We start from the raw sequence: 115343 nt of genomic DNA, 5'->3' as shown, positions 1-115343 counted from the left end.
AGCACTCCATGAGCGAGTTGAGGATGAGGCGCCGCTTCCTCTCGTCCCTGGTGGACTCGAGCCGGTAAGAACCGAGCATGGCCGTGAGGTGCTCGGGACTCAGGAACACTCCCAGGAGCTCCCGCACCTCCATCCTGCGGTCGTCTCTGACGCCCAGGGAGATCACCATGCTCACGAACACGAGCACGGTTCCCGCAGCGAAGACCAGGGAATACTCGTTCAGGAAGGGGAGGGATGCGGCGACGCCCACACCCAGATCGGCGAGAGCCCCTCCTGCCATGCCGAACCCGAGGGCGAGGAAGGACGTGACGAAGTTCACCATCGCGTTGTAGCTGAACTTCCTGTCGTCGGGATAGGCGTCTACCAGGGTCCTTCCGACATGTGCGGCGATGGTCCCCTTCACGAATCCAAGCGCGAACCCAAGGATGAGGAGCATGCCGAAGGCTGCACCGGGCCGCAGGAAGGCGAACACGAGGAAGAGGGGAATCTCGAGGCCGAAGGAGAGGAGGAGGAGGGGACGGGCGGGGAGTCTGTCCACGAAGGGCCGGTTGACGAAACCGGCCGCCACGAGCCCCACGTAGGTGGTCATGGTATAGAGGACCACCAGATTCTCGGGGAGTCCGAGTCCCCGCTTGAGGAGTGCGGTGCTGAAGCCCAGAAGGATCGTGGTCCCCAGGTGGATCCAGTGGAGGAGTACCGGATAGCGTATCCGGGGGTTCCTCATGGCTTCGAGGAGCACGCCGACGATGTGCTCATCCCCTGAGGAGGCGATGCGTTCACGGGAGGGTATCTTGAGGAGGAAAAGGGAGGCCACGGAGTTGAAGAGAACACCCCCCAGTATGAGCGACAGCAACCCTCTCGGTCCAGACGTGAGAGGCGAAGAGAGGAAGAGGAAACTCAGAAGCTGGCCGATGATCATGGTGAGGCTGTAGGCCAGATTCGCCTGCACCATGACCGAGCCCAGCGTGGAGGGGGTGGAGAGCATCTTCTGTACGGGCCGGTAGAGGGCGACTCCCACGGTCCTGAGCATGCAGAACAGGGTGTAGGTGGCGAGGATCACCCAGATCGCTGCGGAAGGGGATACGAGAAGGGTGAGCCAGTAGAGGAGGGCCACGAGTCCCCTCCCCAGCCACGCCCCGAAATAGACCAGAACGAGTGGAGCGCCCTTCAGGACATGAGGGAACAGGATGAGGAGGAAACCCGTGAGGTGGATGAGGGAGGAGATATAGCCCAGCTGGAGGTTGGTGGCACCGTACTGCAAGGCGAGGAGATACACGATCGTCTCGGCGAGGAGGCCGAACCCCACGCCGTTGAAGGCATTGAAGGCGAGAAAGGCTCTCAAGCCCTCATGACGTTCTTCCGGAGAGAGATACGATGTCCTCATGACACCTCGGGCGGAAACCATTCCATGAGGAGGGGATAGACACCGTCACCATCCCACCGATGTCCCCCCTCGAATATCACATGATGGAACTTCTCCTCCATCCCAATGAGCCTGTAGGCAGCCTTCGTGTACTCCACCTGCTCGTACACATCCGCGATCCCTCGCGGACCGTTGAGGGGATCCTCGGTACCCGATTCCACGATGAAGAGCCTGGGGGCGAGAAGGGCACCGAGATCCCCCATCTCCACCCATCGCCATACCCGGGGAAGCATGTTACAGGCACAGAGGTTGGTCCTGTAAGCCGCATCCCTGAAGCTGTGGAAATACCCGCTCACCACCACCGCTTCCACCTTCTCCTCGAAGATTCCGAAGAACAAGGCCGCGAGCCCTCCCCCGGAGAACCCACACACGCCGATCCCCCCCGGGCCGGCCGGAGGCACCTCCCCGATCACGCGTGCGAGGAGGACGAGGTCGTGGATCCATTCACCGAGGAGGCTTCGCCCTTGCGAGATCGCCCCACCCTGGAGCGCGAGGCAGTCGCTCCCCAGGAGGTCGTCTCCCGGGAAGAGGCGCCTCCGTCCGAACCCCCGGAGGTCGGGACAGAAGACCACGTATCCCCTCCGTGCGAGCGCCTTCCCGTAGTCGTACCGGTATCGGCCCACCGCTCCCTCCACCTCGGGCAGATCCATGACACCGGCGACGGCATCCTTTCCCCCGCCGCCGTGACCATGGAGGGCCACGACCGCCCTGCGAGGGGAGGAGAGGCCCGCCCGGTGGAGCACGTACACGGGCATCACCAGGGAAGGGGCGATCTCCACGTGGAGGAGACGCCGTACCACACCGTCGTCCTCGCGCCCGTCGAGTACCGTCCAGCGGGGAGCCGGAGGCGGGAAGGCTGCGCTCACACCCAGAGCCTCCCGCAGGGATGGGATGAGGGCTTCCCGCCACGAATGGAACGCCGTGGGGGAAGACACGTCCGCCCGCCTGAGTCGATAGGCCCCCACCATGAGCGCGCGCTCATGGTGGTAGAGATGCACGGAGCCATCCGAACTCGACCCACCTCTCACCATATCCTCCCCGAGGTCTGCCACATGTCGGGGTTCGGTCCGAGCCTCTCCTTGAGGGGAGTGGTGATCGTATCGAGTTCGGCGAGCACTTCCTCGGAGAGCCGCACCGCCAGGGCTCCCACATTCGCGTCGACCTGATCGGGAGTCCGCGCCCCCACGAGAACCGATGCAACCCCCTCCCGTTGGAGAACCCACGCGATCGCGAGGTGGGCGAGGGGGATATCGAGATCCCGAGCGAGGTCGGAGAGCCTGTGTATGGTCTCGAAGGTGAGTTCCTCCGCCCCTTCTTCGCCATGGATGGCCTGAGGCCGGGAGGAAGAGAAGTGCCTGGAACGGGCCCTCCCCTCGGGGACTTCCTCGGGTGAAGAGAACTTCCCGGTGAGAAGGCCCTGCATGAGCGGACTGTAGGCGAGTATGCCCATCCCCCTCTCGAGGGAGGCGGGCATCACCTCGTATTCGATGGCGCGCCAGAGGAGGCTGTAGGGAAGCTGATTGGTCACCACCGGTATCTCGGGGGGGAGTAGGGCGAGCTGCCCCTTCCCCAGATTGCACACACCTATGGCCCTCACCTTGCCGCTTTCCACCAACCGCCACATGGCCTCGATGATCTCGGGGAGCGGAGGCATGCCCGGAAGGTGCCAATGCAGCTGGTAGAGATCGATCCAGTCGCGCCTGAGCCTCCTGAGGCTCTCCTCGCAGTGCCGTTCCACCTCGGAAGGAGAGGAGAGTTCGGTCCCGACCTTCGTGGCGATCACCACCCGGTCTCCCAGGGGTCCGAGCGCCTTCCCCACGAGCTCTTCCGAGTAGCCATTGCCGTAGGAATAGGCCGTGTCGAAGAAAGAGATACCGCGGTCGTAGGCGGCACGCAGTGTGTCGATCGACCGCCGATCATCCCTCTCTCCCCAGGTCCGGCCGCCTGCGATACCCCAACATCCCATCCCTATCCTGGAGATCCGGATGTCCGTACCCATGAGTTCCGCGTACTCCATGCATCACCCCTGAGGTTTGCCATATCTTTCGATACTATAACAACGATTTGTCGGATATGTAAATATGACGTCTCCCCTATTTCATGAAACTTGGCGGGCCACGGCGGAAGTTTTCGCTTGCGCATTCGATAAACTCTGATATATTATATATTATATTACGAAGGATCTGGAGGATACATGAACCCGTACAGGATCGTGGTGGCCGACGACAGGTTCAACGGCAACTACGAACAGGAGCGAGAGGCCCTCTCCGGGCTTGAGTACGAATTCGTCGTCTGCAGGGAAGATATGCCGCCCCAGGAGTTCCTCTCCATCGCGCAGGAGGCGGACGCACTCCTCGTCAACCTCAGGCCCATACCGGAAGAGACGATCTCTCATCTCAGACGGTGCAGGATCATCTCCCGATACGGGATCGGCGTGGACAACGTGGACGTGGAGGCCGCTACGGCGGCCGGCATCTGGGTGAGCAACGTGCCGGATTACGGCATAGAGGAGGTCTCGGACCATGCAGCCGCTCTCCTCCTTGCCTGCGCCCGGCTCATCATGGTAAAAGATAGGGGGATCCGCGTAGGGAAATGGAACCACACTGCGGGTCTCAAGGCGTTCAGGCTCCACGGCAAGGTGCTGGGGATCGTGGGGTATGGACGGATCGCCCGTGCCTTCCACCGGAAGATGAAGGGATTCGGGTTTGCCCGGACCCTCGTCTACGACCCCTACATCCCCTCCGAGGAAATCAGCCGGGCGGGAGGAGAGGCGGCGGATCTCTTCACCCTCCTTCGCGAGGCCGACTACATCTCCATACACGCGCCCCTCACGAAGGAGACCCGGCACCTCATCGGAGAGAGGGAGATAGGCATGATGAAACCCACCGCCGTGATCGTGAACACCTCGAGAGGGGCCATCATAGACCAGCAGGCCCTCCAACGGGCACTCGAGGAGCACCGCATCCTCGGCGCCGGGCTCGACGTCTTCGAGGAGGAACCCCTCCCGAAGGACAGTCCCCTCCGAGATCTCGAAAACGTGGTGCTCTCGGATCACAGTGCCTACTACAGTGAGGAGTCCCTCGTGGATCTCAAGCGCAAGGCTGCACTCAACGTGAAGGAGACCCTCCTCAAGGGGAGACCCCTCTACCCAGTAAACAATCCAGGGAGTTAGACATGCCGACCAGGGAGAAACAACCGATCGAAGTGAGGAGTCTGAGCGAACAGGTCTACCAGTACCTCTGTGACCAGATCATCGAAGGACGGATCAAATACGGCGACGTGCTCAACATCAAGCAGCTCGCTCAGCAGCTCAAGGTGAGTACCATGCCCGTGCGGGAGGCCATCAAACGCCTCGAGATGGAAGGGCTCGTCACCATCAAGCCACGGAGCACCTGTATCATCACCATCCCCACCAAGAAAGACATCCTCGAGACCGTGGAGATGAGAGAACTTCTCGAGGTCTTCTGTGTGGAAAAGGTCTACGCTTCAGTGGACCAAGACGACCTCCATCCACTCCACGAGATCGTGGAACGGATGGAACACGTGGCTCCCCTCCTCCTCCAGGACGACGCCCACGACAGCCCTCGGTTTCCCCTCCTCCTCTCGGAGTACATCCAGCTCGAGCACCTCTACCACACCCAGCTGTGCAGACTCGCCAACAACTCCCTCGTGGACAAGTTCTACAGGGAGATCAATCTCAAACTCAACATGCACTTCATCTACGACATCGCGGCCCCTCCGGACGTGGCTCGGACATACCGGGACCACAGGACCCTCCTGGATGCCCTCAGCAGTCACTCGAAGGAAGCCGTACGGATCATCCGAGAGCACCTTCGGCAGAGCCGGAAGAACATAATAAAAGGCAGGGGCTTCGCCCAGCTTCCGGACGAATGACCCTGCCGCACCGATCGCTCGAGATCCCCTTCTGCACTAGTCCATGAGATAGCCGCCGTTCACGTCGAGTATCTCCCCTGTGATGAACGAAGCCCCTTCGCTCACCAAGAAGACCACGGCCTCGGCCACTTCCTCCGGCTTACCCAGGCGCTTGAGGGGGATCGCATCTATCACGGCCTTCCGCTGTTCAGGCGTCCACTGGGCACTCATGTCGGTCTCGATGGCATGGGGTGCCACCGCATTTACGGTGATCCCGTAGTCCGCGAGCTGGCGTGCGAGGGACTTGGTGAGGGTGTTCACCGCTCCCTTCGAGGTTCCGTAGGCAGGGGCCGCGGTGATGTCCCCCACCTTCCCGGCGATGGAGGTGATGTTCACGATACGCCCATAGTTCTGCTTCACCATGTACGGCAGGACGGCCTTGCAGCAGTGGAACGTGCCGTGGAGGTTCACGTCGATCACCTTGCGCCACTCCTCGAGGGAAAGATCGAGCACGTGCCCCCGTACGATGATACCCGCGTTGTTCACGAGGATATCCACCTTTCCGAAGGCCTCCACCAGTTTCTCCACCGCAGAGGCGACCTCCTCGTACCTGGTCACGTCTGCGTGGAGGGGCACGGCCTTATGGCCCATGGAGGAGAACTCCTGCGCGGTCTCCTCGGTGCCTTTGAGATCCATGATCCCCACACTCGCCCCTTCCTGGGCGAGCCGCAGGGCGACGGCCCGGCCGATCCCCCGGGCCGATCCCGTCACCAATGCCACTCTATCCTTCAGTTTCATCGAAATTCCTCCTCATCTCTATCTTGAACATCGAACGCTCATATCATCCAAACAGGAGCCTCGGGAGAAAGAGCACCACATCGGGGAAGAAGATCATGAACAGGATCACCGCGACCACGGCCCCGAGGAACGGCCACATCTCCTTGAGATACTCGGAGATCGGCATCTCCAGGATGCTGGAGAGGGCGTACATGGAGATCCCCACCGGGGGGGTGAGGAGTCCCATCGTGATGGTGGTGCACATCACGAGCCCGAAGTGTACCGGATCGACACCGAACGCCTGCACCATGGGAAGGAGAATCGGGGTGAACAGGAGGATCGCCACCGAGCCCTCCATGAACATCCCCACGAAGACGAGGAAGACCACCACCAGTATCAGCAGGAGGTGCACATTCGAGGTGAATCCCGTGATGAGGGAGGTGAGGGCCTGGGGTATGTGCTCGAAGGGGATCCCGTACCGGAAGATCCCCGAGAGGGCGATGATGTACATCACCGCGCCCACATCGTTGGCGGTGGTCCGGAGCGTCTCGAGGAACTTCTTCCAGGTGAGCTCCTTGTAGACGAAGACCCCCACGAAGATCCCGTATACGCAGGCGAACGCACCCACCTCCGAGGGGGTGTAGATGCCCATCCTGAGACCCACGAGGAGGAGGATGGGGAAGATGAGTGCCCAGATGGTCTCCCCGAGGGAGGAAAAGATCTCCTTGAGAGATGCCCGACGCTCCCTCTCGGGCCTGTAGCCCCTCACCCGGGCGGTGATGGCGACCGTGATCATGAGGGCCACCATCATGATGAGCCCCACCATCAGGCCCGCGGCGAAGAGCTGGCCGATGGAGACCTCACCCGTGGTACCGTAGATGATGATCCCCACTCCGGGAGGTACGGTCGCGGTGATGAGGGACGTATACCCTATCACGGCGGCGATGTAGCCTTTGGAGTAGCCGCGTTCCAGCATTCCCGGCCCCAGGAGCCTCGCCTCCATCGCCGCATCGGCCGTGGCCGACCCCGAAACCCCACCCATGAGGGTGCTCAGGACCACGCTCACCTGGGCGAGCCCTCCTCTCATGTGCCCCGTGAGGAGGGTGGAGAGCTTGATGAGCCGCTGGGTCACTCCCGCGCTGTTCATGATGTTCCCCGCGAAGATGAATAAGGGCACGGCGAGGAGGGGGAAGTTCTGCGTCTGCGATATGGGAAGCTGGACTATCATGGAGAAGGGCAGCTCTGGATGCTGGAGGAAAAAGGCCACCCCCGAGATTCCAATGGCGAAGGCCACAGGCATCCCCATGAGGAGGAAGAGCAGAAACAGTATAGCCACCAGTAACATACGATACTCCTCTCACAAACGACATGCTGGGAGATCTACAGGACCTCCCCGTCCTCTGCAGCAGGAGGCCTCGCCTCCTTGAGATAGGCCCTGAACTGGCGTATGGTGGTGATGATCATGAGGATGGAACCCACCGGGACGCTCAGGGCCACCCAGGTGTAGCTGAACCACGGTATCCCCTGGAACGCCCTGGCCCTGCTCGCATAGCTCAGCCAGAATCCATAGCCCGTGAGTGCCCCCAGGAACACCAGGATGAGGATATAGGAAACGACCGCACACGCCCTCTGGACGGGAACGGGAAGCCTCGCCACGAGGAGGTCGACGTTCACCAGGTTGTTCCGTCTCATGGCCACATCGGCACCCAGGAAGACGCTCCACGCGAAGAGGAAGAGCGTGAGATCGAGGGCCCAGTTCAAGGGCAGGTCGAAGGTCCTGGTGACCGCGGAGACAAAGATGAGCAACGTGGCCGCGCTGAGGAGCGAGGCCGCTGCATATTCCTCGATTTTATAGAGCTTCTGCAAAAAGTTGTTCATATGGTTCCTCTCGATGAGACAGAGGTGATAGATGCGCACACGAAGAGGGGGGAGGGGAGGATCCCCCTTCCCCCTTTGGAACATTACATCTTACCCAGTTCCTTGAAGATCTTGTTACGGGCTTCCAGGATACCCAGCGTCTCATACGCCTTGATACTGTTCTGCTTGAAGGCGGCGATGTCGATCTCCTCATAGGGGATGATCGTCATACCCTGCTCGGCAAGCTTCGCCTTGGCCTCCTCACCGATCTTGTCCACCTCGAGGGAGACCTGGCGCCCGGCCTTGTCACACTCCTCCTGGAGGATGGTCTGGAGATCCGCGGGAAGCGAGTTGAACCACTTGGCGCTCACCACCTCGAAGTTCACGAGGAGGATGTGCTTGGTCTCGTTGAGATACTTCACCACCTCATAGAGGCGGGTGTTGAGGGTGTTCACGTTCACGTTGCCGGCGCCATCCACCACCTTGGTCTGGATGCCGGAATAGATCTCGCTGAAGGCCATCGCCACAGGAGTGGCCCCGAGGGAACGGATGGACTCCATCCAGATGGGGGCACCGGGAGCGCGGATCCTGAGGCCTCTGAGATCGTCCGGGCTCTTTATGGGCTTGTTGGTGAGCAGGTTTCTCCACCCCTGTACCCAGTTGAACGAGAGCACCTTGATCCCGTACTTGGTCTCGAGTTCCTTGAGCCAGGCCTGCATGGTGGGAGACTCGTTGAGCTTCCAGACCTCGTCGAGGCTGTCGAAGAAGTAGGGCCCGTTCACCACCGCGATGTCGGGTACGTAGTTACCCATACGCGCGGAATCGGTGTTCTGACCCACATTGGCTCCCATACGGATCTGCTCGATGATGTCCTCCTCCACCCCCAGCTGGGCGCTGTGGAAGACCTCGATCTTGAGGCGTCCGTTGGACCGGCTGTACGCATTCTCGGCCCAGTTCAGGAACGCCTTGTGGAACGGGTCATTCTGGCTGAGCACGTGGTTGAACTTGAGTACGTACTGCTCCTGGGCCTGCTCTCCTTCTCCGGTTCCGGAGGCGAGGAGAGGAAGGGCCGACAGGAGGAGAACGCTCAGCACAAGCATGATCATCCTGTGCATTCGCATAGAACCCTCCTCAATCTGATATATTTGATACCTGATATTCTAAAACATTGACGCCGATTTGTCAAACAAAAGATGAGACATCTTTCCCCGCACATCCCCTCACCGCGTACCGCCCCTCCCCCCGTCCCCCCACCTCCCACACCCCCTCCCTCGCCCTCACCACCCACTCCTCCCCTCCGTGCCGCACCACTCCCTCCTCTGCCCACGCCTCCACCCTACACACCCCCCTACCCCCCTCGAACCACGCCTCCCTCACCTTCCCCCCCTCCCACCACACCCCCACACACCACCCTCCCGGCGCCCGCAGCCCCTCCACCCTCCCCCGACCCCATGCCCGCGGGAGGGCAGGAAGCAGGCGCAGCACCCCATCCGGCCGCACCTGGAGCAGCATGAGAAGCACCGCAGCCGCACCCCCCAGCCCCGCATCCACCTGGAACAGGTCCACCGGGTGGAGCCCAAGGAGGCTCTCGGTGGTGAACTCCCCGAGGAGGACGCGGAGGTGCTCCCACGCCTCCTCCGCCCTCCCCAACGCCGCACACAGACACGCGAGGTGCGCCCTGCTCCACCCCGTCTGGCCGCACCCGTGCCTCACCCGGCGCTCCAGGAGCCGCACCGCCCCCTCCCGGACCTCCGGGTCCTCATCCCACAGGACATCGCCCGGGAAAAAACCCCACAGCGGCGAGAGGTGCCGGTGCCCCGGCTCCGCCTCCGGGAGCTCCCTCCCCCACTCCAGGAGCACCCCATCCCCCCCCACCCGCAGCCGCGCGAGCCGCCCCTCCATCTCGCGCCACCTCCCCAGCTCGTCCCCCAGCCGCCCACCCAACTCCACCGCCATCCTCAACACCCATCGCACGAGCTGCACATCCACCGCAGAGGAGACGCACAGCCCCACCGGAAAGCCCTCGAGCCCCTCCCACCTGTGCTCCGGAGACTGGGACGGCACCACCTGCAACACCCCCTCCCCATCCTCCACGAGGAAATCCTCGAAGAAGAGCGCCACCTCCTTGAGGAAGGGATACGCCGTCTCCCGGAGGAACCCCTCGTCCCCGCCGTAGAGGTACCGCCACACGAGGTGCTGGGCCATCCACGCCGCCGCCCCCACCCACACGTCCCACCCGTACGCCTCGGGCGTGGCCCGCGCCCACGCATCCGAGGTGAGGGGGAACCAGATCCCCCTGCACCCGAAGAGCCTCCGGGCCGCCTCCCGCGCCGAGGGCACCATCCGGAGCACGTAGCGCACCAGAGGCCTCACGCACTCACCCAGCCCGGCCCCCTCGGCAAGCCAGTAGTTCATCTGGAGGTTGATGTCCATGTGGTAGTCCGCATCCCAGGGCGGCTCGAGGAGAGGATTCCACTTCCCCTGAAGGTTGGCCGGAAGATCACACCCCGGCGCCGAAGAGGCGATGAGGAGGTAACGCCCGTAGTCGAAGAGGAGCGCAGGGAGGAGCGGATCGGGATCCTCCCTCCGCCGACCCGTGGGCAGGAGGGGCTCCTCCCCCTCCACCACGAGCCTCACCCGGCCGAAGAGCCCCCCGTAGGCCTCCACGTGACGCCTCCGCACCGCCTCCCACCCCTCCCCCGGCACCTCCGGCGGCCCGTACGAGGGAAGCCGCCGCCGACTCCCCCCCACCTCCTCCCACACATCCACCACCACCCACACCACCACCTCCTCCCCCTCAACCCACACCCGACCCCCCTCCCCCCTGCACACCCCTCCCCTCACCACCGCCCGCACCTCCCACCCTATCCCCTCCTCGAACCTCCCCTCGAGCCGCACCATCCCCCCCTTGGCCCCCACCCGCACCGCCACGCCCTCCTGCACCTCCCGCTCGAGCCCCACCCACCCCCTCCCCCACCCCGACACCCGCACCCCCACCGGCCCACCCCCCATCACCGCCATCACCTCCTCCACACTCCTCCCCCTCCGCACCCGCACCACCCCCTCCTCCAAGTCCAACTCTCGCTCGTATCCCTCACCATCCATTCCCTCCCACCACAGCACCAGGGTACCCGCAGGCTGGTAGGCCCCCACCCTACACGGCCTTCCGCTCACCCCTCCCCCACCCCCGAACGCCTCGTTCGCCCGACGCGTCCCCTCCTCCCAGTCCCCGCGAAAGAAGGCCTCACGCACCCACCCCAGGAGGTGCGCCCGCCCCTCCGCCACCCGATCCCTATACCGCCCACGCCAGAGCCACTCGTGGTTGAGATGGATCCGCTCCTCCCCCAGCCCCCCGACCACCAACGCCGCCAGTCTCCCGTTCCCCACCGGGTAGCCATCCCGCCACACCCCGGCCGGACGATCCGACCACAGACGCCGTCCCCCGGCCCGATCCGACATACACACCTCCTCATGCGGCCCCACAAGGAGCATCGAGCTGACCTGCCCCGCAGGGACTCACCCCCATACTACCCCACACCGCCCCCCCTGTCTTGGCCCATCCTGCGATCCGGATGAAGGAAATTGCTCCCCACGACAAATTGACAGATCACCGATTTTGTTGGATCATATTTTCATCACCGGATTAGAGAGTTATGTGTACTGTTAAACCAACCCCAAGATGAGGAAGGACTATGGCTGCACGAACCATGGATCACTTCACCCGTGAGAAGGAGTTCTTCATCGGCATCGACTCCGATGGGTGCGTCTTCGACACCATGGAACTCAAGCACAAGGAATGCTTCTGTCCCGAATTCGTCTATCACTTCTCGCTCCAGAGCGTCTCCCGCTATGCCCGACAGGTGTGGGAGTTCGTGAACCTCTACTCCACCACCCGAGGGATCAACCGATTCCTCGCAGTCATCAGGGCAGTCGACCTTCTCGCCGCACACCCCGAGGCCTCGAAGCGATCCCCCCACCTCCCCTCACTCACGGCCCTCCGCCGGTGGGTACAGCGGGAGACCAAGCTCGGCATGCACACCCTCACCGAGGAGCTCGAGCGCAACCCTGATCCCGAGCTGGCCCTCGTGCACCGCTGGTCGCAGGGCGTGAACGAGGCCATCGCACGGATGGTACAGGGCGGCATCCCCCCCTTCCCCTACGTGAAGGAATCCCTCGCCCTCATGCAGGAGAAGGCCGACACCCTGGTGGTGAGCCAGACCCCCTTCGAGGCACTCGAGCGGGAGTGGACCGAGCAGGGGATACACACCTACGTGAAGGCCATCGCCGGACAGGAAGTGGGAAACAAGGCCCGGCAGATCGCCGCGGCCGTGGCCGACCACTACCCCCCCTCCCACCGTCTCATGATCGGCGATGCCCCGGGCGACCTCGAGGCTGCCCGGGCCAACGAGGCCCTGTTCTTCCCCATCATCCCCGGCCAGGAGGAGGCATCCTGGGAGGAGCTCCACCGTGAGGGCCTTCCCCGCTTCTTCGAAGGGAGGTTCGAAGGCGAGTACCAACACCGGCTCCTCGAACGCTTCGAGCGCTCCCTCCCCTCCACACCCCCCTGGGAGGCCACATGATCCTCTTCGAGGCAGGAGGACCCACCGCACGCCTCTCGCTCGACGACCTCAGGGAGGGCCTCTATACGGCCCTGGAACGGTGGGGCAGGGTGAAGCGCGCCCTCATCGTCCCGCCCGACATCACCCGCCTCCACTCCCGGGCGGGGGAACTCTCGTGCATGGCCTACCGCTACCTGGGAAGCGCCTGCAAAGGCGTGCTCCCCGCGCTGGGGACCCATGCCCCCATGACCCCAGAGGAAAAGGCCCTCATGTACCCCGACATCCCGGCGGAGCTCTTCATCGATCACAACTGGCGCACCGACATCCGCACGCTCGGAGAAGTCCCGGCGGACTACGTGGAGGAGGTCTCCGAGGGGAAGGTCCGCTTCCCCTGGCCCGCCCAGGTGAATTACCACCTCCTCGAAGGTCACGACCTCATCCTCTCGATCGGCCAGGTGGTGCCCCACGAGGTGATCGGCCTCGCCAACTACACCAAGAACATCTTCGTGGGCACCGGCGGGGCCGAAGGGATCAACAAGAGCCACTACCTGGGCGCGGTCTACGGCATGGAGCGCATCATGGGCCGCATCCATACCCCGGTGCGGAAGGTGCTCGGGTATGCGGCCTCCCGCTTCTGCCGCGACCTTCCCATCCTCTACGTCCTCACCGTACTCTCACCCGACGAGGAAGGCTCCCTGGTGGTGAGGGGCCTCTTCATCGGCGACGACGACGCCTGCTTCGAGAAGGCCGCCCGGCTCTCCCAGCAGGTCAACCTCACCTATCTCGACGAACCGCTCGAGAAGGTGGTGGTCTACCTCGACCCTCAGGAGTACCGGAGCACCTGGCTCGGGAACAAGGCTATCTACCGCACCCGCATGGCCATCGCGGACGGCGGGGAACTCGTGATCATCGCTCCGGGGGTGAAGGAGTTCGGAGAGGACCCCACCATCGATCGACTCGTGCGGCGCCACGGCTACCGGGGCACCGACTACGTCCTCGAAGCCGTACAGCGGGATCCCGAGCTGCAGGGGAACCTCGGGGCCGCCGCCCACCTCATCCACGGCTCCTCCGAGGGGAGGTTCGGGATCACCTATGCCGCAGGCGGTCTTTCGAGGGAAGAGGTGGAGGGGGCGGGCTTCTCCTACATGGAAGTGGAGGAGGCCCTCCGCCGCTACCTCCCGGAGGACATGAGAACGGGATGGAAGGACCGCCACGGGGAACGCTACTACTTCATCCCCAACCCCGCCGTGGGGCTCTGGACCTGGCGGAGGCGTTTCGAAGAGGGATGAGATCATAGCATATTTCGCATGAAGGAGCATACCATGACGAAGGCAGACATCGGACTCATAGGACTCGCGGTCATGGGTCAGAACCTGGCCCTCAACATCAACGACAAGGGATACCGGATCGCGGTCTTCAACCGGACCGTGGAGAAGGTGGACGACTTCCTCGCAGGACCGGCCGGGGGACGAGAGACCGTGTACGGGGCACACACGCTCGAGGAGTTCGTCTCCCTCCTCTCCAGACCGCGCAAGATCATCCTCATGGTGAAGGCAGGCGCGGTGGTGGACGAGTTCATCCGGAAGCTCCTGCCCCTTCTGGAGCCGGGAGACCTCATCATCGACGGCGGTAACTCCCACTTCTCCGATTCCACCCGCCGCACGAGGGAACTCGCCGAGAAGGGCATCCTCTTCATCGGCACGGGGATCTCGGGCGGGGAAGAGGGAGCCCGTCACGGCCCCTCGATGATGCCCGGAGGCAATCCGGAGGCCTGGCCCCTGGTGAAGGAGATCTTCCAGGCCATCTCGGCGAAGACCCCGGACGGCCAGCCCTGTTGCGATTGGGTGGGGCCCGAGGGGGCCGGTCACTTCGTGAAGATGGTGCACAACGGGATCGAGTACGGCGACATGCAGCTCATCGCCGAGGTCTACCACATCATGAAGTCCCTCCTCGGCCTCTCCCACGAGAGGATGAGCGGGATCTTCGACCGCTGGAACCGGGGAAAGCTCGGCTCCTATCTCATCGAGATCACCCGCGACATCCTCGCCTTCAAGGATGAGGACGGCGGCCCGCTCGTGGAGAAGATCCTCGATGCAGCAGGCCAGAAGGGGACCGGCAAGTGGACCGGCATCGAGGCCCTCGATCACGGCGTACCCGTCACGCTCATCGTGGAGGCGGTCTTCGCCCGTTCCCTCTCCTCATTCAAGGACGAGAGGGTGCACGCCGCCGAGGTCCTGGGTGAACCGCTCGTGCCCTGGAAGGGCACGGAAGAGGAGAGAGCCCGCCTCGTAGACGACCTCGAGAAGGCCCTCCTCGCGGCGAAGATGGTCTCCTATGCACAGGGGTTCATGCTCATGAGGGAGGCCTCGCACACCTATGGATGGGACCTCGACTTCGGGAAGATCGCCACGCTCTGGCGCGCGGGATGCATCATAAGGAGCGTGTTCCTGGACACGATACGGGAGGCCTACAGGAACGAACCCGGACTCTCCAACCTCCTGCTGGCCCCCTACTTCAAGGAGACCATCCTCGAGGCCGAGGCCTCGTGGCGCAGGGTGGTGAGCACCGCAGTGACCCACGGGATCCCCACCCCCGCCCTCTCCTCGGCCCTCTCCTTCCTCGACGGCTACCGCACCTCCAGGCTCCCCGCGAACCTCATCCAGGCCCAGCGGGACTACTTCGGTGCCCACACCTACGAGCGGGTAGACAGGCCACGGGGCCAGTTCTTCCACACCAACTGGACCGGCAGAGGGGGGGCCACCACCTCGGGGACCTACACGGTGTGACATCGAGGCGGCCATAGAAGAGAGGGGAGCAGATGTCCTGCTCCCCTCTTTGTGTCCCACCGTGTGTACGAAACGGATCGAGGAGGTGGCTACCGCGCGAGCCACCCCCCGTCCACCGCCACCACCGATCCGGTCATGTAGTCGCTCGCGGGAGAGGCGAGGAAGACCACCGCACCCTTCAGGTCGTCGGGCGAGCCCCACCGTCCCGCGGGAATCCGCCCCAGGATCTCCTTGTTCCGCACAGGATCCTCGCGCAGGGCACGGGTATTGTCGGTCTCGATGTAACCGGGAGCGATCGCGTTCACCTGGATGTCGTACTTCGCAAGCTCGTTCCCCAGTATCCGGGTGAGCCCCAGCACACCGCTCTTGCTCGCGGTATACGAGGGGACCCTGATACCACCCTGGAAGGAGAGCATCGAGGCGATGTTGATGATCTTCCCCCCGGTTCCCTGTTCCTTCATCCTCCGCGCCACCGCCTGCGAGAGGAAGAACACCGATTTGAGGTTCACGTTCATCACCTCGTCCCAATCCTCCTCCGAGAAGTCCAGTATGTCGTCCCTCCGGATGATACCTGCGTTGTTCACCAGAATGTCCACCTTGCCGAAGGCCTTCACCGCCTCCTCCACGATCCTCTCCACCGGCTCGATGGAAGAGAGATCGGCCTCCACCCAGAGATACCGCCGACCGAGAGAGGTGATCTCCCTCTCCAGCCCGGGTTCCTCGCTGCGCATGACTGCCACGATATCGGCCCCCGCCTCCGCGAGGCCCAGGGCGAGCGCCCGACCTATCCCCCTCCTGCATCCGGTCACGATGGCCACCTTACCGTCGAGCTTGAACATGTCGAGAATCATCTGAGCACCTCCATGGGTACGGTATCCATATCGGTATAGGTCTGGTTCTCGCCGATCATGCCCCAGATGAAGGCGTAGTTCGAGGTCCCCACACCCGAGTGTATCGACCAGCTGGGAGAGAGCACGGCCTCCTCGTTCCGCATCACGATGTGGCGCGTCTCGTGGGGCTGCCCCATGAGATGGAACACCACCTGATCGGCGGGGAGTTCGTAGTAGAAGTAGACTTCCATCCGGCGCTCATGGGTGTGGGTGGGCATGGTGTTCCACACGTTGTGGGGCTTGAGGATGGTGACCCCCATGCAGAGCTGGCACGTCTCAAGCACGTCGGGATGGATGAGCTGGTAGATGGTGCGGGCATTGGAGTTCTCGTCGCTCCCGAGCTCGAGCTTCCTCGCATCCGTGAGGGTGATCCTCCTGGAGGGATACTCCTTGTGAGCCGGAGCAGAGAGGAAGTAGAACTTCGCAGGGCTCGTCCCCTCCTTGCTCATGAAGGAGACTTCACGCGCCCCCTTGCCTATGTACACGGCCTCGTTCTTCGCAATCTCGTACGCCGTGCCGTCGATGGTCACCACGCCGGGGCCTCCTATGTTGACCACTCCCCCCTCCCTCCGCTCGAAGAAGTACTCGGTGCCGAGCTCCTTGGAGGCACCCAGGGTGAGCCGGCCCTTCACGGGATGGAGGCCTCCCACGATGATCCTGTCGTTGTGGCTGTAGACGAGCCTGATCACGTCGGCCCGAAAGAGGTCGGTGACGAGGAACTCGTTCCGGAGTCTCTCGGTGTCGAACCCCTTCGCGTGTTCGGGATGTATACTATACCTCACTTCCATCATAACTTATCTCCTTCCTGTTATTTTGGTCTCATGAAAAATCTTACCCCCATCATGAAATCATGTCAATCTGACAACAATGTTTATGAGAACTAAAATGTTGACCTTCCCATCTTCCTGTCGTATACTGGATTCCGAATCTCATCTCCATGCAGGAGACGACCATGAGCCATACACCCATCGATCCGCTCTCTGTCGCCCGGGAGGCGGCCGAATCTCTCATGCACCGGTATCCCGATCCAGCCGAGCTCCCGCCCGCTCACAGGTGGCACTACCACCAGGGAGTCTTCCTCTTCGGGATGCTCAAACTCTGGGAAGAGACGGGGGAGGACCGCTACCTCGAATACGTGAAGGCCTACGTGGACGCACTGGTCGACGAACAAGGCAACCTGGAGCTGGCGACCACGGAACTCGACGCCATGCAAGCCGGCAACCTCCTCTTTCCCCTCCATGAACGATACGGAGAGGCCCGCTACAAGAAAGCCATGGACTACATCCTCGGTCTCCTCGAGGGATTCCACACCACCCCCGAGGGAGGATTCTGGCACAAGGAAAAGTATCCCAACCAGCAATGGCTCGACGGGCTCTACATGGCAGGTCCCTTCTCCGTACACTACGCATCCCTCTTCGGACGACCTGAACTCTACGATTTGTTCGTGAAACAGGCCCTCCTCATAGAGCGACACACCCGCGACCCGCAGACGGGCCTCCTCAGACATGCCTTCGACTACAGCAAGCAGGCCCCCTGGGCGGATCCGGTCACCGGCATAGCCCCGGAGGCATGGGGGCGGGCCCTCGGCTGGTTCCCCGCAGCCCTCCTCGACATCCTCGATCACCTTCCCCCGTCACATACCGGCTACCGAGTCCTCGAAGAGATGTTCCGTGACCTCATGGGGCCCATCGTGCGGGTCCAGGACAGGGCCACGGGGCTCTGGTTCCAGGTCCTCGACAAAGGGCACGACCCTTCCAACTGGCTCGAGACATCCTGCTCGGCCCTCTTCCTCTACTCCCTCTCCAAGGGGATCCGCACGCACCGCCTGCCGGTGGATCCCTATATCACCCATGCCCGGAAGGCCTTCCAGGGAATCGTGGGCAAGACATCCCGTGACCCGGAGGGCTATCTCCACATCCACGACATCTGCATAGGCACCGGAGTGGGAGACTATCGGCACTACCTCGAGCGACCCCGCTCCATCGACGACCTGCACGGTGTGGGGGCCTTCATACTGGGATGCGTGGAGTTCCACCGGACGAGGGAGAGTATCTAGCCCTCGTCGTCCTCGAGCACGAAGAAACTGAGGCTCTCCTGCACGCGGGCGATACTCTGCTGGGTCTCGGCGTTCTCCTTCCGGAGGACGTCGAGCACCTTTTCGATCTCCTCGGACTGGCCCCCAATCGCTTTCATCGCCTGCTCGATCCGCTGTGTGAGCTCGTTGAGTCTGCCTGCCGCATCGAGGATGTGGGCATTCCCCTCGGCCATCTGGTGTGAGCCGTCCTTCACCTGGGCGGTGATGGATCTCATCTCCTCGAGGGCCTGGAGGATCTGGGTACCTCCCGCCCGCTGTTCGTGGAGCGCGTTCCCCACCTGCTGGATGTAGGACGCGACTCCCTCGAGCCGTTCGAGAATGAGCTCGAAGGTGCTGAAACTCGCCTGCGAAAGCCCCACCATCTCCTCGATGGCCCTCCGGATGTCCCGTATGCTCTCCCGGATACGCTTCGAGTGGTTGGTGGTCTGCTCGGCGAGCTTCCTGATCTCGTCAGCCACCACGGCGAACCCTTTGCCCTTCTCTCCCGCGTGAGCGGCCTCTATGGCGGCGTTGAGAGCCAGGATATTGGTCTCGGAGGCCACACCGGAGATGATCCTGTTCGCCTCTTCCAGCTGTTTCGACGTGTCGCGAATGACCTCGGCGAGCTGCACCAGGTTCTGGAGCCCCGACTTCCCCTCCTCGGAGGCACTCTGGAGGGTGGTGAAGTTGTCCGAGAGGGCTTCACCCATCCGTCCGATGGCCTCCACGTTCTTCACCATCTGTTCCACTGCGGTGGCCGACTCCTCGATCGAGGACGACTGCCGCGAGATGGCCTCGGAGAGCATCTCGATGTTGCGGGCCATCTGCTCCACCGCGGAAGAGGTCTCCACGATGCTCGTATTCTGTGCTTCGATATCCGACGAGGTACGGTCGAGCTGGGAGAGTATGTCCTCCACGGCGTGGGAGGTGTGGTCCACCGCCTGGGCGAGGGCCCCTCCGCTCCGGGCCACGAGGCTCATCTCCTCCTGCACCCTCCCCACCGTCCGGCGTATCCGCTCCACGAATCCGGAGAAGAGGTTGAGCATGAAGGCCATCTCATCCCGCCCCCTGATCCTGGGCGGCACCTCGAGATGTCCCCGCGAGACCTTCTCGATGCTCTGCTGAAGGAGGCGCACCCGTTTCACCACGAGGAGCCTGAGCACCATCACCACGAGGAGCCCCTGCACCGCCAGGGCGATCAGGGCCCCCACCCCGCCCAGGGCGAGGATCCGGAACATCCCTTCGAGGAGTTCCGCGCTTCGGGCCACCCCCACTACGAGCCAGGGGATGTCGTGGTAGAGCACCCACGAGTAGGCGATGGCCTCCCCCCCTCTCCGCAGGGTACCCGATTTTATGTTCCGCTTATAGAGCTGCTGGAAGAGCTCGGTCTGGGAGATGTCCGAGAGGAGCAGGGCGCTGTTCGGATGGGCGATGATCCTCCCCTCCCCGTCGACGATGTAGAGGTAGCCCGTCCTTCCGAACACGTTCTCCGAAAAGAAGAGCGTGTAGAAGTTGGAGAGATCCACGAAGGCCCCGAGGAAACCCAGGAGCTCGCCGTCACGTAACACGGGGGTCACGAGCATCATGCCCGGCCGTCCTTCCTGGAGGAGCACCGCCCCGGGGATGAGGATGGGTTCCTTCTTTATCAAGGCCTGGTTCCGTATCTCCAGGGGATCGAAACGCACTCCCCTCGCCTCACCGACCACGGGCGTCGCATCGGCTCCGTAGATCACCACGTCCGCGAAAAACCGTCCCTCCTCCGCCATCACCTCGGAGGCGATCTTCCGGAGCTCCTCCACATCCCCTTCGGAAAAGGCCTCTTGCACCTCGTCATCCTCCGCCTCCTCGGCGAGACGGATCCTCAGCCCTCCCATGAACAACTCTATGGTCTCGGACGCCTGATCCGTGGTATTGAGCATATCCTGAAGCTGAAGCGAGAGCACATATTCGGAGGCCTGGTGTCCCCAGAACACGAAGAGACCGATGAAGAAGGCCCCCATGATGAGCGAGAGGAGCAAGACCAGTCTGCGACTCAGGTACCCCCTGGGCGCTCCATGTGTGAGATTCGTATTCATCCCTCATCCCTCTCGTGTGATATCAGAATCAAGTATAACAGGTGCAGTGCGTTTTTTCCATCCAGCACGCCCGTTTTTACACAAAACTTCGTATATACTATCAATTCTTTTTCAAAAATAAACTTAATCAAAAAACAAAACTTGACCGCGACTCAGGGGCACGGTATCATATTACATCATACAACTCGTCAGGAGGTGTACCATGAGAGGAATGCGACTTCTCTGCCTTGCCTCCCTCATGCTGTTGCTTGGCGCCTGTGCTACGTCATCAGGGAAGATCGTCGAGGAGACACCCGAACCTCAACCCACTGAAGAGCCACCAGTTGGTGTACAGGAGACACCGTCGTGGACGGTGTACGATGCGAGCGTGCTCCCCGACCAAGCCGTTCCTCCCTTCTATGCGGACAACATCAAGGGGCTGAAGGCCGAGACCGCCGTGGTGGACGATCCGGAAATCCCGGGGAACAAGGTCCTCTCCATCGTCTCCCCTCCGGGAGAGGACAACAAGCTCTGTTGGGCCATGGACTGGGATCTCCCGAATAAGGCGGCGACTGTGGTCTTCAGAGCAAAGCTCCAGGGCGAGGCCGTCGATGCCATCGCCTTCGACATCGAGTTCCGATGTGGAATGTACAGGGACAGGCTCGTGGCCTATGGAGACGGTACCATCAAGCTCGACAAGGCGGGAGTGTCCGCAACCATCGATGCCACCGCATGGCACGTGGTGCGGATCACACTCCTCCAGAAGGACGAGGGACTCGCGATCGACGTGTATATCGACGAGGATCCCACCCCGCTACTGAGCGGTGTCTCCACCACCGGTCACTCCGACAAGAAGTTCAGATTCGGCGATGGGAGCGGAAACGACTACTGCTCGAGTCTCTACGACTGGGTCATCTGGACCACGACAGGGGCCTTCCCTCCGGGCACAGGGCTTCCCGGAGGGCTCACCGGGATCTAAGACCCCCGTATCCCCCCTCACGAGAGGAGAGGGAGGGGCGCACCCTCCCTCTCCTCTTCGCGTGTGTGCAAGGTGTGAGTCAGCGTGAAGCCCGTCCCTCTACCTCGGCAGCGAGCTCATTGAGCCACGCCTCCACATCATCGGGTATCTCGAGGGGGCGATAGACCGGTTCATACGCAGGATATCCCCCCACCTCTTCCTGACTGTCGATGATGCGCCCCTTCCGTTCCACGAGATCACGGATGATCCGCTCGTCAACGGAGTCCCGATCGGCCGGGCGGGCGCCTACGTTCGCCACGATATGCTCCTCGAGCTCCTCGGCCGGTACAGGGATGAATCCCTCCGGCCACAGCGGCTTATGATGCAGGAGGGTCACCTTGCCCATGCTGAGCCGGGCCGGAGAGCCGTCCTTCTTGAAGGCAAGATTATCTTCCATGAATACGAGTCCCTCCGTACCGATGAGGGCGAGGTGGGGAAGAGTGTTCTCCCCATGTATGAGCACGTTCCCCACCGCCGTCATACGGGCGGGAAGGGGGTTCACTCCAGTACCCGTCCATTCGGACGGTACATAGCCCACCCTGATGGCATTGGTCCCCGGGTTGTAGATGAGATTGTTCGCCACGACAGAGAGGGTGAAAGCCTTGGCATAGGGGTTTCTGTCCACATTGTGGGCAAAGAGATTCCCTATATAGGCAACGTACTGTACGTTATCGTGGATGAGGGCCCCTTTCGAGTGGGCTCCCTTGGAATGCGTGGCATTGTTGAGATTTTCCGCGATGATGCAATTGCTCACCGTGACGAAATGGGACGTAGCCCTGGGACGGGGGAGCCTCGGCCCTGAGACGCTGATCCCCTCGTCCGTCGCCCATGACACCGAGCAATGGTCGATCACCACGTTATAAGCATCCTCCCCATACGTGGAGATACCATCCACCTCCCAGCCCCTGAAGGACAGATCGGCACCGTCTCCCGGACGTACTCGAATGTGCTGGATGAGGACGTCATGGGTCTTCACGACAAGCCCGCCTCGGATGATGGTGATCCCGGGGGAGGGAGCAGTCTGGCCTGCCACCGTGAGGAACGGTGAGGTGATCTCGATGGTGGTCATCTCAAAATCGATCACTCCCCCCACTTCGAAGACCACGATGCGGGGACCCTCTGCCTCGAGTGCCGCCCTGAGGGAGCCGGGCCCGTCCGACTCGAGGGTGGTCACCCGTATGATCTTCCCTCCTCGTCCGGCCCTGGTGTAGATTCCGAACCCCACCGCATTGGGAAACACCTTCTCCCCCGCTGCGGGGATGTCGCTGAAGTCCTCCACCGGGTACTCATATCCCAGGGCCGCAAGCTCTTCCTCTATGGATTGGGGCATCTCCGCCTCCTCGGAGACACGGGCTCCTCCCTGTGGCGAAGAGACACATCCAGAGAAAAGCAACATGAGCACAGAGAGGATACACATCGGGACACTCCATTTCTTCTTCATACCTTCGCCTCCTTGTCTCATACTTTTATGGGGCACAGATCTCTGTGCCCCATATCCGAAGTGAATCACTCAGATCCTTCAAGGGCCCACATGAACGCCGCATCGAAGAGCTTCCATCCTTCATCAGTGAGGAGGGATTCCATCCCCTCGAAGAGGAAGCTGAACACCCTCCGTGCAGGGACCACATCACCATGCATGTCCTTGCTCCCCTTCTCGTATCCGTAGATGAGCACCATGGATTCATCGTCGGGTGCCACCGCAACCACCTGTACCTCACCCTGGGGGCGGGAGAAACCCACGCTCCCATAGTCGGTATAGATCTGTACCGTACCGGAGAGCCCTGCCGCGAGGAGGTGGGAGGGATCTTTGATCACGAGTTCCTTGTAGGCATACTCGGCCTTTCCATACCCTTTACCCTCTTCGGGCTCTGCAAATCCCATGTCGTCGGCGATGTAGTGCTCGGTAGAGACCATGGGTACCGCTACGTCCTTGAACTTGTTCCCCACATGACTGGAGGAGACGACCTCACTCACATAGACGAGATCGTAGCCCTGGGCATCGTCGGCCTTCGACTCCTTTGCGTTCATGGGTGTGACCACCATCCCCAGGGATTCCAGATGGGCGATGATGGTCTTGTCCGTCTCGGTGAGCTCCCCCGAGGAGACCTTGGTGAGGTAGAGCACCGACTTTCCCTCGAGTGAGACATGCGGAACCGACATGCACCCTCCCGCAAGGAACACGAGGGAGATGACAGTCAGGGCCGAAACGATAACGCTGAATGACCTTTTCATGACGCAACCTCCTGGAAGTGATATATCACATATCATTATACCCCCTTTCGGGCTGTTGTAAAGTTCAATCCTTTCAATATTATGTTACGGGTATCTTTATTCTCAAAGAAATCAGGCCCCAGCCCCTCTTCGGCGCACTTCGAGAAAGGGGGTGCTCAAGGCACCCCCTTTTCCCTCTACTTCATCTCCACATGGGACCAGTCAAACGATCCCTTGTAGTGGATGTACCAGTAGCCATCGGCTGCAGGAGGCACCTGGTGTTGCGCCACCCACCTATTGGTGTAGTCGTTCCCATTGATCTCGAGAAGTTCGAGATTCCAGGAGTTCACGTACCTCCCCCAGTCCACCTCAGTTGAGAAGTCATCGGTCTTCCAGAAATACTCCCCCGGCCCGTCGTAGGTGAAGGGAAGCTCGATCTCACGATACTCACCGCTGGTCGGGGTGGGGGTCGGAGTGGGAGTGGAAGTTGGCGTAGGGGTGGCGGTAGGAGTGGGGGTGGACGTGGGAGTTGGGGTGGGCGTTGTCCCAGAGGTGGAGAGGTTCACCTCGTACGCGCTTATGGCAAAGTCACGACCCCCCGGCGAAGAAGTGATCTCCCATCCGAACTGCAGCTGATCCACCTCCACATCTCCTATCCAACCCGCATCTCGAAGCCACTCAAGGATTGCCTTTATGTCCACCGTGCCTGTATCCAGGGCAGAGGTCCTCACGAACGAGAAGACCTCCTGGGAACCGTTGGTACCCCTGTACACATTCCACGTGTGGCCGCCCACCGTGACATCGGAGTAGACTGGCACAGGATTACCAGAACTGTCCCACTCATAGGAGATGGGTTTCACCTCTCCCACATGGTTCATCCAGAGCATCACCTCGTAGGCGTAGTCTCCAAGCCACACATCGTAGGTGGAGTTGTAGGCACCATCGGAGGGCCTGGTGGCGATGGTGAAGGAGCTGGTGAGGCTATCAATCTCGCTTATCTTTATGTTGATCATCCTGCTCACGTTGGGATACGACTTGACCCCGCCTGTATCCGGATGGTCCGCCCACACTCCCCAGTCGTAGTAGGCGTTCGCCCATATCCTCTGTGATCCTGCCCCGCTTCCCCAGACATTGTTGTAGAGGGTGTACTCCCCATCGGTCCACGTTGCCCACTGGTCCCAGGACTCCCATACCGCTCGGGATGAGATCTCACCGGTTGCACCGGGAGATACGACCTCGGTGCACCCTCCCAGCAGCACGAGTGCTGCGAGGGCTGCACCCCACAGGGGTTTCGTGTGTTTCATGAACACCTCCCAGAAGGCATATGATCCATCCGCCTACGGCGGAAGGTGGCCTTCTACAGACCCGGGAGCCGTTCGAGCTCCCAGTAGACGATCCCCCTCCCGTCGGTGCCCGTGTAGACCCGTCCGTAGACCCGACGGTCACCCGCGATACACATCGTCACTCCACACTACTGGGTATGCCAGCCCCCTGCCCCCTCATAGACACCTCATTCTCGCCGAGATCTCTTCTATTATGAGCCCCCAGGGAGATGTGGTCTTTGCATATGTTGCGGAATATCATGACAAAATTGCGCTGCCCATATACCACGATTCCACAAAAAACCCTGCCGGGTGGAGACCGGCAGGGCAGGAGGTACCGTACCCCGGATCACTCCGGGAAGGTGAAGCCCGGATTCCAGAGCTCTATACGCTCCCTCAGGAGGCGGTTGAACTCCTCGGTGAGTCTGGGCAGACCTGCCTCCTCCATCTCTTTGAGATAGGCGTCCCAGATCTCGTCGAACTTCTCAGGCGGAGCCATGATGGCCTCTGGAATCCTCCTCATCCCTATATCGTCACGCACCCTGTTGTCGATGGCCACCAGATCGGGATCGTCTATCCTGATCATCCACGCAGCCCCATAGGGTTTGGGCGGGAACTCATCCGGACCGGGGAAGAGATCCATCCACATCCTGGCTCCGTAGCCGGCGAGGACCTTCTTCTCCACCTCGGTGTAGTTCTTGATCTGGTCCTCGGGCTCGCTGTCGGGCATGATGTAGTTTCCGGTGGAGTCCTTGATGCGGCCCCACTGCGGGAAGGGATAGCTGTAGTTCCCTATGCCCGTCTTCTTGGAGAAGGCGGGGTCGGTCCGCCGCATCCGGTCGATCTCGGGGAGGAAGACCCGTTTGCCGTTCTCGTCGTACTTCCAGTGCACTCCCTCGATACCCCAGTGGGTGAGTATCTGGGCCTCCTCGGTCGCCATCCAGTCGAGGAACTCGATGGCCCGTGCGGGGTCCTTGCAGTCCACGGTGAGCGCGACGCCCCATCCGCCCGAATACCCAGGCGACTGGTTCACCCTACATACCACATCCTCACTGATGACCACGGGGTACTGCCCGTACATCCGTTCCTCCATCCCCGCCTGTCGCAACGCGGTCACCGGCTCCGAGATCTCCCACGCGGCATCGGCGAGGGCGAGCACCCTCCCCGAGGCGATCTTGGCCTTGTACTGGTCGTACTTCTGGATGAAGCTCTCCCTGTCGAGGAGCCCCTCGTTCCACATGTGGTTGAGCCACCTGAAGTACTCCCGCTCGATCTGTCTGGTGTGGTGGCGCACGGCCTTGAAGGTCTCCTGATCCACGTACCACTCGCCATCATCGGACCCACCGGTGGCGGCCCATGCCGGGTTGGTCACCGAGATGAGGAACCGCCATCCGTCCGCAAGCAAGGTCATGGGGATGGTGGGCTGTCCGTTGATGGTGGGATGCTTCGCATAGTAGGTCTTGATGGCATTCTCGAAATCCTTGAGGGTCTCGAGGCGGGGGAAGCCCAGCTCGAGGACCACGGCGTGCTGGAGCCAGAAGAGTCCGTTGGGCACGATGATCGGGTCATGGACAGGATAGCTTCCCACGTAGTAGATGTGCGGGTCCTCTTTGCTCCACCTGAGGCGATCGTAGAACTGCCCGTACATCTTCTTGAGGTTGGGACCGTACTGATCGATGAGCTCGTCGAGCTGGAGGATGCCCCCCGCATCCTTGAGCAGGTTGAGATCCCCCTTGGCGTAGACCAGATCCGGGTAGTCGCCGCTCGCAGCCATCACCGCGAGCTTCTGTTTCGGATCGCCCACCGCGAACTCGATCTCGAGCGTCACCCCGGTGCGCTTCTTGATCTCCTGGGCCACCGGGCTCTGGAACTCGTCCCAGTTGGGGTTCACCTCTGCGTTGAACATGGTGAACGTGATCGGCGTTTTGGTGCCGACCGTAGTCTCGGCGGCTTTCTCCCCCTGACCCGTGGCGGACAGCACCATGGGGATAAGGAGGAGGAGAGGCAGCAGTCTCTTCATCAGACACCTCCTGGTTAAGGTATACATTCCGCCCGACGGGCGGCTCGCCTACTGTTTCAAGGCCCCAAGGACCAGTCCCCTGGTGAAGTACTTCTGAAGGAAGGGGTACACACAGAGGATGGGCACCGTGGCCACGATGGTCATCGCCATGCGAATGGACTCAGGGGAGACCCTCCGGGCCTGCTCGGTGAGGGCATAGCTGTAGATATCCTGGGCCGAGGCTGCGGCCTGGGATTGGACGTTGGTGAGGATCTTCTGGAGCTCGAACTGGAGGGTGGTGAGGTACTTGTTGGAGCTCGCGTAGAGGTAGGTGTCGAACCACGAGTTCCAGTGCCCCACGGCGATGAAGAGGGCGATGGTGGCGAGCACGGGGAGGCAGAGGGGCATCACCACCCGGGAGAAGATCACGAAGTCGTTGGCCCCATCGATCTTGGCCGACTCCTGGAGCTCGTACGGCAGTCCCTCGATGTACGAGCGCAGGACGATCACGTTGAAGGCGCTGATGAGCCCGGGGAGGATGTACACCAGGAAGTTGTTGATGAGCCCGAGCGATCGGATGAGCATGTAGTCCGGGATGAGCCCCGCGCTTATGTACATGGTCATCACGAAGATCCCGGTGACGAACCTGCGTGCGAAGAAGTCCTTTCGGCTTATCGCATAGGCCACCATCGCGGTGGAGACCAGGCCCGTCACCGTCCCCACTGCGGTCCTCAGCACGGACATCACTGCACCCCTCACCACACTCGGATAGCTGAACAGGTAGGCGTAGTTCTCCAGGGTGAACTTCCGTGGAAAGATGGTGATACCTCCCCGCACCGTGTCCACCGAATCGTTGAGGGATATGGCGAGGACGTTGAGGAAGGGATAGAGGGTTGCGATCCCCAGGAGGATCATGGCCGTATAGTTGAAGGCATTGAAGAGCGTATCACCCAGCTTCGCCCTTCTGTAGTAGTCCTTCACCCCGACTGACCGCATCACGTACCTCCTACAGCACCCGCATGCCTGTGGTCTTCTTGCTCAAGCGATTCACCGTGAAGAGGAGGATGAGGCTCACCACCGACTTGAAGATCCCCGCGGCCGTGCCCAGGGCGTACCTCCCGCTCCCTATCCCGTAGTCGAGCACATACAGGTCGAGGACGTCCGCATACTCCTTGGTGAGGGGGGTCCTCAGGAGGAACTGCTTCTCGAAACCGATGTTGATGAGGTTCCCGATACTCATGATGAGTATCACGATCACCGTGGGCATGATCCCCGGGAGGGTGATGTGCCACATCTTCCTGAACCTCCCTGCCCCGTCCATGGTGGCCGCCTCGTAGAGCTCAGGGTCGATCCCGGCGATCGCCGCGAGGAAGATGATGGAGTTCCACCCTATCTCCTTCCAGACATCGGCGAAGGTCACCACCCACCAGAAATAGTGAGGCTTCGTGAGGAAGGGGACCGGCTCCTTCACCACCCCCAGGGAGAGGAGAAACTCGTTGAGGGGCCCCGAAGGACCGAGCATCTGGAAGACGAGACTCGCCACGATCACCCAGGAGAGGAAGTGCGGCAGGTAGGTAATGGTCTGGATCACCCGCTTGAAGAGCATGTGCCGTATCTCGTTGAGGAAGAGGGCGAGCACGATAGGGAGGGTGAAGCCAAAGGCGAGGCCCAGGAGGCTCATGGCGAGGGTGTTCCTCATCACCTCCCAGAACTTGGGATCCTCGAAGAGGATGATGAAGTACTTGAGTCCCACCCACTTCTGCTGGAAGAAGGGGAGTCCCGGTTTGTAGTCCTGAAAGGCCATGGTCCAGCCCCAGAGGGGCAGGTACCTGAAGACAATCACCCAGAGCACGAAGGGGAACGACATGAGGATGAGGTACCGCTGGTTGACCACCGTGGCCCACCAGGAGGTGTGCTTTTTAAGGGACGAAGTCTTGACGAGGTGCGCTCCATTCGCAGGCATCACTCATCTCCTTTCATGGGGTCTCGCTCCGTGCCCTCACCTTCCGCCGGTCTTCACCCCCCGTGGTGCATAGGCCCGCCGGTACTGGGCCGGGGTGAGGCCCGTGAACCTGTGGAAGAGCCGGATGAAGTAGCTCATATCGTTGAAACCGCACTCGTAGGCCACGTTGAGGACCTTCTCGTCGGTTTCGATGAGCATGGCCATGGCCTTGTGAACCCGGTAACGGTTGATGAACTCCACCGGGGTCCTTCCCGTGAGGCGTTTGAACTCCCTGATGAAGTGGTACTTGCTGAGGTAGACCAGCCTCGCCAGGTCATCCACTGAGAGGTTCTCCTGGTAGTGTTCCTTGATGTACTCGAGCGCGGGGAGGATCTTCTCCACCGCATAGACATCGCCCGCCACTTCGGACTTCTGGACCACCCCGTGCGAAAAGATGAGGGAGAAGACCTTGAACAGGGCGCCCTTGATACCCAGCTCGTACCCCGGTCCCTTGTGGTCTGCGAGATCCACCACCTCCATGAGCTCATGGAGGATGGCCTTTCCCCAGAGGGTCTTGCGCGAGATCACCCCGGGGAAGGAGAGGAGCCGCTTCTTGATGCCCGTGAAGTACCGCTTGTGGCACACGTCCTGGACCTCTCCCTCCAGGAGGTCGAGATGGAAGACCAGGGCGATGAAGTGAAAGGGCTGGTGGTCGAGCGATTCGGCGGCGTGAAAGGTCCTGGGAGGGATGAAGAGGGCCTCTCCCTCGCCTACCTCCACGAACTCACCGTCCCTGAGCACCCTGGCGTTGCCCCGCACCACCAGGAGGAACTCCATCTCCTCGTGCCAGTGGGGGTCTATGGTGTAGCGGCTGAAGTAGGGATACCGCAGGTAGTTGTCATAGAGGGCGAAGGGAAAGTCGTCGGTCCCGTGCTTGCGGTCTTCCTTGTCCTCAGGGTGAAGGATCGGTTCCATGCGTATACCCCTCTCGTCTCTCGTCCTCAGGTGAAGAGGATCCATAGGATCTCGGCCTCCCCTCTCCAGGAGATGGAGAGATCATGTCTGCCCGGCGCGAGGGAGCACTCCAGGGAGACTTCCTTCCATTCGCCGCCGGTGAAAGGAAGGGCCTTCGGGAAGCGCACCTCGTGTGAGCCCCAGCGCACCACGAGGTCGGTGGTCTCCGCACCGTTGCGCACGAGGACGTGGAGCTCGTGGACGTCCCCACTGCACTCGAGGACCCCGCACCGCACGAGGGCCCGGCCCCCTCCCCGGGGCCGGAGAGCAGGATGGAGGCCCTCCCCTTCCACATAGGCGCACCCCTCCACGTCCTCACCCCCGGCCACCGGGATGCGCCGGCCCGGGGTCCAGTGAGGGAGGGGGGGTGCCTCGAGGGTGATCACCTCTTCCAGGTGGATGTGACGCGAAGAGGAGCCCACCTGGATCCGCCACCTCCCGGGAAGGGGGAGACGGGCCTCGGCCACGGGATGCCAGAAGGAGAAGTCCTCCGCCGTAAGACGCCAGGAGATCTCCTTCTCCTCTCGTGGGGCAAAGTGGCATCGATCGAACCGGACGAGTACCTTTTTGGGAGAGAACGGCCCCTCAGGGGGGACGAGGTAGCACTGCACCACCTCGTCGGAGGCCACGGGCCCCACGTTCCTCACCCTGAAGGAAACCTCAACCCCGGTCTCGGGGGTGGCCCGGAGGGGCGCGCACCTCATGCCTGTGTACTCGAACGTGGTATAGGAGAGGCCGTAGCCGAAGGGGTAGAGCACGTCCTCCTCCCGGGCATACCAGTAGGACTTTCGGCCTTTGTGGATCTGGTAGTCGAATATGCTCGAGAGCACGGAAGAGGAACGATACCAGGTGAGGCTGAGCCTCCCGGCAGGAGAGACCTCGCCGAGGAGCACATCGACGAGGGCCTGCCCCATCTCCTGTCCGCCGTGGGAGGAGTAGAGGAGAGCCGGGAGGTGCGCATCCTCCCAAGGAACGGCGAACGGGTAGCTCCCGATGAGCACGAGCACGGTACGGGGGTTCGCCTCGAAGGCCGTACGGACCAGCCGGTGCTGGAGTGGGGGGAGGGCGAGATCGGGCCGGTCCACCGTCTCCTTCCCGTTGATGAAGGGATTGTTCCCCATGAAGGCAAGGACCACGTCGGCCGCTTCGGCACACGCCCGCACCTGCTCCTCTCCAGAACGTATCGGCTCGAGCTCGAAGAGCTCCCGCATGGATTCGGCCCGGTCGGAGAGGTGGACTCCACCCTGTGCATCACAGGAGAGGTACTTCCCGTGCCAGGTACGGAGGGCACAGAGACCTCCCCACCGCTCTTCCAGGGTGAAGACCTCCTGGACGAACCAGCCCCTCACCTGCCGGGCCGTGGCCGAGAGGCCGGTTCCCTCGGGGGCACACGTGAGGTACCGGCCCGACCGCACAGAGCGGAAGATGTGGCTTCCCCATCCCCAGTCGAGCCAGTCCCAGAGGCTCTCGGTACCCGGGGCCTGACCCGGACAGGTGAGGAAGAGGTTCCCCTCCTCGTCCGCGGCAAGGTACCCCCCGTAGGCTGCGGAGCGGAGCCGCACCCTGGAGGAGCCTTCCTCGTACCACACCTCCACCCCGGGGAGCCGCTCCTTGAGGGCCTGGAGCGGGGTCACCACGTAGGGGAGGGTGCCGCTGTACCAGTCGGTGTGTACCTCGTCGGCGAGGGGGCCCACCACCGCCACCCTCCGGAGAGAGGAGGCACTCAGGGGGAGGATGCCCTCGTTCTTGAGGAGGACCACGCTCTTCCGGGCCGCCTCCCGCGCGAGGCGGGTGTGGGAAGGGGCACACAAGGCCTCCCTCGTGATCCCGGCATAGGGATTCCGCTCCGGTGGATCGAACTCGCCGAGCCTGAACCGTATCCGGAAGATGTTCCGGAGCGCGGCATCGAGGTCTTTTTCCTCGAGGAGCCCCCGCTCCAGGGCGCGCCGAAGGGACTCGATCACGAGGGTGCGGTCATCCTCGGTAAGGGCATCCACCCCGGCGCGAAGCGTGGCGGCGATGGATTCGGCGTGATCCTCGAAATAGGCGTGCATACCCACGGTCATCCCGAAGTCGGCGGCATCGGTCACCACGAACCCCGGCAGGCCCCACCGCTCCTTCACGAGCTCCCTCACCGCAGGATGCAGGAGACAGGGGGTACCGTTCACCGCATTGTAGGCGGTCATGATACAGGTGACCCGGGCCCTCTCGATGATCCGCCTGAAGACCTCGAGGTAGTAGTTGTGCATGAGCCAGGGATGGATCTCCGAAGAGGAGATGCCCCTGTCGGTCTCGTTGTTGTTCGCGAAGAAGTGCTTGAGGGTGGCCCCCATCCTGAGGTAGAAGGGGTGATCGCCCTGCATCCCCCTCACCAGGCTTCCCGCGAGCTCCGAGGCAAGGCAGGGGTCCTCGCCGTAGGCCTCCTCGGTCCTTCCCCACCGGGGATCCCTCACCAGGTCCACGGTGGGGGCCCAGAGGGTAAGGCCGAACTCGGTCCCCAGGATATCCCTGTAGGCCCTTGCCTCCACCCCTATCACCTCACCGACCCGACGGAGGAGGTCCTTGTCCCAGGTACACGAGAGCCCCACCGGCTGGGGAAACACCGTGGCCTCCCCCACCCACGCCACCCCGTGCGCCGCCTCCCCACCTATGGGGTAGGGATCGATCCCCAACCGCGGCACACCGGCCTGCCTCACAGGGATGAGGGAGAGCTTCTCCTCCAGGGTGAGTCTCGAGATGAGGTCCGAGACCCGCTCCTCGAGGGGGAGGTCTGGATCCCTGAATCGTTCCCTTGTGGGAGACACCTCTCTGCTCACAGACACCTCACCAATCGCATCCTGTGACACGATTGTACCACCCGCCCGGAACCCTGGCTAGGAAGATATTGGCTAAAAGTTGGACGATATTGCTCTCATCGCCACCCGCTGTAACTATGAAGGGGACGGCCACGCCGTCCCCTTCACTCCCCTTACGGCCCTTCGTCGTTCAAGGAAGGATCCAGCCGCAGAACGGACCCCTCGAAGCACCGGGCGACCCCGGCCCCCACCCGGCCGCCCTACGTGGGAGGCTCACCCCATCCTCACCTCTCCCTCCTCCGAGAGGCCGCACTCCATCCTCCCCTCCCCCTCTCCCCCGTGGACCACCAGCCTCGACTCCGAGAACCCCTCACAGGCGAAGATCACCCTGTCCCCTCTCCTCTCGAGCGAGAGAGAGGCGGCCGGCTCTCCCCGCGCATCCACCTGACTCCAGAGGATGCGTCCCTCCCGAGGGAGGAAGGCCTCGCAGACCACCCCCCTGGTGTAGTCGTAGACCGCCGCATCCTCCTTTCCCAGCACCAGGACCGAGCCCTCCCGCTGGAAGAGGGGGAGCGAGAAGTAGTCGTACCGGCGCGCGAACCACCCAGGCCCCTCAAGCACCTCCCCGTCGAGGAGGTGTCTCCACAGCCCCGGCGGGAGGTAGAAGGCCACCTCCCCCTCCTCACCGAAGACCGGCGCCACGAGGAGGGCAGGACCGAGGAGGTACTCCCTATCCACATAGCGGCACCCTGGATCTTCGGGGAACTCGAGGATGAGGGGGCGCATCACAGGCACGCCCCTCCGGTGGGCCTCCACCGCCACGGTGTACAGATAGGGCATGAGCCGGTGTTTGAGTGCGGTAAAGAACCGCAGGACCTCCACTGCCTCCTCGTCGAAGAGCCACGGCACCCTGTAGGACTCGTTCCCATGAAGCCTGCTGTGCGAGGAGAGCAGGCCAAAGGCCACCCACCGCTTGTAGAGGTCGGGCGTGGCGGTCTTCTCGAACCCTCCTATGTCGTGGCTCCAGAACCCGAAGCCCGAGAGCATGAGGGAGAGCCCGCCCCTCAAGCTCTCCGCCATCGACTCGTACGTCGAGACGCAGTCGCCCCCCCAGTGGACCGGGAACTGCTGCCCCCCTGCAGTGGCCGCACGGGCAAAGCACACCGCCTCCCCCCTCCCCCTCTTCCTCTCCAGGACCTCGAACACCGTCCGGTTGTAGAGGAACGAATAGTAGTTGTGCATCCTCATTGGATCCGAACCGTCGTAGTAGATCACGTCCACAGGGATGCGTTCCCCGAAATCGGTCTTGAAGGAGTCCACCCCCATCTCCAGGAGGCGTTCGAGCTTCGAGGCGAACCACCTCCGCGCCTCGGGGTTGGTGAAATCCACGATCGCCATACCCGCCTGCCAGTCATCGGTCTGCCACACCGTGCCATCAGGCCGCCTGAGGAAGAAGCCCCTCTCCATCCCCTCCATGAAGATCTCGGACTGCTGGGCGATGTAGGGATTGATCCACACGCACGAGCGCACCCCCTGCTCCTTGAGCCAGGCGAGGAGACCCTCAGGATCGGGGAAGCGCTCCCTGTCCCAGAGAAAGTTGGTCCAGTGGAGCCCCTTCATCCAGAAACAGTCGAAGTGGAACACGCTCAAGGGGATCCCCCGCTCCTTCATCTCGGTGACAAAGCTCCGCACCGTCGTCTCGTCGTAGTCGGTGATGAAGGAGGTGGTGAGCCACAGGCCGAACGACCATGCGGGAGGGAGGGCCGGCTTTCCCGTGAGATCGGTGTACTTCTCGAGGACCTCCATGGGGTGCGGTCCGTATATGATGAAGTACTCCAGCCGCTCCCCCGGCACGCTGAACTGCACCCTGGAAACCTTCTCCGAACCCACCTCGAACGAGACCGGCCCTGCATCGTTCACGAACACCCCATAGCCTCTCGAACTCAGATAGAAGGGCACGTTCTTGTAGGCGAGCTCACTGCTCGTCCCCCCGTCGCCGTTCCATATCTCCACCACCTGGCCGTTCTTGACGAACGGGGTGAAGCGCTCGCCAAGACCATAGATCAACTCCTCCACACCGAGCCGGAGCTGCTCATGGAGGAAGGCCTCCCCTTCCGCGGTGCGCACATACCCCAGGTTCTTCTCCTTCGAGTCCGTGAGGAGTCTCCCGTCTCCCAGGAACTCGAGTCCCCACCGGCTCGTGGAGATGCGGGCCGCGAGACGCCCGGAAGAGACCAGCAGGGCCTCCTCACCCTCCTCCACCCGAAGGGGAAGGGGGCTCCTCCTCTCCAGGAGGAGGAGATCGGGGGCCTTGGGCACCCCTCCCAGGTGATGTACCACCTCCACGCCCAGGACGTCCTCCCTCGGCGACCAGATTCGCACGGTGAGGAGCGGCACGTTGAGCGTATCACCCCTGTGCCTCACCCTGGTACAGAGGACATGGGCCTTCACCTCGCGCTCGCTTCGGATCACCTCCCACACCGTGTGGGGAAAAAAGGGGACGACGCCCTTCCGCATCCGCCAATACCCGTCGGTGAACTTCATCACGCCTCCTGAAGAGATCTGTCGAAACGAAAAAGACGCCGACGGGTATGAGTATACACCTATCCGGGAAACCCTTCTTGGCGGATCTTGTGATGGACTTGGACAAAATTGCTCTCGAGAGCGCCCCTACCCCACCCTCCCCACCCCATCCGCGCTCCTCACCCGCAGCACCCCCGCCTCCGCCCCCCACCACGCCCCGTACTCCCCCAGCACCCCCTCCAACCCCTCCGCCACCCCCTCCCGTGCCACCACCAGCACCGAACCCCCGAACCCCCCACCCACCATCCGCGCCCCGTACACCCCCTCCACGCGCCCCAGCCGCTCCACCAACCAGTCGATCTCCTCGCACGAGACCTCGTAGTCGTCCCGGAGACTCGCGTGCGAGGCAGAGAGCAACCTCCCCACCTCCGCCGCATCCCCCCGCTCGAGGGCCTCCACCGTGCGCAGCACCCGCTCGTTCTCCGAGAGCACGTGACGCGCCCTCCTGCGAAGCGGCTCCGGCAGCCCCTCCACCTCCTCCGGCCGCACCTCCCTGAAGCTCCCCTTCCCCAGCCGCTCCAGCACCGCCGCACACTCCGCGCGCCTCGTATTGTAGCCCGAGGAGGCCAGCTCGTGCTTCACCCCCGAGTTCACCAGGAAGAACTCCGCCCCCTCAAGGGAGATCGGCACCAACCTGAACTCCCGCGTCCTCGTATCGAGGAGCAACGCATGCCCCTCCCGCCCATGCGCCACCACGAACTGATCCATGATCCCGCACCGCATCCCCACGAACTCGTTCTCCGCCTCCCACGCCGCCTCCACCAGGAGATCCCTGTCCGGATCGTACCCGCTCGATGCACACACCGCCGCCCCGGTTGCCACCTCCAGCGCCGCCGAACTCGAGAGCCCCGCACCATCCGGAAGCGTGGCCCGCACCAGGACCCGGGCGGGCCTGAGCGACAGGCCCCGCCGCTCCAGGGCCCACACCACCCCCGCCACATAGTCCGACCAGTCGCCCCTCCGCTCGCTCGGAGAGAAGACCACCTCCTCCCCTGTCCGCTCCGACCACACCACCCACCGATCCGACGGCTCCACCTCCACCTCGATCCACCGATCGATCGCAAACGGCAACACGAACCCATCGTTGTAGTCGGTGTGCTCGCCTATGATATTCACCCTACCGGGCGCCCTGAACCTCATCCTCAACCTCCTTCACACATGCTGCAAGTCGTGCGGCCGCCTCCTCAGGCGGCACGGGATTGATGAACGCCCCTGTCCCGGTCTCCACACTCGCCATCCACTTGAGCTTGTCCTTGTCCCGCTTGGGAGGATCGAACTCCACGTGGAAGTGAAAGAAGGGAGAAGCCACCCTCAGGGGCGCCGGGAAGAACATCATCATGTAGGGAAACGGCTCGCCGAAGAGCCGATCGTAGGCCGCGGTCACGGTCTTGAGCATCCACGCGAACTCGGCCCGCTCCTCGAACGAGAAGTACATGAGGTTGTCCACATGCCGCACGGGATAGATGTGCACCTCATAGGGGAACCGCGCGTAGAACGGCACCAGGGCCACGAAGTGCCGCCCCTCGAGGATCACCCGCTCGCCCCGGGCCCGTTCCTCCTCGAGCACCGCGCACACCGGACACCGTCCGTGCTCCTCGCCGAAGGCCGCCGCCGCCTCCACCTTGGCCTTCACCCTGGGAGGCAGAAAGGGAAAGGCATAGATCTGGCCATGCGGATGAGGGAGCGAGGCCCCCACCTCCTTCCCCCTGTTCTCGAAGATGAACACATACTCCACGAACGACAACGACGAGAGCTCCCTCATCCGATCACACCACATGTGCACCAGCTTCTCCACCTGGGCGATCTCCATGTCGGGGAGCGCACCCTCGTGTCGGGAGGTGTACACCACCACCTCACACACCCCCCTCGCCGCCGCCCGCCTCAACACCGGCGAGAGATCCTCCACCTCTTCGGCCTCACGCGAGAGCGAAGGGAAGCGATTCTCGAAACTCACCAGATCGTAGTCGCCCGGAAGCTCGAGCCCGCCCGGACAGATGGGACACTCAGACTGACCCGGCTGCACCGGCCTGCGCTGCGTGGCCCCCGAGACGATCACCCACTCACCGGTGAGCACGTTGTAGCGAAGTTCCATCCTACTCCTCCCTGTGGTAGTACGTGAACCTCCGACCCTCCCGAAGCTCCACCCTGCGGGAAAGCCCGAGACCCTGCTCCTCCTTCTCCAGCACCACACCGTGAGGCGCCACTCCTCCTGCCTCCTCCTCCCCCAGGTTCACCACGAGGCGCACCCTCCCGCTCCTCGTCCCCTCCGAGACCACCTCGTAGCAGCCCCCTCCGAGGTCCCCCACCCTCGGCCGCCCCCCCGTGAGGGAGAGGGCCTCATCGAGGAGTCCCCTCCCCGCCGCATCCACCAGAGAGAGGTCGTCACTCACCACGAGCATCCCGTCGAGGGCCCCCGCGGTGAGGGCGAAGGTCCGCCGCTCCTCCTCGGTGAGCGAGATCCGGTCCTTCCTCAGGAGGAGACAGTCGGGATCGTTGAGCCAGAAGCGACGGTGCATGAATGAGCGGTAGAGCGCATTCCGGAGGGCATACTGGATAGCAGGAGCGCCGTTGTCAGGCACGGCCGGATCCCAGAAGGGGGTGGTGTCCGGACCGATCCGCATCCCATCCACCAACCCTACAGAGGGGAGGAGTGGGGCACCACATCCGAGGATGAAGGCATCCCCTACCGCAGCACGGATAGTCTCGAGCCCCATCCGATAGGCCTCCACCGGGCTTACGGCCATCACCCGCTCCCCCGGCACCGCCCCCGCGAAGAGAAAGTCTATCTTGAAGTACCCGTACCCCGCAGCCCTGAGCGAGGAGAAGACCCTCGAGAGATGCGCCTGCACCTCAGGATTCGAGAGGTCGAGGGCATGGATGTCCTTGCCCCAGTTCCTGAAGGCCACGAGCGGCACCCCCCCTTCCTTCACGAACCACTCGGGATGCTCTCTGAACAGACGCGAGGTCGCAGAGGCGCAGAACGGCGCGGTCCAGATCCCGGGGGTGAAGCCGGCCTCCCGTATGGTGCGGGCCATCTCCTCCACCGGAGGAAACCCCTCCTTCGGCTCGAGCCAGTCACCGATATCCGCCTCGTAGGCATCGTCCACCTGGAACACCTCGAACGGCCACTCCTTCGCGAGGGCGAGGTTCTTCCGAACATCATCCCAGGTGAGGTCGAGGAAGTAATGGTACCAGCTGCACCACCCGAGAGGCGAGTGCGCAGGCACCCGCGCCCGATTCTCCCTCCCCGCCATGGTCGCGTACACCTCGAGGAGGTCCCAGATCTCCCCACCCTCCAGCACCACGAGGGGCTCCAGGGGTACGGGCCCATCGAAGACCCGATCGAAGAACTCCAGGTAGCCCACCAGTTCCTCCCCCTCCACGGTGAAGAACCCGTGAGCATACCGGGAGGTGAGAAACCCCGCGAGCCCTCCCTCCCATGCGGCCAGGTAGTCGCTCACCACGCCCTCCCGCATCAGCTCGGGCACGAGCGAGACGGTGTAGCGCCAGTCCTCGTACTGCCGCTCGCCCCAGGGGAACCGCCACCCCTCATCCACCCGAGGGCACGCCCCCCACGACTCCCACGACTGGAGCAGGAGGGGGAACCGGAGCGGCAGACGCACCACCTCGAGCCGGCCCGGCCTCCCCTCCACGGTCCCGCGCACCACCCAGCCGAGGGGCATGCGTTCCACCTGGAACGAGAGAGAACCTCCTTCGAAGGAATGGACGAAACGCCCTTCCTGCACGTGCAGTCCACACAGCCTCACCTGTTCCTCCTTGGTACGGATCCCCTCCTTTATCGCACCCACGGCCTCATCTGTCAAGTTTCCCCGCATCTCATCCCGTGAGTACGTCTACCTATTGAAGAAATTATGACTCCCCGGGTGCGGGCAATATAAGAGCTTTGCTATGTTTCGGTAAGAATTCCTCCATTTTCGAGGTTTCGCTACTTTTTTCAATTTTCGAACATTTACCGCATCCCTTCCCACCCCCTATCTTTGGAGTACAACCTGCGCGGTGCGCAGAGTATACACCTCACTACTATGGAGGTCGCTATGCGACACAAGCGATTTTCCCACTTGTGGCTCCTCCTCGGAGCGACCCTTCTCACACTCCTCCTCGGAGGGTGCAAAGGAGAGATTTTCGGCTCACCCACCGATGCGGCCGACGAGCTGGAGGCGAGAGCGGGAAATTCCCTCCAGATCGGTGTAGACCTCTCCGAGGCCCTCTACGCCCAGGAGCACGGTGTCCAGTACAGGGACACCAACGGCCAAGTGAAGGACGTCTTCCAGATCTTCAAGGATCACGGCTACACCTGGGTCCGCGTCCGCGTCAACGTCGATCCCCCCGACAACCCCAACTACGCCATGTTCACCGACCTCGCCTATGCAAAGCAGCTCGGCGCCATCGCCAAGAGCAAGGGCTTCAAGCTCCTCGTCGACTTCCACTACTCCCACTGGTGGGCAGACCCGGGTAACCAGTGGACACCATCTGCCTGGCAGACGAACAACATCAACACCCTCTGCACCTATGTGTACAACTGGACCAAGGACGCCATCACCCAGCTCAGGAACGCCGGGGCCGCACCCGACATGGTCCAGATCGGCAACGAGATCACCAACGGCCTGCTGTGGGACCTCGGCGGGCCCTATCGGTCCGGCGGTTCATGGCGGAACATGGCGTGGCTCATCAACTCCGGCATCAACGGGGTGAAAGACGCGGGAAGCAGCGCGAAGATCATGATCCACCTCGATTCCGGCGGGAGCCGATCCACCACCCAGAACTGGATCACCAACTTCCGGAACAACGACGGTCAGTGGTGGGACGTAGACGCCTTCGGACTCTCCTACTACACCATGTGGCAGGGCTCGCTCGGCGACCTCTCGAACAACCTCTCCTACCTCAACACGCTCGGCAAGGAGATCTACATCGTGGAGACCGCCTACTACTGGGACACCAATGAAAAGGGCTACTCAGGGAGCCAGGTTCCCTATCCCCAGACTCCACAGGGCCAGTACCAGTTCCTCCAGGCCCTCAAGAACACGGTCTCCGCATACTCCAACGTCAAGGGCGTCTTCTACTGGGGAGCCGCATGGGCCCAGTCCTGGAAGTGGCTCAGCGCCCCCGGCTGGCCCGACGACGACGCCTCCCGAAGGTCCCTCTTCGACGATAACGCCGTGGCCACCATGGGCATCGACGGCCTGTTCTGAACCTCCCTCCGGGGCGGGGCGTGTGCGCTCCGCCCCTCTCCTTCCTCCGTTTCTCTCCATAAGTCCATGTTGATTTTTTTCTCGATTTATTCTACACCTGAACAATCCAGCCGACACTCACAAGCCCTGGAGGTGACATGAAAACCTACAAGATCGCAGTGATCCCCGGCGACGGCACGGGTCCCGAGGTGGTGGCCGAGGGGGTGAAGGTCCTCAAGGCCGCGGCCGCAACGTACGGATTCAAGCTCGACCTCACCTACTTCGACTACGGCGGTGAGCGCTACCTCAAGACCGGGAAGATCATCTCCGACGAGGAAGTGCAGGAGCTCAGGCACTTCGACGCCATCTACCTCGGCGCCATAGGCCACCCCGACGTGAAACCCGGCATACTCGAGACCGGCCTCCTCCTCAAGATCCGCTTCGATCTCGATCAGTACATCAACCTCAGACCGGTGAAGCTCTACCCCGGCGTCGATTGTCCGCTCAAGGACAAGGGGCCCGAGGACATAGACTTCGTGGTGGTCCGCGAGAACACCGGCGGGATCTACACCGGACACGGCGGTGTCACCCGGAAGGGCACCCCTGACGAGATCGCCACCCAGGTGATGGTCTACGACCGGAGGACGGTGGACCGCTGCCTCAAGTTCGCCTTCGAACTGAAAAAACGGCGGAATGCAGAGAGCGAGAAGTCCCGCAGCAAGCCCATCCACCTGGTCCACAAGCGCAACGTCCTCACCCACTGCGGGGATCTCTGGTACCGGGCCTTCGAGGAGATGGGCGCTGACGACTACCCCGACATCCCCAGGGACTACATGCACGTGGACGCCACCACCATGTGGTTCGTGAAGAACCCCGAGTGGTTCGACGTCCTGGTCACCGAGAACCTCTTCGGCGACATCATCACCGACCTGGGGGCCATGATCCAGGGCGGCATGGGAATCGCTGCAGGCGGGAACATCAATCCGGAGGGCGTCTCCATGTTCGAACCCATCGGAGGCTCGGCGCCCAAGTACACCGGCAAGAAGATGATAAACCCCCTCGCCGCCATCGAGGCAGGCAGAATGATGCTCGACTTTCTCGGTGAACACGAGGCTGCAAAGGCCATAGAGAAGGCGGTGGCCCTCACCTGTACGAAGCTCGAGAGCCTCTCTGCGGGCAAGATGGGATACAACACCGAAGAAGTGGGCGACATGGTCGCCGAAGCGGTGTGACCGGCGAAGCGCATCGATCGACAGGGGGCACGAGGCCCCCTTTTTTCGTGCAGTTCTTTACTTTTTGTACGAACTCTTCATTTCCACTGCCCCTCGTTTCGGCTATACTCATCAAGAAATCCACCCTTGAAGGAGGATCCATGCGTTTCGTGCTCACGGGCGGAGCAGGGTACATAGGGAGCCACGTGTACCGGCTCCTCAAGGAACGAGGTCACGAAGTCGTGGTCTACGACAATCTCTCCCACGGACACAGGGAGGCCGTGGAGCCCGCGGACCTCAGGGTCGGAGACCTCCACGACACCGAAACACTCCGCGAGGTCCTTCTGTCCTTCAAACCCGATGTGGTCATGCACTTCGCCGCATTCATCGAGGTGGGGATCTCCACGGAACGGCCCCTCGAATTCTTCGAGAACAACACCGTGGGGACCATCCGGCTCGTCCAGACCATGATGCACACAGGGGTCCACCACTTCATCTTCTCCTCCACCGCTGCGGTCTACGGCCATCCCGAGAAGATCCCCATACCCGAGGATGCGCGGCTCACACCGGTGAACCCTTACGGAAGCAGCAAGGTGATGGTCGAGGAGTTCCTCCGGTCCCTCTCGGAGTGGAGCCCCTTCCGGTACGTGGCGATACGGTACTTCAACGCCGCAGGAGCGGCAGAGGACGGTTCCATAGGAGAGGCCCACGACCCGGAGACCCACCTCATCCCCCTCATCCTCAAGGCTGCAAAGGGCGAGCGGCCGCACATCACCATCTTCGGCACCGACTTCCCCACCCCGGACGGGACCGCCATACGAGACTACATCCATGTGGACGATCTCGCCGAGGCCCATCTCCTCGCCGCCGAGTACCTCATGGACGGGGGTGAGAGCCAGGCCCTCAACTGCGGCTACTCCCGGGGCTACAGTGTGAGGGAGGTGATCGAGACCGCGAAGAAGGTCACCGGCCGGGACTTCCCGGTCATCGAGGGGGACCGGAGGGCCGGTGATCCCCCTGCCCTGGTGGCCGACTCCTCACGCATGAGGACCATTCTGGGCTGGAAGCCCACCAGGGACGACCTCGCCTACATCATCAAGACCGCGTGGAACTGGGAACTCAACCGGCGCTACTGAGAGGAGCGTGCACGGAAAGAGCCCCGGCAGGCCGGGGCTCTTTCCAGCAGAGGGGCACTCACGACTCCAGCACCGCATACCCGTACCCGGGCAGGACCAGGACCCCCCGCCGCTCCCCACCCCCCAGCACGTCCCTCCACACCCCCTCGGGGAGCTCCACCACCACCTCGTGCTCCCTGAAGTTGAGAAGCCATAGGTACCGTCTTCCCTCCTCCGTCACCCGCACCGAGACATCCACGCCCTCGGGCACCACCCTGAGCGCCGGCACCACCCCCGCCTCCCCCATGAGCTCCCCCACCAGCCAGTCGATACCCTCCTGGGCGAGCAGGGTCCCCACGTAGTAGGCCCACCCCCTCCCCCGCCTCACCCGCGTCGCCGCCGGACTGCCCGCGTAGAACCCGTCCGCATACACCGCCCGCACCTCCACCCCCTCATCCTCCACCGCCAGCACATCGCACAGCAGCCTCCCCTCACACACCCCCCACACCCCCGCCACCCGGCGCACCTCGTCCTCCACCAGCACATCCACCTCCCGGCTCCGCACCCCCACCAGCCCCCTCAACGGCCCCGGAAACCCGCCCACGTGGCACAGGTCGTGCTCCTCCACCACCCCGCTCCACACCGTCGTCACGAAGACCCCACCCTGCTCCACGAACCTCGCCACCCTGTCGGCCCACTCCTCCTTCACCAGATACCACAGCGGCGCCACCACCACTCGGTAGGCCGACCAGTCCCCCTCAGGGTGCACCACATCGCACCCCACCCCACGCCGGTGCCACGCATCGAACCACCTCCAACACTCCTCCACGTAGTCGAGCCGCCCATCGTTCCTCGGCCCCTGCGCATCCTCCAACGCCCACCGATTCTCCCAATCGAACACCACCGCCACCTCGGCCTCCACCCGGCTCCCCTCCATCCCCCCGAGCCGCTCCAGGATCCCCCCGAGCTCCCTCACCTCCTGGAACACCCTGCCGTCCGTACGCCGATCGTGGTACACCACCGCGCCGTGGAACTTCTCCGATCCACCCCGCCCCGCCCGCCACTGGAAGTACTGCACCGAGTCCGCCCCATGCGCCACGGCATGGAGCGAGGAGAGCACGTGCATACCCGGCCGCTTCGGCTTGCTCCACGGCTGCCAGTTCGTGTGGCTCGGCGTACTCTCCATGAGGAGAAACGGCCTCCCGCCGCCGAGCCCCCGATGAAGGGCGTGGGCCCAGGCCACCCCGCTCGCGAGCACCCAGTCCCTTCCCTCCGGATCCCAGTTGTGGTCGAGCTCCCCGCAAGCCACCCGAGGCGTCGTCCGCCCCCGCCCATGCCAGAGCGGGTAGCTGTCCCAGGAGACCACATCCAGGTGCCGAGCGAGCCGGAAGTAGTCGAGATCCCGCTGGAACCCCATGAGATTGGTCGTCACCGGGAGGGACGGCCCCCCATCCCTCAACGCCCGCACCTCCACCAGCATGAAGTCCACGGTCTGATGCGTCACGAACCGCCGCCAGTCGAGGTTGAGCCCGTGCAGATTGGGCTCGCCCAGCGGCGAAGGAGAGGCGATCTCCTCCCAGCTCGTGTACCTGTGGCTCCAGAAGGCCGTCCACCACGCCCGATTGAGGGCCTCGAGATCCCCGTCATACCGATCGTAGAGCCACCGCCTGAAGGCCTCCTGACACAGCTCGCAGTGGCACTCACCCGAGAACTCGTTCGAGATGTGCCAGAGGATCACATGCTCCCTCCGGCCGTAGCGCTCCGCGAGCCTCCTGTCGAGCTCGTACACCCTCTCCCGGAACACCGGCGAGGTGAAACAGTGGTTGTGGCGCTCGCCGAACAAGCGCCGCCTCCTGTCCGGCCCCACCCTGAGCACCTCAGGATACTTCCTCGCGAGCCACCTGGGCCGGGCCCCGGACGGCGTCGCCAGGATCACCCTGATCCCCGCCCTCTCCAGCCTCTCCATCACCTCGTCCATCCACTCGAACGAATAGACCCCCTCCTCAGGCTCCAGGAGCGACCAGGAAAAGGTCCCCAACGTCACCGTATCGATCCGCGCCTCCCTCATGAGCGCAATATCCTGCTCGAGGACCTCCGGCTCCTCGAGCCACTGATCGGGATTGTACTCCGCACCATGAAGAATCCTGTGCTGCATATACCGTTCCTCCACACACACGTGATAGTGGAGCCTCCCGCCCGGATCACCCATGGGAACACCGCACCCACGGTCCGACCCGGTATCCGAAGCCCACGCCCCCTTCAGGAGGCCATCTCGTCCCTCCGCTGCGCCCGCTTGAGCCGGGCCTGTTTCCTGAACTCATTGGGCGTCAGACGGGTATACTTCTTGAACACCGCGTGGAAGTGCTGCTTGTTCGTGTACCCCACCATCTGCGGTATCTCGTACACGGGCGCCTCGGTGTTCACCAGGAAGTGGATCGCCCGGCTCACCCGCACCTCGTTGATGTAGTCCGTCATCGAGACACCCACGTACTTCTTGAAGAGCTGTCCCAGGTATCCCGGGGAGAGCCCTATCCTGTCGGCCAGGGTCGCCACTCCCAGGTTGAAGTCGTCGTACTCCTCCTCGATGATCCTGCAGACCTCCTGGACGAGCTTCTTGTGGTCGCTCGTCCTGTCCTCCTCCATGTGCCGCACGAACCGCCTCACCTCGGATTCGAACACCGCAGAAACCTCTTCAGGTCCTTGCGCCCGTTCCACCTCCTCGAGGAACCGGACAGGATCGAGGCCGAACGTCGACACCAGGAACTGATTCTCCTGCTCCACCGCCCTGAGGAAGGCCGTGCAGAGCCGGTACTTCACCGACTGGAACACATGATACCCGAAGGACCTGGTACCCTGGAACACCTCCTGCGCCACCGAGACCGCGGTCTCTGCATCCATGTGGTGCAGGGCCTCCAGAAACTCGTGCTCCTTGTTCTGCGGATACTCGTAGTGCCCGCGGGAGAGGACGCCCAGATCCTCCTGGGTGAACACGTCCTTCCCATCGAGGAACCTCCTGTTGGCGAGCAGACTACTCATCTGGTTGTAGAGCCGGGGAAGCGAAGCCGCCCCCCTCGAAAACCCCGCAACATAGAGTCGCACCGACGTCCCCAGGGCCCGCTCCAACCTGCGGTGCCACTCCCCGAAGATCTCTCCCTGACAATGCCCCGGATCGCGCTCGGTCTCCACCACGAGCAGGAACTCGTCCTCTCTCTGGAGCCACTCCCACCGCACGTCCTCCCAGCCCTCCACCTCCTCGAGGAGGTGTGCGTACCAGTCCGCGGGGATCTCATCCCCCCCCTCCCGCTCGCACGCCAAGAGCGCATACCAGGAATGGGGCGAGACCCGAATGGCGAGCAGGTCCCCGGCATCCTCCACGCGCACAGAAGCCCCCTCCGGCCCCTTGAGGAGGAGATCCGAGAGCACCCTTGTCTTGAAGAACGAACGGTACGGCACCTCCCCATTCTGGCCCCTCGAGAGACTCCTCAGGAGGCGGGTGAGCCGGTTGGAGAGCAGGAACGAGACGAGGAGCCCCGCCACGAGAAAGGCCGTCCCTATCTTGAGCAGCTCCCTCCGTATCACGAAGATCTCGTTCACCGCCTGGGAGAGAGGCACCACCTTCCCCACCACCCATCCCATATCACGCAGGGTCTCGTAGACCAGGAGATAGGTCTCCCTGCGGGTCGCCACCGTGGTGACCAGCGGCTGACCTTCCTCCGAACCCTGTCCCTGGATCGTGGTGCGGACGAGGCCCACCAGGTCCTCATCCTCCATCGAGGCACCGATGAGGGAGCCCTCACGATCGAGGATGAAGGCCGGATACCCCTCGGAAGCGTCGAGCGACTCCATGATGCTGGTAATCCACTCGTACGAGATGTTGATCGCCACCACGCTCGGACGCCTGGTGCGCACCCCCATCACGTTGTAGAGGTAGGTGAACACCCTCCTCCTCTGCCCGCCGAAGGGGAAGTCGCCCTCGTACGACCTGAAGATCGGCGCAGGGCTGTTGATCCAGCGTCCATCCTCCATGAGCTCGAGAAACTCTCTGTCGTACATCTCCTCCACCGGGAGGGAGAGGTTGGTGGAGGCCGAGGTGCTCAGGTAGCACCTCCCTGTCGCATCGTTGTAGATGTAGACCGAGTCGAGGTAGGGAACGAAGGTGGAGTACTTCTTGAGGCTCTGGATGGCGAGGTACTCCTCCTGCGGATCCTCGGGCGGCACGGTCAGCAGCGGCACGATCAGCGGATCGTTGTAGATCTGGATGAGGAGATTCGTGGCCAGGTTCTGCATGAGCCGTATCCCGGTGACGGCGTTGTGGATGTTCTGCCGCTCCACCCGGTAGAGCCTGCGGGCCACGATGGGCTGGATGGAGAGGTAGATCGTCACCGTGAGCACGATGATGGTGAGCCCCGCGGTGATCGAGAAGAAGAGGAGCGTCCTCCTCAGCACGTGCTTCCATGGTGAACCCTCGTTCCTCATACCCTCCTCCTCATGGAACAACAATCGTGAAAGAGAAAAGGGAGGCCCGCCAGGGTACACCCGACGGGCACATCCTCTCGGTACCGGTCAGTACTGGGCCATGTAGGCCTTCCACTGCTTGAGGATCTCGTCCTTCACCTTCCCGAGCCCTGCTGCGTAGAACTTGTCCATCACCTCAGGATAGGTGGCCGGATCCGCGATACCCCAGAGGAGCGGATCCACGTACTGCGTCTTCAGGTTGTCCACGGCCGCGAACTCGGCGAGGATCGGCTCCTTGTCGAGGTAGAAGCTCACGTACTTCCTGTCCACCGCCTTTGCGAGGTACGCGCTGTACCAATCCTTTATCACCTGCCAGGTGGAGGCGAACTTGAGCGGGTTGAGGCGGTAGAACTTCTCCTCCCTCCATCCCCACGGACACGGCCTGTCCCAGGCGAAGCCGGTGCTGTCGACCGTCACGCCCTCCGGAAGCACGATCTGGCCGTTCTCGTCGAGATCCCAGTGCTTCCCACGGATACCATAGCTCGTGAGGTCGTGGTACCGCTGATCCTGGTGGAGCTTCTCCAGGAACATGAGGGCCCGCTGAGGATTCCGGGAGCTCGCCGGTACGGACATCCCGTTGTTGATCGCGGGGGCCTTGGTAGGATGATCGAGGTCCAGGTAGGGGTTCCAGTAGTCGAGCTTCCAGTCGGGGTGCTTGGCTGCCACCTGCTGGTAGACCTCGTTCGCGTTGAGGGGGTTGAGCAGGGTGACCGCACTCGTCCCGTTGATGAACGCCTCGCGGGACCCCACCTGGTTGGAGAGTACACCCTTGGGAATCGCGCCGGCACGGTACAGACGCCGCGAGAACTCGATCGCCTCCCTGAAGGACGGATGCTCGAGGATGAACACGGGTTCAGGGTTCGGATCGTCGTAGAACACGTAGAAGTAGGGCATGAGCCCCTGGATGATATCCTCGCCTCCCGCCTTGGGGAACGAGGGCATGGCGGCGCAGATCGTCTCGGGATAGGTGGTGAGGTCGAACTCGCCCGCGTTGTAGGGGATGATACCCTTCTCGTTCTTGGCGAGGGTCACCAGGTAGGTCTCGAGGTCCTCGATGTTCCTGATCTTCCCGAGTCCGTACTTCTCGGCGAGATCGAGCCGGTAGAGGAACCCGTTCCCGTAGGGATCGGTGTAGTTGAAGGGGAGCATGTACACGTGCCCGTTCACCGTGGCCTGCTTGAGCACATCAGGCGAGTAGCTCTCCCAGGTCACAGGCGCGTACTTCGGCGCCAGGTCCTCCAGGGGAAGCAGGAGCCGCAGCTTGGATGCCTCCTGGTAGATCCCCCAGGGCGCCATGTGGACCAGGTCGAAGGCCTCACCCGAGGTGAGGAGGAGCCGCAACTTGGTCTTCCAGTCGGTCCAGGTGGTGAAGTTCACCTTGATGGTGGCGTTGAGCTCCTCCTTGGTGAGCTTGTTGAGCTCCTGGAGCATGAGCTCATAGTCGGGCACCGAGTCGCCCACGAGCCACATCACCAGCTCGACGGGCTTGAGTTCCTGCGCCCCGCCGGCAGTTCCCTCTTCCTGAGCCCCGGTCGCCCAGAGCCCGAAGGAGAGCACCACCATGAGGAGGCCGAGCCATACGCCCTTTACGACATTCCTCATACGTCACTCCTTACCAGTATAGTATATCTTCCACCGGGTAACACCCGGATTCATCCCTTGATCGCCCCCTTGCTCAAGCCGGTGACGAAGAACCGCTTGATGAAGGGGAAGATGATCGCGATCGGAAGAATCGCGATCACGGTCATCGCCATCTTGAAACTCTCGGTGGGCACCGAGGGGAGCACGATCCCCGCATTTGCAATGGCGTTCTGCACCGAGAGGAAGTTGTGGAGCATGGTGTAGAGATAGTACTGGAAGGGATACAGGGCCTTGTCCGTGATGTAGAGCATGGCCTGCACCCAGTCGTTCCAGTAGTAGAGAATCTGGAAGAGCGCGATGGTGGTGATACCCGGCATCGCCATGGGAATCACCAGCCTCGTCATGATCGTGAACTCCTTCGCCCCATCGATCCTCGCCGACTCCACCACCGAATAGGGTATCTCGGTGAAGAAGTTCCTGAGCAGGAAGAGGTTCCAGGCCGTGATCCATTGAGGGAGGATGAGGGCAAGGAGGGTGTTCTTCAGGTGGAGGTACCGCACCATGAGGATGTAGGTGGGGATGAGCCCACCCGAGAAGATCGCCGTGAAGTAGATGAAGATCGAGAAGAACCGCTTGTAGGCGAACTCCGGCTGTATGAGCACGTACGCCACCATGCACGCCACGAACACACTCGTGATCGTCCCCAGTGCCGCCACCACCACACTTATCCACAGGGCCTGAAGCACATCCTTGGGCGCCTTGAAGAGGATGCGGTACGCATCGAGCGAGAACTCCCGTGGGATGAACCAGAACCCATGCTGATAGATGGACTCCTCGGAAGAGAGCGATCCCGACACCACGAGGAGAAGCGGTGCCACGCACAGAATCACCACCACGATCAGCAGGCCGTATCCTACGAACTGGAACACAAGCCCTTCCCTGGAGATAGGTCTTCCGAACCGCATGAGATCCTCCTAGAAGAGTGCGTACTGGGGGCGTACCTTCTTTACCACCCCGTTCACGATCATCATGAGCAGGAAACCGAAGAACGACTGGAAAAGCCCTGCCGCGGTCCCCAGCCCCACGTCGAAGTTGGTGATGAGCATCCTGAAGACATAGGTGTCCACCACGTCGGTCGCCTCGAAAAGCTGACCGTTGTTTCCTATCACGTTGTAGAAGAGGTCGAACTGCCCCTTGAAAATACTCCCCAACTGGAAGAGCACGATGGTGAGGAGCGTGACCTTCAGGTACGGCACGGTGATGTGCCATATCCTCGCGAGAGTGGAAGCCCCATCGATCTCGGCCGCTTCGTAGAGTTCGGGGTCGATCCCCACGATGGTGGTATAGTAGATGATACTCGTGTAGCCCACCCACTTCCACGAGTTGAGGAAGGTGAGGATGAAGACCCACACGTTCGGCATCTGGTACACGTTCACCGGCTCGGCACCCCAGGCCTCCAGGAGGTTGTTGAACACCCCGAACTCGTAGCTGAAGATGTTGTACACGATGGCCCCCACCACCACGTACGAGACGAAATAAGGAAAGAAGGTGAGCGAATGGAGAAGGTTGTTGAGCTTCCTCAAGCGGAGCTCCGAGATGAGAATGGCCACCATCATCCCCAGGGCCTGACACGTGACCAGGAAGATCACGTTGTAGAACACTGTGTTGAAGAGAATCCTTCCGAAGGCCCCCGAGACGAAGAGGAACTTGAAGTTGGAAAGCCCCGCCCAGGGACTCTTCCAGAAACCGAGCGCCGGAATGTAGCGCTTGAATGCCAGGATGAGCCCCGCCATGGGCGCATAATTGAAGACGAGAAGATAGACAGTCACGGGAATGAGCATGACGAGGAACTGCCTGTTCTTCTTGAGCGTCGTCAGGAACGAGGCCGACCCCCTCGACGGGGAGCCGGACGGGGTGATGGATCCCGCCTCCTCCCCCACAGATCTGATCTCAATCATCCACACCTCCGGTCGTTTGTGATCAGCATTATGATGGCCCCTCGCATCCCTGTTGTAAATGAACAGTTTTTCAACAAAGTAAACTTTTTTAGACGAAAAGGTGCGCAAAAAAGCTTACTCGGATCTCCGGACCTCTCACACGCCCCTCTCTCCGCCGCGTCCGCCACGGACCGCCTGTGTACAGGACACGAGGTGGCAACGGGACTGTTTCCCATATGCCGAAAGGGGTTGCGAGGAATCTCCCCAGGATTATCAAGAGGAAACACCCCTGGAATTCACCCGGAAATTCAGAGGTTTTCCACAATATTCACACGTTTTCCACAAGCCCTTCCCCTCACCTCAGATCCCGGACACACGGGCAAGGGGAAGGGGTTGGAAATTTTGGAGATTTTAGAGATTTTTTGATATACCTCTTGACATTTCATCCCCACCTGTAGTATATTCTGAATCAGGTAATGGAACGATGTTCCTTCTCGGGTTTCACCTCCTTTCCCGAGAAGGGCTCGAAGAGTTACCCGCTTTGTTCCCCCCAGGTTTCTACCTCCTTTCCTGGGGGGACTTTTTTTACCTTCCGGCTTCTCTATTGACCTCACCCCGAACCTCCTGTATCATCTTTCACCATGAAGAGCTACTCATTCAGAGACATAGAAAAGAAATGGCAACGCTACTGGCTTGAACACAAGACCTTCTCCGTCAAGGAAGATCCGTCTATCCCCAAGGAAAAACGCAGATACGTCCTCGACATGTTCCCCTACCCCTCGGCAGAGGGCCTCCACGTGGGACACCCGGAGGGCTACACCGCCACCGACATCTACTGCCGCTACCTCCGGATGAGAGGCTATCAGGTCCTCCACCCCATGGGATTCGACTCCTTCGGCCTGCCTGCCGAGATCTACGCCATCACCACGGGAACACATCCCCGGATCACCACCGAGAGGAACATCGAACGCTTCCGCACACAGATCCAATCCCTCGGCTTCTCCTACGATTGGGACAGAGAGATCGCCACACATAGGCCGGAGTACTACAAGTGGACCCAGTGGATGTTCCTCAAGATGTACGAGATGGGACTCGCCTACATGGCGGAGGTGCCTGTCTGGTTCTGTGAGGCCCTCGGCACCGTGCTCGCCAACGAGGAGGTCATCCAGACCCCCGAAGGCCCACGCTCGGAGCGGGGGAACCATCCCGTCATCAGAAAACCGCTCAGACAGTGGATGCTCAAGATCACCGCCTATGCGGACCGACTCCTGGAAGGCCTCGACAAGCTCGACTGGCCCGAGTCCATCAAGACCATGCAGCGCAACTGGATCGGCAGAAGCGAAGGGGCCGACATCCGGTTCCCCCTCAAAGACCACGACGGCCATATCGAGGTCTTCACGACCAGACCCGACACGGTCTTCGGGGCCACCTACATGGTACTCGCGCCGGAGCACCCGCTCGTGAAGGAGATCACCACACCCGAGCAACGGGAAGCGGTGGAAGCCTACGTCCGCCAAGCGCAACTCAAGTCGGATCTCGAGCGGACCGACCTCGCCAAAGAGAAGACAGGTGTATTTACAGGGGCCTACGCTGTCAACCCCTTCACAGAAAAAGAGATTCCGGTGTGGATCTCCGACTACATCCTCATCACCTACGGTACGGGCGCCATCATGGCCGTGCCGGCCCACGACGAGCGTGACTGGGAGTTCGCGAAGAAGTTCGACCTTCCCATCGTCCAGGTGGTCTCGAGGGACGGCAAGGAAGAAGAGCTCACCGAAGCCTTCGTGGAGGAGGGCATCAGCATCAACTCGGGCCCCTTCAGCGGCCTGCCCACCAAGGAGATGAAAGAGAAGATCATCGCCTACATGGAGGAAAAGGGAATCGGGAAGCGCGCCGTCAACTACCGGCTGCGGGATTGGATCTTCTCCAGACAACGCTACTGGGGGGAACCCATCCCGGTGGTACACGTGGAAGGAGACGGGGTGCAGCCTGTTCCCTATGATCAGCTCCCTGTCACCCTCCCCGAGGTGGAGAGCTACAAACCCACGGGCACCGGGGAGTCGCCCCTCGCCACCATACGGGACTGGGTCGAGACCTCGGCACCCGACGGCTCCGGGAGAAAGGCGTACCGGGAGACCAACACCATGCCCCAGTGGGCCGGATCGTGCTGGTACTACCTCCGGTACCTCGACCCGCACAATGACCGGGAATTCGCATCGCGCGAGAAGATCGACTACTGGATGCCGGTAGACCTCTACGTGGGAGGGGCGGAACACGCGGTACTCCACCTCCTCTACGCCCGATTCTGGCACAAGGTGCTCTACGATCTCGGGCTCGTGAACACCGACGAGCCGTTCATGAGGTTGGTGAACCAAGGCATGATCCTGGGCGAGGACGGAGAGAAGATGTCGAAGTCCCGGGGGAACGTGGTGAACCCCGATGATATCATCGAGGAGTACGGCGCGGATTCCCTGAGGATGTACGAGATGTTCATGGGACCGCTCGAGGCCACGAAGCCCTGGTCGACAAAGGGGCTCGTGGGAGTACACCGCTTCCTCAACAGGGTGTGGGACATAAGCGAACGGGAGATCACGGACGAAGAACCCGATCCCGACCTCCTCAAGCTCCTCCACAAGACCATCAAGAAGGTCACGGAGGACACCGAGCACCTCAGGTTCAACACCGCCATCGCCCAGATGATGACCTACATCAACGAGATCTACAAGCTCGAGCGCGTACCTCGATCCCTGTGGGAACCATTCGTCCTCATCATCGCCCCCTATGCACCCCATATCGCCGAAGAGATGTGGGAGAAACTCGGCCATGAAGGCTCCCTCGCCTACCACCCCTGGCCCACATACGACGAGGCCCTCACCATCGACGAGGTCGTCACGGTGGTGATCCAGGTGAACGGCAAGGTCCGGGCCAGGATCGAGGTGCCGAGGGACCTTCCCAAAGAGGAACTCGAGAAACGCGCACTCTCCCACGAGCGCATCCGCCAGTGGATCGATGGGAAGGAGATGAAAAAGGTCATCACCGTCCCGAACAAGATCGTGAACATCGTGGTGTAGCACACCCTCTGCAGCCATCAGTCGAGAGGGCTCAGGAATCCCTGGGCCCTCCCTCTTTCATCCACGTACACACAGAAGAGAGAGGCGGCCTCCTCATCGAGGAAGTGGTGGATCCCTGAGCAGAGCTTCACGGTACAGGTACCGGACAGGACCTCCGTTGCCCTCATCGGATTCCCACTCCTCCAGATCCCAGGCGGGAAGGCAAGGGTGACATCGAAGACCTCTTTGCACGCGATATCGTAGACAGAGATGTCCCGTCCGATGATGGCCTCCCTTGCCCGCTCCCTGTCGAGCTCCCACGGATCCTCAAGACGGACCCGGACCTCTTCCACGAACCTCCTCACGTTGAACTCCTCCAGAGGGAACCCTCCGGCCTGGAGCTCGTAGAGCAGACTGCAGGCGGCACCGTCCTCCCACGAGACAACCCCTTCCCGTCCCTCCCCCCACAGCACCACTCCCCCCGCAGGCCTCACCACTCCCTCCCATCCCCGCACCACCCCCTCCAGCACCCACACCCACACCATACCTCGCTCCACCACCACCTCCACCACCTCACCCGGCCGCACCCCCTCCACCACACCCCCTTCTCCCCCACTCCAGACAAGCCGCCATTCCATCCCCCACTCCCCCCAGCCTGCCGGCACCTCCGGCAAGACCACCCGCATCACCACCAAGGGCGCCCCACACCCACCTACGACTCCCACCCAGCAGATGACGACCCACCATCTCTTCACACCAGCCTCCATCCCCCCAACAGCCGCACCTAACCTCCTGCTTCACCGCCTCCCTGCTTCAACCACATCCTCCGCTTCTCCACATAGAGGCGCCGCATCCGCTTGAAGACCTCCTGGTATTCCCTGCTCCTGTAGTCCGGATACGTCCAGGGGAGCGTCGAAAACCGCTTCTCCCGATACACAAGCGTCACCTCTGCGTAGATACCCTCCTGGAGCGGGATGCGGTGTGCGTGATCCTTCGTGCTCGCGAGCACCACCCTGCTCAGATTGAGGAGCCCTGGATCGAGATTCACGTTCCTCCTTCCTCCTTCCCTCCACCGATCCTCCAACTCATTCGACCTCACCTTGAATTCCCACAGACGAGACGGATCGACGAGCCGTTCGAACGAGAGGAACCACCTGAGTATACCCCCACCCATCTCCTTATCGTAATATGACGTATACCTGAACGGCATGAGGTCGGAGACGAAATCCACAGGCCCCCACTCCATTTCCAACACCCGCTGCACATCCAGGGCGTACACCTCGCTCGAGAGGAGCACCCCCACAAAAAGATTCCAGGGTTCGAACGACCTGCTCAGGCCCATACTCCCTCCTGGTCTATGATATATTCAGATATATTCACCCACAACGGATACCGTCGTACACCGTGTCGAAAAGGACCAAGGGTGACTATCGACCGTGTACCGCCCTGCTCTCTAGATGCCTCGACCAGCAGATCACACAGATTCTCCCCACTGATTATATCTCCACTCTCGTTCTTTACAAGTAGAGGGAACACCGCCCTATGCCCAATGCTGCCGTGACACCCACGCTGTGGGTTTTCAGCATCCAGCATAGGTGAGGGGCAATAGGCAATCCCCCAAAATAAAAGCCCGTTCGCCGGAAAACCCAACGAACGGGGACCACCGACCCCGTAGGGATCGGCACAATTACAGTGCTCCTCTATGGAGAATACGCCAAGTTTCAATCCACGCGCCCGCAGGGGGCGCGACGAGATATTGATGCCAGACTGGCAGGAGAGGTTGGCTGTTTCAATCCACGCGCCCGCAGGGGGCGCGACAGTCAGTGCCGCGTGTCTTGCCGCCGCTACTATAATGTTTCAATCCACGCGCCCGCAGGGGGCGCGACTCACGACAGCACCGACAATTGCGCGATATCCGCCGCGGTTTCAATCCACGCGCCCGCAGGGGGCGCGACCCAAGCAGGAATGAAAACTAGTCTAAATATTTACACGTTTCAATCCACGCGCCCGCAGGGGGCGCGACGTGTTTTGCCGGCTGTAAGAAACAAAAACCCCCAAGGTTTCAATCCACGCGCCCGCAGGGGGCGCGACCTCACTGCCTGTATTGTTTTATATTCTTTTGTGGTTTGTTTCAATCCACGCGCCCGCAGGGGGCGCGACTAAGATGGAGGTAATCCAATGGAAGCGAGAAGAGAGATGGTTTCAATCCACGCGCCCGCAGGGGGCGCGACTAGATCACACATCACGCATATGGAGGGATCCAATGGTTTCAATCCACGCGCCCGCAGGGGGCGCGACGTAAAAAGTAATCACCTGTTTTAGTGTCCATAAGGAGTTTCAATCCACGCGCCCGCAGGGGGCGCGACTTGTTGAGGCAACTCAAAATTAGTCGGATCAAGATGTTTCAATCCACGCGCCCGCAGGGGGCGCGACGGAAGAAGCACCCGGGGTTCCTTCTGGAGGGCGTGTTTCAATCCACGCGCCCGCAGGGGGCGCGACGTACAGCCAATAAGGGTGAGGCAGGTGAGGCAATTGTTTCAATCCACGCGCCCGCAGGGGGCGCGACGCGGGGGCTGGGAACGCTTCATCATCCCCGGTGGGGGGTTTCAATCCACGCGCCCGCAGGGGGCGCGACTCATCAAAGCCATCGCTGTCAGGCGACATCCATTTGTTTCAATCCACGCGCCCGCAGGGGGCGCGACCTCATAGTAATTGTGCAGACGCTTGCCCCTGCTGGTTTCAATCCACGCGCCCGCAGGGGGCGCGACGCTACAATCCTAAGACCAGCACTCAGAATATCATTGTTTCAATCCACGCGCCCGCAGGGGGCGCGACTTGTTGAGGCAACTCAAAATTAGTCGGATCAAGATGTTTCAATCCACGCGCCCGCAGGGGGCGCGACAATTTTGCGGTATACTCAATTCCCTGTCTCAAATCATGTTTCAATCCACGCGCCCGCAGGGGGCGCGACCTGCAGAGAGGAGGATGGCCGCATAGAGTTTGTCGTGTTTCAATCCACGCGCCCGCAGGGGGCGCGACCCTAAAAGTTGCTGTTTTACTAGGTCAGTCGTGTCACAGTTTCAATCCACGCGCCCGCAGGGGGCGCGACTGCATACCTTTTTCTCTCTATAAGACAATAGCTTACATCCTCATTCCCCCGAAATCAAGTCCCTTGTACGCCATCCCCCTCTCCCTTCTCCCCTTTTTTCTTCCCTTCTCTCCAGTTACCAAAGAACGAACCTCCCGAGGATTTCTCACACCTTCAGGTTCGCGACCGTACTAGATGATCATAGGTTCATCGGGCTCAAACGATCGCTGTTTCCCCAGGCTCTCCACGCGTCGCTTCCAATTGGCACCCAGGAAATAGAATCTCACACTATCGTACTCCGGATTGATGATCGAGGAGATGTGCGCTTTCAGGTTGACCCATTGCGCGGGGTCGACAAGGCACTCAAAGACCGAGTATTGAACCCGCTGTCCAAACCCTTCACAGAGCTTCGCCATTTTGCGAAGTCTTTTTTGACCTCCTTCATCCTGACCAACATCATAACTCACTACTACCATCATCTCGAACCACCCCCTTGCATCTTACTTCCAGAAAAAGGCGGGATACCCATCCAAGTCGCCTCGTATGTATCGGGCGAGCAACAGGCCTTGTACATAAAACAAGAGACCTATCGGGATCTTCTCTCCCAAGAATAGATGGGTGATCTCCTCCTGTTTCCTCTGCTGATACGCAGTAAGCACCTTTTTTCTCCCCTTCTCGGTGAGGAAGACCGCACCGTTATCCAAAAGTTCGAAATCTTCTGCTTTTATCTGTCCCAAGTTCACAAGAGAAAGGGCTATCCTATCCCCGAGATAGGCCCTGAGTTCTTCAATGAGATCCAACGCGAGGGACGCCCTTCCCGACCTGTCCTTGTGGAGGAATCCCACTGCGGGATCGAGGCCCACCCCCTCAAGTGCCGATATCATGTCGCAGTAGAGGAGCGTATACAAAAACGAGAGAATGGCGTTCATTCTATCGAGTGGAGGTCGTCGGGAACGCTCATGGAAAAAGAAGTCGGCCTTCTGACTCGTAATGCACTGATCGAACAAGGTGAAATAAAGGCGGGAGGCATCTCCTTCTATTCCTCGGACCTCTTCGATCGTTGGGATCTGTGCTACTCTCTCCTTAAGACGCTGCAAAAGACCGATAGCGCGTTGAAACCCTTTGGGATCTGCTATCTTCTCTCCATGATCCTGAAAGGCTCGTTGAAGCACGCGTCTCGAGTTATGAATCTTGGCCAGAATCACCGCTCGAACGATCGGAAGACTCCGCTCTTCGCTGTCCGCGATGCGATACTGTTCCCTCCTGAGTAACACATTCCCCCGGGTAGGGCCCGTGGCCCTGGCCAAAAAACGGCCGTTCCGTGAAAAAAAGGATACGGAGATTCCGTTCTTTCCACAGTGTCCCAAGAGAAACGGGCTCACAAGCACGTTCCCGAAGCAGACGATCTGGGAGAGCTGAATGAGTGGGATGCGCGTGAGAAGCCGCTTCTTTTGAAAGACAGCCACACACTCGTGGTCTTTTTTAAGATAGAGCTTTTCGGTAGTGATAAATAGTGTATTGAGGAGTCGTTTCAAGAGCCACCCTCCTTATCTCGTTCTTCTTCAAGGATTGAGGCAAGGTAGGCTTCCACTCTTTTCTTTCCACTCACAGAGGGAAGGCACACACTTTTGAGTGAGCATCGAGTACAACGCGTTTTATCGTTCACCGGTGGTGGCACCTTTTGAGCAGCTATAAGGGCATGTACGTTTTCAATTGTCTCCTTGGTCATGGCTCTCAGCTCATCGCTTATCTCTACGAGCACCCGATGCCGGATCTTGTAGTAATAGAGATACGCCTTAGAGATGTGAATATCCTTCATCTCCTCCACACACAATACCTGGGCACAGAGTTGTACTTCATCGGCATGATGGGTCTTTGGTCTGCCCCTTTTATACTCCACCGGAAGGTACTCGTAGTCATTTATCACCACGACATCGCATACCCCATAGATCCCATACGTGAGTGATCGGACGGGCATGCTGCACACCTGCACGCCCTCCTCCCTTAGCCGGACATGGCCTGCATGTACCCTTGTGTGTAACACCCTTCCTTCTGCGGTGAAATAGTTCTCTTCCCATAGCTGCTCCACGAGGATGAGGGCACACTGGCGAGGACAAAATATGTAGTGCTGAAGGGAAGAGATGGGGATAAGGTCTTCTTCCCGGAACATAGTCTATCCTTCGGAAGGATGAGAGGGAAAAAGGGTGAGGAGCTCACCTCCTCACCCAGGTTTCGAGGGATCCCTCATAGCATTTCAATTATCTCCACCTCCTTTGGAACCACCTCCCTATTGAGAGAGATGGTGTAGTCCTCAAAGGACCGGGGAGGTGCTGTCTCGTCTTTGCGGGAGATAGAGACTGCACCGAACAGCTTCTGTGCAGGGGCATTGCCCAACTCGCTCTGGTGCTTGAACACGATGAGCTTTCGGGCACTCATCACTCCTCGGGCGGCCGACCTATCGTGCTCAAACATGTTGCAGAGCGCCTCCCAGAGAAGCTCGAGGTCGGCATCCGAAAAACCGGTATCCTGAGACAGCGGCGCAGAAACGAACCCTCGGGCTACATAGAGACCGTAGGGGACCACGTGCTTACGCCCCATCGTTCGGTTGTCCCCCTGTTGTTTCTCTGCGTCTTCTTCCCTCGTTACTGCCATACGGGTGATAGAGACCTCCACGGGGGTAATGGGATCCACGCTTCTCGCAAACGAGAACTGTACAGGGCCCCTCACCTGGCCGCAGTCATACGTTGTGCTCATCACCGCGCCAAAGGTGCGTACGTCATAGTAGTGTTCGCACATCCACTTCCGTGCTTTTTCAACTTCTTCACGAGATCCTTTTCGTCCCTTATCAGAGGAGAGATCAGCTCCTACCTCTTCGAGCGCCTCTTTATGTAAAAGGTTCAAGATGGCCTTTTCCTTCACATAGATCTTGTAGGGCGGCGTGTCCTTGTGCTTGATGAGTACGTAGTTCCTCACCTTGCGCTTGAGACACACGTCTGTGACCCAGCCAAGATTGGTCTCGGGGTCAATACGAGGCATGTTTCCCGCATCGGGATCACCGTTTGGATTGCCGTTCTCCACATCAAAGATGTAGAGGAAATCATACCGATTCGTGATGGCCATGCGCATCCTCCTTACTCTTTGGATTGAAATAGGGCCTGTCTCTGGTGATAGTATCCCAGAGCAAACATCCCCTGCTCTTCCAACGGAAGAAACGCGGGGAAGTCATCGATTCCGTGGAGTATCTCTTGGATCGTCTTCTCCAAGTTCACCTTCCTCCCAACATTCGCCTGCCCTACCTTGGCAAGGTGGTGTTGCGAAAGCCGGATAAGATAAGGGAAGACCCGTTTGGGTGTGGTAGACGCTGACGAGAAGAAACGATCCTTGATAGTTGAGTTGACCTCACCCAAGGCCTCCTTCTGTGCCTTTTCAAGCACGGCAAAGAGGCGACCCAGTCGATACGCAGTATTTGGATGTGTAGGATCGAGGGCCATAGTCACCTCCTGTTGGTGATTTTTTATTCTTTGCCATCTGGCAAGATAGCCTTTTATTAGACACATCCGATAGTATTCAAATAAAAGATAGTCTTCAGCTTTCTGTCCTTCATCTTTTGGTTTCTTTTCTATTCGGATTCGGTTCAATGCGAGTTGGAGGAGCGCAGGGGGATACGGAAGACCAGAGAGAAAAGATCTAAATACTGAGACACGAAGAGGGCCTGGTATTGGATTTTTATTTTTATTCTTTTGGTTTCTATTTTTTTGTTGATTTAAAGGTATAAGAGAAGAAATGAGTTTATGTAATGAGGGAAAGTCCTCCACTTTATCGGTGTGCTTTATCAGTGAAATATCTGCATAATGTTGCCGGACTGTATGAAGTAATGTTTCTATAGTATTTGTATCCCAAAACCTCACCGCGAGTCGTCCAGAGTGAGGAGCAATACCCAGCACATAGTACTTGAGAGATAGATTAAAGGTTTCCGGCATTTTTCCTTGAAGTATTGCTGAAAAGAAGAGCTTAAATTTTTCTCTCTCCTTTTCCTCCTCAATCTTCAACGCCTCTTCCCCCTTAAGAGTAAACCCCCACAGGAGTTCTATTTCCTTTAGGGGCTGGTCAGTCCAGAAGAGTACCTGGATATCCCCTAAGAGAAACTTTGGCTCCTGTGCTGCAAGGTGAGAAGTCGCAGCAGTATATTTGAAAGCGGCTTCTATACTTACAGGAGCATTAAAGCCATCTTCCTTGCCATATGAATTGAAAGCCTCACTATTGCAAGACACAAGAGGATTACCCCCTGCTTTTGCTCCTTCTATGTTCTTGATTTTGGGATGACGATTCGGGACAAGCTTACGCTCTCCTGTGATAAGGCACCTTCCTTCCTGAGGTTTCGTTCCTTCTTCATGTCCATATACGAGGGATATAAGATCGCGTACTCCTTCTTTTTCATGAAGATACTCTTTTTCTCCCTCAAGGCGAAAGACCACATTCGGTCCACGAACAAGATCCTCTTTGTAGGGAAGGGGTTTTCCATCACGGAGTACAGCTGATTTCCAGTTGCGGGGATTCCATTGTTCAAGGAATTTACATAATGGCTCTAGTAATGGATTTTTGGTAGAATCTTTAAAACGTTCATGAAAATCTTTAAAACTTTCAAAATAACCCTTTTCGTCATTAATGCCCAACACGTACTTTACATTATCCCACAATAGATGAGGTCTTATTCCTGAGGTACGCTTCTTTGAATGGCCGGGCACCATCATTCGTATCGATCGAGGTTTTTTCTCAGTGTGTTCTCTTATATCCTCTACTTCTACCAAGTACCCTTCTTTATCAATTACCAGGCAAAATGAAATTGATTCTATTTCAAACCCATAATCCGGCAACTCCTTCTGGTGTGCATCGTAGTACTCACATAGTTTCTGGAGTATCATCGTACCACCTCCTCCTTTGGGGGCACGTGAAGCACCCCGTTTTCCAGTCGGGCTCTAAAAAAGAGGGACTCCTTGTTGTGCTCAAAGTCGATGTCGTAGAGCATCCAACCGAGATCTTTGTGACGGTCTTCCTCCGGGAGCTCGGTAGGGGGGAAAGGAGGTTCTATCCACTCGAAATCAGCGACACATTCCCGAGTACCCAAGTAGGGCCGATGGTAACACTGCCCTTTCTGGGCCCTCCGCATAAAGATTTCCCTGTGCTTCTCCGGTTCCTTATCGTGGGGGTCGTCTTTCCCTGCGAGGGCCGTGAGCTCAAAGTGGGCTTCGATAATGTAGGCCACGTCTCTGAGCATGAGACTATGCCGCTGCTCGCGTTTATCTTCGACAAAAAGACGTGGTGAGGTATGAGACATCTTACACCCCACCTCGTTCCGCATGATGCTCACAAAGCGGATGGGTTTTAGGACATGAATACGATCGATCCTCCATACGATGACCGGTTTCCAGTAGATGGCCTCGAGGATCCCTCGAGCAGCGGAAGGGGTCATCACATCGTAACTCACCCGCTCCACTTTCATCTCCGGCCTCGTAAAGCAGGCAAGAGGACCCCACACCTTGAGCGCAACTCCATACATCACTCCACCTCCTGTGCAGAACTCTACGAGCAGACCTCACACTATGAGGTCCTCGGCTCGCAATGTATCGGTTGGGGGCAACAGCCCCATCTCGGCATCATAGAAGTGCTCCCTGCCCCACTCCGTGAGGGCAAAGAATCCCTCATACACTTCCTCCACAACTCCCATCTCTCCATACTTCTGGAAGGCCTTGTCGTGGACCTGGACCACATATCGCTGGAGGGATCGCATGACCCTGGAGGAAGGACCTTCGGTCCTCAAAGTACGAAGGAGGGATGTTGCCCTTTCATCATACGGAATATAGAGGGAGATCACCGGCTCATCGATAATGTGGAACCCCTTTCCTATGTCTTCATAGGGAATATCGATGTCTCGTAACACACCTTTGAGTTTTTCAGTAATTCCTCTCTTATCGAGTGCATGGGACATTCTCCAGAGGAAGTGTTCGAAAAACTCACGGACGGATCTGAGGCTCAAAAAATGATCGTCCTCCCGGCCGTTTCTAAGCACCTTTCTGATCACCTCTCGGGCCACCTCAGCACGGGGCCTGAAGTCGCCGATATTGGGGACATCTTCGCCCTCGAGCTCGAACACCAGCAAACGTCCCTTTTCCAGTTTCCCTTCTCTGTTGCACCTTCCCGCAGCCTGAGCGAGTGAGTCTATTCCTGCAATGGAGCGGTACACCACAGGAAAGTCCACATCCACCCCTGCTTCGATGAGCTGGGTGGTCACCACCCGGCACGATTTCCCTTGCGAGAGGGTCTCCCGAATCCGTCTGAGCACTTCGGAACGGTGTGTGGGACACATCGCGGCACTCAGGTGGAACCTCCCTTCCGATATCCTCGAGGCGAGGCAGGAAAAAAGGTTCCTCGCTTTCTTTCTCGTATCCACAATACACAGCACCTGTGACTCCTCTGCGAGCGAATCCACAAGGGTCTCATACGAGAGGAGTCCCACGTACTGGGGATGTACCCGCTCCATACGTCGGGCAAGGTCGTGGGGATCAGGGATGATCTCGCGAACCCCTTCTATACCATCAAAATCGTTCCTCTTGTTGAGAGCGGGCTGAGTGGCGGTGCAGAAGACCACAGTGACACCGAAGTGATGCACCAACACCTCCAATGCCCGGAGGATGGGGAGGAGGTGCTCCCTCGGGATGGTCTGGGCCTCGTCAAAGATCACCACACTCCTTGCAATGTTGTGAAGCTTCTTGTTTTTCGAGGTTCTATGTGAGAAAAGCGATTCGAAAAACTGGACGCTCGTGGTGACAATCACGGGGGCGTCCCAGTTTTCGGTGGCGAGCTGTCGCTTCAGCTCGGCCTCGGAGTAGGTATCAGAAGAGGCTACGCCACCATGCACTTCTTCCTTTGACTCATAGTTGCTGTGATGTTCTATGATCGCATCGTCTCCTACAAAGCGGCGGAGGACATCCGCATTCTGCTCGATGATGCTCGTGTAGGGAAGGACATAGATGACTCTCTCGAGGTGGTGGGTGAGCGCGTGTGTAAGGGCAAAGGCAAAGGATGAAAGGGTCTTCCCCCCGCCTGTAGGGACGGTAAGGGAGAAGAAGCCCTGGGGCTCTCGGGCCGCATCGAGACATGCCCGGTAGATCTCTCCACGTATGGCATCAACCGGAGAGGGATGGGAGGTGCGCTCCTCCAAAAATCTCTCCATCGAGTCGAAAAAGCGGGCATGGAGCCTCTCGATCGGAGGATACGCGCCTCTGAGGCGCGATCTCTCGGGGTCCATAAATCGCTCGGTATCGAGAAAATCCGCATCCACAAGGGCCGAGTAGATCATCTTCACAAAGAGATAAAGGTACATCCCTGCGCGGGTGAGATCCGGAGGGGTTTTTGAGAGATACCTCCCCAGGTCTCGCTTCAGCCTTTCTATCTGGTGTGCAAGGGCGTCTTCGGAGATATCCAGGAGGTGTGCCACCTGCTGGAGGTTGTGGGGAGGCAGAGGGGAGGTCTTCTGAAGGCGAGTAAAGAGGTTGTGGTCCGAGGCGTCTCTCCCATTGGGGAGTCCGGTATGGTGCCCCGCGATCGGGTAGGCAAGGAACATACCAAGCGGTTCGAAATCCTTCCCACGCTGGGAGAACTGCTCTTTTACGAAAAGGGCTCCGGGTGTGGAATGGTCTACCGGGGTGGATGAGCCTTCCAGTCGTTTGAGAAAGTCGTCCTGAGCCTTTCCCAGATCATGATACCTCCCTGCGATTACTCCTAGTACCTCTGCATCCCACTTCCTTGCAAACATGCCTGCAAGAGAACCGACTTCCGCCAGATGCTCCTCAAGTGTCTGCCATTTATCCTTTGGCAGATCAGGACGGGAGTGAGCATAGAACATGTAGAACCTCCTTTCCTCCTTTATGTAGACCTCCTTTCATCTATGTAGACCTCCTTTTATCCTTTCGCTTTACTATGCGCCTTCCTTTTCTCACTCACTCATTATACCACTCTCCATTGCAAATCCTGCAAATCGCTCTCACTTTTTTCCCCAATACAGCTCGTACATGGCTTTTGCTTCCTCGGCGAGATGGGTGCGGAGCCATGGGGGGGAGAGGACTTCCACGTCTTTGCCCCACCCGCGTATCCAGGGGAGCATCTCGCGGGGTTCGCTGATGCGGGCACGCCAGATGATGCTGCCGTCGGGTTGAGGCGCTTTTTCCTCGTGCTCGTGCCACTGTGTCTCCATCACCCGGTAGGCCACGTCCCTGGAAAAACGGAGCACCACCTCTTCCTCCTTGTCACCCCACCACACGTTCCAGGCGGAGGAGAGGCGCACGGTGAGGTCTATGCCGGGCGGGGGCTCGAACCGGGTAAGGCCCTGCTGGCGCACCCGACGGATCCTGTCCACCCTGAAGGTGCGCAGGTCGTTGAGCTCGGGGCACCAGGTGATGAGGTAGTAGCTACGCCCCACCAGGTTGGGCCTGATGCCGAGGATGCCGCAGAGGTAGGTCTTCTCCTGCTTGTGAGGGGCCTGGTAGGTGAGCTCGATCATGGTGCCTTCGAGCCAGGCCCGGGAGACGGTGTTGAATATCTCGTCCACCGGAGGCGAAGAGGGTCGGCGCGATCTCATGCGATCGGCCTCCTCCCTGAGGAGGGCCCGAAACCAGGAGGGGGCCACAGTGAGGCGCTCGGCGATCTTGGCGAGCATGCCGGCTGCGAGGGCGCACTCCCTGTCGAGGTGGGCGGCCATGAGGAGGGCGGCATTGTAGAGCCAGACGATCTCCTCGCGGGAGAAGGGGAGTTCTACTTTCTTGAGCGACACGAGGGCCTCACCCCGACTCCCCCTCCCGTACTCGAGGGGATAGCCCATCCGCTCGAGATCTTGGAGATACCGGGTGATGGTGGAGAAGCTCACACCGAGCCGCTCCGCGAGCTCTCTCCTGCTCCTCGGCGCCGAGGAAAGGAGGTTCATGAGGTCGAAAAACCGAGTGGTCTTGGTGCCTTCACCGCGACGGTGCGCCACGTCGTCCTCCTTTTTTCCCCCCTTCCAACTCCCCAGTATATAGAGAAGCGGACGAATGTTCCATAAGAATTGCCACAAAAAAAGCCGGCCGTGCGGCCGGCTGCCGTGATCGAGGAGGGGATCAGAGCCCTGTCCTCGCCTGGGCGCTGAGGAGCTCCCGTCTCACGAAGTGGCGCACCATCCGTTCCTCGAGTATGCCCAGGACGTGTCCTCGATCGTCCAAGACGGGAAGAAAGTCCACGTTGCGGCGACGCATGATGCGGAGGGCTTCATGGAGCGGGGTGTGGGGGTGGACGGTCTCAGGGAAGGGGGTGAGGATGTCCTCGGCGATGACGAACTCCTGGAGCTCAGGCTCGGCGAGGGCCTCGCGCAGGTTCTCGAAGCCCACCACACCCCGGTATCGCCCCTCGGCATCGACCACGGCCCACACGTTCCAGTCGTGTTCAGCATAGAGCCTGAGGAGCTCCGAGAGCCGGATCGTGTTGGGCACCACGGCCCTGTCCGCGGGAAGCACGTCGGCGACGCTGTGACGCGTGAGGATGTCCTCCTCCGTCACGTTGAGCCCGGCCTCACCGGCCTTCTCGAGCGCCACCTTCACGAGCGCAGGTCCCACAAGCTGGACCACAAAGACCGTGGTGGTGACCACCACGAGGATGGTCTGGCCTATGGTGCCGGGAAACCGCTGGTAGGCGATGAGGGACAGCCCGATCGCCACGCCCGACTGGCTCAAGAGACAGAGGGGGAGGTAGCGTCCCACCTTCTCGGGTGCCCCGCTTATCCAGGCGCCCATGCGTGTGCCCACCGTCTTCCCCCCTATCCGGAAGAGCAGGAAGGCCGCGATGAACACAAGGGCCGAGAGGGAGATGCTCGCCACCTCGAGGCTCGCACCGACGAAGACGAAGAAGAGCAGGTAGATGGGGCCTGCGAACTTTTCGAGGAGCCGGAGGATGACTTCGGTCTTGCGCGGCGCATACTGGCGCAGGGCAAACCCCATCACGGTGGCGGCCATGAGCATGTCGAGGTCGAGGGCAAGGGAGAGGCCCAAGACCAACACGACCATGCCGGTGGTGAAGACGAAGATGCGCTCTTCTTCGGTATAGCGGGAGAGCTGGCGGGAGAGGAGCCAGGCCGCACCCCATCCCACGAGGCTCGCTCCCCCTATCTCATAGAGGGGCCGCCCTATCGTAGCGAGCACATTGGTGGATACGCCCATGAGTGCAAAGGAGATGCTCGAGGTGACGGCGAAGAGGAGGAGGGCGAGGACGTCGTCGAGGGCGATCACTCCGAGGAGGGTGGTGGTGAGCACGCCTTTCGCCCGGTATTCCCACACCACGTCGGTGGTGCCGGCTGCGGCCGTGGCCGAAGAGATGGACCCGGCGAGCAGGGCGATCACCAACGAGGTCGCCGGATCGAAGAAGAGACGTCCAAGGAGGAAGAAGCCGATGCCCACCATGATGAAGGCACCGAAGGCCTCGAGGAAGAGGACCCAGGTGAGGACCTTCCCGTGTTTCTTGAGGAGCGAGAGGTCGAGTTCGCCGCCCAGGGCGAAGCTGATGAGCCCCAAGGCGAGGTAGTTGAACGGCTCGAACGAGGAGAGGAAGTCTTCGGAGAAGAGCCGCAGACCGCTCTTCCCCACGAGGATGCCCAGGAGGATGTAGGCGATGACCTGGGGGATTCGCGCCTTCTTGAAGTACACCGAACCGATGGTACCACCGAAGAGGACCACGCCCAGAAGAAGGAGGACGTTGAGCTGTTCGACGGAGATACGTGAGAACAGGTCGTGGAACACCTCCATCAGACGTCCTCCCGCTTCAGGATATCCACCACTTCCTCGGGGGAGCGGGCCGAAAGGAGGGCCTTCCGCACCTCTTCTCTCTTGAGGGCCTTCACCACTCCCGAGAGGATGCGGAGATACTCGCGGTGCTGGCCCTCTCCTACGAGGATGAGCACCAGGATCTTCACCGGCTCACCGTCCATGCTCTCGTAGTCCTCTATTCCCTGCGGTTGCAGGCCTATGACGATACAGGGTTCCTTCACTCCCTTGTAACGGAGGTGGGGGACCCCTATACCGAGGCCGATCCCCGTACTCATGAGGCCCTCACGTTCGTGGAGTCTCTCGAGGAGGTCGTCGGGTTCGAAGGGTGAGACCGCACCCGCGAGCCGGGAGACGAGGGCTTTGAGGGCCTCGTCCTTGGATCGCGCAGACAGGAAGACCACCCTGTCGTGTGAGAGATACGTGCTAAACGTCATCTTTCTCCCTCTCCTTCTCGTACGAGGTGATATAGGAGATCACCTCCTGGGGGCTGCGTGCAGAGAGGAGCCTCTCCTGCACTTCTTCATGGGAGAAGAGTTCCCCCAGGGCCGCGAGGATCTTCAGGTGAAGCTGCAGACTGGGGATGGCGAAGAGTACGATGAAGTGTACGTCGCCGTCCCCCGGTGCATCGCTGAAAGGCACACCCTCGGGGCTTATGGCGAGCACGAGCGCGTACTCCGGCACCACCTCGGGGCCCACGGCACGGGGGTGCGGGAAGGCGACCCCCGGCCGCATCACCGTGGAGCACTGGCGCTCCCGTATGAGCACGAGGCGCACGAGCTCCTCCGGATCCTTCACCCTCCCGGCCCTGAAGGCCGCGTCCACCATCTTCTGGAAGGCTTCCTCTTCTCTTGTCGCCGAGAATCCCGTCAGCACGCACTCGGGCGAGAGGAGTTCCGCCACCCCTCCGTGCCACTGGGGAAGACGTTCCCACAGGGCGAACTCCCCGCCCGCCATCTGTCTCTCGATCCACTCGGCGAGCTTGTCCCTGCTGAAACGAAACTGTCCCCCCACCTTCATGGCGGGGATGGTCCCCTCACGGGCGAACTTGAGCACCGTGCGTTCGCTGAGCCTGAGGATCCGCGCCACTTCTTCGGTGGTGAGGATGGGAGGATATTCGTCAAGCATAAAAATCCTCCAAAAGGGGTTATTTTCCTCTATTTTCCCCTTTTTTAAGATTACTTCTCCTTGCCGAAAAAGACAACCCCCGACGTCCTCGTCGGGGGTCCGGTCGGTTCATCCTGCAGGGAGGGCCGGCAAGGACTCAGGGGAAGAGATCGACCCCAATCCAGTGTTCCACGGTGCTCATGTCCTGGGCGATCATTCCCATGGGCACGTCGTCCGTGAGTTCGGCCACCAGGTAGGTGTGGTCATTGAAAGGAAAACGCGCACCGTCTCCCGGCACATCCACCGCGGCCATCGCGTGCCGGTACACCGAGGAGACCATGAGGATACCGTCATAGCCCAGGTGGTGGAGGATGATCAGATACGCGAGGGCGAGTGCATCGCAGTCGCCTGCGTGGCGCCTCACCGCCGATATGGGAGCCCTGAGGTCGGAGAGCGTGCCCGTGCGCTCGAAGGCGAAGCCCTGGAACCAGGAGAGGAGCCTCGAGGGCACATCACCCGCGCCTCCTCCCATCCGCTCGGAGAGTTTCGCCGAGACCTCCCTGAACCTGGGGTACTCGTCGCGTACCACCATGCGGTAGTAGCGCCTCCAGGCCTCCACCGACGGCGGATCGCCGTAGGCCAGGAGGACCCTCGCCTCACGTTCTATGAGAACCTGAGCGGCATCCTCCTCGCCGGGATCGAGGAGGAACGCGAGCGTCCCCCCCTCGAACGGGACGTCCACTCTGGTGCGCGAGGGTCCCTCCACCGGGTAGTAGAACTGGCCGATGGGGCCCGGGTAGAGATACCAGTCGCCGGAAGGGGCGAAGGAGTCGATGGCGCTCAGGAGGAAGTCGTGGTACGTCTCGTACACATCCTCGGGCGCATAGGCCATGAGGATGTAGTCGGCTTCTTCCCCGTTGATGAAGACGAAGTATCCTCTCACGGTGCCGCTCTCCACCGGGAAGGCGGCGTCGGCGAGAATGGCCTGCATCCCTCCGTAGGGAGCAAAGGCGCTCACATCGCCCTCGGCCTCCAGGGAGGAGAAGAACGCCTCACCCATATCCACGGCGGAGGAGAAGCGTCGACCTGGAAAGGCTGCCACCTGGAACGAAGCCACCCGGTAGGGATCCGTCACCGAGACCCCTTTCTCGGAAGGAGAGAGCTGCCACCCTTCGGGTGGATCGACGATGAATCCCCAGCGGTCGTCCACATGGGGGGCGCCGGAGAGCACCATCGCGGCCGCGAGAATCGATACCCCCACGCGCATCCCTTTGGACAGTTTCAATTCGCACTCCTCACTCGCAGTATAGGTTTTGAATCGGGAGATTCACCGCCTTTGTTTACATTATAATGGAAATGCTTGCAGTTTTCGATAAATCGACTATAGTTAAAAGGAGAATTCACACAGGAGTGTACCCTATGGCGAAGACGGTACTGGTCGTCGACGATGCGCTTCTCGCCCGGAAGATCGCACGAAAGATCCTCGAAAAAGAGGGCTATCAGGTGGAGGAAGCGGAGGGCGGACAGGAAGCCATCTCCATGCTGGAGGCCCAGCGCCCCGATGTGCTCCTCCTCGATCTCCTCATGCCGGGGATGGACGGCATCCAGGTCCTGGAAGAACTCGCAAAGAGGCGCGTCTCCGTGCCCACCATCGTGGTGTCCGCGGATACCCAGGAGAGCACGAAGCAGCGGTGCATCCAGCTGGGAGCCAAGGTGTTTCTCAACAAGCCGCTCACCGAGGAGGAGTTGAAAAAGGCCTTACAAGAGGTGTCCCAATGAAGATATCCGAGGTCCATCTGGACTACCTCAAGGAACTCATGAACATGGGGGTGGGAAGGGCTGCCCGCGTGCTCGGCAGTCTCCTCAACGCCCCCATCGAGCTCAAGGTTCCGGAGATCTACATATACACCAAGGCGGAGATCCTCAAGGAGTTCTCGGCCTTTCCCGGGGATCGTATCTCCTCGGTGCTCCTCCCCTTCGACGGGGTCTTCACCGGCCTCGCCTTCCTCCTCTTCCCTCCCCAGAGTGCACAGCACCTCATCAGTCTCCTCGTCCAGGAGATGGACGAGGATGAAGACCTGGACGAGATCAGGGCAGGCACGCTCTCGGAGATCGGCAACATCGTCCTCAACTCCATCATGGGTACCTTCTCCAACTTCTTCTCCTCGCACATTCATTACACCGTGCCGAGCTACACCGAATCACGGCCCGAAGAGCTCTTCCAACACTACACCAAGGCCCACAAGGAGTATTCGTTCCTCCTCGCGAGGACCAGGTTTACGGTGAGCTCGCTCAACATAGAAGGCGACATCGTCATCCTCATGGAGGTGACCCCGTTCCAGCATCTCCTCAAGGAGATAGACGCACACTACGAGAGCATCGTGCGGAAAAAATGAGCAGAGAAGAGACAAGGGACACCACGATCCTCCACCTCCCGGCTGAACTCTTCAACGCGGTTTCGGTGGGGCTCCTGATCCTCACCGAGGAATGGAAGGTGCGCGCCTGGAACCACAGGATGCAGGAGTTCACCGGTATAGAAGAGGAACGCGTGGTGGGGAGAGACCTTCGGGAGTTCCTGCCCGAGTTCAAGAAAGAAAAGTACCAGGTGCTCCTCAGCATCGTCTTTACGGACGGCGCACCGGTGATCCTCTCCCCCCAACTCCACAGGAAGCTCTACGTACCCGCCCCCATCTACCCCGAGGCCCCACTCCAGGAACGGTTCTTCTTCACCACCATCGCCCCCGCATCCCTGGAGGGACTTCCCTGTGCCGTGTTCACCGTACAGGACGTCACCGATCTGGTGAAGCGTATACAACTCTACAAGGAGATGAAGGACCGCGCCCTGGTGGAGATAGAGCGACGCAAACGGGTGGAGGAGCAGCTCCTCGCCATCAACAAGAAGCTCGAACGGTCGGCCCGCACCGATCCACTCACCGGGCTGGGAAACCGCAGGGAGATGGAGGAGCGACTGGATGCCGAGATCGGGAGGGCCCTGCGTACGGGCTCGCCGTTCTCCATCATCATGGCCGACATCGACAACTTCAAGACATTCAACGACACCTACGGCCATGACTGCGGGGACTACATCCTGGTGAAGCTCGCACAGCTGTTCAAGCAGAGCCTCAGACGACAGGACTCGATCTCCCGATGGGGGGGAGAGGAGTTCCTCATCCTCCTGCCGGACACGAGGAAGGAAGGCGCCCTCGTGGTGGCCGAGAAGCTGAGGAACCGTGTGGGAGAGACCCCCTTCCTCTTCGCGGGGAAGGAACACAACGTGACCCTCACCTTCGGGGTCTCCACCTTCGACGAGACCTCGCACACGGTCTATGAGTACATAAAGCGGGCCGATCAGGCCCTCCTGGTGGGAAAGGCCTCTGGAAAAAACTGCGTCCGTTTCCTATGATGTGGCCCTATGGAGGTCAGCGTCCAGCCGGGACGGCTCTCCGGACACATCCCCGTGCCGCCGTCCAAATCGCACACCATCCGGGCCCTGCTCGTAGCCGCAGCCGCAGGGGGTACGAGCCGCATCCGGAGCCCGCTCTTCTCGCGCGACACGAGGGCCTGCATGAGAGCGGTCTCGCTCCTGGGCGCCGTGGTGAGGGAGGAGGGGGCGGACCTCCTCGTGGAGGGGACCGGGGGACGGTTCTCGGTGCCCGAGGATGTGATAGACGTGGAGAACTCAGGCACCACGCTCTACTTGGCGGGGGCCATGGCCGCCCTCATAGAGGGGGGCCGGGCGGTCTTCACCGGGGATGCACAGCTGCGGAGGAGGACGGCGGGTCCGCTCCTCGCGAGTCTCCAAGACCTGGGTGCGAGGGCGGAGAGCACGCGTGGGAATGGGTGCGCCCCCCTGGTGATAGGAGGGCCTCTACGGGGCGGCAGCACCTCCATCGCGTGTCCCACGAGCCAGTACCTCTCGGCACTGCTCCTCGCCTGCCCGTTGGGGAAGGGGGAGTCGCTGGTGGAGGTGGTGGAGCTCAACGAACATCCCTACATCGACATGACGCTCTGGTGGTTGAAGGCCCAGGGAGTGGCACTGGAACGGGAGGGCTATGACCGATTCAGGATCCCCGGGGGACAGTCCTACCGGGCCTTCGACCTCACCATACCCGGCGACTACTCCTCGGCCACGTTCTTCCTGTGCGCCGCGGCCGTCACCGGCTCCACCCTCACCCTCACCAATCTGTATCCGGACGATCCCCAGGGTGACAGAGAGGTGCTCGAGATCCTCGAGCGTATGGGCTGCAGGGTGGAGGTGTCCCCGGAGGAGCGCGCGGTGCGCATCACGGGTGGATCGCTCTCCGCCACCGAGGTGGACATGACGCGCATCCCCGACGCCCTCCCCGCACTCGCCGTGACCGCCTGCTATGCGGAAGGCACCACACGGCTCTACAACGCGGCCCACACGCGGCTCAAGGAGACCGACAGGATTGCGGTGATGGCGCAGGAGCTTTCGCGCCTCGGAGCGCGCGTGGAAGAGCTCCCCGACGGGCTCCTCATCCACGGTCCCTGCCCGCTCACCGGCGGAATCGCCTCGAGCCACGACGACCACCGGGTGGCCATGGCCTTGGCCGTGGGCGCTCTTGCGGCACGGGCTCCGGTCACCATAGAGGGGGCGGAGGCGGCGGAGGTGACCTTTCCGGAGTTCTTCTCCCTCCTCGAAGCGCACCGCACGGGGTGAGACGGGATCGAAACAGGTGCCGCTCGGTATTGACAAAGGAGAGGAGTATCGGTATTATATCCACCGAATCGTGCTGTGGTGGTGGAATTGGTAGACACGCTAGCTTGAGGGGCTAGTGGGCGTTAAGCCCGTGGAGGTTCAAGTCCTCTCCACAGCACCTCGACGCCGCCCTGAGAGGGGCGGCTTTTTCGTGCCATCCCCGAGGGGAGGCCCCCATCAGCCGGGGGGCCACTCCATCTGCCTGCCGCCCAGGATGTGCACGTGCAGGTAGGCCACACTCTGCTGCCCGTGCCGTCCCTGGTTGATCACCACCCTGAAGCCGTTCTCCTCGAGCCCGAGCTGCTTCGCCACCATGCTCACCCGTTTGAGGAACTCCCCGAGGTAGGAGGGGTCCTGCTCGGTGAACTCCGTGAGCGTGGCCGCTCTCCGCTTGGGGAGAACCAGGACATGGACCGGGGCCTGAGGGTTGATGTCCCGGAATGCGAGGGCCACCTCGTCCTCGAAGACGACATCCGAGGGGATCTCCTTCCTCACGATCTTGTCGAATATTGTGTCTCCCATGGTTGCCTCCTTGTCCCAACTATGCCACACACAGGGGAAAGACACAATTCCGCAGTACACCGGGGTCGAACTCATGTTGACGGCCGTTCCCCACTCTTTTATGCTCATCGTGGTGGAAAAGAGCATGCTGTACACCTTTATAGTGGGGCTGGGAGTGATCCCCCTCCCGCCACTCTCTCTGCCCTTCGAGTCCCTCGACACGGCGCGCGTCCTGTTCTTCTCCTTCCCGTCCCTCATCGCCGGGTTCGTCGCGGGGAGGACGAGGCGGAGAAGAGCCCGCACCCTCCGGAGAGCCACGATCGGACACTCCTCCCCCGTGGCCGAGGGGAGCGGACTCCAGAGGTGGGTCCTCCATGTCCGCTACAAGAATCTACTCCAGCTCTCTCCCGAAGAGGCGGACCGTACCCTCGTGCATCTGCAGGACCTCTGGAACGATCTCTTCATCGAATACCCCCACCTCGTGGTGAGCTTCAGGGGAGACGAGGGGTGGATCGTCGGCACCACGCCCGTACTGGAGGCCTGCAGGATCGCCGTACGCCTCTCGGAGGGATACGAAGGGGCGATTCCTCCAAGCATGGGACTACATCGGGGTGACGCACGCCTCCTGGCCCCCTCTCCCACCCTCCCCCCCCTGGTCGTGGGAGAGGCATCCCGTACGGCCCACCTCCTCTCCGACGCCGCCGTGGGGGGGAAGCTCCTCATCTCTCCTTCGATCTATCACGAGGTGAAGGAACAGGTCGTCGTCGAAGGTCCCAGACACATCCGCCCGCAGCCCGGCGTCCACAAGACCGCCTACGTCTTCACCTCGTTCAAGGAGGACACGTGACCCTGCCATGGCTCGCCGTCACCGCAGGCATCCTTCTCCTTGTCGCTTCAACCCTCCTCGTGGTGCGGAAAGCCCGTCGGAGGAGGGGGAAGGTGCTCCTGGAACGGATCCTCTCACCCCGCGGTTCCGACGATACCGGTCCTCCGATCCTCAGAGACATGCTCTTCGCCTTGGAGGAGGCCTACACCCGACAGGAACCGGCCCCTGCGGTCTTCTTCCTCTCCGACGACATGCAGGATCAGCTCCAGGTGGATGTGTTCCTCGATCGCCTCCTGGGGCGACGCACCTCCTTCTCCAACACCAGGATACTGGGGAGCACGCTCCTCGAGCGGAAAAGAGAGGGAGACACCGAACGGTCCTTCTGGATCATGGACCTCTCCCGGAAGGTGCAGCGCACGGATGCCTCCACGTCCTCGCTCCTCCTGGAATCATCCCGCACCATCTGGTCCCTCCACAAACACGTGGCCGCGCCCGATCAGATCCCCGGTGCCGGCGGGAGGTGCCCCTCCTGCAAGACACCGCTCCCCGAACGCCCCCACTCCCCTCGCTGCCCCTACTGCGAAGCCGCGCTCAACTCCGGTCGGTACGGCTGGACCCTCACCCGCCTCCACGCCCCCCTCACCTTCGCCCAGCACACCCTGCTCTCCCCCCGCAGCACCCACTCCCCCCTGCTGGAAGCCGCCCTCCGCCGCACCATCCTGCACACCATCCTCCCCGAGGCCTTCCCCACCACCAACACCCTCCCCTGCCTTCCCGGCGCCCGCACCCGCCTCCTCCAGATGATCCGTCCGGCCCACACCTCCCCCATCTGCCTCACCGTGAACGACGTGCAGGTCCTCGCATCACTCTCACCCCGCACCCGCCACGCCCTCCTCACCCTCACCTTCCAGCGCGCCATCCTGGACGGCCCCGCCGTCGAGGACCTCCTCGACCCCTTCCCCCTCACCCGCCACCTCCTCCTCCACATCGACGAGCCCTCCTCCACCGTCACCGGCGTGGAACTCCCCGAGGCGGGCCACCCCTTTCTCGCCACGCGCCTCACAACCCTCTACACCCCCTCCCTCGATGCCGTGCTCCTCCTCGCCGGCGTACTCCTCGCAGAAGGCCGGAACCCCTCTCGCATCATGGAGCACCTGGAACCCCTCCCCATCCCCCCCCACCTCCGCACACTCCTCCTCTACCACCTCCCCCTGGCCGCCCAGGGCCACACCGGCATCCCCCTCCCCCTCACCCCGGCTGCACGCCGCGCCACCCTCACCGCCCTGCAACGCCTCGCGAACCGCCTCAGCCCCCCACCCTCCCCCGTCCTCCTCTCATACCTCCGCGACCTGTTGGAAGACTAGGCCGCTCTCTGGTACCCTTTCCAAGGAACCACACCCATGGGCCCCGGAGGCCGTCTCCGCCCGCCCATGGAACACATCACACGAGGAGGCACCATGAAGAGCTACCGCAAGGAACTCTGGTTCAACACCCCCAGCAGGGTCGCCTTCATCAACATCACCCCCCAGATCGAAGAAGCCGTACGGGAGAGCGGGGTGAAGGAAGGCCTCTGCCTGGTGAACGCCATGCACATCACCGCGAGCGTCTTCATCAACGACGACGAACCGGGCCTCCACCAGGACTACAGGGACTGGCTCGAAGAGCTCGCACCCCACGAACCCACAAGCCGGTACCGGCACAACCGCACTGGCGAAGATAACGGCGACGCCCACCTCAAACGCCAGATCATGGGGAGGGAGGTGGTGGTCGCCATCACCGACGGACGACTCGACTTCGGCCCGTGGGAGCAGATCTTCTACGGCGAGTTCGACGGCAGGCGGCCGAAACGCGTCCTCGTGAAGATCATCGGGGAATGAAGGGGAGGCCGGCCTCCCCTTCGCGCGATGCACCATCCCCGGCTCCCTCCTCTCCGGTGCCGGGTTCGTCGTGCACGACCTACAAACATGTAGGACCTCAAAGCATTACCTGCATTTTTGTAGAAAAACCCCCCATCCCCGCACCCCTTCCCCTCCATCTCCTTACCGACACATGAGTTGCGAAACCCCTCGATCCTGGCCCCGTTTTTGCATACTGCTTCCCAGGAGGTGTCCATGAAGAAGGCGCTCGTGGTTGACGACTCCCGAACCATCCGGAACCTGCTCGCCGGAATCCTCGAGGAGATGGGGATAGAGGTCGCGGGCTTCGCCGCCGACGGAGAGGAGGCCATCGTGGCCTTCCAGCGGATCCGTCCCGACCTGGTCACCCTCGACATCACCATGCCCCGGGCGGACGGGCTCCTGTGCCTCGAACGCATGAAGCAACTCGACCCGCGCACCGCCATCGTCATCATAAGCGCGCTCTCCGACGAACGCACCGCCCTCACCGCACTCAAGAAAGGGGCCGCAGGATTCATCAAGAAACCCTTCACCCCCGAGGAGGTGAAGCGCACCCTCTCACACGTCCTGGAGGTGACCGCATGACCAAGGAGGAACTCAAGGCCGTGGTGGACTGCACCACGCGGTACTTCTCCACGGTGACCCCGCACCCCGCCACCATCGGGGTGCCGTTCATCAAGAGAAAGGAACAGGCCTTCTTCCTCGACTACACCGGCATGATCGGCATCTCGGGATCGAGGAAGGGGGGCATCTACCTCACCGCATCGGGGGGCATGCTCTGGAACCTGGGCCACCTCATCCTCTCGGAGGAGGTGATGGAGGAGGAGCTGCTCATGGACATCGCAGGCGAGGTGGCCAACACCGTGGCAGGCAACCTGCGAGAGGCCTTCGGCCCCGAGTTCATGATCTCCGTGCCCCTCGTGGTGCGGGGCGTACCCGACGACCTCCTCATCCACGTACAGTCGCCCGTGTACATCATCCCCATCCTGTGGGAAGGGTTCCAGAGCTTCCTCGGCGTGGGCCTCGATCCCGCCTGAACCACGGGATGTACATACCTACATCGTAAGGAGGGATACGGATGGAACCGAACGTAGGCGACCTGCTCTGGATCACCGTGGCCGCCGGGCTCGTCTTCCTCATGCAGGCCGGGTTCGCCATGCTCGAGGCAGGATTCACCCGTTCCAAGAACAGCATCAACGTGGCGATCAAGAACCTCGCCGACGTGGGCATCTCCTCGGTGGGGTTCTGGGCGGTCGGCTTTGGGCTCATGTTCGGCACCACTTGGCAGGGCCTCACAGGACGCGACCACTTCCTCTTCCTCCCCAACGAGGGCCTTGCCGGGGTGTGGGAGGCGGCCTTCTTCCTTTTCCAGCTCATGTTCGCCGCCACGTGCACCACCATCGTCTCGGGTGCCGTGGCCGAGAGGATGCGCTTCGCCGCCTACCTGGTGGTGAGCACCGTGATCACCGTGGTGGTCTACCCGGTCTTCGGCCACTGGGCATGGGGCGGCGCCCTCTTCGGATCACCCGAGGGGTGGCTCGTGCGGAGGGGGTTCGTGGACTTCGCGGGATCCACGGTGGTCCACAGCATGGGCGGCTGGGTGGCCCTCGCCGCAGTCCTCATCATAGGGCCGAGGAAGGGGCGGTTCGAGGAGGGGGCCCGGATGCAGGGGAGCAACATCCCCATCGCAGTGCTGGGCGCCCTCCTCCTCTGGCTGGGCTGGTTCGGGTTCAACGGGGGCAGCACCCTCGCCCTCGACGACCAGGTGCCGGGGATCATCCTGCGCACCTCGCTCGCAGGAGCGGCGGGCCTCATGGCCGCGATGGCCGCAGGATGGGTCCTCACCGGCAGGGCCGACGTCTCGCACGTGATCAACGGCTCCATCGCAGGGCTCGTGGCCATCACCGCCAACTGCCACGCGGTCACCGAGGCAGAGGCCCTCATCATCGGAGCGGTCGGCGGCCTGGTCATGCTCGGCTCCCTCCGGCTGCTCGAGCGGCTCAGGATCGACGACGTGGTGGGTGCCATCCCCGTCCACCTCGCCGCAGGGATCTGGGGCACCCTCGCGGTGGGGCTCTTCGGTGACCCCGCGCTCCTGGGAACGGGGCTTTCCTTCTGGGAACAGGTGGGCGTGCAGACCCTGGGCGTGGCAGTGGCCGGGGTGTGGGGGTTCGGTGTCTCGTACCTCCTCCTGCGCCTCATAGACCGCTTCTTCCCCTTGCGGGTTCCCCCCGAGGCAGAGGAGATGGGGCTCAACGTGGCTGAGCACGGCGCCACCACCGAGCTCTACGACCTGTTCACCACCCTCACCGAACAGGCCAGGACCGGCGACCTCTCGCTCCGCGTACCCGAAGACCCCTTCACCGAGGTGGGACAGATCGCGCGGGCCTACAACCGGGTGATGGACCGCCTCCAGGAGACCACCGTGGACCGGGACGAGTACGTGCGTCTCCTCTCCGTGATGCGGACCGGTCTGTGCGTCATCGACAGGGACGGGAGGATCGCCCCCCACTATTCCAGGGCCTTCCTCGAGATCTTCGAGCTCAGTGAGGAGGAGGCAGCCCGCCTCACCTTCCTCGATATCCTCAAGTCGAGGGTACCCGAACGCACCTACACCTCGGTCTCCGAGTTCCTCGAGGTGATGTGGGCACCCCACGTGGACGAGGAGGTGGCCCGGTCGCTCAGCCCCTTCCGGGAGCTCGACCTCTTCTGTCCCCACGGACACCGGTTCACCCACAAGGTCATCAGGGCCGAGGTACAGAGGATATGGGGAGGGGAGGCCATCACCCACCTCCTCTTCGTGATCGAGGACATCACGGAACAGGCCCTGCTGGAACGCGAGCTCCAGGAAAAGGAACGGCGCACCGCCTCCGAGATGGAGATGTTCTACCACATCCTCCACACGCACCCTGTGATCCTCGATCAGTTCCTCCAGAGCGTGGAGGAAGACCTGACCACCATCGCAGAGATCTGCGAGCGCGAGTCGGACGACCCGGAACGAGCCCTCTCCCTCATCTACCGCTACGTCCACAGTATAAAGGGAGACGCCTATGCCGTGGGACTCGATCCGATAGGGGAGACGGCCCACCAGATAGAGGAGCACATCCTCCAGATGCGGGAGTCCGGGACGTGTTCGGAGGAGGCCCTCGTGGACCTGGGGGTGAAGATGGGCGAGATCCGCACCCTCCTCGAGCGTGCACTCAGCCTCAAGGAACGGCTCCTCGCCTTCCACAGGGAGAGCGCCGAGGCCCCCACGAGCGACCCCATCGTCTTCGCCGTGGAGCGGTTCCTGGAGCGGATCAGAGCAGAGGAAGGGAAACGGGTGCGGGTGGACTTCAGCGCCTACCACAGGGAGGAGATCCCCCTCGAGATCTACAAACCGGTGAAGGACATGGTCCTCCAGTGCGTGCGGAACGCCGTCGCCCACGGGATAGAGGACGAGGCCGAACGCGAGGCACGGGGAAAGCCGGCCGAGGGGTGTATCCGCATCAGCACCTCCCGCGAAGAGGAGGTGCTCCGCATCATCGTGGAGGACGACGGCCGCGGCATGGACCTCGCGCGCCTGAGAGCGCGGCTCCTGGAACGGGGACTCATCGCCCCCGATGCCCCACCCAGGGAGGTACTGAGGGCCCTCTTCACGCACGGGGCCTCCTCAAGGGACGAGGCGGATGCCCTCGCCGGACGGGGGGCAGGGCTCCCCCTCGTCGGCACCCTGGTCCGCCGGCTGGGAGGAAGGATCGCGCTCACCAGCACCCCGGGCCGGGGAACGCGGATCGTCATCTCCCTCCCCCGCTCCCCCGCCTCCCACATCCCCACCTCCGGGATACAGGATCAGGAGCTCTCCCGGAGCTGACGCACCTTGAGGGTCCTCAGCCGGTCGATGGCGGCAGCCAGCTCGAAGCGGCGGAAGGCCGCATAGTCGCCCACCGGGAAGGGCGAGAGCACGTCCAGCCCCTCGCGGGCCACATCCTCCATGACCCGGTCGAGGATCTCGGCGAGGGCTCTACGGCCGTCCATGTACCTGGTGGCGTAGTAGATGGCATCCCCTATGGCCCGGGTCTGGCTCACACTCGCGAGCTGCTCCACCGCCCCCAGGTCGATCTCGTGCGTACCGAAGTGGATGGAGGTGAGCCCCTTGGGAGAGATCTTCACCTCCCGCTTCCCCTTGCTCGGATCAAAGCTCTCCGAGAGCGGGGCCCGAGGGGTGATCCTCCCGAACCTGTCCCCGCCCTCCGGGCGGCGGTCGGTCCGGTACCTCTGGGCGATCTCCTTGGCCTTGGCCGTCACCTCGTACGGCCGGTACTCGATGAGGCACACCACCCGGTCGGCCACGTCGAAGTAGTCGCCGGATCCGCCTATCACCATCACCGTGGAGACGCCGTAGTCGCGGAGCAGGAGCCGCACCTTGTCGATGAAGGGGGTGATGGGCTCATGGTCCTTGGAAACCAGCTCCTGCATCCGGTGATCCCTGATCATGAAGTTGGTGGCCGAGGTGTCCTCGTCGATGAAGAGGAGCCTGGCCCCTGCCTCGAGGGCCTCGATGATGTTGGCCGCCTGGGAGGTGCTCCCGCTCGCATCCTCGGTGGAGAAGCTGGTGGTGTCCTTGCCGAACGGCAGGTGTGAGATGAAGGGAGAGATGTCCACCTTCTCGATACGGCGCCCGTCCTCGGCCCGGATCTTCACGGCCTCGGGGATGGTGACGCAGAACTCCCTCCCGTCACCCGGGATGTGATTGTAGACCCCCATCTCCAGGGCGTTGAGGAGGGTGGACTTGCCGTGGTAGCCCCCTCCCACGATGAGCGTGACCCCATGGGGGATCCCCATGCCGGTGATCTTTCCCCGGTTGGGGAGGGTGAACTCCAGCCTGAGGGAAGGGGGCGATTCGAAGGGCACCACCGTCCCCGCGGAAAGGGGCTTCTGGCTCACCCCGCTCTCCCTCGGGAGGATGGCGCCGTCCGCCACGAAGGCAACGATCCCTGCCTTCGAGAGCTCGGCCCTCAGGGCATCGGCGTCCTCGTTGGTCTTGAGGTGCTCCACCAGGCTCCTCCCCTGGATGGAGCGGTAGAGCCCCGCCCTCCGCACCAACGCCGGGATGTCCTCGAAGAACATCTCCTGGGCGATCCTGCCGGCGATCCTCCGCCCGAAGGCGGGCAGCCCCACGGTGAAGCGGAGCTCCACCTCCCTGTCGTTCACGAAGCAGCTCGTACGTTCGAGGATCTCCTGTCCCGGCCGGTCGATGCTGATGACGCCGCTCTTGCCCGTGGCGCGGGGTCGCTGGAACCGGCCGGCCTCCCGGGCAAAGACCCTGGTGATGTAGTCGCGCAGGGCGATCTCCCTGCTCTTCGGCCGGTAGGCCGCCTCCGGAAAGCCCGCCACGCGCTGGGGGATCCGCACCCGCACCCTGCTGGGCGCGGCGAACGGATCGCCCTGTACATGGTCTATGACGAGCACGAAGTCGTCGAAGTCGTAGGCCCCTTCGATGTCCTTGTAGGCCTTGTAGCCTGCACCGTCGATCCTGCGGAGGATCTCCTTCAGCGCCTCTGCACGTTGCATACCGATTGCTCCTCTTGTGCCGAATGGTCGTTATAGCCGACGCATGTGGTCGCGTTATTCGCCGAAGAACGAGCCCATCATCCCCGGTCCCCCCTCCCCCTTCCGCTGAACCTGCCCCGCGAGGATCCTGTCCGCGAGCCGGGCGAGCGGCAGGCTCTGGAGGTAGACCACCCCCGGCCCGGTAAGCTCCGTGAGGAAGAGCCCCTCACCTCCGAAGAGGGCGTTCCTGAAGCCCCCCACGAACCGCACATCGTAGTCCACCGTGGGAGAGCAGCCCACGAAACACCCCGTGTCCACCCTGAGGGTCTGGCCGGGCGCGAGCCGCTTCTCCACGATGGTGCCGCCCGCGTGGATGAAAGCCCACCCATCGCCTGACAGCTCCTGAAGGATGAAGCCCTCGCCGCCGAAGAACCCTGCCCCCAAGCGCCTGGTGAAGACCACGTCGATCTCGATGCCGGCCGCGGCGCAGAGGAAGGCGTCCTTCTGGCAGACGAACCGCCCGCCGAGCGCACCGAGGTCGAGCGGGACGATCTTCCCCGGATACGGGGCTGCAAAGGCCACCGCCGCCCTGCGCGAGCCCGTGTTCACGAAGTTGGTGATGAAGAAGCTCTCACCCGCGAGGATGCGTTTGAAGCCCCCGAGGAGCCCGCCCTCCATGCGGGTATCCATGGCGATCCCCTCTTCCATGTAGAGCATGGCCCCCGCCTCGGCCCGCACCCCCTCACCGGGATCGAGCACCACCTCCACGAGCTGCATCTCATCGCCGTGAATCGTGTAGTCTATGCGGTCCGCCATCACACGCTCCCCCGTCTGTTTCCTCCAGCATAGACAGAGGAACGAGAAGGGGCAAGTGCCCGCGCCGCCTTGCCTTTTCCTTCCACCCATACTACAACAGTGGTATGGTGAAGGCCCTCGCACGCATCATCGTGGCCCTCAACACCAATGTGCGCAAGGAACACATCGCCGCCGGGATCGCCTGGGGTCTGCTCCTCGGTTGCATCCCCGCAGGCAACCTCCTGTGGATCCTCCTCTTCCTCTTCTCCCTCATCCTGGTGCACAACCATGCCGCGAAACTCCTCGTACTGGCACTCGTGAAACTCGCACTTCCCCTCCTCACCCCTCTCACCGACGCCGTAGGCTGGGCCGTCCTCACCCACCCGGCTCTCGTGTCGGTGTGGACATCCCTCTACAACCTCCCCCTTGTCCCTCTCTTCAGGTTCAACCACACGCTGGTCATGGGCGGACTCACGCTGGGCACCCTCCTCTGGCCGCCGGTCTTCTTCCTTTTCCGGTTCCTGGTGGACCGCTACCGAACCCACATGGCACAACGCCTCGTCCAGAGTCGCTGGTACAAGGCCCTCCTCCGCATCCCCTTCGTAGCCCGACTCAAGGAGGCCATAGAGAAGACCTCACGGATCCTGCACCTGGTACACTAGGAGGACGCATGGCCGCACGCCGCCTTCCCCGTGCACTCAAGAGACCTCTCACCCCCAAAGCCCTCTCCTCCATGACACGCTTCCTGGAAATCCCCGCGGACAGGGAGTTCTTCTCCTCCTGCTTCACCGAAACGGACGGGCGCTTCCTCCTGCGGGGGGACCTCACACCGGGCGAGAGGGAACGACTCGCCCGCCTCCACCGGGAGATAAAGGCCAACCGACGCCTCATCTCGGCCGGTCCGCTCATCCTCCTCGGCCTCCTTGCGGGTGTGATCCTGGTCTTCACGCTCTTCCTCGCGGGTCCCCTGCTCGAGCGCTCCCTGGAACGGGGGCTGGAACTCGCCTTCGGGGCCCAGGCCGAGGTGACCGGACTCCGCCTCTCTCCTTTCTCCCTCAGGCTCACCATCGCCCACGTGGAGGTGGCGGACAGGTCGTCCCCCATGCACAACCTCTTCGAGGCAGGCCCCGTCGAGGTGTGGCTCGACCCCGAAGCCCTCCTGTGGGGAAGCCTCACGGTGAAGACGCTCCGGCTCGAAGGCCTCGCCTTCGGCACGGCCCGCACCGAACCGGGGGACCTCCCCGCGCAGGAAGGGGCCGAGCAGGAAGAAGCGGCCTCCCCGTCCCCCCCTTCGGAGGGAGGGCCGGACCCCGCCTCCGTCCTTGCCGCCGTCCTCGACCCCTCCGCGCTCGACGTGGAGGCCCTGCTCTCCCGGGAGGCGGACCGGCTCCAGGTGGTCGCGGCACGACGGGAGGTCGAGGCCCTCATCCGGGAGGCCCCACGGTCCTTCGAGGCCGACCTCGACCGCCTCTCCCGTCGGCTCCGGGACCTCACCTCTCGCGTGAAGGAGCTCACCCGCACCAACCCCTCGCGCATCTCCGACCCTGCTGCCCTCACGGCACTCGTCTCCGACGCGGAACCCCTCACGAAAGAGGCGAGCCTCCTCTACGACGAGGCCGGGGCCCTCTCCCGTGCCATCGAGGACCGGATCTCCCGGGCACGAGCACTCGAACGGCAGCTCCGCGGCGCGGTGGAGCACGACAGCGCCTACCTCTCCTCGTTCCTCAGGCCCGACGGCGAGGCCATCGCCCGCCTCCTCTCCGAGGTCACCGCCTCGATCCTCAAGGACGAGGCCCGAACCTATCTCGCATACGCCCGGAAGGGGGTGGAAGCCTGTCTCACCCTCGCCCGGCGCAGAGAGGGCTCCCCCGGACACCGGCGGGAGGCTCCCACAGGCCGGGTGGTGCACTTTCCCGTGAAGCGGCGGCCGGGGTTCTGGCTCCGGCACCTGTCAGGGTCGGGCATCCTACCGGGCGGTACCCTCTCCCTGGAACTCACCGACCTCACGAGCCATCCCTCCCTCATCCACACACCCCTCACCCTCCGCCTCTCCTACACCGGGTCCCCCCGGGTGGGGGCGCAGGGCACCCTCGACCTCTCGAAGGACGAGCCCACCTATACCCTCTCCCTCGAGGCGGAAGGCCTCGAACTCCGGGACCGATCCTTTCCCCTCTTCGGTGCACTCTCCGCCACGGGGAGCGCATCCTTCCGGGCATCGGGCACCTACCCCCGCACCCTCACGGCCGGGGGCAGCCTCTCGCTCGCCGGACCACACCTTGCCCCCACCGGCGGGCCGGGACACCTCGTCGCACCACTCCTGGAAGGCGAAGAGAGCCTCTCCCTCACCGTCTCGTACCGGAAACAGGATCAGGAGGAATCCCTCGAGGTCACGAGTCCCCTCTTCTCCTCCCTCGCAGAACGTCTCGCCCGTGCGCTGGACACCCAGAAGAGTGAACTCGCATCCCGGATCGAGGAGGAACTGGAGGCCCGTATCCGGGACTCCCTCGCGGCCCTCTCCGGGGAAACCACTCGTCTGGACGATCTTTCCCGCCGGAGCGAGGCCCTCCGCGCCGGCGCACAAGGCCTCAGGGAAGACCTGGAGAGCCACCGCAGGGCCCTCGAAGACCGGATCTCCCGCCTCCGGCAGGAGCTGCTCGAGGAGAAGACAGACGAAGTGAAGGAAAAGGCGAGCGAGCTCCTCAAAGACGCCGCCGGCTCCCTCCTGGGGAGATGAGCCGCACGGGGCATCGACCGGCCGGGCCACCTCACATCCGCCTGAGGTGCCGGTCGGCCTCCACCGTCCCGGCTCGCCCCTCCTCGTCCGTGAGAGGAGGTCCTCCACCGGGGGAAGAGCCGCACCCCGAGAGGGGAGCATCTCCCCGAAGTCCGCCCGCGTGCCTACCGGCGAGTGCCCGAACGAGAAGGCCACACGGGATCAAGAAATGCCCTCACTCACCCGTACAGGGCGGGCGAACGGACCGCGCCTGGTTCAGTGGGAGTGGCGGTCAGAGGCTCGGTCTTTGGACTTCCACATCCATATACGAAAGCCCATAAACGGCTTCCATGAAATCCTTTATATACTTTGCATTTCCACTCTTTCTCTTGCAGTCGATGTAGAGTTTGACAAAATAGGGAGCATTACAATCTATATAGGCGATATTTTGATAATGCCCCCTGTCCGATCTATCCTGGAACTCAAACAGCTCAACGGTGAACCCGTTTTTCTGTGTTCTATCTTCGATTACGAGTTTTTCAGAACATAATTGGGATAATAACCCATCAATTTTCGTTTATCGTACTCTATGTAATCCTGCAACGTCGCTTCCTCATTCGGTTTCCGAGCCAACACTACCATTATCCCAACAGGAGAGTTTCTGATCCCCGCCTCTTTGATGAAGAAAAATCCGTCGATTCTATTCCTATGTGCGAATTCCATATCCACTTCCCAATAGGAGGGAAGGGGGATACTTATCATGAAATCGGGTCCATAGAGGAGGAAACCTATTTTTTCGTCTGAGGCGCTCATCTGGGTAAGAGAGAAGAGCACACACACGCCCAGTATGACATGTCTCTTCATCCTCACACCTCCGAACATGTCAGGCATGATCTCCTTTGACAGCCTTGGGAACAACACGCCGAAGGCATCTGCCTCCTTGATCACACACGGAGCCCATTGCGTACCCACACTTATCGCACATGTCGATTCTATTCTATGACTCAAATCCCTCGCTGTCAACGAAAATATAGAGGAAAGCCTTCACCCTCGGCATCTCAGGTCAATCTCACGGTACACAGATCCGCATTGGGTATAGTGTGTAGAATCAGAAGGCCGAATACGAGCAGGTCTGACTGAAAACGGCCGCACCGGAAGGGTGGTCTCATTCCCTCGAGTCAGAAAGAAGAGGAGTCCCAAGGAGAGAGACCCCCACCTGACGGGGCAGGTTCGGGGGCTTCCCGTCGCCGGAACGCAGCGACCTGTGCGTGGAGTAGACACCGGAGGCCTCCCTCCCCGCACCCGATCCACGTGCTGAGGTCACGGCGAGACAGATTCGTGCACCACCGAGGACGAGTGGTGACATGGAGCCGTAGCTTGTATGGAGTGCGTGAGCCCCGTTACAGTCCGATGAGGGAGACCCCCCAGAGGAAGGCCGGTACTACCTCGATGTAGGATCCAGGAACGGAGAGAAAGACCTCCGAGCCCATTTTTCCACGAGAGAGTAAAAAACAGCCTTTTATAGTACATAAATGTAGAATCAAAGATATCGTCCTACATATAGGCAGACAAAGTAATATTACCTTTTTTGTCAGGATTTGATATTTTTTTATAGAGTATCGACTTACCCATTCCTCCTCCCATGGCACGACTTTTGCTCATACCGATGTGGAAACACCTTCTGGAGGATGCTGCATGAGAAAGGTTGCCATCTATGGAAAAGGTGGGATAGGCAAGTCCACCACCACCCAGAACACGGTCGCCGCACTCTCGGAAATGGGCAAGAAGGTGATGGTGGTGGGGTGCGATCCCAAGGCGGATTCCACACGTCTCCTTCTCGGGGGACTGCATCAGGAGACCGTCCTGGACACCCTGAGGATGGAGGGAGAGGATGTGGAGCTCGAGGACATCAGGAAGATCGGGTTCAAGGGTACGATCTGCATAGAGTCGGGAGGACCCGAGCCGGGGGTAGGGTGTGCGGGAAGGGGTATCATCACCTCCATCAATCTCCTGGAACAGTTGGGAGCTTTCAGCGAGTCGGTGGGTCTGGATTATGTGTTCTACGATGTGCTGGGGGACGTGGTCTGCGGGGGCTTCGCCATGCCCATCCGCGAGGGCAAGGCCAACGAAATCTACATCGTGGTCTCCGGCGAGATGATGGCCATGTACGCCGCCAACAACATCTGCAAGGGAATCGTGAAGTTCGCAGAGGCGGGAGGGGTGAGACTCGGCGGTCTCATCTGCAACAGCCGTAAGGTGGAGCGGGAGGAAGATCTCATCAAGGCCCTCGCCGAGCGCCTCGGCACCCAGATGATCCACTTCCTTCCCCGCGACAACATGGTGCAGAAGGCCGAGATCAACAGGATGACGGTGGTGGAGTATGCCCCGGATCATCCACAGGCCGAGGAATACCGCACCCTCGCGAAGAAAATAGAGGAAAACACCATGTTCGTCATCCCGAAGCCACTCCGAAACGATGAGTTGGAGGAGCTTCTCATAAAGTACGGAATCATGAATTGAACGACGAGGAGGAAGACGATGGTGATGATCAAGGCGATCGTGCGTCCCGAAAAGGTGGACAACGTCCTGGAGGAACTCATGGCCGCGGGGTTCCCAGCGGTGACCAAGCTCTCGGTCCACGGTAGGGGCAAGCAACGTGGTATAAAGATCGGCAACGTGGTCTACGACGAGCTTCCCAAGGAGCTCCTCCTCATCGCCGTGAAGGACTCCGAGAGGGATCTGGTGATCAAGACCATCATCCGGGCCGCTCGGACCGGGGACAAGGGGGCCTTCGGGGACGGTAAGATCTTCGTGGCCCCCCTCGAGGAGGCCTACACCATAAGTTCGGCCATCCGGGAGCTCCCCGACGGACGTGTGGAAGAGGTGAAACTATGAAGGAGATCCTGGCGGTCATCCGTATGAACATGATGAACCGTACCAAGGAGGCCCTTTCCGAGGCTGGTGTGGCTTCCCTCACGGCCACCGAGTGCCTTGGAAGGGGAAAGGGCCTGGTTGACTTCAAGGTCCTCAAAGGGGCGGAACAGGGATACGAGGAGGCCATCGCCCAGCTGGGATCGGGGCAGCGCCTCATCCCCAAACGCCTCCTCATCATGGTGGTGCCCAATCGCCTGGTACCGAAGGTGGTGAAGACCCTCATCTCGGTCAATCGCACAGGCAAGCCGGGTGACGGAAAGATATTCGTGCTGCCCGTAGAGGACGCAGTGCGGATACGAACCGGAGAGAACGGGGACGGTGTCCTCGACGACTAGGAGGAGACACATGGAAGGGCTCGAACGATTCGATCTCGAAAAGATACGGGAGGAGATCCTCGAACGATATCCCGCCAAAGTGGCAAGAAAGAGGGCGAAACAGGTGGTGATCAACCGAAAGGATCCCGAAACCGGAACCCCGCCCGAGATCGTCGCCAATGTGAGGACCATCCCCGGCATCCTCACCATGAGGGGCTGTTGTTATGCAGGCTGTAAAGGCGTGGTCCTCGGTCCCACGAGGGACATCCTCCAGATCACCCACGGCCCCATAGGGTGCGGGTTCTATTCATGGCTCACCCGCAGGAACCAGACGAAACCGCGTACCGAGGAGGACCAGAACTTCCTGCCTTATGCCTTCACCACCGATCTCACGGAGAACGAGATCATCTTTGGTGGCGAGAAGAAGCTCAAGGCTGCGATCGAAGAGGCCATCGCCGCGTTCCATCCGAAGGCCATAGGGATATTCGCCACCTGCCCCGTGGGCCTCATAGGAGACGACATCCACGCGGTTGCGAAGGAGATGGAAGAGAAATATCCGGAGGTGAACATCTTCGCCTTCAGTTGCGAGGGGTACAAAGGGGTGAGCCAGTCGGCGGGTCACCACATCGCGAACAACAAGCTCTTCACGGATGTGGTGGGACTGAACGACGAGGTGAAAGAGGGTCGGTTCAAGGTCAACCTGCTGGGGGAGTACAACATCGGAGGTGATGCCTTCGAGGTGGAACGCCTGTTCGAGCGGTGCGGTATCACCCTGGTTTCCACCTTCAGCGGGAACTCGTGCTATGAGGATCTCACGAGGGCCCATACGGCCGACCTCAATCTGGTGATGTGTCACCGGTCCATCAACTACATGGCGGAGATGATGGAAAAGAAATACGGCATCCCATGGGTGAAGATCAACTTCCTGGGGGCCGCAGCCACGGCCAAGTCCCTGAGGAGGATCGCGGCCTTCTTCGACGATCCCGAGCTCACGGCCCGGGTGGAGGAGGTGATCTCAGAGGAGATGGCGGAGGTGGAAAAGGTGAGGGAAGAGGTCTATCCACGAACAGAGGGTAAGATCGCCATGCTCTTCGTGGGAGGCTCGAGAGCCCACCACTACCAGGCACTCTTCGAAGAACTCGGTATGCGGACCGTTGCGGCCGGATACGAGTTCGCGCACAGGGACGACTACGAGGGCAGGAGGGTCCTCCCCTATATCAAGATAGACGCCGACTCGAGGAACATCGAGGAGCTCGAGGTGGGACCGGATCCGGTCCGGTATAGGCCAAGGGTCACGCAGGAACAGGCCGAGAAACTCAAGGCCCTGGGAATCGAGTTCATGGACTATAGGGGTATGATGCCCGAGATGGACGAGGAGTCCCTCGTCATAGACGACCTCAACGCCTATGAGGCCGAGGTCCTCATCGAACGGATTCGTCCGCACATCTTCTGCGCAGGGATCAAGGAGAAGTACGTCATCCAGAAGTTCGGCCTCCCCATGAAGCAGCTGCACAACTACGACTACAGCGGTCCCTATGCGGGATTCAAGGGAGCTATCAACTTCTACCGGGAGATAGACCGGATGGTGAACAGCCGGATATGGCAGATGGTCTGTCCGCCCTGGGAGAAGACCGCCCCACTCGAAGGTGCCTATGTGAAAGAGAGAGAGGAGGAGTCCTATGCTCATGCGACACACGACTGAGAAGATCGTGGAACGGAAAAACCTGGTGGTGAACCCGGTGAAGACATGTCAGCCGATAGGGGCTATGTATGCCGCCCTGGGGATACACCGTTGCATGCCCCACAGCCACGGCTCCCAGGGGTGCTGCGCCTATCACAGGAGCATGCTCACCCGGCACTACAAGGAGCCGGTGATGGCCACCACCAGTTCGTTCACGGAGGGGGCGAGCGTCTTCGGCGGGATGGGGAACCTCATGGATGCGATCGCCAATATCTTCTCCCTCTACGATCCCGACGTGATCGCCGTCCATACCACCTGTCTCTCCGAGACCATCGGTGACGACATACCCCAGATCGTGAAGAAGGCCAAGGACAACGGACTCATCCCCAGGGGAAAACACGTCTTCCATGCGAATACCCCGAGCTACGTGGGTACGCACATCACGGGATACGCCTCGATGGTCAAGGCCATGGTGGATTACTTCGCCGTCCCCTCCCGGAAGCGGTCGGATCAGATCAACCTCGTCCCCGGGTTCGTGGATCCACCGGACATGGAGGAACTCCGCAGGATCTCCTCTTCCTTCGGGGTTGCGGTGGTCATGTTCCCCGACACCTCCGGGGTGCTCAACACCGGGCTCACAGGGGCGTTCAAGATGTTTCCCCGGGGCGGCACGAGGGTGTCGGAGCTCGTCACCGCAGGAGAAGCCATAGCGACGTTGGGGCTGGGGCGGTTCGCCGCAGGCCCTGCAGCCCGGGCCCTCGATGCGAAGTGCGGTGTGCCGTGTGAAGTCCTCGATCTCCCCCTCGGCCTTGCGGCCACCGACCGATTCGTGATGGCGCTGAGTCGGCACACAGGGGTGCCTGTCCCGGAGGACATCGCAGAGGAGCGGGCACGTGTGGTGGATCTCGTGGCGGATATGCACCAGTATCTCTACGGGAAACGTGTGGCGGTGGCCGGAGATCCCGATCATCTCTTCCCCCTCGTCGAGTTCCTCCTCGACCTCGAGATGGATGTGCGACACATCGTCACCGGCATGCAGAGCAAGAAGATAGAGCGGAGGATGGAGGAACTCTTCAGGGAGAAGGCACCCGACAAGAGGCCCAACTTCGCGGCCCCCGGAGATCTCTTCCTCCTCCATCAGTGGATAAAGAACGATCCGGTGGATCTCATCATCGGGAACACCCACACCAAGTACATCGCGCGGGACGAGAACATCCCCTCGGTGAGGGTGGGATTCCCCATCCTCGACAGGGTGGGGCACCAGTATTTCCCGATCGTGGGGTACCGCGGTGCCGTCCGTCTCCTGGAGATGATACTCAACGCCTTCCTGGAACGGGTGGATGCCACCGTGCCGGAGGAGAGTTTCGAGCTGGTGATGTGACCGCGTGCCGACGACAGGGAGGGCCGTATGAGCGTGTGTATACTCAAGGGCAGGGAAGGTCAGCTCTATGTGAAGGGCGGGAGAACCTTCGATATCGTCTGCGACCGGCCGAGCCTCGCCGGGAGTGTGAGCCAGCGTGCCTGTACCTTCTGCGGATCGAGAGTGGTGCTCTATCCCATAAAGGACGTACTCCACGTGGTGCACGGGCCTGTGGGATGCGCCTCCTACACCTGGGACATCCGGGGGGCGCTCTCGAGCGATGTGGAGCTCCACCGGTACAGCTTTTCCACCGATCTCAAGGAGTCGGAGGTCATCCATGGGGGAGAGAAGAAACTCTATCGGGTCCTTTGCGAGCTCATCGATCGTTTCAACCCCCGGGCCGCCTTTGTCTACGCCACGTGCATCGTGGGGGTGATAGGGGATGACGTGGACGCGGTGTGCCGCAAGGTGGAACGAGAGAAAGGAATACCGGTCTATCCCGTGCACTCGGAGGGATTCAAGGGCACCAAGAAAGATGGATACCGGGCCGCCTGCGATGTGCTCTTCAGGATCGTCTCCTCGGGGGGGAGCGCCCCACCCTTCCGTGCAGCATCAACATCATCGGAGAGTTCAACATTGCGGGGGAAACCTGGCTCATCCGCAGGTACTACGAGGAGATGGGGATACGGGTGGTCTCCACGATCACGGGCGACTCCTCCATAGAGGAGATCGCACAGGCCGGGAGCGCCGCCCTCAATGTGGTGCAGTGTTCCGGGTCCACCACTCTCCTCGCAAAGAAGATGGAGGAGCGTTACGCCATACCGTTCATCAGGGTGTCGTACTTCGGAGTGGAGGACACGGCCGAGGCCCTCTACCAGGTGGCGCGGTTCTTCGAACCCTCGGCACCGGGAATGCTCACCAGGACGCGAGAACTCGTGGCTTCGAAGGTCTCGGAGGTGTATGCCGAACTCGAACGGTACAGGCGAGACCTCGAGGGATCAAGGGCGGCGATCTATGTGGGTGGGGCCTTCAAGGCGTTTTCGCTCATCAAGGCCCTGCGTCTCCTCGGTATCTCCACCCCGGTGGTGGGATCCCAGACCGGAAGCCGGGAGGACTACGAGACCATCGCAGGTATCTGTGAAGAGGGTACCGTGATCCTCGACGACAGCAACCCGGCCGAGCTCGCCCACTTTCTCAAGGAGAAGGACGTGCACCTCCTCATAGGAGGGGTGAAGGAGCGTCCTCTCAGCTACAAGCTGGGGGTGGCCTTTTGTGACCACAACCACGAGAGGAAGCTGCCGCTCGCAGGGTTCGAGGGGATGGTGAACTTCGCGAGGGAGGTCCACGCATCCCTCATGTCTCCGGTGTGGCGCCTCTTCAGGGAGGGGGTCGATCATGGAAGCGTCCTATAGACCCACGGTGAATCCATGTGCGCAGTGTGCGCCCCTCGGCGCCACGCTGGTCTACAGGGGCATAGAGCGGTGTTTCCCCCTCTTGCACGGGGCCCAGGGGTGCGCCACCTACATCAGGCGGTATCTCGTGGGTCACTTCAGGGAACCCGTCGATATCGCGAGCTCCAGCATCCACGAGGACTCCGTGATCTTCGGCGGGAGGGACAACTTCCTCACCGCGGTGGAGAACGTGCTCCAGCAGTACAGGCCCGCCGTGGTGGGGGTGGCGACCACGTGCCTCGCCGAGACCATAGGGGAGGACGTGAGCATGTTCGTGCACGAATACCGGCGGCGGCAGGGAGGGGATGAGGGCCCGGTCTTCGTCCTGGCCCCCACCCCCAGCTATCGCGGTACCCATCAGGATGGGTTCCTCACCGCCATCCAGGCGAGTCTCGCGGCGCTCGTCCCCGGGGAAGGGGGTGGAGGACATCCTCGAACACCCTACGTCAATGTCCTCAACACCCAGCTTCTCTCCTGCGAGGACCTGCGGTTCCTCAAGGAACTCTTCTCGCAGGCGGGTTTCACCCCGATCGTGTTCCCCGATTATTCGGAGAGCCTCGATGGTCCTGCGTGGACGCACTACGTGGGTATCCCCCCAGGGGGGACACCCCTGTTCCTCATGAGGAGGATGGGGAGCGCCCTCTGTACCGTGGAGATGGGGGTATTCCACGGGGACGATTCCCCCGGAAGGATGCTCGAGGATGTCCATGGCGTACCCCTCGTCTCCACGGGAGTGCCCGTGGGGGTATGCGCCACCGACGAGTGGATCGGGGCTCTGGAGCGGATCGGAACGAAAGCCCTCTCCGAACGGTACCGGCAGGTGCGCGGCAGGGTCCTCGATACGTATGCGGACGGACACAAGTATGTCTTCGGGAAGCGGGTCATGGTCTACGGCGAGGATGAGCTCGTCTACGCCCTTGCGAGGTTCTGTATGGAGGTGGGGATGATCCCTGCGATATGCGCCACGGGGAGACAGACGCCGGGTTTCCGGGAGAGGCTCCAGGTTCTGGGAGGAGACCGGGACATCCTGGTACTGAGCGGTGCGAGTTTCGACGACATGGAGATGGCGGCGAAGGATGCGGGGATCGATCTGCTCATGGGGAACAGCAAGGGTTACAAGATCGCCAGAGGCCTGGGCGTCCCCCTCGTGAGGGTAGGGTTTCCAATCCACGACAGGCTGGGGGGACACCGGATACGGATATTGGGCTACGAGGGTACTCTCTCGCTCTTCGAGCGGGTGGTCAACGCCCTCATCGAGAGAGAGCAGGAGCGGAGCCCCTATGCCTACTTCACCATGTGAGGAGTGTGTGATGGACACTGCACGACATCCCTGCTTCGACGATGAGGCGCGGAGCCGTTACAGGAGGGTACATCTTCCCGTGGCGCCTCGGTGCAACATCCAGTGCCACTACTGCAACCGGAAGTTCGACTGCGTGAACGAGTCTCGGCCCGGGGTGACGAGCGGGCTCCTCGACCCGGACGAGGCCTGCGAGGTGGTGGATCTCCTCAAGGAACGGTTTCCCGATCTCACGGTGGTGGGGATCGCCGGCCCCGGAGATCCGTTCGCAAACCCGGATGAGACCCTCTCGACACTCAGGGGTGTACGGAGCAGGCACCCGGACCTCCTCCTGTGTGTGGCGACCAACGGCCTCGCCCTTCCGGAGTATGTGGAAGAGCTCGCCGACCTCAGAGTCTCCCACGTCACGGTGACGGTGAATGCAGTGCACCCAGAGGTGGGGGAGCGGATCTATCCCTGGGTAAGGTACGAGCGACGGGTGAGGGGGGGAAGGGAGGCGGCCCGGCTCCTGATCGATCGGCAGCAGGAGGCCATCGTGTCGCTCAAGGCGAAGGGCCTGGTGGTGAAGGTGAACACCATCGTGATACCAGGGGTGAACGATACCCATGTGAGGGAGGTGGCGAAGGAGACGGCCGCATGGGGGGCGGACATCATCAATCCCATCCCGCTCTATCCCGTCGAAGGGACCAGGTTCGCACATATAGGTGAGCCCGATCCCCGATTCATGAGCGAACTCCGGAGGGATGTGGCTCGTATCCTGCCCGTGATGTCCCATTGCGTCAGATGCAGGGCGGACGCCCTGGGATTCCTGGGAGAGGAGGGTTCCGTGATGGATCTCACGAAGGATCACCGCGTGGAGACGCGACCACCCGAGAGGATCGCGGTCACCACCATGGAAGGGATGCTCATCAATCAGCATCTCGGCGAGGCCGAGGAAGTGTATGTGTACGAGCGTGGGGATCAGGGATATGTCTTCCTGGAACGGCGGGAGACCCCAGAGAGGGGCGGTGGGGAGGAGCGGTGGCGTCTCCTCTCTCGGATCATCGGGGACTGTGAAGTGCTCCTCACCTCGGGAGTGGGTGGGAACCCCTCCCGTATACTGGGTGAGGCGGGTATCAGTGTGGTGGTGTCGGGGGGACTCATTCAGGAGGTCCTCGACGAGGTGTTCAGGCATGGGGTCACCTCCCGGGTGGAACGTCCGTTCTGGGGGTGTGGTCCCTCGTGTGCCGGTTCCGGAACCGGCTGCGGTGTATGAGACAAGGAGGGTGTGTCATGAAACGACCCGAACGACAGATCCTTATGTGCGGAGGGTACCGGACAGGAGGGGGTGCGACGGGCACCTGTGCGAGGAGAGGATCGCTCCCGCTCGCAGGCTATCTGCAAAGCGCGGTGGAGGATCGGGGTATGGGGGATGTGGTGGTCACCCTCACCGGGTGCATGAACCTCTGTGAAAAAGGACCTGTGGTGGTGATCCAACCCGACAATCTCTGGTACGGCGGAATCGAGGGTGAAGAGGACATCGACGAGATACTGGACGCCCTCCTCGAGGGGAGGACGGTGGAACGACTGCTCCTATAGGAGGAACCATGCGTGGTCGAGTGGCGACGACCCTTCTCGTTGCAGCGCTGGCTGTACGAGGGGTTTCCGCGGAGTCCGGTGGTCACGTCACCATAGGTGCGGCGGCGGTCTTCACCGATGCAGTGGACGAACTTGCACGTTCCTGGGAGGACCGGTCGGGCGTGGCGGTGCGCATCACCATAGGATCGAGTGGTGCGCTCAGGGCCCAGATCATGCAAGGGGCACCCATCGACGTGTTCCTCATGGGAAACGAGGAGGAGGCGAGGGAACTGGTGAAGACCGGGCATGCGGATGAGCGATGGGTGACTCCCCTCTGCAGGAACAGCCTGGTGGTGCTGGTCCATACGGGCCACCCCGTGGAATCGCCGGGATCCCTCGCCTGTCTCCTCTCCCCTGGAATGGGAAGGATCGCCGTTCCCAACCTCCAGACGACTGCGAGCGGGAAGTACCTGCGTCGGATCTTCGAACACGAGGGGGCCCTGTACGAGAGGGTACGGGAGAAGTTCTTCTTCGCGGAGACCGTGCGACAGGCCCTCCTCTGGTTTCAGATGGGGAACGCCGATGCTGCGATCGTCTTCCGATCCGATGTGGCGGGGATCGAAGGCGTGGAAGTGGCTCACGAGATCCTCCTCGTCGAGGGCCGTCCCATACTCCAGGTCTGCGGACTCACCCGAAGGGGACTCGCCTCCACCCGGGCGAAGGATCTGTACGCCTTCCTCACCGGAAGGGAGGCGGGCCAGATCCTCTCCCGGCATGGATTCATCGTGGAGTGAGTGATGGATCGAATGATGCTCATGGATACCATAGTGCTCTCGCTCAAGATCGCCTCCATCGCGACGGGGATCTCACTCCTCGCAGGCGTTGTCCTCGCCCAGGTGTTTGCGGGAAAGCGGCAGAGAGGTGTGATACTCGTGGAGGTGTGCATATCGGTCCCCATGTTCCTCCCGCCTGCGGTGACGGGCTACTTCCTGCTCCTCCTGCTCGGATCCCACGGCCCGATCGGGGGAGTCCTCGAACGTTGGCTGGGTGTGGAGATCGTCTTCACCCAGGCCGCCGCGGTGATCGCTGCGGTGATGGTCACGGTTCCCATCGTGTTCAAGAGCATGAAGGGTCATTTCGAGTCCATAGAAGAGGATGTGCTCCACGCGGCCAGGATGGACGGGGCCGATGAGGTGCTCGTCTTATTACTGGTGAAGCTTCCCATGGCGATGAGAGGGCTTTCCTCTTCGGTGATGCTCGCCTTCCTCCGGGCCATGGGATAGTTCGGTATCACGCTCATGATCGCGGGGAACATCCCCGGTCGTACCCAGACCCTCTCCCTCGGCATCTACCAGGAGGTGATGATGGGTGATGCGGAATTCGCAGGGCTCTACGCCCTGATCCTCTTCGTCCTGGCTACCGGGATCACCGCGGTGGTACATGTGATAGAAGACAGGATCGCCGAGCCCTCGGGAAGGGGGAGAGGATGAGGATCGGCATTGTGGACACCACGCTGCGCGACGGAGAACAGGCGGCGGGGTTCGCCTTTTCCTCGGAGGAGAAGTTCCTCCTCGCGCGTCGCCTCCTCGACGCCGGTGTGGATGAGGTGGAGGTGGGCTTCGCGGCCGTGGGTCGCGCGGAAAAGGTGGCCATCCGTCGGATAGTGGATGGGCTCCCGCCGCAGCGGGTGTTGGGATGGAACAGAGCCCTTCCTCGTGACGTCCTCGAATCGCTCTCCCTGGGACTCGTCCGCCTGCACGTCTCGGTGCCGGTATCGGACATCCTCATACGGATACGATTCGGGGGAGACAGGGGGAGGGTCCGATCCCTCCTCCGGGAGGCCGTCCTGTGTGCGAGGGAGAAGGGGGGGATGGTCTCCGTGGGTGCAGAGGATGCCTCACGGGCGGATCTCTCCTTTCTCGTCGAGATCGCCTGCGTGGCCGAGGAGGTGGGGGCCTTCCGCTTCCGGTATGCGGATACCACAGGGACCGCCGCCCCATGGGAGACCTACGAACGGATATCGTTCCTCGCTCGGCACGTGAAGATCCCTGTGGAGCTCCACATGCACAACGATCTGGGCCTTGCGGTGGCCAATACCCTCTCCGGTATCAGGGCAGGGGCGTCATGGGTGGACACCTCGATCTGCGGGATGGGGGAGAGGGCAGGTCTCTGTCCATTGGAGGAGGTGGTCGTGGCGATCAGAGTCCTTACGGAAGGGGAGACCTCGGTGGATCCATCCCGCCTTCCAGGGCTTGCGTCTCTCCTGGAGAGGATCACCGGGGTGAGGATGCCGCCGTGGAAGTCCGTGGTGGGGGAGAACGCCTTTTCCCACGAGTCGGGGCTCCATCAGAAGGGGGTGATGAGGGATCCCGGCACCTACGAGCCCTTTTCCCCTTCCCTCGTGGGGAGGGTGAGGAGGGTCCTCGCCGGTAAGCACGCGAGCAGGGAAGCCTTCGGTGAGATCCTCGCCTCCCAGGGGGTGCGGCTTCCTCCCCCGGTGGAGGACCTCCTCTTCCGGATCATGAAAGGCGAGGTGGGACTGGAGGGGTAGAGGGGGGTGAAGGCCGATCGACACGTCACGCGGGAGCGAGGCGGCCCGGCAGGTCCACCCGCCACGCCGGTTGCCTCCCGGGGCGGAGGCACCCGTCTCCCCTCCTGGGAACGAGGTTCCACCTCCGAGGCAGGCTCCTCTTTCCCTTGCCGTTCGATTACGATTCGGGCTGTTGCACAGCGTTCGAACCGGGGGGCGAGTGTATGCGTGAGCCACTCGAGGATCGGGGGATCCGGTGGGTGTCCGCAGTCCGACAGGATATGCACTCGATCGTTGCGCCTCCTCACCGAACGCCTCCCGAGGCTCCTCACCTCTCACGTACCATACGTACATACCGATCTTCCGTGCCGGCTGGTCTTGACCGGAGAGCGGGGGGCGTGCGAGCATGGGGGTATGGCCGATCTCAAGGTGAACGTGTACGTGTGGGGGGATCTGTCCCCTGAGGAACGACGAAGGCTCCTCTCCCGTTCGGAGGAGGACATCGCCCGTCTGGAGGAAGTGGTGCGGCCGGTGGTGGAGGCGGTGCGGACCGAGGGGGATGCGGCCCTCATCCGGTTCACGAAGGAGTTCGACGGGGTGGTCCTCTCACCCGAGCGGCTGAGGGTGTCCGAGGAGGAGTTCGAGGCTGCAGAGGCGGCCCTCCCCGAGGAGATACGGGAGAGTCTCGACTACGTGATAGAGAACGTGGAGCGGTTCCACCGCACCCAGGTGCCGGAGCCTTCTCCCATGAGAGAGGTGCGGCCCGGGGTGATGGCGGGTGAGCGGGCCACGCCCGTGCCCTCGTGCGGGCTCTACGTGCCCCGCGGACGGGGGAGCTTTCCGTCCATGGTGTACATGCTCGCGGTGCCGGCACACCTCGCCGGGGTGCCGCGGGTGGTGATGACGACCCCGCCGGAGAAGGATGGCTCAGTGAACCCGGCGTGCCTGTATGCCGCGAGGCGCTGCGGGGTGCACGAGGTCTACCGCGTGGGCGGGGCCCAGGCCGTGGCGGCGCTCGCCCATGGGACCGAGTCGATCGCGCCAGTGGCGATGATCACCGGGCCGGGAAGCGCCTACGTGGCGGCGGCGAAGCGGCTCGTGGCGCACCTGGTGTACACCGGGCTTCCCGCAGGGCCTTCGGAGTCGGTGATCCTCGCGGACGAGAGCGCCGATCCCTGGAAGGTGGCGATCGATCTGCTGGTCGAGGCGGAGCACGGGGCGGACTCGGCGGCCCTGCTCGTGACGCCGTCGCGGGAGCTGGCCGGCCGGGTGGAGGCCCACCTGCTCTCGTGTATCCCCCGCCTGCCTTCGCCGCGGCGTGAGTTCGTCCAGGCGGTGTTCGCGGGCTACGGCGGGATCATCCTGGTGGACTCGCTCGAGGAGGGGGTGGAGGTGGTGAACGAGTGGGCCCCCGAGCACCTGCAGGTGCGGACCCATGATCCGTTCGCCACGCTGAAGCGTATCTCCTATGCAGGCGAGGTCCTGCTGGGCGAGCACGCGCCGTTCAGCCTCGCCAACTATGCGGCAGGGCCGAACGCGGTACTCCCCACAGGGGGGAAGGCGAAGGTCTTCTCGCCGGTGTCGGTGCGCGATTTCCTCAGGTTCTCGTCGGTGATCCACGTGACCGAGGAGGGGTTGGCCGAGCTGGGGCCTCACGTGGCACGGCTGGCCGAGTACGAGGGGTTCCCTGCCCATGCAGCTGCGATTACGTACAGAGCTACTCCCGGCTCCTATTCACCCCGAGGTTGAGGAGGCCTTCCGCTACCTGGAGCGGTTCGCCAACTTCGAGCGGCGGCCGGGGGAGGTGCGGGCGTTCCGCCTGGAGCGGGTGCGGACGCTCTGCGGGCTCTTCGGGCACCCGGAGGAGGGGCTGGCCTTTGCCCACGTGGCGGGGTCGAAGGGCAAGGGGTCCACGTGTCTCTTCCTCGCGCGGGTCCTGGAGGAGTCGGGGTTCCGTACCGGGCTCTACACCTCGCCGCACCTGGTCTCCTACACCGAACGGATAAGCCGGGCGGGGAGGCCGTGGCCTCCCGAGGTGTACCTGGATGCCCTCGCCTTCCTCAGGGGGAGGCTCGAGGGGACGGCCGAGGGGAGGGCGCTCCTCGATGAGGTGACGACGTTCGAGCTGCTGACGGTGCTGGGGTTCCTCGTCTTCAGGGAGATGGGGTGCGAGTGGGTGGTGCTGGAGACGGGGATGGGGGGACGGCTCGATGCCACGAACGTGGTGCGGCCGCGGGTGACGGTGATCACGCACCTGGAGCTGGAGCACACCGAGCACCTGGGGGAGACGCTCGAGAAGATCGCCTTCGAGAAGGCGGGGATCATCAAGCCGGGGGTGCCGGTGGTGGTGGCGCCGCAGGAGGCGGGGGCGTGGGGGGTGATCGAGGGGCGGGCGCGGGAGGTCGGGGCAGGGGTGGTGCGGGTGGAGAGGGGGCTGGGGGCGTCGGCGGGTGGTGTGGGAGGGGAGGTTCGGGGGGCGCAGGCCGGAGGGGGGGCGGGAGGAAGCCCCAGCGAGGTGGTCCGGTGGGAGGGGGTGGTGAGGAGGGAGGGGGTGGGGGTCTGCGTGGAGTGGGAGGACGGGCTCGTGGCGCGGTCGGTGCTCTCCACACCGCTCCTCGTGCAGGCGGAGAACGCAGCGCTCGCAGCGGCGGCGTGGCGGGTGTGTGTGCCGGAGGGGAAGGTGGGGGCGCTGGAGCAGGGGCTCGCCGGGGCGGTCCTCCCGGGGAGGCTCCAGCCGGTGGCAGAGGGCCCGGAGCTGTGGGTGGACGGGTCGCACACGCGCGACTCGGTGCGGGCGGTGGTGGAGGCGCTGGGGCGGAGGTACGGGTGGGGGGAGGTGGTGGGGGTGTTCGGGTGCGTGGCGGGGAAGGATGCGCGGGGGATGCTGGGGGAACTGGGGCGGCTGTGCAGGGAGGTGGTGGTCACGAGGGCGGGGAGGTTCAGGGAGAGCAGGCCGGAGGAGGTGGGGAGGGTGGCGGAGGGGGTGGTGCGGGCGGTGGTGGTGCCGGAGGAGGAGGCGGCCCTGGGGGAGGCGCTGAGGAGGGCGGAGGGGCGGAGGCCCATCCTGGTGACAGGTTCGTTCTACCTGGCTGGCGAGATCCTCACGATCCTCTCCCGATGGGCCGCCTCATGAGACCCCGCCGCAGATTCTCTGCGGCGGGGTGCCTCATCCACATGGGTTCACGCAGGCTGTATCGCGCCGAACCCACAGAACCGCACGCATAGTCCACACCCCGTGCACCGTGAGGGATCCACCTGGGGTGCACGGTATCCCCGCTGCACGAGCGCCCCTCGTGGGCACATCCTCACCGCCGGGCACTGGTGGTTCTGCGGACACCTGTGCGGTACGACCTTGATCGCCATGAGTCCTCCTGCGAGTGTATGGGATTCGGGATTTCACGTATTATTCGGATCAATTAATATTAAAAAAATTATATACTGTCAACATCCCCCTTGCCCGCTCCCCTTGGATACCCTTACACTTTCTTCATGTCCTTCAACTGGAAAGAGGTGGACTACGCGCTCAAGGCCCTCTCACTCCGAGGGGCCCTCGTTCAGGACATCTTCCAACCCGATTTCATGCACCTGGGACTCAAGCTCTACCTACCGGGCCGGCCCTTCACCCTCCTCTTCCGCATGGACCAGTCGGGCGTGGCATTCTTTCCACTCACCACAAAACTCCCCCGGCTCCCTCATCCCCAGCGGTTCACCCAATTCCTGCGGGCACACATCCGCGGGGGAAAGATCACCGGTGCCTACCAGGTAGGAAGGGAGCGCCTCATCCGGATCGCGGTGGCCCGCGAAGGCACCACCACCCTCGTCTGGATCCGGCTCTGGGCCACGGCTCCCAACATCATCGTGACGGATCAGGAGATGACCATCCTCGACTGCATGTTCCGCAGGCCGCGCAGAGGCGAAGTCTCGGGGGAGCGCTTCGACCCCTGGCCACAGCTCATGCGCACCTACGAGGACGAGGACCCCCGCTTCTCGGTCCGCTTTCTCGATGAGACATCCTCCTCCGAGGAATGGTTTTCACGCATGGAAGCCTCCTACCTGGAGACGGACCGGGGAGCCCGGGTGGAGAAACTGAGGGTGGACCTTGCCCGCCTCCTCGAACGAAGGATCACCACCCTTCGAGCCACCCTCACGGAACTCACCTCCCGGCGGGAACGCATCCGGGATGCGGAACGGTACAAGGAATACGGAGATCTCATCATCACCAACCTCTGGCAGATCTCCCGGGGGCAGAAGTGGATCGAGGTGGAGGACTACTTCCGAGGCGGCACGGTGAGGATCCCCCTTGATCCCGCCCTCGGCCCTCAGGAGAACGCCGAGCGCTACTATCGCGAGCACCGCAGGCTCCTCCAGCAGGAGCAGAACCTCGCCGCGCGCATGGAGGAGGTCTCCAGGGACCTCACCCACCACGAGCGCCTTCTCGAACAGATCCCCTCCATGGGAGAAGAGGCTCTCGAGGCCCTCTCCCGCACCTTCCAGAAAGAGGCGCGGGTACGGGAGAAGGACACCGAGGTACCCGGCCTCCACGTCCTCTCCCAAGGGTTCCTCATCATCGTGGGCCGTAACGCGAAAGAAAGCGACGAGGTGCTGCGGCACCATGCACGGGGCAACGACCTGTGGCTCCACGTGCGCGACTGGCCGGGCGGTCACGTGATCATACGGTCTCAGAAAGGGAAAGAGATCCCCCATCCCGTGATCCTCGATGCGGCCCAGCTCGCCATCCACTTCAGCAAGGCGAAACACGAAGAGGTGGTCGACCTCTACTGTACCCACGTGAAGTACCTCAGGAGGGCCAAGCACGGCACCCTGGGAACCGTCATCCCCACCCGGGAGAAAAACATCACCGTACGCAGGGATCCGGCGCGCATCTCTTCCCTCCTCCAGAGGGAAGAAGCTCAGGAGGAGCCTCCCTCAACTTGATTCTTTCCCCTCTTTTTCTTTACTTTACAGCAGAGGGGGTTCTATACAGTGAAGGGGAATGGGATGGACCAAGGACGCAACGCCCTCACCCAGACCGAGGAACTCGTGAGAGAGCCCATCGTCGAAGGCATCTTCTACCCTGACGCCGCCGACGCACTCGAGGCACGCCTCGATGCCCTCCTCTCCCGCCCTTCCCCCGAGAGCCCCCCGCCCCGCCCCTTCGCCCTCATCGTGCCCCACGCCACCTGGGACTACGTGGGCGGCCTCCTGGGAACCGCATTCGCGCACGTAGTCCCCTGGCGCGAACACTTCCGTCGCGTGGTCCTCTGGGGCCCCACCCACCGCGAGCCGTTCCCCTCCCTCTTCCTCCCCGCCTCCACCCTCTTCGCCACCCCTCTCGGCCCTCTCAGCCTCGACCTCCCTGCCACCCAGGAGGCCCTCGCCTCCAGCACCGCCTTTGCGGTGGACGACCTCTCCCACATGGAGGAACACTGTCTGGAGGTCGTCTTCCCCTTCCTGCGGAGCATCCTCCCCCACGCCCCCATCCTCCCCGTACTCGTCGGTGCCCCCCTCTTCACCCTCGTCGAGACCCTCGCCCGCGCCCTCTACCTCATCTACGCCGCCGAATGGGAGCACACCCTCTTCGTGGTGAGCACCAACCTCACCCCCTTCGCCCCCCGCAAGGACAACGCACGGCGTGCGGAAGAACTCATCCACACCCTCCTCTCCACCCCATCCCACACCCTCCTCTCCCGCATCCGCACCCAGCACAACCCGGAAAAGCCCCTCCTCCTCATCTGGCCCCTGCTCATGCTCGCCGAAGCCCTCGAACTCCCCCTCTCCTTCCACCTGCTGGGCAGGGAGACGAGCCCTCCCGAGGACGGCCACACGGTGGAGTACGCCTCATTCCTCGTCACAGGAGGAAACGACCATGAGACACACTGACGAGGAACGAAAGACCCTCCTCTCCGCGGCCCGCGAGGTCATCACCGCCGCCACCGAAGGCCGCACCCCCCGTCTCCCCGAACCACCCCCACGGCTCCTCGAGCCGGGAGGGGCCTTCGTGACCCTCCACAAACGGGGCGCACTCCGCGGGTGCATCGGCCACATCCTCGCAGACCGTCCCCTGTGGGAAGTCGTGCAGGAGATGGCCTACGAGAGCGCCTTCCGCGACCCACGGTTCCCACCCGTCACCGGACCGGAGGTTCCCCTCCTCGACATAGAAATCTCGATCCTCTCCTCCCTCTTCCCCATAGCCCCCGAGGAAGTAGAAGTAGGGACCCACGGGCTCCTCATCCGCAAAGGCTGGCACTCAGGCCTCCTCCTCCCCCAGGTCCCGGTCGAACAGGGGTGGGACAGGGAGACCTTCCTCGCCCACACCTGCCTCAAGGCAGGACTTCCCCCCGATGCCTGGAAATCCCCAGACGCCCAACTCTTTGGTTTTACCGCGGAGGTGTTCGGTGAACGCGACTACGAATAGGAACACACCCCACCTCACCACCATCGAAGGAGAGGAGAAGCTCGCCATTCCCACCGGCATCGTCGACTACACACCGGCGGTCGCCAAACAGTACACCCTCGCCGACAGAACGTGCAGACTCGTGATCGGGAACGCCGTCTACCCCATGACCTGCGAAGGCCTGAGGATGGAGGAAGGACAGGGATACCTCGTCTTCAGAGCCGCCCGGCCCATCGCCTCCCTCAAGGAGATCGCCGACCATCCTTCCCCCTCCCACCTCCCACTCCTCCACCAGGCGGGAGAAGCACTGGAGACCCTCCGCGCGCACGACTTCCCCCTTCCCCCAGCAGCACTCGAGGCCATCGTCCTCCTCGACGAAGGCATCCTCGTACTCAACGACGACCTCCTCCAGCTCATGAGGGAACACCGGCCTCCCGCTGCCGACCACCCGCTCCAGGAGGAGATCGAGGACACCTCCTGGTCATATACCCTCGCCTTCCTCTCCTACCTCTGCATCACCGGAAGGTCCCCCTTCGGCAGCGGCACCCGGGAAGAACGCCTCTTCCGACGGACCAGGAAGCGATTCCCCCGCATCAGTCCCGCGGGAGAGACGGCGCGGCCTTTCATCCAGTGGGTCCATCAGGCCCTCGAAGGACCCGACAGACTCCTCCTGCCGATGCCCGCCCCCCCCGCAACTACAGTGGGCACCGTCTCGTTCGACCCGCTCGAAGAGGCCCGCATCCACCGAGCCTTCCGAGTGCACCGCTTCTTCAGGAGGTACGGGGCCATCCTCGGTGGGGGAGCCGCTGTACTTGGCCTCATCCTCCTCGTGCTGATCTCCACGATACAGAACGCGAACCGCCCACCCGCCACCATCGGCCTCGACCCACTGGAGGTGGCCCGCCTCTACTACGAGAGCATCAACCGCATCGACCCGGAGACCCTCCGGGACTGCCTCATCTCGGACGACGACCCGGTATACCGGGAACTCACCCACCTCTTCGTGATCGTACGGGTCCGCACCGCAGTGGAACGCACGCTCCCCCTCGTGAGCCCGGAGCAGTGGGTGGAGGAAGGGATGCCCCCCCTCCCCGAGGGCACGGTTCTCTACGGCGTGGCCGACCTGAGGCTCTCCACCCTCCAGGAGACATCGGAACAGGCCACCGTCGAGGCCGCCTATCTCAGGTGGACACTGGAACCAGGAGACCCCGAAACCGGCACCCCGGCAACGAGCAGTCCCTCCAGGATCGAGGAGATACTCGAACTCGTCTTTCTCGGGGACCGGTGGGCCATCCGGCAGAAGAAGGTCATAGAAGAGACGCCGCTCTCACAGGAGGAAGCCCTGGAGGCCCTCTCCGCTCGGGCCCCTGCTCAATAGGACACGGAACTGCCTGCGATGTACGAGACGATCCCCGAGACGATCGCCACCCCCCCGACACTGAAGAGGGAGAGGGCGAGGTCGGGTCTGTCCTGATACGGCCAGTAGGGCGAGGCCACGTCCTCTCCGTACCCCACGAACACCCCCAGACCGGTGAAGAACATCCCGGAGAGGAAGAGGGCCCCGCCCCAGGCACGCTGCCTCCTCGCCTCGAGGAGGCCGGCCTCGATGTCCACCTGGTCCGAAGCGGTGAGCATCCGCGACTCCTGGGCGGCATCGAGCGAGACCGACTGGATCGCCCGCCCCTCCCGTTGCACCACACTCCCCTGTACGGCCCCCCCCTCGGTCTCCAGGTGAGGAAACAAGCGGGCGATGAGGTCTGGAGACAGGGGCTCGTGCACGAACGTCAGGGAGGGAAGGCCCCCGACCGTAGCCCTGCCCTTCGTCGCCGTGATCCCTATGCGCCCCCGTTCGTCCACCTCCTCCGCCACCTCGACCCTTTCCCCCGGACCTACCCTCACCTCTTCTCCCGTCCTCCCTTCAGCCAGCGGCACGACACGCACCGATCCCGCCCGGACCTCCACCGACGTGGTGGTGATACGCATACCCTCGGAGGAAGAGACGAACCGGTAGACCACATCTCCCTCCGAGAAATCGGCCCGGGCACCCCTCCCTTCCACCACTACCGGTACGGCCTCCGCACCCGTCCTCACCCTCACCGTACCGTACGCCACCCGGAGCCGCACCCCCTCGCCCTCGGCCCGGATCTCGCAGGTGGTGTTCCTCCCCACCTTCACCATCACCTGGCTCCCCAACACCTGCACCTCGAGCACGCTCTCCGCATCGGTCTGGAAAAGATCGCCGCTCCTCACCGCGAGTCCCACCACGGGGTTCCTCCCCACGTCGAAGCGGAGGGCGTCCTGGCCCCGATAGAGGGAGAAGGTCCCGCCCTCGGCGTAGAGGATCACCCCCACCGCCGCCTCGGCCTGGAGGACCATCGCCATGAGGTGTACGAACAGCACGCACAGGATCCGCGACCTCATACCGCCTCCTCCTTGAAGCATACCTCAAAAACCGCCCCCCTGCAATCGGAAAAGCTCTCCTCCTCTCCTTTGGAAATCCCATGAGATGTACTCCGATCGGTCATCGACCACGCCTTTGTGAAATCCAGAAGATGAACCTCAATCCCGCTTAGGTCCTCCGCTTCCTTGAAATGAGCCCCGCCATGGAGTATAACTTTGGTAAGGATGGAAGTAGCGACCCAGGTTCTCCCGCTCACCTGGAGCGATCCCGAGATCAACGCAGTCCTCGCCTCGGCCTCCGAGGCCTTCCCCCCCGTCTCGCGTCACTTCACCCAGAACGAGGACTTCTTCCTCCTCCTCCCCCGTGAGTTCTCGGTACCCCACCTGCCGGTACACCACGACATACGGGAGGCACGTCCCTCACGGGAGTACCTCAGGCGCCTCCTCCCGGTGGTCCGGGAGCTCGTGGGCATCTGCCCGGGACTCTTCCATGGCCTCACCCACCTCTTCGACCCTGCGAGCATCCTGAGGCCCGCCTTCTTCCGTCTCTACCGCATGGGGGAAGCCCTCTACCTCTACCTCCTCAGAATCGACCTCTCGTACCACCCCCACGACCACACCCTGGTGGAACAGGGCACCAACGACACCACGCCCTCCTACCGCACGAGAAAACTCATGCTCGAGGCCGACCTCATCCCGCTCGAAGACCTCCACACCGAAGAGGGCAGGCCCCGCGGCTTTCTCATACGGCAGGTGATCTCCCGCACATGGATAGGGGAGACGGGGCGGGGCTACTTCGTCCAGGGCATCTGGCTCGATCGTGACCTCTCCAAATTCTTCTCCAGCGTCTTCCTGCCCGAAGGGGCCAGGACCTACCCCTACTACCCCCTCACCTGCAAGTACCGATCCATATGCCTCATGCCCCCCTCCTACGATCCCGCATCCCGCAAGGCCTACCTGCCGTTCCTCTACCGCGCTCAGCGTATCCTGGAACCGTACGTAGACGAGATACTTGAGGTGCTCCGGAAGGAAAAGTTCTCGCCCGACCTCCCCCTGGTCAAGGAGATACGAAGCACCGTGCCTCGGGAGATGATCGCCCAGTGGGAGGGGATCAGCATCGCCCGATACCTCAACGAACACCAGATGAGGGAGTACAGACTCGATGTACAGCGACGTGCGTAGCCTGCTCGAAGGCAAGAAGGTCCTCGTGATGGGCCTCGGCGCCCACGGAGGGGGGGCGGCCGCCGCCAGGTTCTGTGTGGAGGAGGGGGCGATCGTGACCGTGACCGATCTGCGCACAGAGGAGGAACTCGCCCCCTCCCTCGAGGCCCTCGCGGGGTACGACATACGCTACGTCCTCGGCACCCACCGGGAGGAGGACTTCCTCGAGGCCGATGTGGTGATCAAGAACCCTGCGGTCCCCCGAACCTCCCGATTCCTCTCCCTCGCCCGCCACGTGGAGACCGACATCTCCCTCTTCCTCAAGGCCTGCCGCTCCCCCATCCTGGCGGTCACCGGGAGCAAGGGCAAGTCCACCACGGCCTCGGCCCTCCACCACATCCTCTCGGCCGCCTTCCCGGGTGCGAGGCTCGGGGGCAACATCACCACGAGCCCCCTCACCTTCCTCCGCGAACTCTCCGAGGAAAGCCCCGTGGTCCTCGAGCTCTCCTCCTGGCAGCTCGGCGACCTGGGCGGAAGGATCTCCTTCACCCCACAGGTGGCGGCTCTCACCAACATCTACCCCGACCATCAGAACGCCTACGCCTCCATGGAAGCCTACGTGGAGGACAAGTTCTGGATCACCGCAACCCAGGATCCCTCGCAGACCTTCCTCTACCCCGCCTCCGATCCCTGGGGCAGGTGGATGGCCGCCAACACCCCGGCGACGGCTCTCCCCTTCTTCGAGGAGCGGCCGACCTCCCCACCCCCTCGCGCCGCCTTCCTCACCGAGCAGGAGGGCCTCTTCCTCGACCACGGGAAGGAGATCCCCCTCCTCCCCGAGCGGCTCCTGGTGCCGGGCGCCCACAACCGGCTCAACCTCCTCCTCGCCGGGGCCATGGCGTACACCTTCGGCACAGACCCTGCGCTCATCCGCACCCGGCTCTCCTCCTTCCCAGGTATTCCCCACAGACTCGAACTCGTCCGGGAGAAAGGGGGAGTCTCCTTCTACAACGACTCGGCCGCCACCATACCCGACGCCGTCCTCGCTGCGGTCTCCGCGTTCGAATGTCCCGTCCACCTCATCACCGGCGGCACCGACAAGAACCTCGACCTTTCACCCTACCGAGGACTCGCAGGCATGCCGGTCACGATCTACCTCCTGGAAGGGAGCGCCACACGCCGCCTCATCCCCCTCCTCCACGAGTCCGGCATTCCCTACCTGGGCCCCTACCGGAGCCTGGAGGAGGCCCTCGCCGAGGCTCACCACAGGGCTTCATCCGGCGAGGTGGTGCTCTTCTCCCCCGGAGCCGCCTCGTTCGAGATGTTCAGGCACGAGTTCCACCGGGGCGAGGTCTTCCGAGACCTCGTCCGACGGCTGTAGCCGGCGCGGAGGCGCGCCTCACTCCGCCCGGAGCCTCGAGACGTCGTAGACCTCTATGTTGTGATCCAGGAAATCGGAGAATACCAGGTATCGCCCATCCGGCGAGACGGCAAGCCCTGTGGGCTGGTTCCTCCCCCACACCCAATCCACCACCTCGAGCGTCCTCGTATCGAGGACGAAGACCTTCCCGTGGTCGGGTCCTTTCTTGAGGTAGGTCTCGGGGTTGTTGTGCCCCCTCGAGGAGACGAAGAGGTACCTGCCATCGGGTGAGAGGGCGATGGTATTGAGCTTGGGGCCGATGTAGCGCTCCTTCACAGGCGCCTCGGATCCAAGGTCGAACTTGGTGATGGTACCCAGGTACATGTCGGAGAGATAGAGGAACCTGCCTTGCCTGTCCACGACTGCGTGCCGCTTGGCACCGAACTCCCAATCGATCACCTTCACCACCTGCTGGTGAGGGATGTCTATCTTCTCCAGCACGCCGGTGTCATAGTTGCACACGTAGAGGAACCTGTCGTCAGGCGTGACCGCAAGCCCCCTCGGCGTGGCGGATACGGGCACCCTTCCCACCACCCGGCCCGAGACCGGATCGAGGAAGGCGATGTCGTTCGATTCCCAGTTGGACACGAAGAGGAGGTCCCCACGGTGCGTGCCCGCGATCACCTTGGGCCAGATCCCCACCCGATCCGAGGTGAAGAGATAGGTGCCGTCCAGGGAAAAGGCGTGCACCCGGTTCGCGGTCATCTGCGAGATCCAGAGGATGCCGTGCAGGATGTACCCCTCCACGAACCCCCTCTGTCCGGCAAAGTATGGGGGCGGGCTCGCCCTTCCTACATAGGCCAGGGGATCGGCGGAAAAGATCTCCACCCCCTCATCGTCGAGCAGGGTCACATAGAAGAATCGTCCGTCTGGAGAAAACACGATACCCTTGGGCTGGCGGCCCGTGGGGAACTCCCCCACGAGTCGGAGGCGGGAGTCCTTCCGCTCGAGCTTCTCCTCTATGAAGACCGACTTCGTGAGAGAGAGGTGGAGGAACTTGGAGTGATACCCGGGGGCCCACAACTCGAGCAGGTGGTCACCGGCAGGCAGCCAGTAGTAGGCCACGGTCTCCTTCCTCCCGGTGGGTGTGAGGGGCCTTCCATCCTCCAGGAGGAGCGCATCCTGAGGAAAGACCTTGAGCGAGAGGGTGATGGCCGAGAGCGAGGAGATGCACAGAAGCATGAGGAATAGAGGCCTCACAAATCTCATGGCCGTCCATTCACCTTCGGAACAGCTTCCTCACACGTTTATAGTAGACCTCACGGACACGTTCGGCCGTCCGGTAGAGCCCATAGAGTGGGGAGAGAGGGAGGTCCCAGCACCCGGCCCTGTGGACGATCCGTCCCCCAAACCCGGTCTTGAACCGGTAGAGCCCGTACATGGGGTGCGAAGGGTCGGGCGTGGGAGGTATGCCGTAGAGGTCGTACGTGAGGGCACCCTCTCCCTTCGCCCATTGCATGGCCTCCCACTGGAGGAGGTAGGTGGGCATGAGGTTGCGCTTCTGGGAACGACTCGCTCCATAGAGGTAGACCGCCCTCTCACGGTAGAGGGCCATGATGTTGCCCGCGAGCGGCTCGCCCTCGTGGTAGGCCATGAAGAGGACCACACGAGGCTTCGGCCCCTCCCAGGTGCGGGCGAGGCGGAAGAGGTGGGCGTAGTACTCGAAGGAGTGGATGGCGATGCGATCACGCCGAGCGGTCTCCTCGTACATGCGGTACCAGAGGGGGAGGGCCTCCTCCCCCTCCTCCCGTACCACCACCCCTTTCTTCTGCGCGAGCCTGAGGTTGTACCGGGTCTTGTGGTGCATAGAGGAGAGAAGGTCCTCGTCCGAGAGGCACAGGTCGACGAGCACCGTGGAGGGAGGCTGAATATCGATGGGCGCCTTCCTGAGCACTCCTCCTGCAGGCCTCTCCTCCCACGGGAGGTCCACCCGGAAGAAGAGCGGCTTCAGCTCCATGAGTGAGGCGATCTCGCGAAGCCGGGCCACCATCCAGCCTCCCGTACGGAACCTCGTCTCCACCCCTTCCCACGGATGAGGCAGATAGGCGAGATCCATCCCGCCGGGAAGGCGTCGCGTGAGCACGAGGACCTGTCCACCTTCGCCCTCGAAGCCCCACGCCCGCCATCCAAAGGCCTGCTTGAGTGCACCCCAGAAACCGCTCTGGAGGAGGGAGGCCCCCTCGAGTTCCTCGAGCCTCACACGCCTCACAGGCTATCCCACCTTCCCTTCCTTCACCAAGGAGGTGGTGATCTCCCGACCATCTGCCACAAGGGGCGTCTCCCCTACTCTCACCACCCCCCCCTTCACCGTGATGGGTACGCCGAAGAACTCGTCGATGGTAATCTCGCCTGCCTCCCCATAGGAGGCGGGATCGTCGCCCTTGAGCACCACCCTCGTCCCAGGAGCCGCATGGTCGGCGAAGAGCACCTCCACCGAATCCTCGGCCTCGGCGGCGAGGAGCATCCCATGGCTCATCTCGCCACGGAGCTTCGCCGGTTTGAGATTCTCCACCACGATCACATGCCGGCCGAGGAGCTCCTCCTCCTTGTAGTAGGGAACCAATCCGGACACGATCTGCGACTCCCTCCCGCCCAGGTCGATCTTCTCTATATAGAGCTTCTCGGCATTCGGATGCCGCCTCACCTCGGTGATCTTTGCCACCACCAAACGAACCTTGTCACGAAAGACGTCCTCGGAACGAGGCTGGGAGCTCTCCTCACGTTCGGCCTGGGTGCCGGAGAACCGTATGCGGAGGGCCTCCACCCGGTCGTCCTCGAGCCGCTCGAAGAGGATCTCGGGCTTGCGCACCTCGGAGAGCCCCTCAAGTCTCCCGAGTTGAGCCCACGTCGCCGGCGGATTGCCCAGGAACCCGAGTATGCGACGGGAGGTGGCAGGGAGGTACGGCGCCACCAGAATCGCCAGGTCGCGTACGAGGTAGGCGAGATTCCTGAGAAGTTTCTCCGCCTCCTCGGGTCTCTCGGTACGCGTCTTCCAGGGCTCGCCGGCCTGGAAGGCCTTGTTCCCCAGGTCGGAGAGGGCGAACATGGTCCTGAAAGCGTCGCGGAGCTGGGCACGCTCGAGGTATTCAGTGATCTGTCCCTCCAGCTCCCTCACTCTTCCCCAGAGGGCCGTATCCACAGGGGCCTCGGGGATCCTCCCCTGGTAGAACCGGTGGATGAACGAGAGGGTTCGGTTCACCAGGTTGGCGAAGTTCCCTATGAGCTCGCCGTTCACCTTCTCCTGGAAGTCCTTCCAGGTGAAGGTGTAGTCGGAGGTTTCAGGCCTGTTGTAGAAGAGGTAGAACCGCCACACGTCGGCCGGTATCCCCGTGTCCTTTGCGTCGTTGCCGAAGACCCCCACCCCCCGGCTCTTGGAGAACTTCCCGCTCTCGTAGTTGAGGTACTCGGTGGACGACATGGTCTTGAGCAGGGTCCACCCTTCCCCCGTACCCAGGAGCGTGGAAGGGAAGATCACGGTGTGGAAGGGGATGTTGTCCTTGCCTATGAACTGGTAGAGCTCCACCCCGTCGGGGTTCTTCCACCACTCCTCCCATCTGTCGGTGTAGGTGGCCGTGATGGAGATGTAGCCTATGGGCGCGTCGAACCACACGTAGAAGACCTTGTTCTCGTATCCCGGCTTGGGCACAGGCACACCCCACTTGAGGTCGCGGGTGATACACCGTTCCCGGAGGCCGTCCCGTATCCAGCTCTCGGTCATGCGAATCGCATTGGTAGCCCACCGCCCCTCCACCGAGGCCTTCTCCATCCACGCCTTGAGCTTGGGGAGAAGGGCGGGGAGGTCCAGGTAGAGGTGCTTCGTCTCCCTGAGCACAGGGGTGGAGCCGTCGATGGCGCTCCGGGGCTCGATGAGCTCGGTGGGGTCGAGCAGCTTGCCGCAGTGCTCGCACTGGTCGCCCCGCGCATCCTCGTACCCACAATGGGGACAGGTCCCGCGCACGTAACGGTCGGCGAGGAACATCCCCGACTTCTCGGAGTAGAGCTGCTGGATGGTGCGCTCCTTGATGTAGCCGTTCCTGTCGAGCTTGAGGAAGATATCCTGGGTGATGCGGGTATGTTCAGGAGTGGAGGTGCGTCCCCACTTGTCGAACTGTATCTCGAACCACTCGTAGATCTCGGTGTGGATGGCGTGGAAACGGTCGCACAGCTCCTTGGGCGAGATACCCTCCTCAAGGGCCCGCGTCTCCGTGGCCGTGCCGTACTCGTCGGTGCCGCACACGTAGAGCGTCTCGTACCCCGCACTCCTGCAGTAGCGCGCGAAGACATCCGCGGAAAGGACCTGGATGAGGTTCCCGAGATGCGGCACGTTGTTCACATAGGGAAGTGCCGACGTGATAAGCCTTTTCTTCTTCATAGGAGGTACTATAGAGCAGGCCTCACACCAGGGTCAAGGCGCGGAGCGCAGCACACCCACCACCACCAGCCCCTCAGCCGCACACACCACCACCTCCCCCCCTCGGTACCACACCACCCCCCCAGCCTCCATCCGGGCCTCGGAGAACTCCCCCGTACGCTCCGACTCGAGCAGGGGCGCGAGGTCCACCGTCGCGAAGGCCCCCTCCCGCTCCACCACCAGCACGTGGGCGCGCCCTGCGAGCGGCTCCACCCGAACCCTTCCCCCCATCCATCCCCCCTCCGGCGCCTCACCCTCTCCTCCCCCAGGCTCCCCGCTCCCCGTCGCCACCGCCCCCTCCTCCCCGCTCCCCGCTCCCACCCCCCCCTCCTCCACCGGCACGAACTCCACCCCCCCTCCCGAGACCATCACCTCGTAGCGCACTACACTCCCCCCCTGCGCCACCAACACCTCCTCCATCCCCCCATCGGGAAGCGAAAGGTATGCGAGCAATGCGAAACACACCTCCAACACCTCACCCTCCTTGTCCCCCATTCTACCACACCCCTCCCTCTCCCGCTACTCCCAAAAGACGGGCCGTCCGAACACGCCGGACGGCCCTCAAGGAAGATACCATGAGGAGGTACGACTATTCCTTACGACGCTTGGATGCCACGTCCAGATACACCGCTATGATGAG

The 115343-nt window shown here is 62.0% G+C and carries 99 protein-coding genes, 1 tRNA gene and 1 CRISPR repeat array (2 of these 101 cut by a window edge); of the genes, 46 read left to right on the top strand and 54 right to left on the bottom strand.

Translation table 11 applies throughout. From position 1 onward, the window contains the following. The 3 genes in view from STHERM_RS02110 to STHERM_RS02100 are tightly spaced (each overlapping or abutting the next) and all read right to left on the bottom strand, a layout consistent with a single transcriptional unit that may run on beyond the window. A protein-coding gene (locus STHERM_RS02110; protein WP_148223850.1) for an MFS transporter crosses the window boundary here: on the bottom strand, positions 1-1384 show its 5' portion. 815 nt of this gene lie to the left of the window's left edge; 1384 of the gene's 2199 nt are visible here — the first part of the coding sequence; it begins with the start codon at positions 1382-1384; its stop codon lies beyond the left edge, outside the window. Beyond that, the gene (locus tag STHERM_RS02105; protein ID WP_013313239.1) at positions 1381-2454 is read right to left on the bottom strand and encodes a dienelactone hydrolase family protein; all 1074 of its coding nucleotides are present in this window, start codon (positions 2452-2454) and stop codon (positions 1381-1383) included. The genes STHERM_RS02110 and STHERM_RS02105 overlap by 4 nt, the downstream gene beginning before the upstream one ends. Further along, positions 2448-3440 (bottom strand): aldo/keto reductase, encoded by a 993-nt coding sequence (locus tag STHERM_RS02100; RefSeq protein ID WP_013313238.1) that lies wholly within the window; start codon positions 3438-3440, stop codon positions 2448-2450. The genes STHERM_RS02105 and STHERM_RS02100 overlap by 7 nt, the downstream gene beginning before the upstream one ends. 177 nt (positions 3441-3617) lie before the next feature. Between STHERM_RS02100 and STHERM_RS02095 the strand changes: the two genes are divergently transcribed. Continuing rightward, the gene (locus STHERM_RS02095) at positions 3618-4595 is read left to right on the top strand and encodes a C-terminal binding protein (protein ID WP_013313237.1); all 978 of its coding nucleotides are present in this window, start codon (positions 3618-3620) and stop codon (positions 4593-4595) included. A 2-nt stretch (positions 4596-4597) separates the two neighbouring features. Next, positions 4598-5317, top strand: a complete 720-nt coding sequence (locus STHERM_RS02090) for a GntR family transcriptional regulator (RefSeq protein WP_013313236.1) — start codon at positions 4598-4600, stop codon at positions 5315-5317. Positions 5318-5353: 36 nt separating this feature from the next. Here the strand turns inward: STHERM_RS02090 and STHERM_RS02085 are convergent, their stop codons facing one another. From STHERM_RS02085 to STHERM_RS12620, 5 genes are all read right to left on the bottom strand, one after another. Continuing rightward, complete coding sequence (locus STHERM_RS02085) at positions 5354-6094, bottom strand: SDR family NAD(P)-dependent oxidoreductase (RefSeq protein ID WP_013313235.1); 741 nt, start codon at positions 6092-6094, stop codon at positions 5354-5356. Between the two features lie 43 nt (positions 6095-6137). Next, on the bottom strand, positions 6138-7418 hold the full coding sequence (locus STHERM_RS02080; RefSeq protein WP_013313234.1) for a TRAP transporter large permease: 1281 nt from the start codon (positions 7416-7418) through the stop codon (positions 6138-6140). Between the two features lie 35 nt (positions 7419-7453). Next, positions 7454-7951, bottom strand: a complete 498-nt coding sequence (locus STHERM_RS02075) for a TRAP transporter small permease (RefSeq protein ID WP_237223330.1) — start codon at positions 7949-7951, stop codon at positions 7454-7456. A gap of 83 nt (positions 7952-8034) precedes the next feature. Continuing rightward, positions 8035-9051, bottom strand: a complete 1017-nt coding sequence (locus tag STHERM_RS02070) for a C4-dicarboxylate TRAP transporter substrate-binding protein (RefSeq protein WP_013313232.1) — start codon at positions 9049-9051, stop codon at positions 8035-8037. A gap of 61 nt (positions 9052-9112) precedes the next feature. Continuing rightward, on the bottom strand, positions 9113-11389 hold the full coding sequence (locus STHERM_RS12620; protein ID WP_013313231.1) for a glycosyl hydrolase family 95 catalytic domain-containing protein: 2277 nt from the start codon (positions 11387-11389) through the stop codon (positions 9113-9115). Positions 11390-11622: 233 nt separating this feature from the next. Here STHERM_RS12620 and STHERM_RS02060 point away from each other — a divergent pair, with 233 nt between their 5' ends. Genes STHERM_RS02060 through gnd form a run of 3 tightly spaced genes read left to right on the top strand, consistent with a single transcriptional unit; the run spans position 11623 to position 15275 of the window. Beyond that, a complete protein-coding gene (locus STHERM_RS02060) occupies positions 11623-12510 on the top strand; it encodes an HAD family hydrolase (protein ID WP_013313230.1) in 888 nt (295 codons plus the stop codon). Then, a complete protein-coding gene (locus STHERM_RS02055) occupies positions 12507-13778 on the top strand; it encodes a lactate racemase domain-containing protein (RefSeq protein WP_013313229.1) in 1272 nt (423 codons plus the stop codon). The genes STHERM_RS02060 and STHERM_RS02055 overlap by 4 nt, the downstream gene beginning before the upstream one ends. Before the next feature lie 33 nt (positions 13779-13811). After that, on the top strand, positions 13812-15275 hold the full coding sequence (gnd, locus tag STHERM_RS02050; RefSeq protein ID WP_013313228.1) for a decarboxylating NADP(+)-dependent phosphogluconate dehydrogenase: 1464 nt from the start codon (positions 13812-13814) through the stop codon (positions 15273-15275). 89 nt (positions 15276-15364) lie between these two features. On the opposite strand, the gene kduD is transcribed toward gnd, so the two are convergent. Continuing rightward, entirely contained in the window at positions 15365-16126 is a 762-nt protein-coding gene (gene kduD / locus STHERM_RS02045) for a 2-dehydro-3-deoxy-D-gluconate 5-dehydrogenase KduD (RefSeq protein ID WP_013313227.1), read from the bottom strand. Then, entirely contained in the window at positions 16123-16953 is an 831-nt protein-coding gene (gene kduI, locus STHERM_RS02040) for a 5-dehydro-4-deoxy-D-glucuronate isomerase (RefSeq protein WP_420480337.1), read from the bottom strand. Before kduI ends, kduD begins: the two co-directional genes overlap by 4 nt. A 164-nt stretch (positions 16954-17117) precedes the next feature. On the opposite strand from kduI, the gene STHERM_RS02035 reads away from it, so the two are divergent. Beyond that, a complete protein-coding gene (locus STHERM_RS02035; protein WP_013313225.1) occupies positions 17118-18221 on the top strand; it encodes a glycoside hydrolase family 88/105 protein in 1104 nt (367 codons plus the stop codon). Here STHERM_RS02035 and STHERM_RS02030 read toward each other — a convergent pair. Continuing rightward, on the bottom strand, positions 18218-20314 hold the full coding sequence (locus STHERM_RS02030; protein ID WP_013313224.1) for a methyl-accepting chemotaxis protein: 2097 nt from the start codon (positions 20312-20314) through the stop codon (positions 18218-18220). The two genes, STHERM_RS02035 and STHERM_RS02030, sit on opposite strands and share 4 nt — an antisense overlap. Positions 20315-20516: 202 nt before the next feature. Between STHERM_RS02030 and STHERM_RS02025 the strand changes: the two genes are divergently transcribed. Beyond that, positions 20517-21272, top strand: a complete 756-nt coding sequence (locus STHERM_RS02025; protein ID WP_013313222.1) for a hypothetical protein — start codon at positions 20517-20519, stop codon at positions 21270-21272. Positions 21273-21351: 79 nt separating this feature from the next. Here STHERM_RS02025 and STHERM_RS02020 read toward each other — a convergent pair whose 3' ends face one another. The 12 genes from STHERM_RS02020 to STHERM_RS01965 all read right to left on the bottom strand — a co-directional run bounded on the left by STHERM_RS02020 (position 21352) and on the right by STHERM_RS01965 (position 39013). Continuing rightward, positions 21352-22752 carry a pectate lyase family protein gene (locus STHERM_RS02020; protein ID WP_013313221.1) on the bottom strand — a complete coding sequence of 467 codons (1401 nt, stop codon included), beginning with the start codon at positions 22750-22752 and terminating at the stop codon, positions 21352-21354. 65 nt (positions 22753-22817) lie between these two features. Beyond that, the gene (locus STHERM_RS02015) at positions 22818-23543 is read right to left on the bottom strand and encodes a hypothetical protein (protein WP_013313220.1); all 726 of its coding nucleotides are present in this window, start codon (positions 23541-23543) and stop codon (positions 22818-22820) included. A gap of 176 nt (positions 23544-23719) precedes the next feature. Beyond that, entirely contained in the window at positions 23720-24826 is a 1107-nt protein-coding gene (locus STHERM_RS02010) for a GH12 family glycosyl hydrolase domain-containing protein (protein WP_013313219.1), read from the bottom strand. Between the two features lie 367 nt (positions 24827-25193). Then, entirely contained in the window at positions 25194-26864 is a 1671-nt protein-coding gene (locus STHERM_RS02005; protein ID WP_013313217.1) for an ABC transporter substrate-binding protein, read from the bottom strand. A gap of 48 nt (positions 26865-26912) precedes the next feature. Next, positions 26913-27839, bottom strand: a complete 927-nt coding sequence (locus tag STHERM_RS02000; protein WP_013313216.1) for a carbohydrate ABC transporter permease — start codon at positions 27837-27839, stop codon at positions 26913-26915. Positions 27840-27849: 10 nt separating this feature from the next. Further along, entirely contained in the window at positions 27850-28806 is a 957-nt protein-coding gene (locus STHERM_RS01995; RefSeq protein ID WP_013313215.1) for an ABC transporter permease, read from the bottom strand. A 36-nt stretch (positions 28807-28842) separates the two neighbouring features. Next, positions 28843-29760: an AraC family transcriptional regulator gene (locus tag STHERM_RS01990; protein WP_041623700.1), complete on the bottom strand. Its 918-nt coding sequence runs from the start codon at positions 29758-29760 to the stop codon at positions 28843-28845. A gap of 26 nt (positions 29761-29786) precedes the next feature. Next, positions 29787-32615: a glycoside hydrolase family 3 protein gene (locus STHERM_RS01985; RefSeq protein WP_071650353.1), complete on the bottom strand. Its 2829-nt coding sequence runs from the start codon at positions 32613-32615 to the stop codon at positions 29787-29789. A 252-nt stretch (positions 32616-32867) separates the two neighbouring features. Next, the gene (gene yicI, locus STHERM_RS01980) at positions 32868-35138 is read right to left on the bottom strand and encodes an alpha-xylosidase (protein ID WP_013313212.1); all 2271 of its coding nucleotides are present in this window, start codon (positions 35136-35138) and stop codon (positions 32868-32870) included. A gap of 126 nt (positions 35139-35264) precedes the next feature. After that, on the bottom strand, positions 35265-36317 hold the full coding sequence (gene galK, locus STHERM_RS01975; protein WP_013313211.1) for a galactokinase: 1053 nt from the start codon (positions 36315-36317) through the stop codon (positions 35265-35267). Further along, positions 36295-37269, bottom strand: coding sequence for a galactose-1-phosphate uridylyltransferase (gene galT / locus STHERM_RS01970; protein ID WP_013313210.1), 975 nt, complete (start codon positions 37267-37269; stop codon positions 36295-36297). The genes galK and galT overlap by 23 nt, the downstream gene beginning before the upstream one ends. 1 nt (position 37270) lies before the next feature. Further along, positions 37271-39013 (bottom strand): glycoside hydrolase family 36 protein, encoded by a 1743-nt coding sequence (locus tag STHERM_RS01965; RefSeq protein ID WP_013313209.1) that lies wholly within the window; start codon positions 39011-39013, stop codon positions 37271-37273. Between the two features lie 219 nt (positions 39014-39232). Here STHERM_RS01965 and STHERM_RS01960 point away from each other — a divergent pair, with 219 nt between their 5' ends. The 3 genes from STHERM_RS01960 (at position 39233) to galE (ending at position 42713) form a co-directional block, all read left to right on the top strand. Next, a complete protein-coding gene (locus STHERM_RS01960) occupies positions 39233-40387 on the top strand; it encodes a glycosyl hydrolase 53 family protein (protein ID WP_013313208.1) in 1155 nt (384 codons plus the stop codon). A gap of 137 nt (positions 40388-40524) precedes the next feature. Beyond that, positions 40525-41598, top strand: coding sequence for a 3-isopropylmalate dehydrogenase (locus tag STHERM_RS01955; protein WP_013313207.1), 1074 nt, complete (start codon positions 40525-40527; stop codon positions 41596-41598). Positions 41599-41738: 140 nt separating this feature from the next. Further along, entirely contained in the window at positions 41739-42713 is a 975-nt protein-coding gene (gene galE, locus STHERM_RS01950) for a UDP-glucose 4-epimerase GalE (protein WP_013313206.1), read from the top strand. Between the two features lie 58 nt (positions 42714-42771). Here the strand turns inward: galE and STHERM_RS01945 are convergent, their stop codons facing one another. The 6 genes from STHERM_RS01945 to STHERM_RS11680 form a co-directional block, all read right to left on the bottom strand. Continuing rightward, positions 42772-44847, bottom strand: a complete 2076-nt coding sequence (locus STHERM_RS01945) for a beta-galactosidase (RefSeq protein ID WP_041623697.1) — start codon at positions 44845-44847, stop codon at positions 42772-42774. Positions 44848-44951: 104 nt separating this feature from the next. Beyond that, positions 44952-47168 (bottom strand): AraC family transcriptional regulator, encoded by a 2217-nt coding sequence (locus tag STHERM_RS01940; protein ID WP_013313204.1) that lies wholly within the window; start codon positions 47166-47168, stop codon positions 44952-44954. Between the two features lie 87 nt (positions 47169-47255). After that, positions 47256-48809: an ABC transporter substrate-binding protein gene (locus STHERM_RS01935; protein ID WP_013313203.1), complete on the bottom strand. Its 1554-nt coding sequence runs from the start codon at positions 48807-48809 to the stop codon at positions 47256-47258. Between the two features lie 50 nt (positions 48810-48859). Then, positions 48860-49753, bottom strand: a complete 894-nt coding sequence (locus tag STHERM_RS01930; RefSeq protein WP_013313202.1) for a carbohydrate ABC transporter permease — start codon at positions 49751-49753, stop codon at positions 48860-48862. Between the two features lie 9 nt (positions 49754-49762). After that, positions 49763-50746 carry an ABC transporter permease gene (locus STHERM_RS01925; RefSeq protein WP_013313201.1) on the bottom strand — a complete coding sequence of 328 codons (984 nt, stop codon included), beginning with the start codon at positions 50744-50746 and terminating at the stop codon, positions 49763-49765. 287 nt (positions 50747-51033) lie between these two features. Further along, a complete protein-coding gene (locus tag STHERM_RS11680) occupies positions 51034-51339 on the bottom strand; it encodes a hypothetical protein (protein WP_148223849.1) in 306 nt (101 codons plus the stop codon). 27 nt (positions 51340-51366) lie between these two features. Between STHERM_RS11680 and leuS the strand changes: the two genes are divergently transcribed. Beyond that, positions 51367-53796 carry a leucine--tRNA ligase gene (gene leuS / locus STHERM_RS01920; protein WP_013313200.1) on the top strand — a complete coding sequence of 810 codons (2430 nt, stop codon included), beginning with the start codon at positions 51367-51369 and terminating at the stop codon, positions 53794-53796. Positions 53797-53813: 17 nt separating this feature from the next. Here leuS and STHERM_RS01915 read toward each other — a convergent pair whose 3' ends face one another. From STHERM_RS01915 to STHERM_RS01850, 14 genes are all read right to left on the bottom strand, one after another. Next, the gene (locus STHERM_RS01915) at positions 53814-54530 is read right to left on the bottom strand and encodes a hypothetical protein (protein ID WP_148223848.1); all 717 of its coding nucleotides are present in this window, start codon (positions 54528-54530) and stop codon (positions 53814-53816) included. Positions 54531-54559: 29 nt separating this feature from the next. Beyond that, positions 54560-55117 carry a DUF4416 family protein gene (locus STHERM_RS01910; RefSeq protein ID WP_013313198.1) on the bottom strand — a complete coding sequence of 186 codons (558 nt, stop codon included), beginning with the start codon at positions 55115-55117 and terminating at the stop codon, positions 54560-54562. Positions 55118-55493: 376 nt separating this feature from the next. After that, positions 55494-56884: direct repeats of the CRISPR family, unit length 32 nt; unit sequence GTTTCAATCCACGCGCCCGCAGGGGGCGCGAC. Positions 56885-57054: 170 nt separating this feature from the next. Next, positions 57055-57339 (bottom strand): CRISPR-associated endonuclease Cas2, encoded by a 285-nt coding sequence (gene cas2, locus STHERM_RS01905; protein ID WP_335323057.1) that lies wholly within the window; start codon positions 57337-57339, stop codon positions 57055-57057. Positions 57340-57363: 24 nt separating this feature from the next. Beyond that, positions 57364-58398, bottom strand: a complete 1035-nt coding sequence (gene cas1c, locus STHERM_RS01900; protein WP_013313195.1) for a type I-C CRISPR-associated endonuclease Cas1c — start codon at positions 58396-58398, stop codon at positions 57364-57366. Further along, a complete protein-coding gene (gene cas4, locus STHERM_RS01895) occupies positions 58395-59033 on the bottom strand; it encodes a CRISPR-associated protein Cas4 (RefSeq protein ID WP_013313194.1) in 639 nt (212 codons plus the stop codon). The genes cas1c and cas4 overlap by 4 nt, the downstream gene beginning before the upstream one ends. A gap of 74 nt (positions 59034-59107) precedes the next feature. After that, a complete protein-coding gene (cas7c, locus tag STHERM_RS01890) occupies positions 59108-59983 on the bottom strand; it encodes a type I-C CRISPR-associated protein Cas7/Csd2 (RefSeq protein ID WP_013313193.1) in 876 nt (291 codons plus the stop codon). 11 nt (positions 59984-59994) lie between these two features. Continuing rightward, positions 59995-61785: a type I-C CRISPR-associated protein Cas8c/Csd1 gene (gene cas8c / locus STHERM_RS11415; protein WP_071650326.1), complete on the bottom strand. Its 1791-nt coding sequence runs from the start codon at positions 61783-61785 to the stop codon at positions 59995-59997. Continuing rightward, positions 61782-62420, bottom strand: coding sequence for a type I-C CRISPR-associated protein Cas5c (gene cas5c / locus STHERM_RS01880; protein WP_013313191.1), 639 nt, complete (start codon positions 62418-62420; stop codon positions 61782-61784). Before cas5c ends, cas8c begins: the two co-directional genes overlap by 4 nt. A gap of 36 nt (positions 62421-62456) precedes the next feature. Further along, positions 62457-64766, bottom strand: coding sequence for a CRISPR-associated helicase/endonuclease Cas3 (locus tag STHERM_RS01875; RefSeq protein WP_013313190.1), 2310 nt, complete (start codon positions 64764-64766; stop codon positions 62457-62459). Positions 64767-64904: 138 nt separating this feature from the next. Then, on the bottom strand, positions 64905-65891 hold the full coding sequence (locus tag STHERM_RS01870; RefSeq protein WP_013313189.1) for a helix-turn-helix transcriptional regulator: 987 nt from the start codon (positions 65889-65891) through the stop codon (positions 64905-64907). 121 nt (positions 65892-66012) lie between these two features. Then, the gene (locus STHERM_RS01865) at positions 66013-67686 is read right to left on the bottom strand and encodes a cation:proton antiporter (protein WP_013313188.1); all 1674 of its coding nucleotides are present in this window, start codon (positions 67684-67686) and stop codon (positions 66013-66015) included. Further along, a complete protein-coding gene (locus STHERM_RS01860) occupies positions 67686-68141 on the bottom strand; it encodes a PTS sugar transporter subunit IIA (RefSeq protein ID WP_013313187.1) in 456 nt (151 codons plus the stop codon). The genes STHERM_RS01865 and STHERM_RS01860 overlap by 1 nt, the downstream gene beginning before the upstream one ends. After that, entirely contained in the window at positions 68131-68832 is a 702-nt protein-coding gene (locus tag STHERM_RS01855) for a PTS sugar transporter subunit IIA (protein ID WP_013313186.1), read from the bottom strand. Before STHERM_RS01855 ends, STHERM_RS01860 begins: the two co-directional genes overlap by 11 nt. 136 nt (positions 68833-68968) lie before the next feature. Continuing rightward, the gene (locus STHERM_RS01850; protein ID WP_013313185.1) at positions 68969-70096 is read right to left on the bottom strand and encodes a hypothetical protein; all 1128 of its coding nucleotides are present in this window, start codon (positions 70094-70096) and stop codon (positions 68969-68971) included. A gap of 134 nt (positions 70097-70230) precedes the next feature. On the opposite strand from STHERM_RS01850, the gene STHERM_RS01845 reads away from it, so the two are divergent. The 5 genes from STHERM_RS01845 to STHERM_RS01825 all read left to right on the top strand — a co-directional run bounded on the left by STHERM_RS01845 (position 70231) and on the right by STHERM_RS01825 (position 73649). After that, positions 70231-70590, top strand: coding sequence for a response regulator (locus STHERM_RS01845; RefSeq protein ID WP_013313184.1), 360 nt, complete (start codon positions 70231-70233; stop codon positions 70588-70590). Continuing rightward, on the top strand, positions 70587-71207 hold the full coding sequence (locus STHERM_RS01840; protein WP_013313183.1) for a chemotaxis protein CheX: 621 nt from the start codon (positions 70587-70589) through the stop codon (positions 71205-71207). The genes STHERM_RS01845 and STHERM_RS01840 overlap by 4 nt, the downstream gene beginning before the upstream one ends. After that, positions 71204-72214 carry a sensor domain-containing diguanylate cyclase gene (locus tag STHERM_RS01835; protein ID WP_013313182.1) on the top strand — a complete coding sequence of 337 codons (1011 nt, stop codon included), beginning with the start codon at positions 71204-71206 and terminating at the stop codon, positions 72212-72214. The genes STHERM_RS01840 and STHERM_RS01835 overlap by 4 nt, the downstream gene beginning before the upstream one ends. Positions 72215-72223: 9 nt before the next feature. Then, a complete protein-coding gene (gene aroA, locus STHERM_RS01830) occupies positions 72224-73492 on the top strand; it encodes a 3-phosphoshikimate 1-carboxyvinyltransferase (RefSeq protein ID WP_013313181.1) in 1269 nt (422 codons plus the stop codon). A 72-nt stretch (positions 73493-73564) separates the two neighbouring features. Then, positions 73565-73649, top strand: a tRNA-Leu gene (locus STHERM_RS01825). A 59-nt stretch (positions 73650-73708) separates the two neighbouring features. On the opposite strand, the gene STHERM_RS01820 is transcribed toward STHERM_RS01825, so the two are convergent. Further along, a complete protein-coding gene (locus STHERM_RS01820; RefSeq protein ID WP_013313180.1) occupies positions 73709-74053 on the bottom strand; it encodes a histidine triad nucleotide-binding protein in 345 nt (114 codons plus the stop codon). 112 nt (positions 74054-74165) lie between these two features. On the opposite strand from STHERM_RS01820, the gene STHERM_RS01815 reads away from it, so the two are divergent. The 6 genes from STHERM_RS01815 (at position 74166) to amt (ending at position 80606) form a co-directional block, all read left to right on the top strand. Then, the gene (locus STHERM_RS01815; RefSeq protein ID WP_237223327.1) at positions 74166-74879 is read left to right on the top strand and encodes a hypothetical protein; all 714 of its coding nucleotides are present in this window, start codon (positions 74166-74168) and stop codon (positions 74877-74879) included. Further along, positions 74876-76222, top strand: coding sequence for a hypothetical protein (locus STHERM_RS01810; RefSeq protein WP_013313178.1), 1347 nt, complete (start codon positions 74876-74878; stop codon positions 76220-76222). The genes STHERM_RS01815 and STHERM_RS01810 overlap by 4 nt, the downstream gene beginning before the upstream one ends. A gap of 93 nt (positions 76223-76315) precedes the next feature. Then, on the top strand, positions 76316-76735 hold the full coding sequence (locus tag STHERM_RS01805) for a secondary thiamine-phosphate synthase enzyme YjbQ (protein WP_041623156.1): 420 nt from the start codon (positions 76316-76318) through the stop codon (positions 76733-76735). A 234-nt stretch (positions 76736-76969) separates the two neighbouring features. Continuing rightward, entirely contained in the window at positions 76970-77338 is a 369-nt protein-coding gene (locus STHERM_RS01800; protein ID WP_013313176.1) for a response regulator, read from the top strand. After that, positions 77335-77790, top strand: a complete 456-nt coding sequence (locus STHERM_RS01795) for a chemotaxis protein CheX (protein WP_013313175.1) — start codon at positions 77335-77337, stop codon at positions 77788-77790. Before STHERM_RS01800 ends, STHERM_RS01795 begins: the two co-directional genes overlap by 4 nt. 41 nt (positions 77791-77831) lie before the next feature. Next, complete coding sequence (amt, locus tag STHERM_RS01790; RefSeq protein WP_013313174.1) at positions 77832-80606, top strand: ammonium transporter; 2775 nt, start codon at positions 77832-77834, stop codon at positions 80604-80606. Here the strand turns inward: amt and STHERM_RS01785 are convergent. Together STHERM_RS01785 and STHERM_RS01780 are read right to left on the bottom strand one after the other, a co-directional pair. Then, complete coding sequence (locus tag STHERM_RS01785; protein ID WP_013313173.1) at positions 80585-82306, bottom strand: ABC-ATPase domain-containing protein; 1722 nt, start codon at positions 82304-82306, stop codon at positions 80585-80587. The genes amt and STHERM_RS01785 overlap by 22 nt on opposite strands. 54 nt (positions 82307-82360) lie before the next feature. Further along, entirely contained in the window at positions 82361-83101 is a 741-nt protein-coding gene (locus STHERM_RS01780; protein WP_013313172.1) for a TIGR00266 family protein, read from the bottom strand. A 104-nt stretch (positions 83102-83205) separates the two neighbouring features. Here STHERM_RS01780 and STHERM_RS01775 point away from each other — a divergent pair, with 104 nt between their 5' ends. Continuing rightward, positions 83206-83742: a TIGR03546 family protein gene (locus STHERM_RS01775; protein WP_013313171.1), complete on the top strand. Its 537-nt coding sequence runs from the start codon at positions 83206-83208 to the stop codon at positions 83740-83742. An 8-nt stretch (positions 83743-83750) separates the two neighbouring features. After that, positions 83751-85814 carry a hypothetical protein gene (locus STHERM_RS01770; RefSeq protein ID WP_013313170.1) on the top strand — a complete coding sequence of 688 codons (2064 nt, stop codon included), beginning with the start codon at positions 83751-83753 and terminating at the stop codon, positions 85812-85814. Between the two features lie 507 nt (positions 85815-86321). Here STHERM_RS01770 and STHERM_RS01765 read toward each other — a convergent pair. Next, on the bottom strand, positions 86322-86741 hold the full coding sequence (locus tag STHERM_RS01765; RefSeq protein ID WP_148223847.1) for a hypothetical protein: 420 nt from the start codon (positions 86739-86741) through the stop codon (positions 86322-86324). 747 nt (positions 86742-87488) lie between these two features. On the opposite strand from STHERM_RS01765, the gene nifH reads away from it, so the two are divergent. From nifH to STHERM_RS12515, 16 genes are all read left to right on the top strand, one after another. After that, positions 87489-88313, top strand: a complete 825-nt coding sequence (gene nifH, locus STHERM_RS01760) for a nitrogenase iron protein (RefSeq protein WP_013313167.1) — start codon at positions 87489-87491, stop codon at positions 88311-88313. A gap of 18 nt (positions 88314-88331) precedes the next feature. Next, positions 88332-88688 (top strand): P-II family nitrogen regulator, encoded by a 357-nt coding sequence (locus STHERM_RS01755; protein ID WP_013313166.1) that lies wholly within the window; start codon positions 88332-88334, stop codon positions 88686-88688. Then, positions 88685-89062 (top strand): P-II family nitrogen regulator, encoded by a 378-nt coding sequence (locus STHERM_RS01750; RefSeq protein ID WP_013313165.1) that lies wholly within the window; start codon positions 88685-88687, stop codon positions 89060-89062. The genes STHERM_RS01755 and STHERM_RS01750 overlap by 4 nt, the downstream gene beginning before the upstream one ends. A gap of 10 nt (positions 89063-89072) precedes the next feature. Continuing rightward, positions 89073-90743 (top strand): nitrogenase molybdenum-iron protein alpha chain, encoded by a 1671-nt coding sequence (gene nifD, locus STHERM_RS01745; protein ID WP_013313164.1) that lies wholly within the window; start codon positions 89073-89075, stop codon positions 90741-90743. Then, positions 90727-92103, top strand: a complete 1377-nt coding sequence (nifK, locus tag STHERM_RS01740; RefSeq protein WP_237223325.1) for a nitrogenase molybdenum-iron protein subunit beta — start codon at positions 90727-90729, stop codon at positions 92101-92103. The genes nifD and nifK overlap by 17 nt, the downstream gene beginning before the upstream one ends. A 27-nt stretch (positions 92104-92130) precedes the next feature. Next, on the top strand, positions 92131-92805 hold the full coding sequence (locus STHERM_RS12470; protein WP_250635651.1) for a nitrogenase component 1: 675 nt from the start codon (positions 92131-92133) through the stop codon (positions 92803-92805). Further along, positions 92694-93494 (top strand): nitrogenase component 1, encoded by an 801-nt coding sequence (locus STHERM_RS12465; RefSeq protein WP_250635652.1) that lies wholly within the window; start codon positions 92694-92696, stop codon positions 93492-93494. Before STHERM_RS12470 ends, STHERM_RS12465 begins: the two co-directional genes overlap by 112 nt. After that, complete coding sequence (locus tag STHERM_RS01730; protein WP_013313161.1) at positions 93478-94833, top strand: nitrogenase component 1; 1356 nt, start codon at positions 93478-93480, stop codon at positions 94831-94833. The genes STHERM_RS12465 and STHERM_RS01730 overlap by 17 nt, the downstream gene beginning before the upstream one ends. Before the next feature lie 10 nt (positions 94834-94843). Continuing rightward, entirely contained in the window at positions 94844-96085 is a 1242-nt protein-coding gene (locus tag STHERM_RS01725) for a radical SAM protein (RefSeq protein ID WP_041623152.1), read from the top strand. Between the two features lie 17 nt (positions 96086-96102). Further along, on the top strand, positions 96103-96408 hold the full coding sequence (locus STHERM_RS01720; RefSeq protein WP_013313159.1) for a (2Fe-2S) ferredoxin domain-containing protein: 306 nt from the start codon (positions 96103-96105) through the stop codon (positions 96406-96408). Positions 96409-96416: 8 nt separating this feature from the next. Next, entirely contained in the window at positions 96417-97181 is a 765-nt protein-coding gene (modA, locus tag STHERM_RS01715) for a molybdate ABC transporter substrate-binding protein (RefSeq protein WP_013313158.1), read from the top strand. A 3-nt stretch (positions 97182-97184) separates the two neighbouring features. Next, positions 97185-97670 (top strand): molybdate ABC transporter permease subunit, encoded by a 486-nt coding sequence (locus STHERM_RS01710; RefSeq protein ID WP_013313157.1) that lies wholly within the window; start codon positions 97185-97187, stop codon positions 97668-97670. A gap of 15 nt (positions 97671-97685) precedes the next feature. Beyond that, a complete protein-coding gene (locus STHERM_RS11555) occupies positions 97686-97877 on the top strand; it encodes a hypothetical protein (protein WP_013313156.1) in 192 nt (63 codons plus the stop codon). Beyond that, entirely contained in the window at positions 97874-98938 is a 1065-nt protein-coding gene (locus tag STHERM_RS01705; RefSeq protein ID WP_013313155.1) for a homocitrate synthase 2, read from the top strand. Before STHERM_RS11555 ends, STHERM_RS01705 begins: the two co-directional genes overlap by 4 nt. A 393-nt stretch (positions 98939-99331) precedes the next feature. Next, the gene (gene hisD, locus STHERM_RS01700; protein WP_041623693.1) at positions 99332-100666 is read left to right on the top strand and encodes a histidinol dehydrogenase; all 1335 of its coding nucleotides are present in this window, start codon (positions 99332-99334) and stop codon (positions 100664-100666) included. Next, positions 100611-102050: a bifunctional folylpolyglutamate synthase/dihydrofolate synthase gene (locus STHERM_RS12515; protein ID WP_013313153.1), complete on the top strand. Its 1440-nt coding sequence runs from the start codon at positions 100611-100613 to the stop codon at positions 102048-102050. Before hisD ends, STHERM_RS12515 begins: the two co-directional genes overlap by 56 nt. Positions 102051-102097: 47 nt before the next feature. Here STHERM_RS12515 and STHERM_RS11410 read toward each other — a convergent pair whose 3' ends face one another. Beyond that, positions 102098-102280, bottom strand: a complete 183-nt coding sequence (locus tag STHERM_RS11410; protein ID WP_071650325.1) for a 4Fe-4S binding protein — start codon at positions 102278-102280, stop codon at positions 102098-102100. Between the two features lie 126 nt (positions 102281-102406). Here STHERM_RS11410 and STHERM_RS01690 point away from each other — a divergent pair, with 126 nt between their 5' ends. The 4 genes from STHERM_RS01690 (at position 102407) to STHERM_RS01675 (ending at position 106689) form a co-directional block, all read left to right on the top strand. Beyond that, on the top strand, positions 102407-103852 hold the full coding sequence (locus STHERM_RS01690; RefSeq protein WP_013313151.1) for an NFACT RNA binding domain-containing protein: 1446 nt from the start codon (positions 102407-102409) through the stop codon (positions 103850-103852). Between the two features lie 63 nt (positions 103853-103915). Then, positions 103916-104797 carry an AmmeMemoRadiSam system protein B gene (amrB, locus tag STHERM_RS01685; RefSeq protein WP_013313150.1) on the top strand — a complete coding sequence of 294 codons (882 nt, stop codon included), beginning with the start codon at positions 103916-103918 and terminating at the stop codon, positions 104795-104797. Then, positions 104784-105332, top strand: coding sequence for an AmmeMemoRadiSam system protein A (gene amrA, locus STHERM_RS01680; protein WP_013313149.1), 549 nt, complete (start codon positions 104784-104786; stop codon positions 105330-105332). The genes amrB and amrA overlap by 14 nt, the downstream gene beginning before the upstream one ends. Then, positions 105313-106689 (top strand): hypothetical protein, encoded by a 1377-nt coding sequence (locus STHERM_RS01675; protein ID WP_041623149.1) that lies wholly within the window; start codon positions 105313-105315, stop codon positions 106687-106689. Before amrA ends, STHERM_RS01675 begins: the two co-directional genes overlap by 20 nt. Here STHERM_RS01675 and STHERM_RS01670 read toward each other — a convergent pair. Next, positions 106683-107732, bottom strand: coding sequence for a hypothetical protein (locus tag STHERM_RS01670; RefSeq protein ID WP_013313147.1), 1050 nt, complete (start codon positions 107730-107732; stop codon positions 106683-106685). The two genes, STHERM_RS01675 and STHERM_RS01670, sit on opposite strands and share 7 nt — an antisense overlap. A gap of 204 nt (positions 107733-107936) precedes the next feature. On the opposite strand from STHERM_RS01670, the gene STHERM_RS01665 reads away from it, so the two are divergent. Together STHERM_RS01665 and murD are read left to right on the top strand one after the other, a co-directional pair. Then, complete coding sequence (locus tag STHERM_RS01665) at positions 107937-108893, top strand: hypothetical protein (RefSeq protein WP_013313146.1); 957 nt, start codon at positions 107937-107939, stop codon at positions 108891-108893. Further along, a complete protein-coding gene (gene murD / locus STHERM_RS01660) occupies positions 108874-110253 on the top strand; it encodes a UDP-N-acetylmuramoyl-L-alanine--D-glutamate ligase (protein ID WP_013313145.1) in 1380 nt (459 codons plus the stop codon). Before STHERM_RS01665 ends, murD begins: the two co-directional genes overlap by 20 nt. A gap of 18 nt (positions 110254-110271) precedes the next feature. On the opposite strand, the gene STHERM_RS01655 is transcribed toward murD, so the two are convergent. From STHERM_RS01655 to STHERM_RS01635, 5 genes are all read right to left on the bottom strand, one after another. Next, positions 110272-111474, bottom strand: a complete 1203-nt coding sequence (locus tag STHERM_RS01655; RefSeq protein WP_237223322.1) for a YncE family protein — start codon at positions 111472-111474, stop codon at positions 110272-110274. 37 nt (positions 111475-111511) lie between these two features. Continuing rightward, positions 111512-112501 (bottom strand): lipid II:glycine glycyltransferase FemX, encoded by a 990-nt coding sequence (locus tag STHERM_RS01650; RefSeq protein ID WP_013313143.1) that lies wholly within the window; start codon positions 112499-112501, stop codon positions 111512-111514. 3 nt (positions 112502-112504) lie between these two features. After that, the gene (gene metG, locus STHERM_RS01645; RefSeq protein ID WP_013313142.1) at positions 112505-114664 is read right to left on the bottom strand and encodes a methionine--tRNA ligase; all 2160 of its coding nucleotides are present in this window, start codon (positions 114662-114664) and stop codon (positions 112505-112507) included. Positions 114665-114697: 33 nt separating this feature from the next. Next, positions 114698-115198 carry a hypothetical protein gene (locus STHERM_RS12510; protein ID WP_013313141.1) on the bottom strand — a complete coding sequence of 167 codons (501 nt, stop codon included), beginning with the start codon at positions 115196-115198 and terminating at the stop codon, positions 114698-114700. Between the two features lie 94 nt (positions 115199-115292). Further along, positions 115293-115343: the 3' end of a sugar ABC transporter permease gene (locus STHERM_RS01635; RefSeq protein WP_013313140.1), read on the bottom strand. The gene runs 1155 nt beyond the window's last position; only the last 51 of its 1206 coding nucleotides appear in the window; its start codon lies off the right edge, out of view; it ends in the stop codon at positions 115293-115295.

Source organism: Spirochaeta thermophila DSM 6192 (assembly GCF_000147075.1).
In the GTDB taxonomy this organism is placed as follows: domain Bacteria; phylum Spirochaetota; class Spirochaetia; order Winmispirales; family Winmispiraceae; genus Winmispira; species Winmispira thermophila_A.
The sequence above is the reverse complement of the archived record's forward strand: the minus strand, read 5'-3'. Positions and strand labels throughout refer to the sequence as shown.

Bases quoted from the DNA above. Each gene is read 5' to 3' on its own strand.
- STHERM_RS02105 (WP_013313239.1), bottom strand. From the start codon at position 2,454: ATGGTGAGAGGTGGGTCGAGTTCGGATGGCTCCGTGCATCTCTACCAC.
- STHERM_RS02100 (WP_013313238.1), bottom strand. From the start codon at position 3,440: ATGGAGTACGCGGAACTCATGGGTACGGACATCCGGATCTCCAGGATA.
- STHERM_RS02095 (WP_013313237.1), top strand. From the start codon at position 3,618: ATGAACCCGTACAGGATCGTGGTGGCCGACGACAGGTTCAACGGCAAC.
- STHERM_RS02090 (WP_013313236.1), top strand. From the start codon at position 4,598: ATGCCGACCAGGGAGAAACAACCGATCGAAGTGAGGAGTCTGAGCGAA.
- STHERM_RS02085 (WP_013313235.1), bottom strand. From the start codon at position 6,094: ATGAAACTGAAGGATAGAGTGGCATTGGTGACGGGATCGGCCCGGGGG.
- STHERM_RS02080 (WP_013313234.1), bottom strand. From the start codon at position 7,418: ATGTTACTGGTGGCTATACTGTTTCTGCTCTTCCTCCTCATGGGGATG.
- STHERM_RS02075 (WP_237223330.1), bottom strand. From the start codon at position 7,951: ATGAACAACTTTTTGCAGAAGCTCTATAAAATCGAGGAATATGCAGCG.
- STHERM_RS02070 (WP_013313232.1), bottom strand. From the start codon at position 9,051: ATGCGAATGCACAGGATGATCATGCTTGTGCTGAGCGTTCTCCTCCTG.
- STHERM_RS12620 (WP_013313231.1), bottom strand. From the start codon at position 11,389: ATGTCGGATCGGGCCGGGGGACGGCGTCTGTGGTCGGATCGTCCGGCC.
- STHERM_RS02060 (WP_013313230.1), top strand. From the start codon at position 11,623: ATGGCTGCACGAACCATGGATCACTTCACCCGTGAGAAGGAGTTCTTC.
- STHERM_RS02055 (WP_013313229.1), top strand. From the start codon at position 12,507: ATGATCCTCTTCGAGGCAGGAGGACCCACCGCACGCCTCTCGCTCGAC.
- gnd (WP_013313228.1), top strand. From the start codon at position 13,812: ATGACGAAGGCAGACATCGGACTCATAGGACTCGCGGTCATGGGTCAG.
- kduD (WP_013313227.1), bottom strand. From the start codon at position 16,126: ATGATTCTCGACATGTTCAAGCTCGACGGTAAGGTGGCCATCGTGACC.
- kduI (WP_420480337.1), bottom strand. From the start codon at position 16,953: ATGGAAGTGAGGTATAGTATACATCCCGAACACGCGAAGGGGTTCGAC.
- STHERM_RS02035 (WP_013313225.1), top strand. From the start codon at position 17,118: ATGAGCCATACACCCATCGATCCGCTCTCTGTCGCCCGGGAGGCGGCC.
- STHERM_RS02030 (WP_013313224.1), bottom strand. From the start codon at position 20,314: ATGAATACGAATCTCACACATGGAGCGCCCAGGGGGTACCTGAGTCGC.
- STHERM_RS02025 (WP_013313222.1), top strand. From the start codon at position 20,517: ATGAGAGGAATGCGACTTCTCTGCCTTGCCTCCCTCATGCTGTTGCTT.
- STHERM_RS02020 (WP_013313221.1), bottom strand. From the start codon at position 22,752: ATGAAGAAGAAATGGAGTGTCCCGATGTGTATCCTCTCTGTGCTCATG.
- STHERM_RS02015 (WP_013313220.1), bottom strand. From the start codon at position 23,543: ATGAAAAGGTCATTCAGCGTTATCGTTTCGGCCCTGACTGTCATCTCC.
- STHERM_RS02010 (WP_013313219.1), bottom strand. From the start codon at position 24,826: ATGAAACACACGAAACCCCTGTGGGGTGCAGCCCTCGCAGCACTCGTG.
- STHERM_RS02005 (WP_013313217.1), bottom strand. From the start codon at position 26,864: ATGAAGAGACTGCTGCCTCTCCTCCTCCTTATCCCCATGGTGCTGTCC.
- STHERM_RS02000 (WP_013313216.1), bottom strand. From the start codon at position 27,839: ATGCGGTCAGTCGGGGTGAAGGACTACTACAGAAGGGCGAAGCTGGGT.
- STHERM_RS01995 (WP_013313215.1), bottom strand. From the start codon at position 28,806: ATGCCTGCGAATGGAGCGCACCTCGTCAAGACTTCGTCCCTTAAAAAG.
- STHERM_RS01990 (WP_041623700.1), bottom strand. From the start codon at position 29,760: ATGGAACCGATCCTTCACCCTGAGGACAAGGAAGACCGCAAGCACGGG.
- yicI (WP_013313212.1), bottom strand. From the start codon at position 35,138: ATGAAGTTCACCGACGGGTATTGGCGGATGCGGAAGGGCGTCGTCCCC.
- galK (WP_013313211.1), bottom strand. From the start codon at position 36,317: ATGAGGTTCAGGGCGCCCGGTAGGGTGAATATCATAGGCGAGCACACC.
- galT (WP_013313210.1), bottom strand. From the start codon at position 37,269: ATGGAACTTCGCTACAACGTGCTCACCGGTGAGTGGGTGATCGTCTCG.
- STHERM_RS01965 (WP_013313209.1), bottom strand. From the start codon at position 39,013: ATGCGGGGAAACTTGACAGATGAGGCCGTGGGTGCGATAAAGGAGGGG.
- STHERM_RS01960 (WP_013313208.1), top strand. From the start codon at position 39,233: ATGCGACACAAGCGATTTTCCCACTTGTGGCTCCTCCTCGGAGCGACC.
- STHERM_RS01955 (WP_013313207.1), top strand. From the start codon at position 40,525: ATGAAAACCTACAAGATCGCAGTGATCCCCGGCGACGGCACGGGTCCC.
- galE (WP_013313206.1), top strand. From the start codon at position 41,739: ATGCGTTTCGTGCTCACGGGCGGAGCAGGGTACATAGGGAGCCACGTG.
- STHERM_RS01945 (WP_041623697.1), bottom strand. From the start codon at position 44,847: ATGCAGCACAGGATTCTTCATGGTGCGGAGTACAATCCCGATCAGTGG.
- STHERM_RS01940 (WP_013313204.1), bottom strand. From the start codon at position 47,168: ATGAGGAACGAGGGTTCACCATGGAAGCACGTGCTGAGGAGGACGCTC.
- STHERM_RS01935 (WP_013313203.1), bottom strand. From the start codon at position 48,809: ATGAGGAATGTCGTAAAGGGCGTATGGCTCGGCCTCCTCATGGTGGTG.
- STHERM_RS01930 (WP_013313202.1), bottom strand. From the start codon at position 49,753: ATGCGGTTCGGAAGACCTATCTCCAGGGAAGGGCTTGTGTTCCAGTTC.
- STHERM_RS01925 (WP_013313201.1), bottom strand. From the start codon at position 50,746: ATGATTGAGATCAGATCTGTGGGGGAGGAGGCGGGATCCATCACCCCG.
- leuS (WP_013313200.1), top strand. From the start codon at position 51,367: ATGAAGAGCTACTCATTCAGAGACATAGAAAAGAAATGGCAACGCTAC.
- STHERM_RS01910 (WP_013313198.1), bottom strand. From the start codon at position 55,117: ATGGGCCTGAGCAGGTCGTTCGAACCCTGGAATCTTTTTGTGGGGGTG.
- cas2 (WP_335323057.1), bottom strand. From the start codon at position 57,339: ATGGTAGTAGTGAGTTATGATGTTGGTCAGGATGAAGGAGGTCAAAAA.
- cas4 (WP_013313194.1), bottom strand. From the start codon at position 59,033: ATGTTCCGGGAAGAAGACCTTATCCCCATCTCTTCCCTTCAGCACTAC.
- cas7c (WP_013313193.1), bottom strand. From the start codon at position 59,983: ATGGCCATCACGAATCGGTATGATTTCCTCTACATCTTTGATGTGGAG.
- cas8c (WP_071650326.1), bottom strand. From the start codon at position 61,785: ATGATACTCCAGAAACTATGTGAGTACTACGATGCACACCAGAAGGAG.
- cas5c (WP_013313191.1), bottom strand. From the start codon at position 62,420: ATGTATGGAGTTGCGCTCAAGGTGTGGGGTCCTCTTGCCTGCTTTACG.
- STHERM_RS01875 (WP_013313190.1), bottom strand. From the start codon at position 64,766: ATGTTCTATGCTCACTCCCGTCCTGATCTGCCAAAGGATAAATGGCAG.
- STHERM_RS01865 (WP_013313188.1), bottom strand. From the start codon at position 67,686: ATGGAGGTGTTCCACGACCTGTTCTCACGTATCTCCGTCGAACAGCTC.
- STHERM_RS01860 (WP_013313187.1), bottom strand. From the start codon at position 68,141: ATGACGTTTAGCACGTATCTCTCACACGACAGGGTGGTCTTCCTGTCT.
- STHERM_RS01855 (WP_013313186.1), bottom strand. From the start codon at position 68,832: ATGCTTGACGAATATCCTCCCATCCTCACCACCGAAGAAGTGGCGCGG.
- STHERM_RS01845 (WP_013313184.1), top strand. From the start codon at position 70,231: ATGGCGAAGACGGTACTGGTCGTCGACGATGCGCTTCTCGCCCGGAAG.
- STHERM_RS01840 (WP_013313183.1), top strand. From the start codon at position 70,587: ATGAAGATATCCGAGGTCCATCTGGACTACCTCAAGGAACTCATGAAC.
- STHERM_RS01835 (WP_013313182.1), top strand. From the start codon at position 71,204: ATGAGCAGAGAAGAGACAAGGGACACCACGATCCTCCACCTCCCGGCT.
- aroA (WP_013313181.1), top strand. From the start codon at position 72,224: ATGGAGGTCAGCGTCCAGCCGGGACGGCTCTCCGGACACATCCCCGTG.
- STHERM_RS01820 (WP_013313180.1), bottom strand. From the start codon at position 74,053: ATGGGAGACACAATATTCGACAAGATCGTGAGGAAGGAGATCCCCTCG.
- STHERM_RS01805 (WP_041623156.1), top strand. From the start codon at position 76,316: ATGAAGAGCTACCGCAAGGAACTCTGGTTCAACACCCCCAGCAGGGTC.
- STHERM_RS01800 (WP_013313176.1), top strand. From the start codon at position 76,970: ATGAAGAAGGCGCTCGTGGTTGACGACTCCCGAACCATCCGGAACCTG.
- STHERM_RS01795 (WP_013313175.1), top strand. From the start codon at position 77,335: ATGACCAAGGAGGAACTCAAGGCCGTGGTGGACTGCACCACGCGGTAC.
- amt (WP_013313174.1), top strand. From the start codon at position 77,832: ATGGAACCGAACGTAGGCGACCTGCTCTGGATCACCGTGGCCGCCGGG.
- STHERM_RS01785 (WP_013313173.1), bottom strand. From the start codon at position 82,306: ATGCAACGTGCAGAGGCGCTGAAGGAGATCCTCCGCAGGATCGACGGT.
- STHERM_RS01780 (WP_013313172.1), bottom strand. From the start codon at position 83,101: ATGGCGGACCGCATAGACTACACGATTCACGGCGATGAGATGCAGCTC.
- STHERM_RS01775 (WP_013313171.1), top strand. From the start codon at position 83,206: ATGGTGAAGGCCCTCGCACGCATCATCGTGGCCCTCAACACCAATGTG.
- STHERM_RS01770 (WP_013313170.1), top strand. From the start codon at position 83,751: ATGGCCGCACGCCGCCTTCCCCGTGCACTCAAGAGACCTCTCACCCCC.
- nifH (WP_013313167.1), top strand. From the start codon at position 87,489: ATGAGAAAGGTTGCCATCTATGGAAAAGGTGGGATAGGCAAGTCCACC.
- STHERM_RS01755 (WP_013313166.1), top strand. From the start codon at position 88,332: ATGGTGATGATCAAGGCGATCGTGCGTCCCGAAAAGGTGGACAACGTC.
- STHERM_RS01750 (WP_013313165.1), top strand. From the start codon at position 88,685: ATGAAGGAGATCCTGGCGGTCATCCGTATGAACATGATGAACCGTACC.
- nifD (WP_013313164.1), top strand. From the start codon at position 89,073: ATGGAAGGGCTCGAACGATTCGATCTCGAAAAGATACGGGAGGAGATC.
- nifK (WP_237223325.1), top strand. From the start codon at position 90,727: ATGCGACACACGACTGAGAAGATCGTGGAACGGAAAAACCTGGTGGTG.
- STHERM_RS12470 (WP_250635651.1), top strand. From the start codon at position 92,131: ATGAGCGTGTGTATACTCAAGGGCAGGGAAGGTCAGCTCTATGTGAAG.
- STHERM_RS01730 (WP_013313161.1), top strand. From the start codon at position 93,478: ATGGAAGCGTCCTATAGACCCACGGTGAATCCATGTGCGCAGTGTGCG.
- STHERM_RS01725 (WP_041623152.1), top strand. From the start codon at position 94,844: ATGGACACTGCACGACATCCCTGCTTCGACGATGAGGCGCGGAGCCGT.
- STHERM_RS01720 (WP_013313159.1), top strand. From the start codon at position 96,103: ATGAAACGACCCGAACGACAGATCCTTATGTGCGGAGGGTACCGGACA.
- modA (WP_013313158.1), top strand. From the start codon at position 96,417: ATGCGTGGTCGAGTGGCGACGACCCTTCTCGTTGCAGCGCTGGCTGTA.
- STHERM_RS01710 (WP_013313157.1), top strand. From the start codon at position 97,185: ATGGATCGAATGATGCTCATGGATACCATAGTGCTCTCGCTCAAGATC.
- STHERM_RS11555 (WP_013313156.1), top strand. From the start codon at position 97,686: ATGATCGCGGGGAACATCCCCGGTCGTACCCAGACCCTCTCCCTCGGC.
- STHERM_RS01705 (WP_013313155.1), top strand. From the start codon at position 97,874: ATGAGGATCGGCATTGTGGACACCACGCTGCGCGACGGAGAACAGGCG.
- hisD (WP_041623693.1), top strand. From the start codon at position 99,332: ATGGCCGATCTCAAGGTGAACGTGTACGTGTGGGGGGATCTGTCCCCT.
- STHERM_RS12515 (WP_013313153.1), top strand. From the start codon at position 100,611: ATGCAGCTGCGATTACGTACAGAGCTACTCCCGGCTCCTATTCACCCC.
- STHERM_RS11410 (WP_071650325.1), bottom strand. From the start codon at position 102,280: ATGGCGATCAAGGTCGTACCGCACAGGTGTCCGCAGAACCACCAGTGC.
- STHERM_RS01690 (WP_013313151.1), top strand. From the start codon at position 102,407: ATGTCCTTCAACTGGAAAGAGGTGGACTACGCGCTCAAGGCCCTCTCA.
- amrB (WP_013313150.1), top strand. From the start codon at position 103,916: ATGGACCAAGGACGCAACGCCCTCACCCAGACCGAGGAACTCGTGAGA.
- amrA (WP_013313149.1), top strand. From the start codon at position 104,784: ATGAGACACACTGACGAGGAACGAAAGACCCTCCTCTCCGCGGCCCGC.
- STHERM_RS01670 (WP_013313147.1), bottom strand. From the start codon at position 107,732: ATGAGGTCGCGGATCCTGTGCGTGCTGTTCGTACACCTCATGGCGATG.
- STHERM_RS01665 (WP_013313146.1), top strand. From the start codon at position 107,937: ATGGAAGTAGCGACCCAGGTTCTCCCGCTCACCTGGAGCGATCCCGAG.
- murD (WP_013313145.1), top strand. From the start codon at position 108,874: ATGTACAGCGACGTGCGTAGCCTGCTCGAAGGCAAGAAGGTCCTCGTG.
- STHERM_RS01655 (WP_237223322.1), bottom strand. From the start codon at position 111,474: ATGCTTCTGTGCATCTCCTCGCTCTCGGCCATCACCCTCTCGCTCAAG.
- metG (WP_013313142.1), bottom strand. From the start codon at position 114,664: ATGAAGAAGAAAAGGCTTATCACGTCGGCACTTCCCTATGTGAACAAC.
- STHERM_RS12510 (WP_013313141.1), bottom strand. From the start codon at position 115,198: ATGGGGGACAAGGAGGGTGAGGTGTTGGAGGTGTGTTTCGCATTGCTC.